General features: G+C 71.5%; 98 protein-coding genes, 1 tRNA gene, 1 other RNA gene and 1 pseudogene (2 of these 101 only partly in view). 28 read left to right on the top strand and 73 right to left on the bottom strand.

Annotation, left to right across the window (positions count from 1 at the left end; genetic code table 11):
* The 6 genes from SCAB_RS27015 to SCAB_RS26990 all read left to right on the top strand — a co-directional run.
* On the top strand, positions 1 to 1185 hold the 3' portion of the coding sequence (locus tag SCAB_RS27015) for an amidohydrolase family protein (RefSeq protein ID WP_013003259.1). Its footprint begins 237 nt before the window's first position; 1185 of the gene's 1422 nt are visible here — the last part of the coding sequence; its start codon lies beyond the left edge, outside the window; its stop codon occupies positions 1183 to 1185.
* Between the two features lie 79 nt (positions 1186 to 1264).
* A complete protein-coding gene (locus SCAB_RS27010) occupies positions 1265 to 2401 on the top strand; it encodes a cytochrome P450 (protein WP_013003258.1) in 1137 nt (378 codons plus the stop codon).
* Positions 2402 to 2408: 7 nt separating this feature from the next.
* The gene (locus SCAB_RS27005; RefSeq protein WP_013003257.1) at positions 2409 to 4367 is read left to right on the top strand and encodes a RiPP maturation radical SAM C-methyltransferase; all 1959 of its coding nucleotides are present in this window, start codon (positions 2409 to 2411) and stop codon (positions 4365 to 4367) included.
* Positions 4368 to 4486: 119 nt separating this feature from the next.
* Positions 4487 to 5059: a DUF2087 domain-containing protein gene (locus SCAB_RS27000; RefSeq protein ID WP_013003256.1), complete on the top strand. Its 573-nt coding sequence runs from the start codon at positions 4487 to 4489 to the stop codon at positions 5057 to 5059.
* A 4-nt stretch (positions 5060 to 5063) separates the two neighbouring features.
* The gene (locus SCAB_RS26995; protein ID WP_013003255.1) at positions 5064 to 6506 is read left to right on the top strand and encodes a leucyl aminopeptidase family protein; all 1443 of its coding nucleotides are present in this window, start codon (positions 5064 to 5066) and stop codon (positions 6504 to 6506) included.
* Positions 6507 to 6666: 160 nt separating this feature from the next.
* Complete coding sequence (locus SCAB_RS26990; RefSeq protein ID WP_013003254.1) at positions 6667 to 7917, top strand: PTS transporter subunit EIIC; 1251 nt, start codon at positions 6667 to 6669, stop codon at positions 7915 to 7917.
* A gap of 71 nt (positions 7918 to 7988) precedes the next feature.
* Here SCAB_RS26990 and SCAB_RS26985 read toward each other — a convergent pair whose 3' ends face one another.
* Positions 7989 to 8741 carry an MBL fold metallo-hydrolase gene (locus SCAB_RS26985; protein WP_013003253.1) on the bottom strand — a complete coding sequence of 251 codons (753 nt, stop codon included), beginning with the start codon at positions 8739 to 8741 and terminating at the stop codon, positions 7989 to 7991.
* Between the two features lie 351 nt (positions 8742 to 9092).
* Here SCAB_RS26985 and SCAB_RS26980 point away from each other — a divergent pair, with 351 nt between their 5' ends.
* On the top strand, positions 9093 to 9557 hold the full coding sequence (locus tag SCAB_RS26980) for a type II toxin-antitoxin system PemK/MazF family toxin (RefSeq protein WP_013003252.1): 465 nt from the start codon (positions 9093 to 9095) through the stop codon (positions 9555 to 9557).
* 270 nt (positions 9558 to 9827) lie between these two features.
* Here SCAB_RS26980 and SCAB_RS26975 read toward each other — a convergent pair whose 3' ends face one another.
* The 8 genes from SCAB_RS26975 to clpS form a co-directional block, all read right to left on the bottom strand.
* Positions 9828 to 10778 carry a PLP-dependent cysteine synthase family protein gene (locus tag SCAB_RS26975; protein WP_013003251.1) on the bottom strand — a complete coding sequence of 317 codons (951 nt, stop codon included), beginning with the start codon at positions 10776 to 10778 and terminating at the stop codon, positions 9828 to 9830.
* 6 nt (positions 10779 to 10784) lie between these two features.
* Positions 10785 to 11063, bottom strand: coding sequence for a MoaD/ThiS family protein (locus SCAB_RS26970; RefSeq protein ID WP_013003250.1), 279 nt, complete (start codon positions 11061 to 11063; stop codon positions 10785 to 10787).
* Positions 11064 to 11175: 112 nt separating this feature from the next.
* A complete protein-coding gene (locus SCAB_RS49290; RefSeq protein ID WP_309474684.1) occupies positions 11176 to 11271 on the bottom strand; it encodes a putative leader peptide in 96 nt (31 codons plus the stop codon).
* A 110-nt stretch (positions 11272 to 11381) separates the two neighbouring features.
* Positions 11382 to 12446 carry a LacI family DNA-binding transcriptional regulator gene (locus tag SCAB_RS26965; protein ID WP_013003248.1) on the bottom strand — a complete coding sequence of 355 codons (1065 nt, stop codon included), beginning with the start codon at positions 12444 to 12446 and terminating at the stop codon, positions 11382 to 11384.
* A gap of 82 nt (positions 12447 to 12528) precedes the next feature.
* Positions 12529 to 12951 carry a Mov34/MPN/PAD-1 family protein gene (locus SCAB_RS26960; protein ID WP_013003247.1) on the bottom strand — a complete coding sequence of 141 codons (423 nt, stop codon included), beginning with the start codon at positions 12949 to 12951 and terminating at the stop codon, positions 12529 to 12531.
* A gap of 99 nt (positions 12952 to 13050) precedes the next feature.
* On the bottom strand, positions 13051 to 14496 hold the full coding sequence (locus SCAB_RS26955; protein ID WP_037729475.1) for an amino acid permease: 1446 nt from the start codon (positions 14494 to 14496) through the stop codon (positions 13051 to 13053).
* A 424-nt stretch (positions 14497 to 14920) separates the two neighbouring features.
* Complete coding sequence (locus tag SCAB_RS26950; RefSeq protein WP_013003245.1) at positions 14921 to 15523, bottom strand: DUF2017 domain-containing protein; 603 nt, start codon at positions 15521 to 15523, stop codon at positions 14921 to 14923.
* 11 nt (positions 15524 to 15534) lie between these two features.
* Positions 15535 to 15852 (bottom strand): ATP-dependent Clp protease adapter ClpS, encoded by a 318-nt coding sequence (gene clpS, locus SCAB_RS26945; RefSeq protein ID WP_013003244.1) that lies wholly within the window; start codon positions 15850 to 15852, stop codon positions 15535 to 15537.
* A 111-nt stretch (positions 15853 to 15963) separates the two neighbouring features.
* Between clpS and SCAB_RS26940 the strand changes: the two genes are divergently transcribed.
* Both SCAB_RS26940 and SCAB_RS26935 read left to right on the top strand, forming a co-directional pair.
* The gene (locus SCAB_RS26940; RefSeq protein WP_013003243.1) at positions 15964 to 17292 is read left to right on the top strand and encodes a nicotinate phosphoribosyltransferase; all 1329 of its coding nucleotides are present in this window, start codon (positions 15964 to 15966) and stop codon (positions 17290 to 17292) included.
* A gap of 233 nt (positions 17293 to 17525) precedes the next feature.
* Positions 17526 to 18113: an isochorismatase family protein gene (locus SCAB_RS26935; protein ID WP_013003242.1), complete on the top strand. Its 588-nt coding sequence runs from the start codon at positions 17526 to 17528 to the stop codon at positions 18111 to 18113.
* 22 nt (positions 18114 to 18135) lie between these two features.
* On the opposite strand, the gene SCAB_RS26930 is transcribed toward SCAB_RS26935, so the two are convergent.
* Both SCAB_RS26930 and SCAB_RS26925 read right to left on the bottom strand, forming a co-directional pair.
* Positions 18136 to 18489, bottom strand: coding sequence for a hypothetical protein (locus SCAB_RS26930; protein ID WP_037729472.1), 354 nt, complete (start codon positions 18487 to 18489; stop codon positions 18136 to 18138).
* Positions 18490 to 18612: 123 nt separating this feature from the next.
* Positions 18613 to 20967, bottom strand: coding sequence for an immune inhibitor A domain-containing protein (locus tag SCAB_RS26925; RefSeq protein WP_013003240.1), 2355 nt, complete (start codon positions 20965 to 20967; stop codon positions 18613 to 18615).
* 466 nt (positions 20968 to 21433) lie between these two features.
* Between SCAB_RS26925 and SCAB_RS26920 the strand changes: the two genes are divergently transcribed.
* Positions 21434 to 21721 (top strand): hypothetical protein, encoded by a 288-nt coding sequence (locus tag SCAB_RS26920; RefSeq protein WP_041669699.1) that lies wholly within the window; start codon positions 21434 to 21436, stop codon positions 21719 to 21721.
* Between the two features lie 80 nt (positions 21722 to 21801).
* On the opposite strand, the gene SCAB_RS26915 is transcribed toward SCAB_RS26920, so the two are convergent.
* Positions 21802 to 22512: an RDD family protein gene (locus SCAB_RS26915; protein ID WP_013003238.1), complete on the bottom strand. Its 711-nt coding sequence runs from the start codon at positions 22510 to 22512 to the stop codon at positions 21802 to 21804.
* Between the two features lie 85 nt (positions 22513 to 22597).
* Positions 22598 to 24121 carry an RDD family protein gene (locus SCAB_RS26910; RefSeq protein WP_013003237.1) on the bottom strand — a complete coding sequence of 508 codons (1524 nt, stop codon included), beginning with the start codon at positions 24119 to 24121 and terminating at the stop codon, positions 22598 to 22600.
* A gap of 263 nt (positions 24122 to 24384) precedes the next feature.
* Between SCAB_RS26910 and SCAB_RS26905 the strand changes: the two genes are divergently transcribed.
* Complete coding sequence (locus SCAB_RS26905; protein WP_013003236.1) at positions 24385 to 24798, top strand: SsgA family sporulation/cell division regulator; 414 nt, start codon at positions 24385 to 24387, stop codon at positions 24796 to 24798.
* A gap of 70 nt (positions 24799 to 24868) precedes the next feature.
* Here SCAB_RS26905 and SCAB_RS26900 read toward each other — a convergent pair whose 3' ends face one another.
* Entirely contained in the window at positions 24869 to 26275 is a 1407-nt protein-coding gene (locus tag SCAB_RS26900; protein WP_013003235.1) for an FAD-binding oxidoreductase, read from the bottom strand.
* A 92-nt stretch (positions 26276 to 26367) separates the two neighbouring features.
* Here SCAB_RS26900 and SCAB_RS26895 point away from each other — a divergent pair, with 92 nt between their 5' ends.
* Positions 26368 to 27765 carry a tetratricopeptide repeat protein gene (locus SCAB_RS26895; protein WP_041669698.1) on the top strand — a complete coding sequence of 466 codons (1398 nt, stop codon included), beginning with the start codon at positions 26368 to 26370 and terminating at the stop codon, positions 27763 to 27765.
* 233 nt (positions 27766 to 27998) lie between these two features.
* Here SCAB_RS26895 and hppD read toward each other — a convergent pair whose 3' ends face one another.
* Complete coding sequence (gene hppD / locus SCAB_RS26890; protein WP_013003233.1) at positions 27999 to 29153, bottom strand: 4-hydroxyphenylpyruvate dioxygenase; 1155 nt, start codon at positions 29151 to 29153, stop codon at positions 27999 to 28001.
* A gap of 122 nt (positions 29154 to 29275) precedes the next feature.
* Between hppD and SCAB_RS26885 the strand changes: the two genes are divergently transcribed.
* The gene (locus SCAB_RS26885) at positions 29276 to 29797 is read left to right on the top strand and encodes an Lrp/AsnC family transcriptional regulator (protein WP_013003232.1); all 522 of its coding nucleotides are present in this window, start codon (positions 29276 to 29278) and stop codon (positions 29795 to 29797) included.
* 15 nt (positions 29798 to 29812) lie between these two features.
* On the opposite strand, the gene SCAB_RS26880 is transcribed toward SCAB_RS26885, so the two are convergent.
* Both SCAB_RS26880 and SCAB_RS26875 read right to left on the bottom strand, forming a co-directional pair.
* Entirely contained in the window at positions 29813 to 30580 is a 768-nt protein-coding gene (locus tag SCAB_RS26880) for a S16 family serine protease (RefSeq protein ID WP_013003231.1), read from the bottom strand.
* 132 nt (positions 30581 to 30712) lie between these two features.
* Positions 30713 to 31189 carry a MarR family winged helix-turn-helix transcriptional regulator gene (locus tag SCAB_RS26875; protein ID WP_013003230.1) on the bottom strand — a complete coding sequence of 159 codons (477 nt, stop codon included), beginning with the start codon at positions 31187 to 31189 and terminating at the stop codon, positions 30713 to 30715.
* A gap of 173 nt (positions 31190 to 31362) precedes the next feature.
* On the opposite strand from SCAB_RS26875, the gene SCAB_RS26870 reads away from it, so the two are divergent.
* Positions 31363 to 32193: an alpha/beta fold hydrolase gene (locus SCAB_RS26870; RefSeq protein ID WP_013003229.1), complete on the top strand. Its 831-nt coding sequence runs from the start codon at positions 31363 to 31365 to the stop codon at positions 32191 to 32193.
* A gap of 73 nt (positions 32194 to 32266) precedes the next feature.
* On the opposite strand, the gene SCAB_RS26865 is transcribed toward SCAB_RS26870, so the two are convergent.
* From SCAB_RS26865 to SCAB_RS26845, 5 genes are all read right to left on the bottom strand, one after another.
* Entirely contained in the window at positions 32267 to 32908 is a 642-nt protein-coding gene (locus SCAB_RS26865; RefSeq protein ID WP_013003228.1) for an IclR family transcriptional regulator, read from the bottom strand.
* Positions 32909 to 33214: 306 nt separating this feature from the next.
* Entirely contained in the window at positions 33215 to 35008 is a 1794-nt protein-coding gene (locus SCAB_RS26860) for a DEAD/DEAH box helicase (RefSeq protein ID WP_013003226.1), read from the bottom strand.
* 160 nt (positions 35009 to 35168) lie between these two features.
* The gene (locus tag SCAB_RS26855; protein ID WP_013003225.1) at positions 35169 to 35555 is read right to left on the bottom strand and encodes a type II toxin-antitoxin system death-on-curing family toxin; all 387 of its coding nucleotides are present in this window, start codon (positions 35553 to 35555) and stop codon (positions 35169 to 35171) included.
* Complete coding sequence (locus SCAB_RS26850) at positions 35555 to 35752, bottom strand: Arc family DNA-binding protein (protein WP_013003224.1); 198 nt, start codon at positions 35750 to 35752, stop codon at positions 35555 to 35557. Before SCAB_RS26850 ends, SCAB_RS26855 begins: the two co-directional genes overlap by 1 nt.
* 46 nt (positions 35753 to 35798) lie before the next feature.
* The gene (locus tag SCAB_RS26845) at positions 35799 to 37265 is read right to left on the bottom strand and encodes an MFS transporter (RefSeq protein ID WP_013003223.1); all 1467 of its coding nucleotides are present in this window, start codon (positions 37263 to 37265) and stop codon (positions 35799 to 35801) included.
* 233 nt (positions 37266 to 37498) lie between these two features.
* Between SCAB_RS26845 and SCAB_RS26840 the strand changes: the two genes are divergently transcribed.
* Positions 37499 to 37570 (top strand) — tRNA-Cys (locus tag SCAB_RS26840).
* Between the two features lie 177 nt (positions 37571 to 37747).
* Here SCAB_RS26840 and SCAB_RS47815 read toward each other — a convergent pair.
* The 14 genes from SCAB_RS47815 to SCAB_RS26775 all read right to left on the bottom strand — a co-directional run bounded on the left by SCAB_RS47815 (position 37748) and on the right by SCAB_RS26775 (position 48710).
* Positions 37748 to 37915 carry a hypothetical protein gene (locus SCAB_RS47815; RefSeq protein ID WP_013003222.1) on the bottom strand — a complete coding sequence of 56 codons (168 nt, stop codon included), beginning with the start codon at positions 37913 to 37915 and terminating at the stop codon, positions 37748 to 37750.
* 397 nt (positions 37916 to 38312) lie between these two features.
* Positions 38313 to 39551 (bottom strand): tyrosine-type recombinase/integrase, encoded by a 1239-nt coding sequence (locus tag SCAB_RS26835; RefSeq protein ID WP_013003221.1) that lies wholly within the window; start codon positions 39549 to 39551, stop codon positions 38313 to 38315.
* Between the two features lie 8 nt (positions 39552 to 39559).
* Positions 39560 to 39799, bottom strand: coding sequence for an excisionase family DNA-binding protein (locus SCAB_RS26830; RefSeq protein ID WP_013003220.1), 240 nt, complete (start codon positions 39797 to 39799; stop codon positions 39560 to 39562).
* Between the two features lie 486 nt (positions 39800 to 40285).
* Positions 40286 to 41758 carry a hypothetical protein gene (locus SCAB_RS26825; RefSeq protein ID WP_041669696.1) on the bottom strand — a complete coding sequence of 491 codons (1473 nt, stop codon included), beginning with the start codon at positions 41756 to 41758 and terminating at the stop codon, positions 40286 to 40288.
* Positions 41759 to 41760: 2 nt separating this feature from the next.
* On the bottom strand, positions 41761 to 42606 hold the full coding sequence (locus SCAB_RS26820) for a bifunctional DNA primase/polymerase (RefSeq protein WP_013003218.1): 846 nt from the start codon (positions 42604 to 42606) through the stop codon (positions 41761 to 41763).
* 87 nt (positions 42607 to 42693) lie between these two features.
* The gene (locus SCAB_RS26815; protein ID WP_013003217.1) at positions 42694 to 43005 is read right to left on the bottom strand and encodes a hypothetical protein; all 312 of its coding nucleotides are present in this window, start codon (positions 43003 to 43005) and stop codon (positions 42694 to 42696) included.
* A 207-nt stretch (positions 43006 to 43212) separates the two neighbouring features.
* Positions 43213 to 45315, bottom strand: a complete 2103-nt coding sequence (locus SCAB_RS26810) for an FtsK/SpoIIIE domain-containing protein (RefSeq protein ID WP_013003216.1) — start codon at positions 45313 to 45315, stop codon at positions 43213 to 43215.
* A gap of 111 nt (positions 45316 to 45426) precedes the next feature.
* On the bottom strand, positions 45427 to 45744 hold the full coding sequence (locus SCAB_RS26805) for a hypothetical protein (RefSeq protein WP_013003215.1): 318 nt from the start codon (positions 45742 to 45744) through the stop codon (positions 45427 to 45429).
* A gap of 43 nt (positions 45745 to 45787) precedes the next feature.
* On the bottom strand, positions 45788 to 46612 hold the full coding sequence (locus tag SCAB_RS26800) for a hypothetical protein (protein WP_013003214.1): 825 nt from the start codon (positions 46610 to 46612) through the stop codon (positions 45788 to 45790).
* Positions 46609 to 47472 (bottom strand): hypothetical protein, encoded by an 864-nt coding sequence (locus SCAB_RS26795; protein WP_013003213.1) that lies wholly within the window; start codon positions 47470 to 47472, stop codon positions 46609 to 46611. Before SCAB_RS26795 ends, SCAB_RS26800 begins: the two co-directional genes overlap by 4 nt.
* Positions 47469 to 47795, bottom strand: a complete 327-nt coding sequence (locus SCAB_RS26790; RefSeq protein ID WP_013003212.1) for a DUF6303 family protein — start codon at positions 47793 to 47795, stop codon at positions 47469 to 47471. The genes SCAB_RS26795 and SCAB_RS26790 overlap by 4 nt, the downstream gene beginning before the upstream one ends.
* Positions 47792 to 47995, bottom strand: coding sequence for a hypothetical protein (locus tag SCAB_RS26785; RefSeq protein WP_013003211.1), 204 nt, complete (start codon positions 47993 to 47995; stop codon positions 47792 to 47794). The genes SCAB_RS26790 and SCAB_RS26785 overlap by 4 nt, the downstream gene beginning before the upstream one ends.
* Positions 47992 to 48444: a Pycsar system effector family protein gene (locus SCAB_RS26780; protein ID WP_013003210.1), complete on the bottom strand. Its 453-nt coding sequence runs from the start codon at positions 48442 to 48444 to the stop codon at positions 47992 to 47994. The genes SCAB_RS26785 and SCAB_RS26780 overlap by 4 nt, the downstream gene beginning before the upstream one ends.
* Positions 48441 to 48710, bottom strand: coding sequence for a DUF6284 family protein (locus SCAB_RS26775; protein WP_013003209.1), 270 nt, complete (start codon positions 48708 to 48710; stop codon positions 48441 to 48443). Before SCAB_RS26775 ends, SCAB_RS26780 begins: the two co-directional genes overlap by 4 nt.
* Positions 48711 to 49425: 715 nt before the next feature.
* On the opposite strand from SCAB_RS26775, the gene SCAB_RS26770 reads away from it, so the two are divergent.
* Both SCAB_RS26770 and SCAB_RS26765 read left to right on the top strand, forming a co-directional pair.
* A complete protein-coding gene (locus SCAB_RS26770) occupies positions 49426 to 50196 on the top strand; it encodes a helix-turn-helix domain-containing protein (protein WP_013003208.1) in 771 nt (256 codons plus the stop codon).
* Positions 50193 to 50666 (top strand): NUDIX domain-containing protein, encoded by a 474-nt coding sequence (locus SCAB_RS26765; RefSeq protein WP_041669695.1) that lies wholly within the window; start codon positions 50193 to 50195, stop codon positions 50664 to 50666. The genes SCAB_RS26770 and SCAB_RS26765 overlap by 4 nt, the downstream gene beginning before the upstream one ends.
* On the opposite strand, the gene SCAB_RS26760 is transcribed toward SCAB_RS26765, so the two are convergent.
* The 14 genes from SCAB_RS26760 to SCAB_RS26695 form a co-directional block, all read right to left on the bottom strand.
* Positions 50654 to 51223 (bottom strand): HD domain-containing protein, encoded by a 570-nt coding sequence (locus SCAB_RS26760; protein WP_173402908.1) that lies wholly within the window; start codon positions 51221 to 51223, stop codon positions 50654 to 50656. The genes SCAB_RS26765 and SCAB_RS26760 overlap by 13 nt on opposite strands.
* 11 nt (positions 51224 to 51234) lie before the next feature.
* Positions 51235 to 51681 carry a GntR family transcriptional regulator gene (locus tag SCAB_RS26755; RefSeq protein ID WP_041669692.1) on the bottom strand — a complete coding sequence of 149 codons (447 nt, stop codon included), beginning with the start codon at positions 51679 to 51681 and terminating at the stop codon, positions 51235 to 51237.
* Positions 51682 to 52010: 329 nt separating this feature from the next.
* Complete coding sequence (locus SCAB_RS26750; protein WP_013003204.1) at positions 52011 to 52547, bottom strand: hypothetical protein; 537 nt, start codon at positions 52545 to 52547, stop codon at positions 52011 to 52013.
* A 26-nt stretch (positions 52548 to 52573) separates the two neighbouring features.
* On the bottom strand, positions 52574 to 53488 hold the full coding sequence (locus SCAB_RS26745; RefSeq protein ID WP_106437313.1) for a hypothetical protein: 915 nt from the start codon (positions 53486 to 53488) through the stop codon (positions 52574 to 52576).
* A gap of 605 nt (positions 53489 to 54093) precedes the next feature.
* A complete protein-coding gene (locus SCAB_RS26740; RefSeq protein WP_041669690.1) occupies positions 54094 to 54672 on the bottom strand; it encodes an SUKH-4 family immunity protein in 579 nt (192 codons plus the stop codon).
* Positions 54673 to 54864: 192 nt separating this feature from the next.
* Entirely contained in the window at positions 54865 to 57180 is a 2316-nt protein-coding gene (locus SCAB_RS26735; protein ID WP_013003200.1) for a xanthine dehydrogenase family protein molybdopterin-binding subunit, read from the bottom strand.
* On the bottom strand, positions 57177 to 59051 hold the full coding sequence (locus tag SCAB_RS26730) for a 2Fe-2S iron-sulfur cluster-binding protein (protein WP_013003199.1): 1875 nt from the start codon (positions 59049 to 59051) through the stop codon (positions 57177 to 57179). The genes SCAB_RS26735 and SCAB_RS26730 overlap by 4 nt, the downstream gene beginning before the upstream one ends.
* Positions 59048 to 59941 (bottom strand): FAD binding domain-containing protein, encoded by an 894-nt coding sequence (locus SCAB_RS26725; protein ID WP_037729468.1) that lies wholly within the window; start codon positions 59939 to 59941, stop codon positions 59048 to 59050. The genes SCAB_RS26730 and SCAB_RS26725 overlap by 4 nt, the downstream gene beginning before the upstream one ends.
* Before the next feature lie 287 nt (positions 59942 to 60228).
* On the bottom strand, positions 60229 to 61869 hold the full coding sequence (locus SCAB_RS26720) for a beta-N-acetylhexosaminidase (protein ID WP_037729675.1): 1641 nt from the start codon (positions 61867 to 61869) through the stop codon (positions 60229 to 60231).
* 19 nt (positions 61870 to 61888) lie between these two features.
* Positions 61889 to 62731, bottom strand: coding sequence for a carbohydrate ABC transporter permease (locus SCAB_RS26715; RefSeq protein ID WP_013003196.1), 843 nt, complete (start codon positions 62729 to 62731; stop codon positions 61889 to 61891).
* The gene (locus tag SCAB_RS26710; protein ID WP_037729467.1) at positions 62728 to 63675 is read right to left on the bottom strand and encodes a carbohydrate ABC transporter permease; all 948 of its coding nucleotides are present in this window, start codon (positions 63673 to 63675) and stop codon (positions 62728 to 62730) included. The genes SCAB_RS26715 and SCAB_RS26710 overlap by 4 nt, the downstream gene beginning before the upstream one ends.
* A gap of 4 nt (positions 63676 to 63679) precedes the next feature.
* Positions 63680 to 64981: an extracellular solute-binding protein gene (locus SCAB_RS26705; RefSeq protein ID WP_013003194.1), complete on the bottom strand. Its 1302-nt coding sequence runs from the start codon at positions 64979 to 64981 to the stop codon at positions 63680 to 63682.
* A 248-nt stretch (positions 64982 to 65229) separates the two neighbouring features.
* Positions 65230 to 65511: a DUF3039 domain-containing protein gene (locus tag SCAB_RS26700; protein ID WP_005486786.1), complete on the bottom strand. Its 282-nt coding sequence runs from the start codon at positions 65509 to 65511 to the stop codon at positions 65230 to 65232.
* A gap of 28 nt (positions 65512 to 65539) precedes the next feature.
* On the bottom strand, positions 65540 to 66112 hold the full coding sequence (locus SCAB_RS26695) for a YqgE/AlgH family protein (RefSeq protein ID WP_013003193.1): 573 nt from the start codon (positions 66110 to 66112) through the stop codon (positions 65540 to 65542).
* A 310-nt stretch (positions 66113 to 66422) separates the two neighbouring features.
* Between SCAB_RS26695 and murA the strand changes: the two genes are divergently transcribed.
* Positions 66423 to 67769, top strand: a complete 1347-nt coding sequence (murA, locus tag SCAB_RS26690; RefSeq protein ID WP_013003192.1) for a UDP-N-acetylglucosamine 1-carboxyvinyltransferase — start codon at positions 66423 to 66425, stop codon at positions 67767 to 67769.
* Positions 67770 to 67976: 207 nt separating this feature from the next.
* Here murA and SCAB_RS26685 read toward each other — a convergent pair whose 3' ends face one another.
* The 14 genes and pseudogenes from SCAB_RS26685 to SCAB_RS26620 form a co-directional block, all read right to left on the bottom strand.
* Entirely contained in the window at positions 67977 to 68258 is a 282-nt protein-coding gene (locus SCAB_RS26685) for an HU family DNA-binding protein (protein WP_005486790.1), read from the bottom strand.
* A 269-nt stretch (positions 68259 to 68527) separates the two neighbouring features.
* Complete coding sequence (locus tag SCAB_RS26680) at positions 68528 to 69940, bottom strand: NAD-dependent malic enzyme (RefSeq protein ID WP_013003191.1); 1413 nt, start codon at positions 69938 to 69940, stop codon at positions 68528 to 68530.
* A gap of 402 nt (positions 69941 to 70342) precedes the next feature.
* Positions 70343 to 72640 (bottom strand): HelD family protein, encoded by a 2298-nt coding sequence (locus SCAB_RS26675; RefSeq protein WP_013003190.1) that lies wholly within the window; start codon positions 72638 to 72640, stop codon positions 70343 to 70345.
* Positions 72641 to 72744: 104 nt separating this feature from the next.
* A complete protein-coding gene (locus tag SCAB_RS26670) occupies positions 72745 to 73530 on the bottom strand; it encodes an anti-sigma factor family protein (protein ID WP_013003189.1) in 786 nt (261 codons plus the stop codon).
* A 29-nt stretch (positions 73531 to 73559) separates the two neighbouring features.
* Positions 73560 to 74135: a sigma-70 family RNA polymerase sigma factor gene (locus SCAB_RS26665; RefSeq protein ID WP_013003188.1), complete on the bottom strand. Its 576-nt coding sequence runs from the start codon at positions 74133 to 74135 to the stop codon at positions 73560 to 73562.
* A 290-nt stretch (positions 74136 to 74425) separates the two neighbouring features.
* Complete coding sequence (locus SCAB_RS26660; RefSeq protein ID WP_013003187.1) at positions 74426 to 74995, bottom strand: CGNR zinc finger domain-containing protein; 570 nt, start codon at positions 74993 to 74995, stop codon at positions 74426 to 74428.
* A 426-nt stretch (positions 74996 to 75421) separates the two neighbouring features.
* Positions 75422 to 76576, bottom strand: coding sequence for a uroporphyrinogen-III synthase (locus SCAB_RS26655; protein WP_013003186.1), 1155 nt, complete (start codon positions 76574 to 76576; stop codon positions 75422 to 75424).
* Positions 76577 to 76810: 234 nt separating this feature from the next.
* Complete coding sequence (locus SCAB_RS26650) at positions 76811 to 78193, bottom strand: nitrate/nitrite transporter (protein ID WP_013003185.1); 1383 nt, start codon at positions 78191 to 78193, stop codon at positions 76811 to 76813.
* A 181-nt stretch (positions 78194 to 78374) separates the two neighbouring features.
* Positions 78375 to 79748, bottom strand: coding sequence for a serine hydrolase domain-containing protein (locus SCAB_RS26645; protein ID WP_041669687.1), 1374 nt, complete (start codon positions 79746 to 79748; stop codon positions 78375 to 78377).
* 330 nt (positions 79749 to 80078) lie between these two features.
* Positions 80079 to 80537 (bottom strand): annotated as a pseudogene (locus tag SCAB_RS26640) (helix-turn-helix domain-containing protein); the annotation flags it as partial.
* A 158-nt stretch (positions 80538 to 80695) separates the two neighbouring features.
* The gene (locus SCAB_RS26635) at positions 80696 to 81502 is read right to left on the bottom strand and encodes a hypothetical protein (RefSeq protein ID WP_013003182.1); all 807 of its coding nucleotides are present in this window, start codon (positions 81500 to 81502) and stop codon (positions 80696 to 80698) included.
* A gap of 164 nt (positions 81503 to 81666) precedes the next feature.
* Positions 81667 to 82848: an acyltransferase family protein gene (locus SCAB_RS26630; RefSeq protein ID WP_013003181.1), complete on the bottom strand. Its 1182-nt coding sequence runs from the start codon at positions 82846 to 82848 to the stop codon at positions 81667 to 81669.
* On the bottom strand, positions 82845 to 85199 hold the full coding sequence (locus tag SCAB_RS26625; protein WP_037729460.1) for a glycosyltransferase: 2355 nt from the start codon (positions 85197 to 85199) through the stop codon (positions 82845 to 82847). The genes SCAB_RS26630 and SCAB_RS26625 overlap by 4 nt, the downstream gene beginning before the upstream one ends.
* Positions 85199 to 86287, bottom strand: a complete 1089-nt coding sequence (locus SCAB_RS26620) for a hypothetical protein (RefSeq protein ID WP_231885132.1) — start codon at positions 86285 to 86287, stop codon at positions 85199 to 85201. The genes SCAB_RS26625 and SCAB_RS26620 overlap by 1 nt, the downstream gene beginning before the upstream one ends.
* Before the next feature lie 676 nt (positions 86288 to 86963).
* Here SCAB_RS26620 and yicI point away from each other — a divergent pair.
* Both yicI and SCAB_RS26610 read left to right on the top strand, forming a co-directional pair.
* Positions 86964 to 89246: an alpha-xylosidase gene (gene yicI / locus SCAB_RS26615; RefSeq protein ID WP_013003178.1), complete on the top strand. Its 2283-nt coding sequence runs from the start codon at positions 86964 to 86966 to the stop codon at positions 89244 to 89246.
* A complete protein-coding gene (locus tag SCAB_RS26610; RefSeq protein ID WP_013003177.1) occupies positions 89243 to 90256 on the top strand; it encodes a LacI family DNA-binding transcriptional regulator in 1014 nt (337 codons plus the stop codon). Before yicI ends, SCAB_RS26610 begins: the two co-directional genes overlap by 4 nt.
* A gap of 75 nt (positions 90257 to 90331) precedes the next feature.
* Here the strand turns inward: SCAB_RS26610 and ssrA are convergent.
* From ssrA to ftsE, 5 genes are all read right to left on the bottom strand, one after another.
* Positions 90332 to 90733: a transfer-messenger RNA gene (gene ssrA, locus SCAB_RS44050) on the bottom strand.
* Positions 90734 to 90853: 120 nt separating this feature from the next.
* A complete protein-coding gene (gene smpB, locus SCAB_RS26605) occupies positions 90854 to 91396 on the bottom strand; it encodes an SsrA-binding protein SmpB (RefSeq protein ID WP_037729458.1) in 543 nt (180 codons plus the stop codon).
* Between the two features lie 72 nt (positions 91397 to 91468).
* Entirely contained in the window at positions 91469 to 92722 is a 1254-nt protein-coding gene (locus SCAB_RS26600; protein ID WP_013003175.1) for a S41 family peptidase, read from the bottom strand.
* Positions 92723 to 92789: 67 nt separating this feature from the next.
* Positions 92790 to 93707 (bottom strand): permease-like cell division protein FtsX, encoded by a 918-nt coding sequence (ftsX, locus tag SCAB_RS26595; protein WP_013003174.1) that lies wholly within the window; start codon positions 93705 to 93707, stop codon positions 92790 to 92792.
* Positions 93708 to 93743: 36 nt separating this feature from the next.
* Positions 93744 to 94433, bottom strand: a complete 690-nt coding sequence (ftsE, locus tag SCAB_RS26590; protein WP_005486827.1) for a cell division ATP-binding protein FtsE — start codon at positions 94431 to 94433, stop codon at positions 93744 to 93746.
* 243 nt (positions 94434 to 94676) lie between these two features.
* Between ftsE and SCAB_RS26585 the strand changes: the two genes are divergently transcribed.
* Complete coding sequence (locus SCAB_RS26585; protein ID WP_005486830.1) at positions 94677 to 94868, top strand: hypothetical protein; 192 nt, start codon at positions 94677 to 94679, stop codon at positions 94866 to 94868.
* A gap of 85 nt (positions 94869 to 94953) precedes the next feature.
* Here the strand turns inward: SCAB_RS26585 and SCAB_RS26580 are convergent, their stop codons facing one another.
* The 4 genes from SCAB_RS26580 to SCAB_RS26565 all read right to left on the bottom strand — a co-directional run bounded on the left by SCAB_RS26580 (position 94954) and on the right by SCAB_RS26565 (position 100841).
* Positions 94954 to 95853: a hypothetical protein gene (locus SCAB_RS26580; RefSeq protein WP_013003173.1), complete on the bottom strand. Its 900-nt coding sequence runs from the start codon at positions 95851 to 95853 to the stop codon at positions 94954 to 94956.
* 308 nt (positions 95854 to 96161) lie between these two features.
* Positions 96162 to 97268 carry a peptide chain release factor 2 gene (gene prfB / locus SCAB_RS26575; RefSeq protein ID WP_013003172.1) on the bottom strand — a complete coding sequence of 369 codons (1107 nt, stop codon included), beginning with the start codon at positions 97266 to 97268 and terminating at the stop codon, positions 96162 to 96164.
* A 241-nt stretch (positions 97269 to 97509) separates the two neighbouring features.
* On the bottom strand, positions 97510 to 98748 hold the full coding sequence (locus tag SCAB_RS26570; protein ID WP_013003171.1) for a serine/threonine-protein kinase: 1239 nt from the start codon (positions 98746 to 98748) through the stop codon (positions 97510 to 97512).
* A gap of 347 nt (positions 98749 to 99095) precedes the next feature.
* Positions 99096 to 100841, bottom strand: a complete 1746-nt coding sequence (locus SCAB_RS26565) for a serine/threonine-protein kinase (protein ID WP_013003170.1) — start codon at positions 100839 to 100841, stop codon at positions 99096 to 99098.
* Positions 100842 to 101391: 550 nt separating this feature from the next.
* Between SCAB_RS26565 and SCAB_RS26560 the strand changes: the two genes are divergently transcribed.
* The 7 genes from SCAB_RS26560 to SCAB_RS26530 form a co-directional block, all read left to right on the top strand.
* Complete coding sequence (locus SCAB_RS26560) at positions 101392 to 105246, top strand: FHA domain-containing protein (RefSeq protein ID WP_013003168.1); 3855 nt, start codon at positions 101392 to 101394, stop codon at positions 105244 to 105246.
* 426 nt (positions 105247 to 105672) lie between these two features.
* The gene (locus tag SCAB_RS26555; RefSeq protein ID WP_078580194.1) at positions 105673 to 107133 is read left to right on the top strand and encodes an ABC transporter substrate-binding protein; all 1461 of its coding nucleotides are present in this window, start codon (positions 105673 to 105675) and stop codon (positions 107131 to 107133) included.
* Between the two features lie 10 nt (positions 107134 to 107143).
* A complete protein-coding gene (locus SCAB_RS26550) occupies positions 107144 to 108508 on the top strand; it encodes a carbohydrate ABC transporter permease (protein ID WP_231885131.1) in 1365 nt (454 codons plus the stop codon).
* A complete protein-coding gene (locus SCAB_RS26545; protein WP_013003165.1) occupies positions 108505 to 109419 on the top strand; it encodes a carbohydrate ABC transporter permease in 915 nt (304 codons plus the stop codon). The genes SCAB_RS26550 and SCAB_RS26545 overlap by 4 nt, the downstream gene beginning before the upstream one ends.
* Positions 109420 to 109645: 226 nt before the next feature.
* Positions 109646 to 111886, top strand: a complete 2241-nt coding sequence (locus SCAB_RS26540; protein WP_037729454.1) for a bifunctional glycosyltransferase/CDP-glycerol:glycerophosphate glycerophosphotransferase — start codon at positions 109646 to 109648, stop codon at positions 111884 to 111886.
* Between the two features lie 109 nt (positions 111887 to 111995).
* Positions 111996 to 114188 carry a bifunctional glycosyltransferase/CDP-glycerol:glycerophosphate glycerophosphotransferase gene (locus SCAB_RS26535; RefSeq protein WP_013003163.1) on the top strand — a complete coding sequence of 731 codons (2193 nt, stop codon included), beginning with the start codon at positions 111996 to 111998 and terminating at the stop codon, positions 114186 to 114188.
* Positions 114189 to 114193: 5 nt separating this feature from the next.
* On the top strand, positions 114194 to 115343 hold the 5' portion of the coding sequence (locus SCAB_RS26530) for a bifunctional glycosyltransferase/CDP-glycerol:glycerophosphate glycerophosphotransferase (RefSeq protein WP_013003162.1). 1091 nt of this gene lie beyond the right edge of the window; the window shows 1150 of its 2241 coding nt (coding positions 1-1150); its start codon is at positions 114194 to 114196; the stop codon falls past the right edge of the window.

Genomic DNA, 115343 nt, shown 5'->3' with positions numbered 1-115343 from the left:
GAGCCGTCCGCGTACGCCGTGCCGGGCTTCGTCGACTCCCACGCGCACGTCTCGTCCGCCGCCGACCTCGCGGGCCTGCTCGTCCACGGTGTCACCGGCTTCCGGCAGCTGTGGGGCGAGCCGGCCCATCTGTACGCCGCGGGTGTGCACCGCGCCCGGCACGCCGTCGTGCCCCGGCCCTGGGTGACCGCCGGGGTGGTCGACGGGCCCCGGTCGCGGATCCCGCAGGGGGTCACCGTGGTGGACGGCGCCCGGTCGGTCCGGCAGGTGGTCGAGGACGCGCTGGCCTTCGGTTTCGACGGCGTCAAGGTGTACGACGACGTCGAGCGGCCAGTGTTCGAGGTCCTGGTCCGGGCGGCGGAACGGGCCGGACTGCCCGTCGTGGGCCATGTCCCCGAGGCGGTGCCGCTGGATCTGGCCCGTCGCACTATGCGCACCTCCGAGCATCTGTACGGCATCGTGCCCAATGTCTTCCGGCTGCCGCCCGAGCGGCGCTGGGACGCGCTGGCGGCGGCGCTGCGCGACCGGCCGGCACCCGGCGGGGCCGCTCCCGGCCACTTCGTCTGCCCCACCCTCGTCTGCTGGCGGGCCCGCACCGGTGAACGCCGGTACACCCGCCCCTCCCGCACGGCCCTCCGGGCGGTGGACGAGGGCCGCAGCCGGGGCTGGCAGGCGGCGGCCCGCGAGGCCCTGCGGCTGGACCCCGGCGAAGCGCGCCGGCGTGGAGGGCTCGTCGACGGGCTGGGCCGGATCGCCCGCGCGCTCCACGAGGCGGGCACCCCGCTGCTGGCCGGCACCGACTGCGGCAACCCGTTCGTCCTCGCCGGCCCCTCCTTCCACAAGGAGCTGGCCGAACTGTCCCGCGCCGGGCTCGGCTTCGCCGCCGTCCTGCGGGCGGCGACCACGAACGCGTACGCGGCCATGGGGCGACGGGCGGGGCCGGTGCCGGGCGGACCAGCCGACCTGGTCCTCTACCGGCGCCCGCCCGGAAGCGAGGTGACGGCCCTGGCGCGGCCCGACGCGGTGCTGGTCGACGGTGTCCTCCTCGACGGCACCGACCTCGACCGGCTGTGGGCGCTCCGGCTGGCCGCGGCCGGACTGGACGCCTCCGACTGGGCCCGGGGCGCCCTCGACCCGCCGGTCACCACCGGCCGACCGACGAAGGAGACAGCCCATGCAGGCTGACCGGGAAACCGACCGCACCGGGCCCGGGGCGGAACACCCCGCGGAACCCGGCCCCGCCGGACAGGGGGCCCGCTGCCCCGTGGACTTCGACTTCTTCGCCGCCCCGCAGCAGTACCGTGACGCGGCCGCCGCGCACGCGGGTGAGCACGGCGCCTTCTACAGCGACCGGGGCTTCTGGGTGCTGACGACGTACGACGGGATCGTGGACGCCTTCAAGGACGAGGGCACCTTCACCGTCGGCCGGGTCAGCGCGGCGGAGGGCGCGGAGGAGGAGCGCTGGATCCCGTTGACCGTCGAGGGCCGTGAACACACGGCGTGGCGGCAGCGGCTGGGCGCCTGGTTCACCCCCCAGCGGGTGCGGGAGCTGACTCCGTCGGTGCGGGCGGGCGCCCGGCGGCGCATCGAGGAGTTCCTGGACAAGGGCGAGGTGTCCTTCAACGAGGACTTCGCCCGGCCGTACGTCCTGGACAACCTGATGACGGCGGTGGGCTGGCCGCCGGACGCGTTCGACCTGCTCCTCGCCATCGACCGGGCGATGATCGACTCCCGTTCGGCGCCGGATCCCCGGGTGGCGGCGTACGGCGAACTCGGGCTCCCGGCGCTGGAGCGGTTCGCCCGTGAGCATGTCGCCCGGCGGCGCGCGGAGCCGGCCGACGACCTGACCACCGCCAGCTTCGGCTGGGAGATCGACGGCACCCCCGTCAGCGACGACGACCGTGCCTCCCTGCTGTGCACGCTGTTCCTGGCCGGTGTCGACTCGACGGTGAACCACCTGGCCAACGCGGTCCAGCACCTCGCGCACCACGAGGAGGACCGGCGGCGGTTCCTGGCCGCGCCCGAGGCCCGGCCGCCGGCGGTGGAGGAGTTCCTGCGCGTCAACTCGTGCATGTACCCGGGCCGGCAGGCCGCGACCGGCGGCGCGGGCGGGGTCGCCGACCGGGGCGACACCGTGCTGCTCCCGCTCGCCCTCGCCAACCACGACCCCGAGGTGTTCCCGGAGCCCGGACGGATCGACTTCGGCCGCCCGCGCAACCCGCACATCGCCTTCGGCACCGGGCCCCACCAGTGCCTCGGCGCGGCCTTCGCGCGGGCCCAGATCCTGGTGGCCCTGGAGGAGTGGCACGCCCTCGTCCCGGACTACGCCCCGCATCCCGGGCAGCGCGCCACCGAGCCGCGTTTCCTGCGCAACTCCTACGACCTGAGGCTCGTCTGGTGAGGGCGCCATGACCGAAACGACCCCGACCGGCCCCGCCGCCCCCGGCCGCGTGGCCCTCGTGTCGATGCCGTGGAACAACGTACGGCGTCCGTCCATCCAGGTGGGCACGTTGCGGGCCGTCGCCCGCGCCGAGCGGTGGCGGGCCGACTCGCACTACGCCTACCTCTCCTTCTACGGCCTGGCCCGCACGGCCCTCGGCATGCGGGACGCCGAGTGGTCGGACGCGTACGAGACGGTGTCCGAAGGGCTGTACCAACTGTCCGTCGGCGACTGGATCTTCGCCTGCCGCGACGGCGGATCCGCGCCGCGCGAGGAGTACTTCCGGATGCTGCGCGCCCAGGGCGTCGAGGACGCCACGATCGAACTGGTCGACGCGCTGCGCGCGGTGGCGGACCGCCATGTGGAGCACACCGCCGCCGCGTTGCTGGAATCCGCCCCGGACGTCATCGGGTTCACCAGCACCTTCAGCCAGAACGGTCCGACGCTGGCGGTGGCCGAGCGGCTGCGGGAGCTGGGCTACGGCGGGGTGATCGTGCTCGGCGGCAGCAACTGCGAGGGCTCCATGGGCCGCGCGCTGCTCGCCCACTACCCCGCCGTCGACGCGATCGTGGACGGCCCCGGCGAGGACGCCTTCGTCACCCTCCTCCGCCAGGTCGCAGCGGGCGAACCACCCCACTCCCACGGCCGTCTGATCACCCGCCTGCCCGCCGCCCCCGGCAGCGCACCGACCCCCATCTCCGCGGGCCGGTCGCTGGAGGTGCCCACCCCCGACTACGACGGCTTCTTCGAGCAGTTGCACGCCGCCGGACTGCACACCCTCGAACCCGAGATCACCCTGCCCGTGGAGTTCTCCCGCGGCTGCTGGTGGGGCGCCAAGACCCACTGCACCTTCTGCGGACTCAACGGCGCGAGCATGACGTACCGCAGCAAGAACCCCGACACCGTCGCCGACGAACTGCGCCACCTCATGGACCGCTACGGCGTCCTCGACTTCTTCGCCGTCGACAACATTCTCGACCTCAAGTACCTCGACACGGCCCTCCCCCTGGTCGAGAAACTCGCCACCGACCACTCCCTGTTCTTCGAGGTCAAGGCGAACATGGAATGGGCCGACATCCGGGCCGCCCGCCGGGCCGGGGTCCGTTCCGTGCAGCCGGGGATCGAGAGCCTGAGCACCGAGGGTCTCCGGCTGCTGAAAAAGGGCGCGACCGCTTTCCAGAACATCCGGTTCCTGCTCGGCTGCGCCGAATTCGGTGTCCTGCCGGTGTGGAACATCCTCACCGGATTTCCCCACGAGACCCCGGAATCGATGCTCACCCAGATCGATCTGCTGCCTTCCCTGACCCATCTGGAACCGCCCGACAACGACATCCTGGCCGTGCACTTCGACCGGTTCAGCCCGTACGTGGAACGCCCGCAGGACTACGGCCTCACCCTGACCAGCCCGCTGCCGGGCTACCGGTACGCCTACCCCCGGCTCTCCCCCGGCGACCTGTGGGACCTCGCCTACCACTTCGAGGGAGACTTCGCCGAGGACCCCCGCAACACCGCCGTCCGCGCCCGGCTGGCGACGGCGGTCCACCACTGGCGTACCAGTCATCACCAGGCACGTTTCACCTACCGGCTCGGCTTCGACGCCGTGACCCTCGCCGACCGGCGGCCCGGTCTGCCCGCCGGTACGACCGTCCTGCGCGGCGAGGACGCACGGCTGTTCCGCGCGGTCGTCGGCGGCACCCGGTTCCGTGATCTCCAGAGCCCGCCCCGCCGGGACGACCCCCTGGAGAAGCTCCACGAGTGGCAGGAGAAAAGGTGGGTCTACATCGAGGGCAGCAAGGTCATCGCCCTCCCGGTGCGGGAATCGCCCTCCGCCTATCGCACCCCGCCCCGCAAGGGAACTCCCCGCAGATCCCGGACCGCCGTACCGCTCACGCTCACGCCCACGCATTCCGCACGGCGGTCTGGCTGAAACCGGCCCCGTACGGCGTTTCCCGATTGCGGCGACCGGGCGTCCGCGCGGTACTCGTAGAGGATCACCGTGCACAGCTCCCGTACAACGCCGCACCACGAACCGGAAGTTGACTCGCCATGACCACGGCCTCCACCGATGACCGGATTCCCGCCGAGGACCGGCCCCGCGCCCAGGACCTGCCGCCGTCCTGCCGCGATCTGATCGGCGTCCTCGCCCAGACCGACCGGCGTGACGCCTTCGCCGCCCTCGCGCTCGGCGCGACCTCCGCGGCCGAGGTGGCCGAGCGGGCGGGGCTGCGCCCGGCGGCGGCCGCCGCCGCCCTGAGCAAGCTCGTCGACGGGCGGATCGCCGCGTACGACGCCGACGCGCGCACCTACCGGCTGATCGAGGACACCTTCCGGCTGGCCGTCCAGGCGGAGGTGCGGATCTCCGGACGGGGCGGCGGTGACGGCGCGGGGGCCTACTTCCGCAAGGGGCGGCTCACGTCGATCCCCGGCAAGGCGGAGACCCGCACCCGGGTCCTCAGCGTCGTGGCCGACTCCTTCGAGCCCGGGGTCACGTACGCAGAGGCCAAGGTCAACGCGATCTGCGGGCAGTGGTTCGACGACTGGGTCACCCTGCGCAGGGCGCTCGTGGACGAGGAGCTGCTGCGGCGCGACGAGTCGGGCACCCGGTACGAGCGCGTATGACCGCATGACCCGGGTCGTCGCCGAAGACGTCACCGCCCGCGCGGCGGACCGCCCGGCCGACGTCGTCGCGTACGGCCGGCACACCGGTGCGGCCGTCGGCGCCTTCAGCCGCCGCCGGGGTTTCGTGGCGCGTCCCGGGCAGGTGGTCGCCGAGCCGTCCGCGGACGGAGGCGCGGTGGCGCTGAACGTGGGCCTGGGGCCGGCGGGCGCGGCCACGGCCGCCACGTTCCGTACCGCGGCGGCGGCCGCGGTACGGGCCGCGGGCCCCGCCCGCACGCTGCGGCTGGAGCTCGCCCTGGCCGACGAGAGCGGGGTCCCGGCGGCCGACCGCGCCCGGGCCGTGGCGGAGGGCGCGGTGCTGGGCCTGTACCGCTACGACGAGTACCGCTCCGCCCGGGCCGCGAGCCCGCTGGCCGAGGTGGTGGTGGTGACCGGCGAGCGGCGGGCGGCCGCCGAGGGCCTGGCCGCCGCCGAGGCCACCTGTCTCGCCCGCGACCTCGTCAACCGCCCGGCCGGCGATCTGACGCCCCCGGTGTTCGCCGACCGGATCCGCGAGCTGGCGCACGCCGCCGGCCTCGGCTGCGCGGTGTACGAGCCGGCCGGCCTGACGGAGCTGGGTCTCACGGGCCTGGCCGCCGTGGGCCGGGGCTCGGCGGAGCCGCCCCGGTACGTGGAGCTGACGTACGACCCGCCCGGGGGCGAGCCGGTCCTCACGGTCGGGCTGGTCGGCAAGGGGGTCACGTTCGACTCCGGCGGGCTGTCCCTGAAGCCGTCGGACGAGCGGCACGCGATGAAGGCCGACATGGCCGGCGCGGCGGCCGTCGTGGCGGCCCTGACGGCCCTGCCCCCGCTCGGCCTGCCCCTGCGGATACGCGGCCATCTGCCCCTCGCGGAGAACATGCCGGACGGCGGAGCCCTTCGGGTGGGTGACGTCGTGACCCATCTGGACGGTACGACGACGGAGATCACCCACACCGACAACGAGGGCCGGGTGGTGCTGGCCGACGTGCTGGTCCGCGCGTCCGGGCCCGGCCCGGACCGCGCCGACCTGGTCATCGACGTGGCCACCCTCACCTCGGCCGCGGTGCACGCGCTCGGCACCCGGACGGCGGTCCTGTTCACGCCGGACGAGCGGCTGGCCCGGACGGTGCTGGCCGCGTCGGAGCGGGCCGGGGAGTCGTTCTGCCGGCTGCCGCTGCTCGCCCACGAGCGCCGCCATCTGCGGTCCGCCGTGGCGGACCGGGTGAACTGTTCGCACCGGCACGGGGACACCGTGCAGGCCGCGCTCTTCCTCCAGGACTTCGTCGCCGCGGGCGTCCGCTGGGCCCATCTGGACATCGCCGCGCCCGCGTACAACGACGAGGGCCCGTACGCCGAAGTCCCTTACGGCGGTACCGGGTTCGCGGTGCGGACCTTGATCGAGACGCTGCGCGCGCTCGGCGCGTAGGCCCGGGACGCGCGCCGCGACCCGCGCGAGCCGCCCGTGAGCGGCCCGGAATCCCGTCGGAATCCTGGTGGGAATCGAGGCTTCCTGATCCCGTCCCCCATCTGCTACAACAGGTCTACACCACTGAGTGGTGTAGACCACCACCCGATGGAGGAAGTCCATGAGCACTGCCACCGCGCCAACGGCGGCCCCCGCGAAGAAGTGGGGATCCGGTCTTTTCCAGGGCCTGCAGAAGATCGGCCGCAGCCTGCAGCTGCCCATCGCCGTGCTGCCGGCGGCGGGCATCCTGCTCCGCCTCGGCCAGGCCGACGTACAGGAGAAGCTGAACCTGCCCGACAAGGTCACGGCGGTCTTCGCCACGGCCGGTGGCGCCATCTTCGACAACCTGCCGATGCTGTTCTGCATCGGTGTCGCGATCGGCTTCGCCAAGAAGTCGGACGGCTCGACCGCGCTGGCCGCCCTGGTCGGCTTCCTGGTCTACAGCAACGTCCTGAAGGCCTTCCCCGTCACCGAGGCCAAGGTACAGGCCGGCGCCGACGCGGCCGCGACCTACAACAACCCGGGTGTCCTCGGCGGCATCCTCATGGGCCTGCTCTCCGCCGTGCTGTGGCAGCGCTACCACCGCAAGCAGCTGGTGGACTGGCTCGGCTTCTTCAACGGCCGCCGACTCGTCCCGATCATCATGGCCTTCGTCGGTACCGCGATGGGCGTCTTCTTCGGTCTGGTCTGGGAGCCCATCGGCGGGGTCATCTCCGACGCCGGCGAGTGGATCACCGGGCTGGGCGCGACGGGGGCCGGTCTGTTCGGTCTGATCAACCGCGCGCTGATCCCGATCGGCATGCACCAGTTCGTCAACACCGTCTCCTGGTTCCAGATCGGCGACTTCACCAACGCTGCCGGCACCGTCGTGCACGGTGACCTGAACCGCTTCTTCGCCGGTGACCCGACCGCCGGTCAGTTCATGTCGGGCTTCTTCCCGATCATGATGTTCGGTCTGCCGGCCGCCGCGATCGCGATCGCGCACTCCGCTCGCCCCGAGCGCCGCAAGGCCGTGATGGGCATGATGATCTCGCTCGCGCTGACCTCCTTCGTGACCGGTGTGACCGAGCCGATCGAGTTCTCGTTCATGTTCATCGCCCCGCTGCTGTACGTGATCCACGCGGTGCTCACCGCCATCTCCATGGCCGTCACCTGGGCGCTCGGTGTCCACGCGGGCTTCACGTTCTCCGCGGGCGCCATCGACTACGGCCTCAACTGGAACCTGGCCACCAAGCCCTGGCTGATCATCCCGATCGGCCTGGCCTTCGGCGCGATCTACTACGTCGTCTTCCGCTTCGCCATCACCAGGTTCAACCTGCCGACGCCGGGCCGTGAGCCCGAGGAGGAGGTGGAGGACCTCACCAAGGCGTGAGCGGCGGCCGAACGGCGGCGGGCCCCCGGAGCGTGTCGCTCCGGGGGCCCGCCGCCGTTCACGTACCGCATTCAGATCTCGTACGACACCCTGGGCACCGCCAGCTCCACCGGGCCGTCGTACACCGCGCGGGCGTCGACGAGGTTGACCTGCGGGTCGGTCCACGGCGGGACGTGCGTGAGCACGAGACGACGGGCGCCCGCGCGGGCGGCCGTCTCCCCGGCCTCGCGGCCGTTGAGGTGGAGGTCCGGGATGTTCTCCTTGCCGTGCGTGAAGGCGGCCTCGCACAGGAACAGGTCGGCGCCGCGCGCCAGTTCGTCCAGGGTGTCGGTGACACCGGTGTCCCCGGAGTACGTCAGGACCCGGCCGCCGTGCTCGATCCGGATGCCGTACGCCTCGACGGGGTGGGCGACCCGCTCCGTGTGGACGGTGAAGGGGCCGATCTCGAACGTGCCCGGCTTGACCGTGTGGAAGTCGAAGACCTCGCTCATGGAGGACGCGGACGGGGTGTCGGCGTAGGCCGTGGTCAGGCGCTGCTCGGTGCCCTCCGGTCCGTAGACCGGGATGGGGTCGCAGCGGCCGCCGTCATGGCGGTAGTAGCGTGCGACGAAGTACGCGCACATGTCGATGCAGTGGTCGGCGTGCAGATGGCTGAGGAAGATCGCGTCGAGGTCGTAGAGACCGCAGTGGCGCTGCAGCTCGCCGAGGGCACCGTTGCCCATGTCGAGGAGCAGCCGGAAGCCGTCGGCCTCTACGAGGTAGCTCGAACAGGCCGATTCCGCGGACGGGAACGACCCCGAGCAGCCGACGACAGTGAGCTTCATAAGAGCGGAACCTCCGCGCTGGCGTGAAGTCGTGACAGTCGTGTCGTGTCAGTCGTGTCTTGTCGGTCGTGACGTGCAGACGGGTTGCGGATTGCAGATTGCAGTTGGCGGGGTTGCGAAGTTCGGGCGTGGGTGCAACGAGAGTGGTGCGGTCCGTCGAGCGTAAGGCGCAAAAGGGTGGGTCGCTCCTCCGCCAGGGGCCGTTGTGGGCGAACTCACCTGTGGTGTCACCGGTTCGGCTGGTCATAGGGCCGTTGGGGCGAGCGCGGGCCGGGGTGCGACGGTGCCTATGAGCGCGGGAGTGCGCGCGGGGGCGGGTGTTGCGCGGTGCGCGCCGGTACCGTCGTCGCTATGGACACGTCATGGTGGCCGGCGCTCGCGGCCGTGGTGGTGCTGGCCCTGCTCGCGGCGGTGGTCGACGGGTGGGGACGCTCGCGGCGACCGCCGCGGCGAGGCGGGCGGACGCGGCCGCCGGGGCGCCCGGAGCGGACGCGCGCGCCGGTACCACGGCCCCGGCCCGCCGAGATCTGGTGGGCGAGCGTGCCCTTCGAGGACGGGCCCGGGGAGAAGGACCGGCCCTGCCTCGTGCTGACCGTGCGCGGGGGCCGGGCCCGCGTCGCCAAGATCACCAGCCGGCACCGTGCCGAACGGCCCGGCGTGATCCCGCTGCCCCCCGGTGCGGTCGGTGACGCCCGGGGACGCGCGAGTTATCTGGAGACGGACGAGGTGCGGGACGTGCGCCTGCGCGACTTCCGCCGGCGGGTGGGGGTGGCGGACCCTGCCCTGTGGGCCCGGGTCCGCCATCTGTCGAAGTGAGATGCCCGCCCGCCGGTTCTTCGGGTGCGGGCCCGGTGGGGCTTCTCGCGCAGTTCCCCGCGCCCCTGAAAGCCCAGGCCCCGCGGGCCTGAAAAGCAACGGCCCTGCGGGCCTGAAGGCCCAGGGCCCGTGGGCCCGAAGACGGCCGGGGCCGGCGCTGAAAAGCACGGGGCGCAGCCCCTGCTTTTCAGGGGCGCGGGGAACTGCGCGACCAGCCCCCACTCACCCGCACCCGGCACCCCACCCCGCCCCACCCGCACCGCCGCGCGCTCACGCCCAGAGCTGCCCCTGCAACGTCTCGATCGCCTCTTCCGTCGTCGCCGCCGTGTAGACGCCCGTCGACAGGTACTTCCAGCCGCCGTCGGCGACGACGAACACGATGTCGGCCGGCTCCCCGGACTTCACCGCCTTGTTCCCGACCCCGATCGCCGCGTGCAGCGCGGCCCCCGTGGAGACGCCCGCGAAGATCCCCTCCTGCTGCAGCAGCTCCCGCGTGCGGGTCACCGCGTCGGCCGAACCGACGGAGAACCGGGTGGTCAGCACGGACGCGTCGTACAGCTCCGGCACGAACCCCTCGTCGAGGTTGCGCAGGCCGTAGACGAGGTCGTCGTAGCGCGGCTCAGCGGCGACGATCCTGACGTCCGGCTTCTGTTCGCGCAGGAAGCGGCCCACGCCCATCAGGGTCCCGGTGGTGCCGAGGCCCGCGACGAAGTGGGTGATGGAGGGCAGGTCCGCGAGGATCTCCGGACCGGTCGTCGCGTAGTGGGCGCCCGCGTTGTCCGGGTTGCCGTACTGGTAGAGCATCACCCAGTCGGGGTGCTCGGCGGACAGCTCCTTGGCCACGCGTACGGCCGTGTTGGAGCCTCCCGCCGCCGGGGACGGGATGATCTCGGCGCCCCACATGGCGAGCAGCTCGCGCCGCTCCTGGGAGGTGTTCTCGGGCATGACGCAGACCATGCGGTAGCCCTTGAGCTTCGCCGCCATGGCCAGGGAGATGCCCGTGTTGCCGGAGGTGGGCTCCAGGATCGTGCAGCCGGGCGTCAGACGTCCGTCCTTCTCCGCCTGCTCGATCATGTGCAGGGCGGGCCGGTCCTTGACCGAACCCGTGGGATTGCGGTCCTCCAGCTTCGCCCAGATGCGGACGTCGGCGGACGGCGACAGCCGCGGCAGGCACACCAGGGGGGTGTTGCCCACCGCGGCCAGCGGGGAGTCGTAGCGCATGGGTGATCAGGCCATGCCGCCGGCCACCGCCGGCAGGATCGTCACGTTGTCGCCGTCGGAGAGCTTGGTGTTGATGCCCTCCAGGAAGCGGACGTCCTCGTCGTTGAGGTAGACGTTGACGAAGCGGCGCAGTTCACCGCCGTCCACGATCCGGGCGTGGATGCCCGTGTGACGGCTCTCGAGGTCGGTGAACAGCTCGGCGAGGGTGGCGCCGGCCCCCTCCACCGCCTTCTGACCGTCGGTGTACTGGCGGAGGATGGTGGGGATGCGGACCTCGATGGCCATGGTGTGCGGCTCCTGTCGGAAGTGGTGGTCGGTGGCGCGCGGCAGCGCGAAGTGCGTGGTCACACGGGTGTGGGCGCCGCGGCTCACGGCCGTACGGCGGCAGGGTCCGGCGTCAACAGATGGCGCTGGCGAGCCTGCACAGGTCGACGTGCAGCCGCGCCACGAGCAGTGCGCCCGGCGTCTTCTCGCTCACGTCGTCAAGAACCATGGGCTCATCGTATCGATTCCCGGTCCGGGTCCCGGAAGGTGATCCCACATGCCGGACGGATTCGGGCCGAAGGATGAGACCGAGGGTCCGCCGCGCCCTCGGACCCGAGGTCAGGCCGACTGCCGGACGACCAGCCGCGTGGGGGTGACCACCGAGGCCGGGCGGCTCCCCGTGCCCGGCGCCCCGGCGTCCGCCAGGTCCTCCGTGCTGAACAGCAGCCGGGCCATCAGCCGTCCCATGCCCTCGATGTCCTGGTGCACGGTGGTGAGCGGCGGGTCGGTGTGCTCGGCGATGGGCGTGAGGTCGTCGAAGCCGACGACGGCCACGTCGTCCGGCACCCGGCGGCCGCGCTCGCGCAGCACCTGGAGCGCGCCGGAGGCCATCAGGTCGGAGGCGACGAAGACGGCGTCCAGGTCGGGGCAGCGGTCCAGGAGTGCGGTCATGGCGGTGGCACCGCCGTGCCGTGTGTAGTCGGAGTGCTCGATCATCCGCGGCGGCGCGTCCGGCAGGAGGTCCCGGTAGCCGTCCAGGCGGTCGAAGGCGGACGCCTCCCGCTCCACGGGGCCGGTGATCGTCGCGACGCGTTCCCGGCCCAGCCCGAGCAGATGGCGGACGGCCTCGCGGGCACCGCCCCGGTTGTCGGCGTCGACGAACACACGGTCGTGGACGGGTTCGCCGTCGCGGAGCATCGGCCGGCCGCCGAAGACGGCGGGCAGGCCGAGCCGGTCGATCATGCCGGGCAGCGGGTCGTCGGCCCGCAGGGAGAACAGCAGGGCGCCGTCGACATGGCCGCCGCCCAGGAAGTCGCCGACGCGCGGATACTCCTCGGGCTCCTCCAGGAAGAGCAGGACGGGCTGGGCCCCGTGGGCGACCAGTTCCTTGCGGATGCCCCGCAGGTGCAGGTCGAAGAAGGGGTCGATGAAGAGGCGGTTCTGCGGCTGGCTCGCGACGACGGCGATGGCGTTGTTGCGCCGGGTGACCAGCTGGCGGGCGGCGGAGTTCGGCACGTAGCCCAGTTCGGCGATGACCTCCCGGACCCGTTCGACGACCTCCGCGCGCACCTTGTCCTCGCCGTTGATCACCCGCGACACGGTGGACTTGGAGACCCCCGAGCCGCGTGCGACGTCGTCGAGCGTGGGGCGCCGGCCGGGCAGGCGTCGCGTCTGTCGAGTCAAGGCCGTCTCCGTGGCGGGCAGTCGTGTGGCTACGTGCGTGCGCGTACGGAACACCGTAGCCGCGAATCTCCTGTGCCGTCGTTCAGTACGCCGCCACGATCCGCACCTCCTCCTCGGTCACCTCGCCCTCGACGATCCGGAACGAGCGGAACTGGAACTCGCCGAGACCGTCGGTGTCGGCGGTCGAGACGAGGACGTAGTGGGCGCCGGGCTCGTTGGCGTAGGAGATGTCGGTGCGGGACGGGCGGGCCTCGGTGGCGGTGTGGGAGTGGTAGATGACCACCGGCTCCTCGTCGCGGTCGTCCATCTCGCGGTAGAGCCTGAGCAGGTCGCCGGAGTCGAACTCGTAGAACGTGGGCGACATGGCCGCGTTCAGCATCGGGATGAACCGCTCGGGGCGGTCCGAGCCCGCCGGCCCGGCGACGACCCCGCACGCCTCGTCGGGGTGGTCCTTGCGCGCGTGGGCGACGATCCGGTCGACGAGGTCCTGGGTGATGGTCAGCATGGTCGCCAGGATAAGCAGAAGGGCTGTTCCGTACCGGGGGGTGGTACGGAACAGCCCACATGCCGGGACCGGGGCCTCGGGGACCCCGGCGCGGTCCGGTCAGCCGACCTTCTCGAACTCCGTCTCGCGGCGCTCGGTGATCCCGGGGTTGCGGCTCTTGAGCACGGCCCAGCCGATGCCGAGGGCCGCCGCCCAGCCCGCCATCACGTAGAGGCAGACGCGGGAGTCGGCGTCGTAGGCGATGAGGCCGGTGACGAAGAGCAGGAAGACGATGGCGACCCAGCTGCACTTGGCGCCGCCCGGGGCCGGGAAGGACGAGGCGGGCAGGCGGCCGGCGTCCACACCGCGGCGGTACAGGACGTGGCTGATCAGGATCATCAGCCAGGTCCAGATGCCGGCGGCGGTGGCGACGGAGACGACGTAGCCGAACGCCTTCTCCGGCACGATGTAGTTCAGGATCACGCCGATGCCCATGAAGAGCACGGAGACGGTGATGCCGAACGCCGGGGTCTTCGTCGACGACAGCCTGCTGAACGCCTTGGGGGCCTCCCCGTTGTCCGCGAGGGTGCGCAGCATGCGGCCGGTGGAGTACATGCCCGAGTTGCAGGAGGACAGGGCCGCCGTCAGCACCACGAAGTTGACGATGCCGGCGCCCGCCGGGATGCCGATCCTGGCGAAGGCCTCGACGAAGGGACTCACGCCGGGCGCGAACTCGGTCCACTTCACCACGCACAGGATGACGGTGAGGGCACCGACGTAGAAGAGCGCGATCCGCCAGGGCAGGGTGTTGATGGCCTTGGGGAGGGTCTTCTCCGGGTCCTCCGACTCACCGGCCGTGACGCCGACCAGTTCGACGGCGAGGTAGGCGAACATCACGCCCTGAAGGGTCATCAGGGACGAGCCGACGCCCTTGGGGAAGACGCCGTCGAAGGCCCACAGGTTGGAGACCGCGGCGGTGTCGCCGGCGCTGCTGAAGCCGAAGGTGAGGACGCCGAGGCCGATCACGATCATGCCGAGCAGGGCGGTGACCTTGACCATCGAGAACCAGAACTCGATCTCGCCGAAGAGCTTCACCGAGATCAGGTTGGCGCCGAAGAGGACCACCAGGAAGACCAGCGCGGTCACCCATCGGGGGACGTCGGGCCACCAGTAGTTGACGTAGATCGCGGCGGCCGTGAGTTCGGCCATGCCGGTGACGACCCACATCAGCCAGTACGTCCAGCCGGTGAAGTAGCCGAAGAACGGGCCGAGGAACTCGCGGGAGTACTCCGCGAAGGAACCGGAGACCGGGCGGTACAGGAGCAGCTCGCCGAGGGCTCGCATGATGAAGAAGATGATGACGCCGGCGAGGGCGTACATGAAGATCAGGCTGGGTCCGGCCTTGGCGATGTTCGCCCCGGCTCCCAGGAAGAGGCCGACGCCGATGGCGCCGCCGATCGCGATCATCTGGACCTGACGGCTGCCGAGCCCGCGCTCGTACCCCTCTTCGGGTGCGTCGTCGCGCACGGCTTCGTCGCCGTTCTTGTTGACCTGAGCGGAGGTCATGTGTTGTGCGCCTTTCTCCACGCTGGGCCGATCCGGGCCGTTCGTCGGCCCCGGATCGGGTTCCGATCCCCCCGGATGTGATGGAGCTGAGCGGGCTCTGCGTCGAGCCCGCTCGTGCCTGGCCGACGGTCGTCGGCCGGTGGCGCACCCGAGCGGACATGGGTGTCGTCCGTCGAGCGATCGTGCAGATCTATCACGGTCGCAGTCTTGATCCACCGGCTTTTCTGTGGCGCACAACACAGGGAGAAGCGGACAAAGAGCACCCGCGAGGGCATCCCTCGCGGGCGTGGTGACGCGATCGTTATCCGGATTTGAGTGTCCTCTGAGCGAACGCTGAGCGTCCGTGGAGAAGACGTGGAACGCCCGTGCGGCGGGCGTGGAGAGGCCCCCCAGAACCTCCCGGGACCCCGCGCCGGCGGCGCCCTCAGGGCATCAGCGTCGTGACGAGCGAGTCCTGGAGACCGCCCAGCCACAGGTACGCCATCACCATCGGCTTGCGCGGGTCCTCGTCCGGGAGCCGGTAGAGGAGGTCGGTGTCCTCCTCGTCGACGACGTCCAGCCGGGAGCCGATGGCGAGCCGCAGGTCGTTGAGGCAGCCGAGCCAGTGCCGGGAGTCGTCCGCCGACAGCTTCAGCACGGCCCCGCCCTCCCCGGCCGCGGACAGCGCGTCCAGGGAGTGGATCACCGCGAGGGCCTTCTCGCGCTTGCCGGCCCGCAGGTCGTTCTCGGTGAAGCGGCGGAACTCCGAGGAGTACGCCCGCTGCTCCTCCGCCTCCCGGGCACCCGGGGTGCCCTCGGGGTCGCTGTAGGCGTCCGGGAACAGCCGCAGCAGGACGGGGTCCTTGGGCGGCTCGCTCGGACCCTCGGCGAAGAGTTCGGCCAGCGGGTCGTCGTCGGCGTCCTCGGCGGGGCCGGGGCCGATCAGCTCCAGGAGCTGGACCGCCAGCGAGCGGATGATGGAGATCTCGACCTCGTCGAGCGCGACGGCCGCGCCGCCGCCGGGGAGCGCTTCGAATTGTCCTGGCATCAGGTGCGTCGCTACTTCCGGTCCTGCTGGAGGGTGGCCCACAGACCGTAGCCGTGCATGGCCTGCACGTCGCGTTCCATCTCCTCGCGTGATCCGCTGGAGACGACCGCGCGGCCCTTGTGGTGGACGTCGAGCATCAGTTTGTTGGCCTTCTCCTTCGAGTACCCGAAGTAGGCCTGGAAGACGTACGTCACATAGCTCATGAGGTTCACCGGGTCGTTGTGGACGATCGTGAGCCACGGGACGTCCGGTTCGGGTACGGCGAAGGTCTCCTCCGCCGACTCGGTCTTCTCGATCTCCATGGGAACGGCTGCCGTCACACCGCCCATGCTGCCACCACAGGGGGGTGCCCGCACAAATGCGGCCCTCCGACCAGGGCACATGAGAACCGGCCACCCAGAAATCGTCAGATTGACGAAATGGGAGTACGATCTCTTGCCATGAACACAGCGGACCTCGGTTTGCCGGTCGACGTCCCCTCGACCGCGCTCTTCACCGACCAGTACGAACTCACGATGCTGCAGGCCGCCCTGAAGGCGGGCACGGCCGAGCGGCGTTCGGTGTTCGAGGTCTTCACCCGGCGGCTGCCCGAGGGGCGCAGGTACGGCGTGGTGGCCGGCACCGGACGGGTGCTGGACGCGGTCGAGAACTTCCGTTTCGACCCGGCCGTCCTCGGCTTCCTGCGCGAACGCTCGATCGTGAACGAGGAGACGCTCGACCGGCTCGCCGGCTACCGCTTCTCCGGGGACGTGTGGGGGTACCAGGAGGGCGAGGTGTACTTCCCGGGCTCGCCGGTCATGCGGGTCGAGGGCACCTTCGCCGAGTGCGTCCTGCTGGAGACGGTGATCCTCTCCATCCTCAACCACGACTCGGCGATCGCGGCCGCCGCCTCCCGGATGTCCAGCGCCGCCGGGGAGCGCCCGCTGATCGAGATGGGCGCCCGGCGCACGCACGAGCTGGCCGCCGTGGCCGCCTCGCGCGCCGCGTACATCGGCGGCTTCACCTCCACCTCGGACCTGGCCGCCGGCTTCCGCTACGGCATCCCGACGGTCGGCACCAGCGCCCACGCCTTCACCCTGCTGCACGACCGTGAGCGGGACGCCTTCCAGGCCCAGGTGGACTCGCTCGGCCGGAACACCACGCTGCTCGTCGACACCTACGACGTCGCCGAGGCCGTCCGGACCGCCGTGGAGATCGCCGGGCCCGAGCTGGGCGCCGTGCGCATCGACTCCGGTGACCTGCTCCTGGTCGCCCACCGGGTGCGCCGGCAGCTGGACGAGCTGGGCGCGCGGGACACCCGGATCATCGTGACCTCGGACCTCGACGAGTACGCCATCGCCTCGCTGGCGGCGGCGCCCGTGGACGCGTACGGCGTGGGGACGCAGCTGGTGACCGGTTCCGGTCACCCCACCTGCTCGATGGTCTACAAGCTCGTCGCGCGGGCCGAGTCCGCGGACCCCACGGCCCCGCTGGTGCCGGTGGCGAAGAGGTCCAGCGGCGGGAAGACGTCCGTCGGGGGCCGCAAGTGGGCGGCCCGGCGGCTGGACGGGCAGGGCGTGGCGGAGGCCGAGGTCATCGGCACCGGGCCGGTCCCCGAGGAGCTGCGGGACCGCGAGCTGCTGCACCGGCTGATCAAGGACGGCCGGGTGCTCTCCCGGGAGCCCCTGGACGCCGTACGCACACGGCACGTGGCCGCCCGGTCGAACCTGCCGCTGTCGGCCATGCAGCTGTCGCGCGGGGAAGCGGTCCTTCCGACGGAGTACGTCTGAACCACCGGCGGGCGCACGGCGGGGGCGGGCCGGAGTGAATCTGTCAGGCGCGCTCTCCCCCGAGCCCCCGAGCGCCCGCTTGACCGGTGCGTGCTCCGGTCCGCGCACCGGGCGAGCGCCGGATGCCCCCTCCCGAACAGCCCCCGGAGTCTCTAGGCTCGGAGGTTCGTAGTCCCCAGCCCGGCCGATCCCACCCACCCCGAAGCACCGAAGAGTCTAAGGACACCGACACCATGCGCCGCGCCTTGATCGTCGTCGATGTACAGAACGACTTCTGCGAGGGGGGCAGTCTCGCGGTGGCCGGTGGTGCCGATGTGGCCGCCGCCGTCACCGAGCTGATCGGCCAGGCGGCCGGCCCGGGCTACCAGCACGTGGTGGCCACCCGTGACCACCACATCGCCCCCGGTGGCCACTTCTCCGACAACCCCGACTACGTCCACTCCTGGCCCGCCCACTGTGTCGCGGGGACCGAGGGGGTCGGGTTCCACCCGAACTTCGCCCCGGTGATCGCCTCCGGCGCGGTCGACGCCGTCTTCGACAAGGGGGCGTACTCCGCGGCGTACAGCGGCTTCGAGGGCGCCGACGAGAACGGCGTCACCCTCGTGGACTGGCTGCGCGCCCGCGAGATCACCGAGGTCGACGTCGTCGGCATCGCCACGGACCACTGCGTCAGGGCCACCGCCCTGGACGCCGCCCGGGAGGGCTTCCGCACCCAGGTGCTGCTGGACCTGACCGCCGGGGTGTCCGAGGAGACGACGGAGCGGGCCCTGGAGGAGCTGCGGGAGGCGGGCGTGGAGCTGTCGGGCAAGCCGGTGGTCTGAGCCCCGGCAGAGGCCGCCGGAGTCACACCCGCACCGTCGGCCTCCTCAGCAGCGCCCGGATCGGATGCCACAGCTCCGGGGTCGTGGAGGCCGGGCAGACCGGTGAGGTGCGCCATATGAGGCCGTCGGGGTGGTGCAGGACGGCCGTGATCTCGTCCAGGGTCGGGGGCGCCGCGTTGCCGCGGAGATAGATCGCCCGCATGCCCAGGTTGCGGAGCCGGGTGAGGGCCCGGGCACGGTTCGCGGCCAGCACCAGCACCCGAACGGAGCCGTCGTCGGACGGGGCCCGGACCACAGCCGGATCCGTCGCCCCCGGCAGGTTCAGGGCGACGACCACATTGCCGTCCGGCAGCTTGCAGAAACCTCCTGCGGCCATGCAGGTCACACCCCCGTGCGTGTCAGTGTCAATAAGAAGGCCACAGCACGCACCTAAACACGTTCGGCCGCGACCCGCCAAGGGGGTCACGGCCGAACATGCTCTGACCTGCTAAAACGCGATCTACTTCACCGCGGGGCCGACCTTGACCGACATCGTGGAGCCGTCCGCGGCCTCCTTGACGATCTCGATCTTGGTGTTGGTGTCAGTGATCTTGACACCGGCCAGCGGGGTGGCCGCGTCGTAGTAGGTGTTGGTCCGGTCGTTGAAGACGGACACACCCGCGGACGACGGGACGACCGTCGGGACGTCGGCCTTGTGCAGCTTCAGGCCGTCCGTGCGGTGGATGCTGAACGGGGAGTCGTACGCCTGGATCCGGCTGCGCATCACCGTGCCGTCGGCCCACTTCAGGGCCGCCGGGTGTGCATCGACCGGCAGGACCAGGCCCGTACCGGGGTGCTTGCTGGTGTTGTTGTCCGCCTGCGAGGTGTCCCACTTCCAGATCAACAGACCGGTCTGGTACGGGAAGTGCTCCACCCAGTCCGGACGCGTGGTCGAGAAGCCGAAGTTGTACGGGCCGACCTTGAGCGTCTCGTCGTACGACACGTGCTGGCGGTTCTCGGCGATGTAGTACTGGGCGTAGTCCGAGGTGTAGTTCGCGCCCTTGCGGGAGAAGCCCTTGGCCGTCCAGGCGGCGTCGGCGCTCTCCGCGTCGTCGGCGAAGACGGTCGACCCGTCGGCCGTGAGCGCGATGCGGTCCGCGGCGAAGCCCTTGAGGGCCAGGCCGCCGTCGGTCTGGTAGCGGAAGCGCAGGTCGATCTTCTTGCCCGCGTAGGCGCCGAGCGGGTAGACCAGCTTCTGGTACGCGGCGACCGATCCGGTCAGGCCGGGCTTGTCGCTGCCGTCACGGGGGATCGCCGTGCCGTTCGCGGTCCCGTCGAGCGCGGTCCAGTTGGCCCCGCCGTCCGTCGACACCTCGGTGTAGAGGAAGTCGTAGTTGCGCTCGATGTCCCACCAGCCGTCGAGGGTGAGGGACGCCGAGGACTTGCCGGTGAGGTCCACCGAACGGGTCAGCGTGTTCTTGAGGTCGTTGCCGCTGCCGCTCCACCACTGCGTGGCACCCTGCGAGGGCTTCACGATCTCCGTGGTCACCGACTTCTCCGGCAGCTCGACCACCAGGGCCTGCTTGTCCTTGGAGTTGTACTCCGCGACGCCCAGCTTGTGCCGCGACTTCGTCGCCGCCTTCGCCGTGTCGTAGTCCAGCCAGCCCAGCTGCAGCTTGTCCCAGGCGGTCATGTCGCCGGGCAGGTCGCCGATGGCGTCCTTGCCGGTGCCCAGCCAGGAACCGGACGACATCAGCGTCCAGAAGCCGGTGGAGTTGTCGCCGCCCGCGGTGTCGTAGTGGTCCGGCAGACCGAGGTCGTGGCCGTACTCGTGGGCGTAGACACCGAGTCCGCCGTTCTCGGGCTGGACGGTGTAGTCGCCGACCCAGATGCCGGTGTCACCGATCTTGGCGCCGCCGAGCTTGTTGCCGGACGGGCCGGTCGCGCCCGCGTCGGTGCCGAACGCGTACCAGCGGTGGGCCCAGATGGCGTCCGTGCCCTGCGCACCGCCGCCGGCGGACTCGTCCTCACCGGCGTGCACGACCTGGAAGTGGTCGATGTAGCCGTCGGGCTCGTTGAAGTCGCCGTCGCCGTCGAAGTCGTAGCGGTCCCACTGGTCGAACTCGGCGACGTCGGCCTTGATCTGCGCGTCGGTGCGCCCCGCTGCCTTCTGCTGGGCGACCCAGGACGTGAGACCGTCGCTGACCACGTTCCACACGCTGTCGCAGTTGGTGTCACCGCAGTAGTTGGACCCGTAGCGGGCCTCGTTGTAGGGGACCTTGACCCAGTCGGAGACCTCGCCCTCGACCGAGTAGCGGCCCGAGGACTGCTTCTCGTAGTACTTCTTCACCGACTCGTCGTTCTTGCCGGCGCCGAAGTAGAGGTCCTGGAAGTACTTCTGGTCGTAGTCGGCCCGCCAGGCCGTGGAGTTGTCCTTGGCCCGGTCCGGCTTGGCGATCTGGTTGTGCAGCGGGCCGGGCGTGCCGCCGTAGCGGCTGTCGACCTGGTCGCCGAACTCGACGAGGATCGTGAAGATCTTGTCGGTCTTCTCGCGGCCGAGCTCGACGTACTTGCTCTTGCCCTTCTTGCTGTCCAGCTTCACGACCTGCGAGCCGTCACGGTCCTTGACCGTGGCCTCGCCGGCTATGACCTGCTTCAGGGCCTCCTCGCGCCGGGCCTCCTGAGTTTTGCTCAGAGGTCCGTCGAGGTCGTGCTCGCCGGCGTGCTCGTGGTCCGCCGGGTCGTGCCGGTCCACAGCCGCGGCCGGTGCGCCGTCGGCGGCCTGCGCCACCGTGAAGGCCGACAGGGTCGCCGCCGCCGTGGCGACCGCGACACCGATGGCCGCAGCTCTGGACGTCCAGGATCTACTGGTCACTTGAGGTCCTCCCCCGCGTCCGTTTCGCGCGGAAAAGGATGGTCCCGTGTGGAGGAGTCCGCGCGCGGTATACGCGTGTAGTCAAGTGACGCCATTCGACCGGAGTTTCGACGGAAAAAATAGATCTTGACTTGAACAGGTCAACTGCATTATCGGCGTCTACGGGAAGCGCTTGTTCGTTATGTGTCCGTGACGTGCAGTACGCGGACACCTCTGGAACAGGCGCGCATATGCGTCCACTTGCCGGACGTCATGAACCCGTGCGCCCCCTGTGCACCCGGCACCGTGTGTCAGGTCACGCTTACCTGTCGTTCCACTCGGGCACCCTGGCGAATAGAGTCGATTGGCGGAGCGCCGGAAGTCGGTGAAAGCCAAGTCGGCAGCCTGCTTCACCTTTGATTCGTATCCGCACCCTCCCCTTCATCGTGAGAGGCACGGGGAGACTCCACCCGAGGACACGATTGCCATGCCTCGTCCGACGACTGCACAGCTCGCCTACGGTTCCTGCACCGTGATCTTGTCCACCCTCGCCATGCTGCTGCTGTCCCAGACGAGTTCCGGCGTGGGCATCGCGGTGATCGCCCTGGCCGCCCTGGCCCTGGGCCTGCTCGTCTCCCTGACCGTGCCGACGCCCAAGCCGGCGTCCGGCGCCGCGGTGCGCCGCGCCCGTGCGGCCGCCGCACCCGCTCCGGTCCCCGTGGCCGCGCGGGCCGAAGCGGTCCGGGAGCCGGTGCACGAGCCGACGGGTTCCTGAACCGGCACACGGTGACAGCACGCTGAAACGTTGCGGCGGGCCCGTGCGTACGCGGTCCCGCCGTCGCCGTGCCCGGGTGCTCACGGGGTGCTGACCACTACGGTCTTGGCCGCCTTGTCGTGCAGGCCCTGCTTGTACGGCCTGTCGAAGAAGCTCCAGCCGCCCGCGATCGCCGTCCAGATGCAGGCGCAGCAGAAGGCGAAGGGGATCCACAGCACGGCCGCCCGGATCAGCGCGGTCTGCGTGGAGGGCGTGGAGCCGTCGTCGAGGTCGGCCACCCGCAGCTTCAGCAGCTTCTTGCCGAGAGTCCGGCCGTCCCTGACGGTGAGGACCGTGTCGTACGCGATGTAGAGGACGGCCGCGAGCGCCTCCTGCGCCAGGGACTTGCCGAACTCGAAGTCGTCCGAGTTCACCGTGTACTGGCTGATCCTGAACGCCCAGGCCAGCAGCCACACCACGAGCCCCACCAGGATCATGTCGATGATCCGCGCCAGGACCCGCTTCCCGCTGTCGGCGAGCGGCGGCATGCCCGCGAGCGGATCGTTGGGGTACGGCCCGCCTCCGTAGGGGTCCCCGTCGTGGGGACCTCCGCCGGGGGGCGGGGGCCGGTTCCCGTACGGGGGCGGCTGGTTCCCGTACGGGGGCTCCTGTCCGCTTCCGTACGGCGGCGGTTGCCGGGGCGGCGGGTCGTACGGGGAGCCGCCGCCCTGCTGCGGCGGGGGCGGCTGCTTCCTGAACCGGTCGTCGTCCGGGGACTGACCGGAGCCGAAGGGCGGCGGTTCGGTGCTCATGGCCCGAGTCGACCCCGAACCCCCGGACTCCGCATCCGGCACGGGGCCGTACGGGGCACGCGGTGCGCCGGCCGCGCCCTGACCGCTACCCGCCCGCCACGAAGGTGTGCGCCGCCTTGTCGTGCCAGCACTGGCGCCACGGCTTGTCCCACACGCACCACAGGACCCCGAGCACACCGATGCCGATCAGCCCGGAGACGGTGTGGACGAGCCAGCGGCGCAGGGAGCGCCCGAACGACGGGGGTTCGTGGCCCTCGATGTCACGGACGTCGAGGCCGAGCAGCCTCTTGCCGAGGGTGCGGCCCCACCGGGCGGTGGGCAGCACCTCGTAGAGGGCGCTGACCAGGAACAGGACCCCGAGGACGATGCCCAGGTAGACGGAGGTCGTACCGTCGACCAGCCAGACCGTGACCCGCTCGCCGGAGAGCCTGGCCGCGTCGATCTTCCCGTCGATGTGGTCCATCGCCTTGGTGCCGAACGGCACGGCGGCCACGGCCGTGACGCTGCCGACGACGACGCTGTCCACGAGCCGGGCGGCGAACCGTCTGCCGAGCCCCGCGGGCCTGGCCTCCGCCTGCCGCCGCGCCACCGCCTGGAACGGGTCCTCCACCACCGGCTTCCACGGCGCGACCGGCTGCTCCGCCTCTCCCCCGGCCAGCCGGTGCACCTGCTGGGCCCAGGAGGGCTGCCCGCCGCCGAACCCGACGGCCATGGGGGTGTCGGACGACTGCGGGGCGAGGGCGGCCTGCTGGGGCACGCCGGACGGGGGCGGGGCGGTCTGCGGATCGGGGACGGCCGGTGACGTCGCCGGGGCCTGCTGCGGGAAGGCACCGCCGAACGGGGACTGCGGCGAGGCCGGGGCGGCGGCCGGGGCCACCGGCGCCGGAGCCTGCGGGGCGGTGCCCGACTGCGGGCCCTGCTGCGGGGGCTGCGACTGCTGCTGCGGGCCGGACATCGCGGGAGCGGCGGCCTGCGGGGCGAGCCCGAGGGCCTGCTGGGCGGCGGCCTGGGCGGGGGTCAGGGGCATGCCGGGCCGCGGAGGTGCCGCGCTCTCGGCACCCTGCGGGGTGGGGCGCCGGAAGACCACCGTGCCCGGTGTGGCCCCGGCCTCCTCGTCGGCGTCCGCCGGCGGGATCGTCGCCGTGCCGTCCGTGCTCGCCGTACGCCCGGGGTCGCCGCCGGCGGGGACGCCCGCGTCCGCGACGAGGGGCACCCGGGGGTCGCGCGGGTCCGGGACGGACCCCGAACCCCAGGACACCCGGCGGTCCTTGTCGCCGCCGAAGCCGGTCTGACGGGAGCGGTCGGCGCCCCACGCGGAGGCGGGCTCGGGGCGGGAGCCGTGCAGGGCGCTGTCGGATGCGGGGCGCCCCTGTCCGCCGTCGGCCGCGGGGTCCTCGTCGAAGAAGTGCGGGCCCGTCTCCTCCACGGCGCCGGAAGAACCGGATTCGGGCGGCGGGGCGATCGGCCTGCCGTCCGAGGGAGCCGGACGGCTCGTCCCCGGCACCCAGGCCGCGCCGTTCCAGTACCGGACGTATCCAGGAATGGACGGGTCCGGGTAATACCCTTCGCGGGGCCTGTCGTCGCCGGGGGCCGGGGTTGGGGCGCTCATGTCCGTCGTCCCGTATCTGCTCGTGGGTCGGGTGGAGGCGTCCAGATCTACCAGACGCCGGCCCGGTCCATGACCGCTGCCTCCGGACCCGCCCCATTCAGGCACGGATCTGATACGGACCCGCGGGAACGCCGGCCGCCGGGAGCCGGTCGACGGACCCGTCGGAAAAAGTTTCGCGAACCCGCGTAATGCCCGGGGCTCCTCGGCCCTCTCACTCGTACGGGCCCGCGCCGAGGGCCCGCCACGAGAGAGGAACGATCACCATGCGGCACACCGTCGTGGAGCGCGAGCTGGAACTCGGACTCGTCCTGTCGCCCGAGCACACCCTCCCCGTACCGGCCAAGCTCGGCTTCCGCAGCGACGACCCGTACGCCGTCCACATCACCTTCCACATCAACTCCGACCGCCCGGTGCACTGGACGTTCGCCCGGGAGCTGCTGGTGGAAGGGGTGTTCCGGCCGTGCGGGCAGGGGGACGTGCGGGTGTGGCCGACGAAGGTGTCGGGCCGCGGCGTCGTCCTGATGGCGCTCAGCTCGCCGGACGGGGACGCGCTGCTCGAAGCACCGGCCGCCGCCGTGTCGGCCTGGCTGGAGCGGACCCTGCGGGTGGTGCCGCCGGGGTCGGAGTTCGACATGCTGGGTTTCGACGACGGCCTGGCGGAACTCCTGGCCCGGTGAGGCGTACGGGAAGGGGCGCCGGTCACCGGGGGGCGCGGCGCGGGCACCGGGGTGGCGCGGCGCGCGCGGGTCAGAACAGCTTGCCCGGGTTGAGGATGCCCAGCGGGTCGAAGGCGTCCTTCACCGCCCGCTGCATCTCCGTCCCCACCGGGCCCAGCTCCCGCGCCAGCCACTCCTTCTTGAGGATGCCCACACCGTGTTCGCCGGTGATCGTGCCGCCGAGTTCCAGGCCGAGGGCCATGATCTCGTCGAAGGACTCGCGGGCGCGCCGGGACTCGTCGGGGTCCGCCGCGTCGAAGCAGACGGTGGGATGGGTGTTGCCGTCGCCGGCGTGGGCGCAGACCCCGATGGTGAGGTCGTACTTCTCGGCGACGCGCTCCACGCCCTCGATCAGCTCGCCGAGCTTCGAACGCGGGACGCACACGTCGTCGATCATCGTCGTGCCCTTCACCGCCTCCAGCGCGGTGAGGGACATCCGCCGTGCCTGGAGCAGCAGTTCGGACTCGGCGGCGTCGTCCGCCGGGACGACCTGGGTGGCGCCCGCGGCCTCGCACAGCGCCCCGACGGCGGCGAGGTCGGCGGCCGGGTCCGGGGTGTCGAACGCCGCGAGCAGCAACGCCTCGGTCGTCTCCGGCAGCCCCATGTTCCCGAGGTCGTTGACGGCCTTCACGGTCGTACGGTCCATGAGTTCGAGCAGTGAGGGGACGTGCCCGCCGGCCATGATCCGGCACACCGCGTCGCACGCGGCGGCGGCCGACGCGAACTCCGCCGCCAGCACCAGCTGCTGCGGAGGCTGCGGCTTCAGGGCGAGGATCGCCCGGACGACGACGCCGAGCGAGCCCTCGGAGCCGACGAAGAGCCGGGTGAGGTCGTAGCCGGCGACGCCCTTCGCGGTGCGCCGGCCGGTGGACATCAGCCGGCCGTCGGCGAGCACGACGTCCAGGCCGAGGACGTACTCGGCGGTCACCCCGTACTTCACGCAGCACAGGCCGCCGGAGGCCGTGCCGATGTTGCCGCCGATCGTGCACATCTCCCAGCTGGAGGGGTCCGGCGGGTAGGAGAGGCCGTGCTCGTTGACCGCGCGGGAGAGGGTCGCGTTGACGACGCCGGGTTCGACGACGGCGATGCGGTCGACGGGGTTGATCTCCAGGATCCGGTCCATCTTGGTGAGGGACAGGGCGATACAGCCCTCGGAGGTGTTGGCTCCGCCGGAGAGACCGGTGCGGGCGCCCTGGGGGACGACCGGTACGCGCAGTTCGGTGGCGACGCGCATGACGTGCTGGACCTGTTCGACGGTCCGGGGCAGCACGACGACCGCCGGGGCACCCGCCTCGCAGAAGCTCGCCATGTCGTTGGCGTACGAGGCCGTGACGTCGGGATCGACGAGGACCGCCTCGGTGGGCAGTCCGCTCAGCAGACGGTCGACGAGGTTGCCGGTCGTCTCGTCGGCCGGGGCTTCGATACGGCTCATGATCACAGGTTCGCACTCACGGCCATCGGTGTGAACCCGTCGACGCGAGCCTTCCGGGGTACGGGATGTGGTCGTCGTATTGACGCACAGTGAGCGGCATGTCTGTGGAGAACGAGGTGCGGGCGGCGCTGCGCCGGGCCGGCGGGTGGGCCCGGGGGCCGGGGCGGAGGCGCGGGGTGGCGGCGGCCCTCGTCGGGTGCCTGGTGCTCGGGGGCGTGCTGACGGGGGTGGAGCCGGACCGGGACGACGGCGGGGACACGCGGGCCGGCCGGGTGACGGGTGCGGCCGGGCCCGGGGCGCGGCGGGCGGGGGCGGCGATGGTGGCCGGGATGCCCGTCGCGCCGACCGAGGTCGCGGTGGCCGTCCGGGAACACGAGGCCCGGGTGCGCGTCCGTCCGCGTGACGACGCCTCGTGGGCGGTGCTCGGCACGGCCTACACCGAGCGGGCCCGGCGGACCGGCCGGGTCGCCGACTATCCGAAGGCCGACCGTGCCCTGCGCACCTCACTGCGGCTGCGGCCCGCCGGGAACACGGCCGCCCTCGAAGGACTGGCCGCCCTCGCGAACGCCCGCCGCGACTTCCGGGCGGCGAAACGCTGGGGCGAGGAGGCCGTTCGGGTGGCGCCGGCCCGCTGGACCTCGTACGCGCTGCTCATCGACGCCTACGACGGGCTCGGCCGGTACAAGGCGGCCCGCGCGAGCCTGGACCGGATGCTCGCCGCGTACTCCGGGCCGGCGGCACGGGCGCGGGCCGCGCAGGTCTACTGGGACCGCGGGGCGCGCGAGGACGCGGCGGCGACGCTCTCGGACGCGGCGGCCTCGGAGACGACGGCCGCGGGACCGTCGGCCGCGGGGGCCCTGTGGTGGACGCGGGCCGGTGAGCTGGCGTGGGAGCGGGGGGAGGCGGAGGAGTCGTTGCGGTACTGCGCGGCCGCGCGCGGCGAGCCGGACGCCGACGCGTGCCGGGGGCGGGCGCTGGCCGCGCTGGGGCGGACGGCGGAGGGTGTGCGCGCCTACCGGGTGGCGCTGTCGCGGCGGCCGTCGGCGCGGGTCGCGCTGCGGCTGGGCGAGCTGTACGAGTCGCTGGGGCGCGGGAGGCAGGCGCGCGAGCAGTACGGCGTGGTGCGTGCGCTGGTGGCGCGGGCCGCCGCGGCCGGGGTGAACGAGTCGCTGGTGCTGGGCGCGCTGGAGGCGGACCACGGGGACCCGGCGGTGGCGGTGCGGGTGCTGCGGGCCGAGTGGGGACGTCAGCCGGGGCTGCGGGTGGCCGACGCGCTCGGGTGGGCGTTGCACCGGGCCGGGGAGGACGAGGAGGCCCTGGGGTTCGCGCGACGGGCGACGGACCGGGCGCGGGGCGGCGAGGCCCGCAGTGCGCTCCGCGCGTATCACCGGGGGGTGATCGAGGGGGCGGTGGGGCTGGCGGCCCCGGCGCGGCGGCATCTCGCCGAGGCGCGGCGGTTGAATCCGTACGTGGGCGAGGGCGGGGGGTTCGCGTGAGGGGGTGGGGGGTGCGGGTTTCGTCGGCGGGTGCGGGTGCGTGGGGCTTCTCGCGCAGTTCCCCGCGCCCCTGAAAAGCAGGGGCTGCGCCCCGCGCTTTTCAGGCCCGCAGGGCCGTGGGCTTTCAGGCCCGCAGGGGCCTGATGCTTTCAGGGGCGCGGGGAACCGCGCGGTCAGCCCCCGCTCAGCCGCAGTCGCCCCCGCACCCGAACCCCCGAGCCGTCACGCGTCCCTCACAGATTGCCCCGCTTCTCCTGCTCCCTCTCGATCGCCTCGAACAGCGCCTTGAAGTTGCCCTTCCCGAACCCCATCGACCCGTGCCGCTCGATGATCTCGAAGAACACCGTCGGCCGGTCCTGGACCGGCTTGGTGAAGATCTGCAGCAGATACCCGTCCTCGTCCCGGTCCGCGAGGATCTTGAGTTCGCGCAGGGTGTCGACGGGAACCCGGGTGTCGCCGACCCACTCCCCCAGCGTGTCGTAGTACGAGTCGGGCGTGTTCAGGAACTCGACCCCGGCCGCCCGCATCGTCCGTACGGTCCGCACGATGTCGTTGGTGTTGAGCGCGATGTGCTGCACGCCCGCGCCGCCGTAGAACTCCAGATACTCGTCGATCTGGGACTTCTTCTTCGCGACGGCCGGCTCGTTGATCGGGAACTTGACCTTCAGCGTGCCGTCCGCGACGACCTTCGACATCAGCGCGCTGTACTCGGTGGCGATGTCGTCGCCCACGAACTCCTTCATGTTCGTGAAGCCCATGACCCGGTTGTAGAACGCCACCCACTCGTTCATCCGGCCGAGTTCGACGTTGCCGACGCAGTGGTCGATGGCCTGGAAGGTGCGGTGGGCGGGCGGCTCGACGAGGGGGGCGGCCGTCACGTAGCCGGGGAGGTACGGGCCGTCGTAGCCGGAGCGGTCCACGAGGGTGTGCCGGGTCGTGCCGTAGGTGGCGATCGCGGCCAGCACGACGGTGCCGTGCTCGTCCTTCACCTCGTACGGCTCGGCGACCGAACGCGCGCCGTGCTCGATGGCGTAGGCGTACGCGCGGCGGGCGTCCGGGACCTCGATGGCGAGGTCCACGACGCCGTCCCCGTGCTCGGCGACGTGCTCGGCGAGGAAGTGGCCCCAGGGGGTGGCGGGTTTCACGACCGAGGTGAGGACGAAGCGGGCCGAGCCGTTCTCCAGGACGTAGCTCGCCGTCTCGCGGCTGCCGGTCTCGGGGCCGGAGTAGGCGACGAGACGCATGCCGAAGGCGGTGGAGTAGTAGTGGGCGGCCTGCTTGGCGTTGCCCACGGCGAAGACGACCGCGTCCATTCCCTTGACCGGGAAGGGGTCTGCCTGCCGGGCGGTGTCGGGGACGCGCTGTGTGTGCGCGGAGGTGGCTGCCATGACCGCAGACTCCTCCCGTCCCCACAAGGTGCGCAACACATCGCGTTTTGGCTGGACAATATGTTCAACGTGGAACCCATGCCCCTGCTTGTTCTGTACAGGGTGACCATCCGGGAGGGCCGATGGCGATCGATCATCTGGACGGGCGGCTCATCGTCCTGCTCGCACGCGAGCCGCGGATCGGGGTGCTGGAGATGTCACGGCGGCTGGGGGTCGCACGGGGCACGGTGCAGGCCCGGCTCGACCGGCTCCAGTCGAACGGGGTCATCCGCGGCTTCGGGCCCGAGGTCGACCCGGCCGCGCTCGGCTACCCGGTGACGGCGTTCGCGACGCTGCAGATCAGACAGGGGCAGGGGGCCGACGTACGGGCCCATCTGGCGACCGTCCCGGAGGTGCTGGAACTGCACACGACGACCGGCAGCGGGGACATGCTGTGCCGGCTCGTGGCCCGTTCCAACGCCGATCTGCAGCGGGTGATCGACCGGGTCGTCGGCTTCGACGGCATCGTCCGGGCCGCCACGGCGATCGTCATGGAGAACGCCGTGCCGCTGCGGATCATCCCGCTGGTGGAGCAGGCGGCGCAGGCGGCGCACCGGACGGCTCCGGACCCGGCGGCGCCGGAGGGACCCGGGCGGCAGGGGTGAGCGCCGGCTCCCCGGTCAGCAGCTCGGGACCTTGCCCTTGCCCGTCTCCAGCGCCACGAGCGAGTCGACCGTGCCCTTCAGCGTGGTCACCGGGATGAGCCGCAGCCCCTTGGGCAGCTCGCTCTGCGCGTCGGCGCACTCGGCCCGGGGGACGAGGAAGACGGTCGCGCCGTCGCGGCGGGCCGCCTGGGTCTTCAGCGCGACCCCGCCGACGGGACCGACCCGTCCGTCGGTGGCGATGGTCCCCGTGCCGGCGATGACCCGGCCGCCGGTGAGGTCGCCCCCGCTGCCGTCGCCGTCGAGCTTGTCGACGATGCCGAGGGAGAACAGCAGGCCCGCGCTGGGGCCGCCGACGTCGGCGAGCCGCAGGGTGACGTCGACGTCGCCGGAGTCCTCGCCGAGGTAGGCGAGCGCCGCCTCGGTGGCCGTGTCCTGGGACTCCTTCATCTGTGCCTCGTTGTGCTTCTGGATCTGCTCGGTGGTGTCGCCGCTGGGGTAGACCGCGTCGCGCGGCATGACGGCCTGGTCGGTGCGGAACCAGCCGTCGAGCACGTCACCGAGTCCGACACGGGCGTCCGGGCCCGTCGCCTCGATCGTCGTCATCCGCAACTGGCCACTGGTCCTGCGGGCCTCCGCGCCGCTGATCGTGATCACCGGCTCCCCCTTGTTCTCGCCCAGCACGTTCGCCGTCAGCCCCGGCTGCGCCACGGTGAACGGCAACGGCGCGAACGCCACCGTGACGAGCAGGCCCACCACGGGCAGGGCGCATACGGCAACGGCCACGGGACGCGAAAGGAGGGAGAGACGTGAGAGCACGGGGTCAATCTACGTGAGGGGCGGTTCCGGCCAGGGGGCGGTGGCACCCGGGGCCCGCGGAGGGCTCCGGCGACGGCAGGTCTCGGTCGCCGGCCGGCTCTAGTTGACGTCCACGTCCTCGAAGAGTCCGAGGAGATGCGTCAGCACCCGTACGCAGGCGTCCACGTCGGCGCCCGTCAGGTCGCCGCCCGCCTGCCGCAGCAGCTCGCGCTCCCGGGCGACCAGCGCGTCGATGGTCGCCCGGCCGGTGTCGGTCAGCCGGATCAGGGACGACCGCTGGTGCGCCGGATTGGGGATGGCCTCGACGAGGTCCCGGCCGGCCGCCTCGTTGACCATGCGCTGCACGAACTGCCTGCTCAGCGCCAGTGTCCGGCCCATCTGGGGGACGGTCATGGGGCGTCCGCCCATGCGCAGCAGCTCCAGCACGGCCCGTACGCCGACGGGAAACCCCTCCTTGCGCTCCTTCAGCTCCAGCGCGCGGGTGGTCCGCCGGTAGAGGGGGCCGAGGACGGCGAACACCTCGGACAGCCGCCCGGCGAGCAGGTCGGGCGGCAGCGGCTCCTCGTTCTCTGTCACGGGGCCATTCTCCGTTCTCGGTCACAGCGGCGGGCACGGCGGCGGGCGCGCATGCGGACTCGGAGGCGGTCCCCCCGGTTCCGCCCGTTCCATCCGGTTCTACCCGGTTCCACCACGCGGGCAGAATGACAACCTGGTTGTCACTTCTCGCGCAACATGACACCCTGGTTGTCATGACCGATGCCTCGCAGGTGCCCCTGCGCACGTTCCCCTCCGACGACGGCCCGCTCGCCTACCAGGACGTGGGCACGGGCGCCCCGCTCGTGCTGCTGCACGGCGGCTTCACGGACCACCGCATGTGGCGCGATCTGGTGCCCGACCTGGCGGCCGGCCACCGCGTCGTCGTGCCGGACGCCCGGGGGCACGGCGCCTCCGCCAACGCGAGCCGGCCGTTCCGATTCACCGACGACCTCGCCGCGCTGCTGCGCCACCTGGACACGGGCCCGGCCGTCCTGGTCGGCCTGTCGATGGGCGGGGGCACCGCCGTCGACACGGCCCTGGAGCACCCCGACCTCGTACGGGCCCTCGTCGTCAGCGGCGTCGGGACCAGCGAGCCCGAGTTCACCGACCCGTGGACCAAGGACAGCGTCGCCCGGTACTACGGCGCGCTGATGTCGGGGGACATCGAAGGGTGGCTCGACATCGGCGACGAGGTCGTGGCGGGCCCGCACCGCAGGGTCGAGGACGTGGACCCCGAGATCGTGCGGCGGGTACGGGAGATGAGCCGCGCCACCGTGGCCAAGCACACCCTCGGCGAGAAGGACTGGCACGTCCCGGTGACCGACACCTGGGCCCGGGCCGCCTCGATCACCGTGCCCACCCTCGCCGTCAACGGCGCCCTGGACGCCCCCGACCTCATCGCCATGGCCGAGCGCCTGACCCGGACTGTCGCGGGCGAGGGCCGGGCCGTCGCGATCGAGGACACCGCCCACTACGTCACCATGGAGAAGCCGGACGTCTTCACCGCCCACCTGCTGGACTGGCTCGGCACACTCGACGGGTGAGCCGGTGGAGCCGGTGGAGCCGGTGCGGCCGACGGCACGGGCGCACATCGCCGCGGCACATCACCGCGGCGCGTCACCGCAGTGCGTCGGCCACCTCTCGGGCCGCGTCCATGACCCGCGGTCCGACCCGCTCCGGCACCGCGTCCGCCAGCATGACGACGCCCACGCTGCCCTCCACCCCGGTCACCCCGAGCAGCGGCGCGGCGGCCCCGCTGGCCCCCGCCTCCAGCTCACCGTGCGTGAGCGTGTACCCGGGCCAGTCCCCCGGCTGCTGCCGGCCGGACAGGATCGCCCGCCCCGCGGCCCCCCGGTCCAGCGAGTGCCGGAAGCCGGCCCGGTACGCCACGTGGTAGTCCGTCCACGTCGGCTCGACGACCGCGACGGCCAGTGCCTCGGTGCCGTCGACGAGCGTGAGGTGGGCGGTCGCGCCGATGTCCTCGGCCAGCGACCGCAGCGCGGGCAGCGCGGCCTCCCGCACCAGTGGATGCACCTGCCGCCCGAGCCGCAGCACGCCCAGCCCGACCCGGGCGCGTCCACCGAGGTCACGGCGGACGAGGGAGTGCTGCTCCAGGGTGGCGAGCAGGCGGTAGACGACGGTGCGGTTGACCCCGAGCTTGTTGGAGAGCTCGGTGACGGTCAGTCCGTGATCGGTGTCGGCCAGAAGTTTGAGGACACGCAGTCCCCGGTCGAGTGTCTGAGAGGTCTCCGCGGTCACGACACCCACTCCTTCTTGGGTGAGGCGGCAACCCCTGTCACGGCTGATGCGTCACCGGTCCCGTCGGCGTCCGCGCCACAGAGGCCGCCGATCGGCTGAACCCGGATCATCCGGGCGGAGTCGCTTCACGGCTGCGCTCCGCGGCGGCGCTGCCACGGGGCGTGTGCGTAGCGGGACAGTAGACGAGCCGGTTCGCTGAGCGGAAGACTCCGTCCAGAATCCGGGCAGTGACCGGTACGGACTACTTGTATTTGTCGCGAAATGTGCGGCCGCGTCACACGGGCCACCGTGGCCACGCTCCGGAGATCACCGCATCCGGGTGGCCCACTCCTGCACCTTGGCGATGCGCTGCCGCAGCTGCCCGGCCGTGGCCTCGGCGCTCGGCGGTCCGCCGCACACCCGCCGCACCTCGGTGTGGATGACGCCGTGCGGCTTGCCGCACTGATGGGAGTACGCGCCGACCATGCCGTTGAGCTGTTTGCGCAGCTCCAGCAGTTCCTTGTGGGTGACGACGGGCCGCCGGTCCGCGGGCAGCTCCACCAGGTCGGCCTCGGAGTCCGGCTTCTTGCGGCTGTGCGCGATCTGCCGCGCCTGCCGCTTCTGGAGCAGCAACTGCACCTGGTCCGGCTCCAGCAGCCCGGGGATGCCGAGGTAGTCCTGCTCCTCCTCGCTGCCGGGGTGGGCCTGCATACCGAACTCGGCGCCGTTGTACATGACCCGGTCGAACACGGCGTCCGACTCCAGCGCCTCGAAGGGCAGCATGTCCTGGTCGCCGGTGTCCTCGTCCTGCTCCCGCTCCGCCTCCGCGAGGAGCTTGTCCTCCTCGGCGTACGGGTCCTCCTCGCCCTCCTTCTTCGGCTTGTCGAGGGCGTGGTCCCGCTCCACCTCCATCTCGTTGGCGAAGGTGAGCAGGTCGGGGATGGTCGGCAGGAACACGGACGCGGTCTCGCCGCGCCGCCGGGACCGTACGAAGCGTCCGACGGCCTGGGCGAAGAAGAGCGGGGTGGAGATGGTGGTGGCGTAGACGCCCACGGCCAGCCGGGGCACGTCGACGCCCTCGGACACCATCCGCACGGCGACCATCCAGCGGTCGGTGCCGTGACTGAACTCGTCGATGCGGTTCGAGGCGCCCGAGTCGTCGGAGAGGACGACCGTCGCGCTGGTCCCCGTGATCTCGCGGATCAGCTTGGCGTAGGCGCGGGCGGAGTCCTGGTCGGTGGCGATGACGAGGGCGCCGGCGTCCGGGATGGCCTTCCTGACCTCGGTGAGCCGCTGGTCGGCGGCGCGCAGCACGCTCGGCATCCACTCGCCGCGCGGGTCGAGCGCCGTACGCCAGGCCTGGCTGACCGCGTCCTTGGTCATGGGCTCGCCGAGACGGGCCTCGATCTCGTCGCCCGCTTTGGTCCGCCAGCGCATGTTGCCGCTGTAGGAGAGGAAGATGACGGGCCGCACGACGTTGTCGGCGAGCGCGTTGCCGTAGCCGTAGGTGTAGTCGGCGGAGGACCGCCGGATGCCGTCCGCCCCCTCCGCGTACGTGACGAAGGGGATGGGGTTGGTGTCCGAGCGGAAGGGGGTGCCGGTGAGCGCGAGCCTCCGGGTGGCGGGCTCGAACGCCTCCAGGCACGCCTCGCCCCAGGACTTGCTGTCACCGGCGTGGTGGATCTCGTCGAGGATGACGAGGGTCTTGCGCTGCTCGCTGCGGTTGCGGTGCAGCATGGGCCGTACGCCCACACCGGCGTACGTGACCGCGACGCCGTCGTACTCCTTGCTGAGCGGCCCCGCGCTGTACTCCGGGTCCAGCTTGATCCCTATCCGTGCCGCGGCCTCGGCCCACTGCTTCTTCAGATGCTCGGTGGGCGCCACGACCGTCACCTGCTGCACGACGTGGTGGTGCAGCAGCCAGGACGCGAGCGTCAGCGCGAAGGTCGTCTTCCCGGCGCCCGGGGTCGCGACCGCGAGGAAGTCCCGCGGCTGCTCCTGGATGTACCGCTCCATCGCCCCCTGCTGCCAGGCGCGCAGCTTGCTGGCGGTACCCCAGGGGGCACGGCCGGGGAAGGCGGGAGAGAGGTGGTGGTTCGAGGAGGTGGCGGTGGTAGTCACGGTCTCCGGTCTGGGGGTCGAGCGGCTCGGCGGGTAGCCCCGGGCGACTCGCGCAGCGACGCGGACACCCCGGCTACGTATGACAACCGGGCCACCCTACCGGCGGCGGGGTGACGCCGACGCGCTGATCCCGCCGGGCCGCCCCGGGATGGGACCCACTTCACATCGCCTCGTGCAGGCCCCTCAGCCGCCGGGCGATGATGTCTACGTCCTCAAGGCTTCCGGCGGCCACTTCGATGACGAGCTTGTATGCCTCGTCCTGGTCGACATGAAGCATCTCGGTTCCGTTGAAGTCGAGGAAGACGACGGCGCACATCCACGCCATGCGTTTGTTGCCGTCGACCAAAGGGTGATTGACAGCCAGCGACTGAAGCAGTGCCGCAGCCTTCTCGAAGAGGTCCGTGTACGCCTCCACGCCGAACATCTGGGACTGCGGACGGTGAACAGCGGAGCTGAGCAGACCCAGGTCACGCACGACAACCCGCGTCTGCTCCCCACACGCCAGCTCCGCCAGATCCAGAACCTCCTGGACCGTCAGGTACTTCACTACTCCCCCAGCCTCCGCAGCAGATCGGCGTGGCCCGCCGCGTACTTGGCCCCCAAGCGGCGAACCGTGGCCCGGTCCGCCTCCTGCTCCAGGTACCGATCGATCGCCTGAAGCACTATGGCGTGCATACTGCGCCCCTCTTCCTCGGCCCGCAGCTTGAGCGCTTCCTGCTGGTCGTCCCGCAGACGAAGATTCATAGCCATACCACGACGGTACCACAAACGGTACCGAAGTGGTACCGAATCATGCACTCCGCAACCGCGTGGTCACCCACGCCCCCACCAGCGCCACCCCCGCCATCGGCAGGAACACCGCGACGAAGGCAGCCGGGTGGGACGCGGCGCCGGCGGCCGTGGTGGCCGTGTGGCCGACCGCGCCGCCGCCCAGCGCGGCGAAGGCCGCGCCGCCCGCCGCGAGGAGCAGCGCGTTGGTGAGACCGTCCGATATCTGGAGCGCGGCGGAGTTGGTCCCGGCCTCCTCCGGCGCGGACAGCTGGAGCAGCAGCACGCTGGTGGAGGAGATCACCAGCCCCATCCCGAAGCACCCGAAGGCCCACGCGACGGCCACGGTCCACACCGGGACGGAGTCGACCAGCACCCCCGGCAGCGTGGTGATCGCCGCCGCGACCAGCAGCATCCCCGCCGTCATCAGCCGCTCCCGGTACGGCTCCACCCGCGACCGTGCCTGCACCCAGGACCCCAGCGCCCAGGTCGCCCCGCCCGCCGCGAGCGAGAACCCGGCGAGCGTCGGCGACAGCCCCCGCTGGGTGACCAGCATCAGCGGCACGAACGACTCGGCCGCCACGAACGACCCCGCCGCGACGCCCCGCAGCAGCACCACCGAAGGCAGCCCCCGCACCGCCCGGTACGTGCCCCGCGGCAGCAGCCCCAGCACCGCGGGCACGAGCAGCCCGGCCCCCGCGGCCGCCGGCAGGACCGACCACCACCGCAGGTCCTGGGCCGCGTACTGCAGCAGCCCGGCGCCGAGCGAGACGGCGAGGGCGAGCCGGATGCGGCGGCCGCCGAAGACGGAGCCGGCGGGCCGCGCCGCCCCTTCGGTGCGCACCGGCCCGGAGGCCCTGCGCCGTATCTGCGGCAGCGCGAGCCCGAGCGGCAGGACGACGAGCACCGGGATGCCCAGGAACACCCAGCGCCAGCCCAGCTGTTCGGTCACCGCGCCGGAGGCGAGCGGGCCGACCACGGACGGGACGACCCAGCTCGCCGCGAAGGCCGCCATGATCGCCGGCCGCAGCCGCTCCGGGTACGCGCGTCCGACCACCACGTACAGCGCGACGATCACCAGCCCGCCGCCGAGCCCCTGGACGGCCCGGCCGAGGACGAACAGCCACATCGCCCCGGCGGTCCCCGAGAGCACCAGGCCCGCGGCGAAGGCGCCGATGCCGGCCGTCAGCGCCCCCAACGGCCCCCGGTGGTCCGCCCATTGGCCCGCCAGCACCATCCCGAACAGGCTCGTCGTGAAATACGCCGAGAACGCGAACCCGTACGCCTGGACGCCGTCCAGCTCCCGCGCCGCGACCGGCATGGCCGTCCCCACCGCCATGGCCTCGAAGGCGATCAGCAGCACGACCGACACGATCCCGATACTGAGCCCCCGGTGGGAACGGCTCAGCACACCGTCCGCGTCGTCGGGACCGGCGGGCGGGGCGGGGTTCGGCGTGACGCCCGTGTCACGCGCTTCGGAGTCGGCCATGCCCGCCAGCGTAAGGGGCACCACCGAGATACGCCCCTGTCCGAAGTCCCCCACGACCCGGGACCTTGGTCGTACGCCCGCCGTTCATGAACGGCGTGTGGCAGTCGCGTTGCGGCGCCGCCGGTTCCCTTGAGCCCCCGCCCGGACCCCCTCTACGGTCGGTACACCGAGTTCGAAGCGGCAGAAGACACGGCAGGGATCACCCCTGACACCGTCCCTGACGCTCTCGACACGGCCGTGTGCCCGAGTGGTTCAGGGACTCGCCTGCAAAGCGAGTTACGTGGGTTCGATTCCCGCCACGGCCTCTATCTGATTTGACCAGGCGAAACGGTAGGGCGGCACCCCGGCAGGGGTGCCGCCCTTTTGGTCCGTCCGTCTCAGTTGCCGTCTCAGTTGGTCGGTACGAGGGCCCCGGCGGCGGCGCCGCCGTCGTCCAGCTGGCGCGAAGGGTCAATCTGCAACCTGATGGTCGGGGTTGCCCTCTACACGACGACGATGATGGCCATCCCCAACATGGCGGCTCCGAACAACCCGATGCCGAACATCGTCATGGCATCCGTGGGATTGCGTGTCCAGGCATACGCACCGATACCAAAGATCAGTCCCACCAGTAGCGCGATGGCGATGACCGCGACGATCCTGCTACTCACTTCCGCGTCCTTCCGTTACTTCCGAGGAAGGGGCAGCTGGCAGAGACGCAAGCGCAGGGCAGCTCTCAACCGAGCCACCCCACTGCTTGCATGGGTTGCTTCGGTCAAGACTGCCCGATGGCGACAGAACTCGTATGCACCGTTTCGGCAGCCTGGGTGCGCACACAGAGACGCACTGATCGAGCGGGGTAGCGCTGCCAACGCCCGCTCGCGCCCGTCCTATTAGCGGCAGCCATCGTCTGCCGAGACGGGCCCTTCCTTGTCAGGTAAAGCTGGAATCGGCCCTGTAGTCGGACGGACCGATGCGAAGAGGGTACAGCAACTCTCGGTAGGCGAGACATCACTGCACCAGGTCCCGACCGCACACTTACAGGGACCTCCCATCGCCACGACCCGCTCAGCTCTCGGTGTTCTCACCATCCGTTCGCCAGATCAGGCCGTCCACCTGCCGCGCTACGTCGGCTCGCACAGCGTCCACCATGTGTTGATACCGAGCGGCCATGGCGGTCGTCGACCATCCCATCAGACCCATGACGGCACGCTCGGGAACACCGAGGATGAGCAAGACCGTGGCGGCGGTGTGACGCGCGTCGTGCAGACGGCCGTCTCGGATCTTCGCCCCTGCCAGCAGAGCCTTCCACTCTGCCCAGTCCGTCCGATGGGAGGGGCTACGGCCGTTCTCGTCAGGGAACACCAACCCGCCGTCCACCCACTTCGTCCCGGCCGCTTCCCGCTCAGTGTCCTGCGCCGTGCGGTGGGCGCGCAGTAGGTCAACGAGCTGCTCGGGGAGACCGACCGCGCGACGCCCGGCACGTGACTTCGTGGTGGACGTCTCGGGGTTGCTGCGCCGCTTCTGCGGGCAGTACCCGGCTTTCCGTCCGCAGGGCTCCGCGCATCCGTGGGCGTACTGCGGCCGGTGGCGACTACGGCGGACCATCAGGAACCCGGCATCAAGGTCCACGTCCTCCCACTGGAGCCCCAGCACCTCCCCCTGCCTGAGTCCGAGCGCGAGGGCGACGGCCCAGCGGGCAGAGTTGCGGCTCTGGCCGGCGGCCCTCAACAGCCGCTGAACCTCCGCCACGGTGTAGGGCTCCACCTCGTAGTCACCCACCTTGGGCGCCTTCGCCAACTGGACGGGGTTCTTGCCGAGATGGCCGCGCCGTACGGCCTCGTTGAGCGCGACCCGGAAGGTGCGGTGCACCTGGTGCGCGGTCGCGGCCTTGCTGCCATTGGCTTGCATCTTCGCGTAGAAGACCTCGATGTGCTCGGGACTGAGCTTGTCGAGACGGTGAGCACCCAAGCCGGGGATCAGGTGCTTCCGTACGGCCACGCCGTACCCGACCATCGTGTTGTCGTTGACCGCGAGGGGTGCGACGTTCTCGATCCAGTGCGTCAGCCACGCCGTGACCGTCCACGGCCTGCCCGGCTTGCGCACGGTCTTGGCGTCGCGCTGCTTCTCCAACTCCCTTACCGCTGCCGTGACTTCGGCGCGGGTCTTGCGTTCGACGTGGCGACGGTCGGGCTTCCCGTCGTCGCGGGTGCCGACGGTGACTCGGCCGTGCCATTTCCCGTCGTTGCCCAGGTAGATGGACGAACGACCGTTGGGCTGACGGGTGCGCTTCTTCTCTTCTGCCATGCGTACTCCTAGGCGGCCTGGACGACGGTGGCGGTGCGGTTCTGCTTCTTGCGGAGGCGGGTGACGAACTCAGGGATGGCGTCGACGGGGACCCTCCGGAGGTGGCCGACCGTGATGGATTCCAGCTCTCCGGAGCGGACAAGCGCGAAGCATGTCGTCCGGCCGATGCGGAGTCGCCTGGCGGCCTCTTCGACGGTGAGTAGGGCGAGGGTGGGATCGATGGAGTCGGCGAGCTGGGCCGTATCCATGAGGGGGCTCTCCTTCGTCGCATCGCAGCGAGGTAGCGGACTTTCAGAGGCTGAGGAGCTGTTTCGGGAGTCCGCGTCTGTCCGAGGTTCGGGTTTCTGCGTCACAGCGTCACCTGCGTCATGCAGGGTGCCTGACCTGCGGGTTTGGGGTGACGCAGAGCGTTGGGGGTGCGTCACCTGTGACGCAGGCCGTGCGTCACAGATGACGCAGGTGACGCGGCGTGACGCAGCCGATGCCGTCTGCGTCACGGCCTGTATGCGCAGGTCACCTGCCGTTTTCCGGGGGCCTGGTGACGCTGTGACGCAGCGTTCCCCTACTTAGGAAAAAGGAGGGGGTGTCTGTGGTGGTGCGGTGCCACTCAGGACGTGAAGAAGGGGCCGCTTCGCGGCACGTCCCTCGCAGGGCGGCCGCCGCCGCCGAACAGCAAGAGGAGCACGCCACGCCGGGGGTGCTCCTCTTGCTTGTGGGGTCCGGGGCGGTGCCGGTCAGATCGTCTGCTGTTCGTGCTCGGGCGGTGCGGGTGAGCGGGTCATCTCGATGTAGCGGCCCTCGCGGGTGCGGCCAGAGTCGATGAGGACGCCTCGGGCGGCGAGGGTGGGCTGTAGGCGCTTGAGGCGGTCGGAGAGGACTTTCCCGGTGGTCGGCCACCCTTTGGGCAGGGGGCGGAAGTCCTCGCCCGTGTAGAGGCGGGTGAGGCAGTACAGCCACTCCGTGGAGGTCATCCGCTGCTCTGCGCCCGGTTCGATGTCGGCGGCGTGCCGGAGAACGGTCTGTGCCAGCAGGTCACCCTCGATGACGTCGTCGTTGAGGTCGTCGAGACTTGCCCGGTAGGCGGGGAGAGCCCCGAGGCCGGTTGCCGCGTCGAGCTGCGCGCACAGGTGCGCGAAGTCCGCCATGCGAAGGTCGGTGGGGGTCTCCGCCTCCACCGCGCGGACCTTGACCGTCAGGTCCAGGAGGGAGCCGAGGACGACGGGCAGCACTTCGGCGTACTCCGTCCACAGTTCCGCCTCGGTGCGCCGCACGCGGGGGCGTTCCAGGCGCAGGGGCAGGAGGCGTTCGGCGAGGTCGGGGCGGATGACTCCGACGTCGATGCCGGTGAGGAGGAGGGGCCGGCGGTAGCGGGCCCGGAAGACGTCGCCGTCGGTGAACAGAGCGCGTTTGACGCTCTCGGCGCCGGTGACGATGCAGCACATGGCGTCGGACAGGTCCGGGGTCATGTGAGAGAGGTTGTCCAGGGCCGTGACCCATCCGGCCGCCACCGCGGCGATAAGGTTCTCCTCGTCCTTAGGGGCCCGGCGCAGGTCGCCGCTCATGCCCTCGATGATCCGTACGAGCATCCGCCCGCCGGTGGATTTACCCGCGCCCTGCGGCCCGGTGAGGAACGGGGCGGGGACGGGCACGGACGGTCCGAGACAGCCGATGAGCCAGGCGATGGCCAGGCATTCGGTTTCCGCGTTGGCGAAGTTGCACAGCCGCATGAGCTGGTCGATGCCCTTGCCGTCGGTGTCCTTGGCGGGCAGGGGGAGTTCGCCGGTGAGCTGGGTGCGTCGCCAGCAGACTTCGCGGGGGTCGGGGATGAGGATGTCCCACCCGGTGGGGTGGATGCGGACGGACTTGCCGTCGCTGCGGCCCAGGTCCAGCCACGTCGCCCCGTCGAATCCGAGGGCCACGCGGATGTTCACGGGCTGCACGTCCTCGGTCAGCGCGAGCGCTTCGATCAAGTCCAACGCTTCCTTGAGCGCGGTCCCGTTGAACACGCCGCGTCCGTCCCTGAATAGCCCGACCATGAGTTCCTGGCGGTGGCTGCCGGTTGTGCCCTGGGAGCGGATCGGGCGGGCCACGGGGTGGCCGTTCTTCTGCGCGTACACGGTTCCGTCGGCGGTGCGGAAGTACCGGAAGTGCGCTTGCGCGTAGTCGGTGATGACCTCGCGAGCAGGGTTCTTCTCGTCCTCGGACATGGTCACAGTCCCAACGTGGTCAGGGCGTTGGACCACGCGTCCGTGCAGTGCCGCACCGATTCGCCCTTGGCCTGCGCGGCGGTGAACAGCCGGTTGACGTGGGTGTCGGTGAGGCAGCCGCACCGGCCGTGCGTGGACAGCACGGCGAGGAAGGTGCGGTAGACCGTGGCGTGCACCGCGCTACGGGCTTCGGTGATGCGCTGCTCGGCCATGGCGACGCCACGGTCCAGATAGGTGGGCGTGCGGTGAGGGCACTCACCCTGTCCGCCCCTCGGAGGCACTGTGAGCGCCTGTGGCGCCCTGCGAGATGGGAACGGTTCCCTGACTGCCAGCGCGCGCACCGCGTCCGGGAGTGCGGCCGTGGCGCCGACGCCGGGACCGAGCCAACGGGTGTAGGACATCGTGGACTTGATGTCGACGCCCTCACGGACGCCGTTCACGGACCGCATCACGCCTCGATAGGTCCAGTGCTCCCCCCGCGTGGTCGGCACGGTGCGGGTGGTGGGCAGGGTGGCGCGGGCCCAGTCGACGGCGGCGGCGTTGTCGAGGTCGACCACGGTCACCCCGGCGCCGCCGGGGTGGTAGGCGACGGCGGCGGCCCGGCGCCATGCAGGCGCCCACGGCGGGGAGGTGAGGACATAGGCGTCGGTGGTGGCGGCGGCCCAGCCGTGGCACGGGCGCGGGCACGTGCAGGGTCCGGGGGTCTTCATGTTCGGCCGGCCGCCGCACGCGTTGCCGGCACAGGTCGGGCAGTTGCCGAACGGCGCCTTCCCTGCCCGCAGGGGTAGCGCGGGGACGCCGTGCGCGGCGAGGGCGAGCGCTCGCCGGAGGGGGGTCGGTTGCGTCATGCTGGGAGACCTCCAACAGGTCTGTTGAGGACGGGTTGGACAAGGGCGGCCCCGGCTTTGGCGAGACGGGGGCCGCCCTTGGCGTAGCTAGGCGCCTTTGGAGCGGGCGAGGCGGAAGGTGATGCCGCCGATGCCGATGGGTCCGGCGGCGGTGGCGATGGCGGTGACAGCGTCGGCGGTGGCGTCGAGCAGCGTGCACAGCGCGACGACCAGGCCCCACGTGCCGACCGCTGCGGCCCCGGCGACGCCGAACGCGATCAGGACGCGGTGCCACGGGATGCTGGTGCTGTCGGCGGCCTGGACGACGATGACGAGCGGGGCCCCGGTGGCTTCGGCGCGGCGCCAGTCGTCGGCGGGGATATGCGGGGCGATGATCCCCGGCGGGTCACGGTGCGACATGCGGAATCCCTTCTCTGAGTCGTTCAGGGAGGCGGAAGCACCCCCTTGCGGGAGGCTTCTGGAGGGGGTTTCAGGGGTGCTGACCTGGATTCCTCCCTGCCTCCCTGGCTGATCATTTGTGCAGGTCAGGTGCAGGGAGGAGGGGCAGGGAGGGGGTTAGGGAGTTCTCCCTGCCTCCCTGACCCGCCCGGGGTGCGCTCCCTGCCGTCAGACGGTGGAAGCGGAACCGTCGGTGTCGCGGTTGGTGAGGGCCCGGGTGAGGCGGTCGCGGCCGATGACCATGCGGCCGTCGGACTTGTAGGGCTCCGCGCCGGTGCCGTCGAGGACGCGCTTGAGGTCGATGAACGACCACTTGCCGTAGGCATCCGCGTTGAGGGCGGCGAGGCGCTTGAGGACGTCCTGAGTCAGGACGCGGGCCGCGTCGCCGACGGCGGTGGCGATGTCGGCGAGCGGGTCGCGGTCCTCGCCCCGGTCGATGGCGTGCAGGGTGGTGACGCCGTCGCGGAGTGCCTTGGCGCGGGCGGTGATGGCCTTGGCCGCGTCGTCGTCGATGTAGTGCGTGCGCACCGTGATGGACGACTGCCCCTTGGGGATGTCGATCCCGGAGGAGGCGACGACCAGCGTTCCCTGATCCAGGCCAGGACGCAGCAGGTTCGGTGCGGCGCCGCCGTCGACGGCCTTGTCCCCGAGCGCCATGCGGGCCTGCGACTCGGTGCCCAGGGCGAGGGAGGCGCGGGTGTGGGCGCCCTCGCGCACCAGCTTGGGAAGGTTCTGGTCGGTGGGGTCCTGGGTGCCCTGCCACAGCAGCACGTTCACCGCGCGGCCCTGGTTGTGGAGCTTGCGGGCGGCGGTGAAGTACCGGGACTTGGCCTTGGCCCCGCCGTAGGGGCGCTTGTCCTCGTCCACGGCCGGGCACATGAACGCCACCTGCGCCTCGTCCACGATCACGATCAGCGGCGGGAACACGGTGCCGGGCGGGGCCTGGAGACGCCGGTTCATCTCCTCCACCGCGCCCTCGACCATCTCGGTCACCTCGATCACGTGCTCATCGGTGGGCCCTTGGATGAGGGTGGTGGCGAGTCCGTCGAACATGGCCCAGTCACCCACGCCCTTGAGGTCACCCATGAGGAACTGCACCGACTTGTCGAGTGCGACCCACAGGGCGAGGGAACGCAGAGCCACGGTCTTGCCTTGGTTCGACAGACCGGTGATCAGAAGGTGCCGCTGGTAGAGGCTGAGTGCGGCGGCGTCGCCGCGCAGGTCCTGACCCCACGGCGCCTTGCCCTTGGCGTAGTCGGCGGTCATCGTCTCGTCCGTGACCAGCGGAGACGGACCGATCGGCTCGTCCAGCGCGCCGGAGTCGGCGACCCACAGCCGGACGGTGCGGGCGGCTTCGGGGATGGTGATGAACACTTCGTGCTCGTGCCGGGTCAGGTTCTCGGCGAGCTTGCGGCGCCGCTGCTGTACCTCGTTCGTCGACACCCCCGACGGGAGCGTGACGTCGACCTCGATGCCGCATCCGGCGATCCGGATCGGACCGAGCATGGACGCGCCGACATCCCCCATCTCCTTGATGGCGTTGCGCAGCGCCGGGACGCCGAGGTCGCGCAGGGCCTTGACGACGATGGACGGGGTGATCGGCTCACCCTCGCTGCTGCGGACGTTCGCGGGAAGCGCCCACTGGGGTGCGGCCTGCTGCTTGCTGCCGACGGCCCACAGGGCGAGCAGGGCGAGAAACGGGCCGATCGTGAGCGCCGGGCCCCACACGACCTGGACGATCCGGATGAGCAGGGCGATGAAGTCGATGGTCGCCGACAGCGGGGTGATCACGTCCTTGACGTCGCCGTTGTTGATGGCCATCACGACCCCGAGCGCGACCAGAACCCCGATGCTCATGCCCGCGCCGACGGCCACGCCCTTGGCCGCTTCCACGGGGGAGTGCAGCAGGTCCATGCGGCGGTGGTGGCGGGCGGCGCGGAAGCGCTGAAGGCGCTCCTCCCACTCCTCCGCCGCTTCCAGGTTCCCCGCGGCTTCCGCCGTCCGGATCATCCGCTCGTACCGGGCCCCGGTCTTCCCGTCCCAGGTACGGCGGGCCACGATCCGCCCGCCGTTGAACGTGTAGGCCCCGTGCCGGGCAACCGCCCGCACCGTCGCCCCGGTCCGCTCGTGCGTCACGGCCGACTTCACCGCGCGACCCGAGCGCACCCACAGCGGCACCGGCCGCGCCGGCGGGGCGTCGGGGACCACGGTGAGCACGGTCGGCGCCGTGCCGTCGGTGGGCTTGTGGAGGTGAACGACGTTCTCAGACATGCTGGTACTGCTCCTGACTGCCCTTTCGAGGGCGGGAGTTGAGGGAGAGATGCCGGGGTGGTCGGGTCCGTGGAAAGAGCGGCCACCCCGGCGTGCGCGGTTGGGGGCTGGTCAGAACCAGCCGGACGACTTCTTGGCGGCCTTGGCGCGGGCGGCCTCGGTGATCAGGCGCTGACGCTCGCCGTGCAGCGCGGCCAGCTCCGCGTTCAGCCGCATCTCGACGGCGGAGCCGATGGAGTCCATGCGGTCCTCGGCACCGGCCGTGCTGCGGCCCTTGTGGACGCTGCGCGCGCCGCCGGCCATGGCGCGGGTCATCGACAGGCGCTCACGGCTGGTCAGCGGCCACCACTCGCCCCGCCGTACCGCTTCCAGCTTCTTCATGGTCCGCCCGATCTCGCGGTCGAGACGGCGGATGTCGGCGTTACCCATCAGAGGTTTCTCCTTGAGGGGGGGGAGGGACTGCGGGGGTTGCTCAGGTCATGCACCAGCCGGAGTCACAGCCGGAGTCCCACTCGTCGAACGGGAGGGTGTCCACGCCGTCCGGGATCGCGGCGCGGAGCGGCCGGTTGAACCGGGTCAGCCACACGTGGTCCTTGCCGAGTTCGTCCCGGCGCCGGTTGAGGAGTTCTTCGAGCCGGCACGCCCGCTCGAACAGCTCGGGTTCGTCGCGGCGCATGTCGTGCCACGTCTCGGGACGGTGGAAGGGGCAGAACCAGCACGACGACTTCGGCGGTACCGGCAGACCCGCGCTGCGGATGATCCGGGCGCAGTCGATACGGCGGATCCCGCGTTCCAGCAGCGGGTATTCGATGTGCTCGTGCGGCTCGCAGCGACGCTTGTTCGCCCGGTGGATCTCGTCCAGGCTGATACCGATCCCGACCGTGGCCGGTGCGTCCTTCGTGGCCCCACGGCGCTTGAGTTCGTCCCCGACGACCTTGATCTTGAACTGGGCCGTGCACGAACGGGTGCCGGGGGCCCCGTTCGACATCCGCACCGGGATCTTCAACGACCGCGACCCCTCACGGGTCAGGTCCTGATACAGCGTGCGGACCTCACCCGAACGCTTCATCACCCGGTCCAACACGACCAACTCAAGGCCGTGCGCCTTGGCGTAGGGGATGGCGTACTGGTGCAGGTAGGCGAGGGTGCCGGGGTGCTCGGAGTCGTCCCCGACGTTGGCCATGAGGAACGTGCGGTAGTCCAGCTCACCCGTGGCCGCCAGCACCAGGGCGGCGGTGGACTGCACGCCACCGCCGAAGCTGAACGACTTCACCGGCGCGGTGGTGGGCGCGCTCACGCGACCACCCGCTTCCACGCAGCACGCAGACGCATCTCGGAGGAGGAGTGACCGGCCGCACGGAACCGGGCGGACATCTCCCGGTAGGACAACGCCGGCGTTTCGCTGTGACGGATCTCGTCCACCAGGACGCCAAGCGCCCCATCGGTGAGCGCGGGCCCCGTCTCCAACGCGAGCGCGGACACAGGCTCGATGGGACCCCACACGGGCAGCTCCCACGCGGGTGTGACGCCGGGCGTGACGCGGGCCGTCACGCTGGTCAGCGCCCTGCCGGTGTCCTCACCGTCCCGCGCCGCTTCGAGCGTCGACCACGCCCCGGCGAGGGTGGCGGCGGTCTTGGACTGGACGCGTGCGACGCGGGCACCGGCCTGCGTCACGGCCGTCAGCCGGGTCTCCTCGGTGGCCGCTTCCGCCCGCAGCCGGGCACGGGCCACGGCCGCTTCGTCGCGGGCCTCTTGCTGGATTCCCCGGATCGCACCGACAGCGGCCGGGGTGAGCGCGGTCCGCTCCCACAGTCCGTGCACCAGCCACAGCGCCTTTGCCGCGACCGGCAACCACGCCACGGCCAGCCACGCGCCGGCGGAAGTCTCGGCGGTGAGCGCGTGCGCGACCAGGACACCGGTGGCGACCAGGCCGAACGACCAGCCGACGGCGGTCACCGTGCGGTTGTGGTCGCCCTGCGCGGCGAGACGGCGTTCGTAGGCGAGGGTCGCCAGCCACCCGCCGTCGATGCCGAGACCGACGACCAGCGCGACCGGCCACGGCATCGCCGTGCCCAGCCACATCACGACCACGGCGAGGGTGAGCACCATGGACACCGCCGTCATCGCGACGGCGGGAAGAACGGTCTTGCCCTTCATACGGAACCCCCGTCCAGCGGCCGGACCTGCGCCGCAGCCATCAAGGACACGCGTACCGGGTGCGGGTGGTAGGCCGAGGTGGCGTCCTCGCACCACTCCCACTCAGCGTCGTCGGAGAGCCGGTAGCCGAGCGCCGCCAGCACGGCCGTCCGCTCCTCGACCGGCGGCACCGGCGCCGACGTCGGCCACGTGAACACGGGCCAGTCGTCGACGCGGCCGGTCATCACCACGAACAACTGCCAGCACGGGCCGGCGGTCTTCTCCGGGGCCGTCGTGCCGCAGCAGCGCTGCGTGATCTGCGCCCGCATTACCCGGCCGTTCATCGGGCACCGCCCGTCAGGCGGCGCAGACGGCGAGCGTGCAGCAGCCATCCGGCGACCTGAACGGCGCCGCCGGCCGCGACCACGGCCTTCCACACGTGCTCGTGTGTCACGACCGTGCCGATGGTGGCGGTCAGCATGACGACCCCGCCCAGCACGATCAGCAGCAGGGCGAAGCCCTGCGGAGTCGGGTTGGCACTCATGCCGCACCCCCCACCACAGCGATCAGCACCGCGAGGGCGAGCAGCGCCCCGCCGGCACAGGTGAGGTCGATGGCGCGGCGCAGGCCGGTGAACTTGGCGACCGCGAGCCGCGACAGACCCGCGATGTCCGCTCTGCGGTCGACCTCGGCGAGCGTGGCCGTGATCTCCTCGGCGGTGAGCGTCGCCCACAGCGGGAAACCGTGCCGGCCCTTGAGGTTCGGCCGCACCGCCCGCAGCAGCAGACCCGCCGCCACGACCAGCACCACCATCCCGGCCCCGCCCACGATGTACGCGGGCAGGCTGAGCGGGGTGTCCTTGGCGACCGTCCACGCACCGGCCAGCACCGCACCGATGAACGCCAGCAGCAGACCGGTCTTCGTGTCCGTCCGCGCGATCTCCGCCTTCACCTCAGCATGCGCGGCCGTCAGGTTCTGGTCGGCGGCGCTCACGCGGCACCGCCCGCCGTGCGGCCGTCGGCGGTGCGGTTGAGCAGGTCCCGGCGGGCGGCCAGCACCTTGTTCCGGGCCCGGCGGATCCGGCGGGCGTCCACCACGTTCGGGGCGTGGTCGAGGGTGATGATCTGCGCGTCCAACAGGTCGACCTCCGCCAGAATCAGCGGCGACTCCACCTCGATCGCGTCCAACTCCGCATCCGTCGGCTCCATGAAGTCGGCGAACGCCGTAACAGCGTCCTGAACAGTCACGATGGTCTTCATTGGGTCGTGTTCCTCTCACAGGGTTGAACGGCCCGTCAGCGGCCCCGGGTCTGGACACCCGGGGCCGCGCGCCGTTGAAGTCGGATCCCCGGCTCCCCTCCGCCCCGCCCGTACGACCCGCGCACGAAGCGCGGTCGGACGGGCGAGGGAGGCAACCGGCCGCAGCGCTAGCCGCTGCGATGGCAGGAAGGGGGCGGACCGGATCGACAGTGAGCGCGTGCGCTCCGCTCACTGGCTCGGGCATCGCACGGGCGCCGTCGGCCGGTCCATCACGGCGACGCCCACAAGGTTCGTCGAATCATCAGAACTCCCAGGTCGAAGGGGTACGCAACATCACTGCAAGGGGGACCACGTCCCCACACGCCGGCCGTTGCTCGCGGTCACCGGGCCACCTCGCCAGACCGGGCCGAAGCCCTGATTGATCCCCTGGCCTTTAGCGGGATTGCAGCGTCCCCGCCCTCTGCATTCGTGCGCTCGATCGGCCCGCCAAAGCGATCCAATCGAGAGGAACATGTAGTACGTGTTCCTCATCTTGCAGAGGGAGGTTCACCCCGTCAAGCCCTTCGGCTGTTTGGAGTTCGCGCGCCCCTCGCGCTCGATGTACATACAGAGTGGCGCCGACGGCGGCGACGCTCGACTTCGCACCTGTACGACCTGGGGCGTTCTTGGTTACCGTGAAGTCGTACCAAGTCGTCCCGAGTGAGCGGAGGTTGACGTGGCCAACGAGCGACTGCGCGGCGCGATAGTCGACTTGGGCCTGACCCTTGATGAGGTCGCCGAACGACTCGGTGTCGCGGCCAAGACGGTCGAACGCTGGATCAACGACCCCGAGCGCAAGCCTTATCGGCGCTTCCAGTACGCGACAGCTTCACTCTTGAAGTGCGAAGTCTCGTACCTCTGGCCGGACGAACGGACATCGGCCGAAGTGACAGCCACCGGCAACGCGGAGTTGGTCAGGCTCTATCCGCACCGATCCGTCGTCATGCAGACCCTTTGGACGACCCTGTACGCCCAGGCAACCCGACAGTTTGACCTACTGGTGTACTCGGGGTTCTGGCTCACCGAGGACGCGACGTTTCACCGCATCGTGAAGGAGAAGGCGGGCGACGGAGTGCCTATCCGCTTCATGTTGGGGGAGCCCACGTCCCCGGCCGTGGCCGTACGCGGCGAGGACGAAGGGATCGGCGCTGCGATGGCGGGCAAGATTCGGAACGCCCTCATCAACTACGGCCCGCTCTTCGGACTCCCTGGTGTCGAGTTCCGTCTGCACGGCACGACGCTCTACAACTCGATCTACCGGGCCGATGACGAAATGCTGACGAACGGCCATCTCTACGGGGTCGGCGCCTACATGTCCCCCGTGCTCCACCTGCGGCACGTCCCGGGAGGCGAACTCTTCGACGCCTACGCCGAGAGTGTTGAGAAGGTGTGGGAGTCGGCCCGCCCGATCTCCTCGCCCGCCGATTGGGAGGGAACGCACTCATGAGCCGGATTGACTACTTCCGCGACCCGAACGCCCCAAAGGCCAACTCTGTGGTCCCCTCGGTGACGGCAGTGGTCCGCGACGATGCGGGACGTCTGTTGCTCATCCACAAGACGGACAACGACCTTTGGGCCCTACCCGGTGGCGGCCACGACATCGGCGAACGCATCGCGGACACGGTCGTACGCGAGGTCCGGGAGGAGACCGGTATCGATGTTGAGATAGACAACATCGTCGGGCTCTACACCGACCCTCAACACGTGTTGGCGTACGACAACGGCGAGGTCCGGCAACAGTTCTCCATCTGCTTCCGGGCCCACCCGGTCAGCGGTTCTCTGCGCACAAGCAGCGAATCGAAAGAGGTCCGCTGGATTGATCCAGCGGACCTTGACGGGTTGGACATCCACCCTTCGATGATGCTGCGAATCCGGCACGGTCTCGATGGCGCGCGCCAAGAGCCCTACGTCGGCTGACCGCCAACAGAAACTTCCGTCATCCGACCACCAACACGCTTCGACGCTGCATGGATCTCGGGGGCCGCGCGCTGAATGAACCGACCGACGATCGTGTCCGGGCCGTATCGCTGCACGATCTCATCCAACCGCTCGGTCGGCGTCGTCTGCGTCCCGTCCGGCGTCGTCGTCATGTCGCAGTACAGCAACGCGTCGACCAGGTCGGGGCGCTCTAGCTCGAACTCGCCTTCAAGTTCCTGGCGAAGTCCGCGTTCCTCCGCTTCCAGCAAGGCACAGGAGTGATGGGCCACAAGGCGAACAACCCGTTCGTCCGCACCTTCCTGATCTCTGAGGAACCGTGCACCATCCAGGGGATGGAAGCCTGTGGCCGCGATGGCCGGCGAGTAGCCGATGTCATGCAGCACAGCGGCAGCTTCCAACAGCTCGGCGTCGTCTCGCAGGATCGGGCTCAGGGAGCGAGCGCGCTCGGCAACCCCGAGCGAGTGCGCCCACCGGCGCGGGAGCGGATCGGAAAGCAACGATTCAGAGAGCGTGTATGCCCACTCAGTCAGTCCCATGGCGGCCAAGACTACGACCGGGCGGTGTGGGTCGGGAGTGCGCGCACGGTTCGCCCCTTGCCGTGCACGGTGGCGAGCAGCCCATTTCCTTCCATGTGGGCGAGAACACGGCGCACGGCGGTCCGGGACGCGCCGAACCGCTCACACAGCTTCGCTTCGGACGGGTACGTGTCTCCTACCGAGAGTGAGTCCTCTTTGATCACGTCCGTCATGCGCTCCGCGAGCGACCGGCGGTCGCCTTCCCGGACCACGCGCCATCCGATCCCGGGAGCAGACTCGACGACCCCGTCAGCTTCGAGCGCCTTAAGCGCGCGGCGGATCGTGTTTCGGGAGACGTGGTGCGAGTCCATCAGGTCGGCCTCTGACGGCAAGGTGTCGCCAGCCTGCTCTGCCTGGATCTCGTTTCGCAGCGTCTCCGCAATGACCAGGTAGGTTCCGCGCGGACTAGCATCCGGCACTTCGGCTCCTCTCACGTTGCTCCATCGCTCACTGCCAAGGGTCGCACGGTCCTGCCACGCTCCGTGAGAGAGGCGACGCCAGGCCAAGGAGGAGATGCTAAGCCCGCGGCACGTCGCACCTCCCCATATCGACCCGCTACCACACGCTTCTCACTCAAGGACGACAATGCGGGAGCGTCAGGTACCGGCCCCATCTCGATTCACGTAGTTCCGATCGAAGCATGTTCAGTTGTCGTGCGACACCATGAGCACTGCCGCTATGACGGGATCAGAGCCCACCTCAGCGAGGTCGGAAAATTCCCAGCCAACCTTAAAAGCAGGAAAATCCGTCACTCTTCCTTTGCTGGAAGTTTGGCCACTTTATCGTGCGCATACCACAACCTCTTAAGAGCCATGAGAATCGTGAGCATAAGATGCAGAAAGAGAAAAGTAAGCAGTCCGGTCCAAAGTGATCCGAGCGCCGATGTCGTCGAATGCGTCGCGGCGGCCAGCACTAGCACAGTGATCAGGACGCACCCTACTACGACCGCCCAGGAGACATTGAAGAACAGTTCACGCACTTGCTTAACGACCTCATTCTCCGGATCTAGGCCCTCGTCTCGACGAACGCGCAGGCTTAGCGTGAAGACATTCGTTAGAAGCCCAAACAAAAGCCCCGTAAAAACACCCATGCCACCAATCAGCTTGGACACATCTCGAATATGAAAGTGACCCGCATGAGTCATGATTCCTGCGAAGATCGCGAGCAATATAGGAACGCCCAGGAAGGTCACATAGTCGGACGCCATAGGGCGATCCTTGTTGGCATCCCAGTACGTTTTGAAGTGAGCAACGGCGATCTTGGCAACGCTCCACTTGACGCTCATGCACCCTCCGCCTGCGCAGCCTCAGGTCACGCCTGCCAATCACCGCGGCTGACCCCCATCAGGTCAAGTGAAGCACCTACCTCTGACAACACCTCCCGCTGGAAGGTCGCGTCGTCGGGGCGAAGGCCGTTCGGAGTTTCGATCTGATACATGAAGCGAGGGAAGATTCTGCCCACCACGATGGTTCGGCTCTTTCCGTCGCGCTCGATGTTCAGGTGCACTTCATCGGGGTCTGGAATACCCGTAGCCGTGAAGACTGCGGACGGTGGCAAATCGCGCGAAAGCGCCATTCGGATCCAGTCCTTTTTAAGGCGTGTCCCACGACCGCTTTTCGCCTTGTACTCCTGCGTGCGAACGCCCACCGCTCCATCAGAATCCCGGACACGCACAAGGAAGCTAATCTCTTGCAGTTCCGATTCATCAATGAAAGCGTTCCATGCGCTAGTACTTTGAAGAGGCTCCCTATCGACAACGAGGCGATCAGATTCGTATTCTTCCTTGAACCAGTCACTAAACGGCGTCCAGAGCGAGGTGATGGCTGTAGATTGACCAATCACCTCAGTTGCCCAGATAGCAGACTCACCGGAACGCGGGACGACAAAACATTGCCGCAGAGGGTACGTGGGGGCGTCGGTGGCTTTAATGTCAAACGCATTGTCTCCAGTGTCCGTCGCAACAACAATCCCCGGATTTCCGAATTTTCCCGTCTCGACGGTCGACCACAGGACTCTCGAATTGTCTTCGATTTTCTTAAGTCGAATGTAATGCTCACTCTTCTGGAGAGAAACCCCTTTCGTGCCCAGTTGGTCATTCATGAAATCTTGCAGACTCTTGAACAGGTCATGCCGCCGCGAGTTGAACTCTGCAACAAGGCGCCGCTTATCTTTCTTCATGAATTGCCGCACCGATACCTCGTACAGGCAGAACTGGAACGACGGCATCAGATCCTCCCAAACGGAGCAGCCGACCCTTGCGCGGCTTTGATCACACATGGTGCCGCATCTTGCCGTTCCTGGCAGGGTTTAGGCGGAATCTAGCGGATCGGTACTGTCTGAAGCTCGACTGCGAGAACTCTCACGGCGAGCGGGCATCCACCGGAGGTGATCATGGAGCAGTACCTCCAGCCTGACCGATACACCGAGACAGCCCTCTCGACGCCCTGGGTGTGTGTGGACCTGACTTTCGCGGCGGGCCATGGCTCAGGCCCCCGGGGCCCCGATAAGGGCGAGGAGTTCGTAGGCGCGGTTCCACGTGCCTGACCGCGCTCCGTCTCAGTTTCCGTCTCGTTCATCGCCGTGCACGGTCGTCCGGGGCCGTTCACTCCCCCCGCCAGACACAGTGTGTGTACAGCAATGAACTTCGCCGAACACTTCCGGATCATGCTCCGACCAGCACCGACAAACCTGCAAAGCGAGTTACGTGGGTTCGATTCCCGCCACGGCCTCCAGTACGACGTGACGGCCGACCGCTTCTCCGTGGTCGGCCGTTCTCGTGTGGGCGGTCGGCCGTGCTCGTGCGCCCGGCGGGCGTCAGGGCCCGCGGGGGCTCAGAGGCCCGCGCAGGCCCTGTTGCGCAGGGTCTCCACCCAGCAGCCCGCGGCCGTTCCCTCGTGCCTCTCGCGGTGCAGGAGCCAGAGGGTGAAGGCCAGGGTGGAGATGTCGGCGTCGAGGGGGCAGAGGGTCGACTCGGTCTCGCTCCAGTTGAGGACCGCCCCGGTGGTGCCGTCGACGACGAGGCTGCTGCCCTCGACGAAGTGACCCAGGCGGATCAAGTGGGCGGCTCTGTCCGGGAGTCGGCCGGGGCCGGCGGGCCGGCCGGTGTCCGCCAGGTACTCGGCGAGCGTCGGCAGCGGGATGTCCGTGTCGAGCTGGAAGAAGCCGTGGTCCTCGGGCAGGCCCATGTCCCGCAGGAAGCGGCGGGTCGGCTCGTGGGTGAGCGTGGCCGGGAAGTCGAAGTCCTCGAAGCGCCACACCCTGCTCTGGCCGAACTCCTCGTCCAGCAGTCTGGCGGGCAGGTCCAGCGCCAGTCCGGAGCGCGTGGCCGGTCGCCCGGTCAGCACCGCCAGGTCGTTCATGTCGTTCATGTCGTGCAGATCGTTCAGGTCGTTCAGGTCCGTCAGGCCCATTGTCCCCATCGTCATTGTGCTCATGGCTCCCCCCGGCACATGGTTCGCGGTGTGCGTCCCCCGTGGCGGATCACGCGCCGCCGAGCGGTCGTCGTCCCCACTGCCGAGAACCATACGCCGCCCCACCGACAACGCCCGCCGTACACGCGAACACGCACCTCAGGGGCTGTGCCGGGGGTCGCGCACGCGCCCCTACGTCCCCGTCACCACCGCGGCCTGCGGCCGGATCGGCAACCGGTTCACGGGGCGCCCGGTGGCCGCGCGGACGGCCGCCGCGATGGCCGCCGGGGACGTGACCACCGGCACCGCGCTGGCCGCCTTCGCGCCGAAGGGGGCGACGACGTCCCGCTCCTCCACCAGTTTGACGATCTGGATGTCGGGGGCGTCCAGGGCGGTCGGCAGGGCGTAGCCGGTGAGGTCGGGGTGGCGGATGAGGCCCCGGGGGGTGCGGAGGTTCTCCGTGAGGGCCACGCCCACCCCCTGGGTGACGCCGGCCTCGATGCGGGCGGCGAGCTGTGCCGGGTGCAGGATCCGGCCGACGTCCTGGGCGACGGCCAGCTCCACGACCCGTACGGAGCCGAGCTCGATGTCGACGTCCACCACCGCGCGGATCGCGCAGAACGCCAGGCCCACGAACGCGTCGCCCTGGCCCGCCTCGTCCAGCGGCTCGGTGGGGTGCGGGCGGCACTGGGCGGTGGCCCAGAGTTCCTTGCCGTCCATCGCCTCCGCGACCGTGGTGGACAGCACACCGTCGTACGAGGTGATCTTGCCGTCGGTGATCTGCAGCAGTTCCGTGGACATGCCGAACTTGTGGGCCAGCGGCTGCAGGAGCTGGGTGCGGACCATCTTGGCCGCCCGCTCCACCGCGCCGCCGGAGACCCAGGTGTGGCGGCCCCGACAGCTCGGGCCGGCCGGGGGCTGGTCGGTGTCGACCTGGGCGATGTGGACCTCGTCGATGCCCAGGGTCTCCTGGACGATCTGCCGGGCGAGGGTGGAGAAGCCCTGCCCGGTGTCGACGGCCGCGCACAGCACGGTCGCGATGCCGTCGTGGACCTTCACCGTGGCCGTGGAGACCTCGTCCGCGCCCTCGGCGCCGAGCATGTGGACCATGCCGAGGCCGTAGCCGACGCCGCGCCGGACGGCGCCGGGCTCGCCCGCGCCCTCGGGGCCGCCCGGGAGCAGCCACTCGTCCTCGGGGGTGTCCTTGGGCAGGGCCGGGAGCGGGAACTCCTGGACGGCCTGGAGGAGTTCGGCGACCGGCGCCGGGCAGGTCACGGACTGGCCCGTCGGCAGCACGTCGCCCGTGGACATCACATTGCGCATGCGCAGTTCCGCCGGGTCGATGCCCAGCTTCTTCGCGAGCTTGTCCATCTGCGCCTCGTACGCGGCACACACCTGCAGCGCGCCCTCGCCGCGCACATGGCCGGAGGGCGGGTTGTTGGTGCGGACCGCCCAGCCCTCGATGAAGGCGTTGGGGACGACGTAGGGGCCGCAGGCGAAGGAGACGGCGGCGGCCAGCGCCTCCGAGGAGGTGTCGGCGTACGCGCCCGCGTCCAGCAGGATCTGCGCCTCGACCTTGACGATCCTGCCCTCGGCGTCCGCGTGGTGGCGGTAGCGCAGCAGGGTGGGGTGCCGGTGGGCGTGGCCGAGGAAGGACTCCTCGCGGGTGGCCGTCAGTTTGACCGGGCAGCCCGTCTTCAGGGCCAGCAGGCCGAGCGGGAGCTGGAAGCCCTGGTCCTCGCGGTCGGCGGTGGCGCCGGGGACGCCGGTGACGACGATCTTGACGCGGTCGGGGGCCAGGCCGTAGCAGGCGGCGGCCGCGTCGCGGTCGGTGTGCGGGTCGGTGGAGGCCACGTACAGCTCGACGCCGCCGTCGGGGCGGGGCACGGCGAGACCGGCCTCGGCACCGATGGGGGCGGGGTCCGCGCGGCCGATGCGGTACTGGCCCTCGACCACGATCTCGCCGGACGCGTTCGGGTCGCCGTGGCGCAGCGGGATGTGGCGGATGAGGTTGCCGTCGGGGTGCAGGGGCTCGGCCTCGAACGCCTGCTCGGGGTCGATCACCGGGTCGAGCACCTCGTACTCGACGATGACGGCGGCGGCGGCCATCCGCGCGGTGTCGGGGTGGTCGGCGGCGACGGCCGCGATGGGCTCGCCGTGGTGGCGGACGACCTCGGAGGCGAACAGGGGCCGGTCGGCCTTGCCCCGGCCGTGCAGGGCGACGCCCGGCACGTCCTCGTGCGTGATGACGGCCCGTACGCCGGGCATCTCGCGCGCGTGGGACGTGTCGATGGACACGATGCGCGCGTGGGGGTGCGGGGAGCGGAGCACGGCGGCCCACAGCAGGCCCTCGGCCCACAGGTCAGCCGCGTACGGGAAGGTGCCCTCGGACTTGGCGCGGGAGTCGGCGGACGGCAGGGACACGCCCAGGCCGTGCGGCACCGGCTCGGGGGCTGCCGCGGCCTCGCCGGGGCCCGCGGGCGCCGCGATGACGGTTTCGTTGCTCACGCCTGGCCTCCGTCCTGGCCGAACGACCGGCCCTGACCGCCGTACGAGTCGTCCTGCCCGCCGTACGAGTCGTCCGGGCCGCCGAGGGACTGGCCGCCGAAGTTCTGGCCCTGGCCGCCGTAGGTGTCGTTCTGGGCGGCGAAGTTCTGGCCCTGCCCGCCGTACGTGTCGCTCTGGACCGCGAAGTTCTGGCCCTGCCCGCCGTAGGTGTCGCTCTGCGCGGCGAAGGACTGGCCCTGCCCGCCGTACGAGTCGTCCGGGCCGGTGAACGACAGCCCCTGGCCGCCGTAGGAGCGGTCGGGGTCGTGGGGTGCCTGCGGGGGCGCGCTGCGGGAGTCGAACGCTGCCGTGTTGACGCCGCCGGCGCCGGGGCCCGCCTGGTGCGGGATGCGGGCCTCGTCGGTGTCCGCGGCGGCCTCGTTCTCGGCGGCCGAGTGGGCCTCGCGTTCGGCGACGACGTCACGGACGGCCGCCAGGACGCCCCGGTAGCCGGAGCAGCGGCACAGGTTGCCGCAGAGCGCCTGGCGGGTCTCCAGGTCGGTGGGGGCGGGGTTGCCCTCCAGGAGGTCGTGCAGGGTCATCGCCATGCCGGGCACGCAGAACCCGCACTGGACGGCGCCGCACCGGGCGAGGGCGCGCTGCACGTCGGAGGGCTGCCCGTCGGCGGCGAGGCCCTCGACGGTGCGTACCTCGCTGCCCGCGGCGGTGACGCCGGGGACCAGGCAGGACGCCACGAGCCGGCCGTCGACCTGCACGTTGCAGGCGCCGCACTCGCCCTGCGAGCAGCCGTCCTTGGCGCCCGCGAGGCCGAGCCGCTCGCGCAGCACGTAGAGCAGGGACTCGCCGATCCAGGCGTCGCTGACGGGCCGCTCGGTGCCGTTGACGCGCAGGACGTAGGAGGCGAGGGGGTGGTCGTCGTGCGGGGGCGGGACCGGGGCGGACTCCTCGGCGGACGGCTCCGCGTCGCTCTCGGTGTCCTCCCCGGGAGTGGTCTCGGTCGCGTCGGGCCGCTCGGCTCCGCCCTCGGCCGCGTCGTGCGCCCCGGCGTCGGTGCGCGCCTCGGCCTCGACCGGCTCAGCGGGGTCCTGGGCGGCCTCCGGGGACGGCCCGGCGGTCTCGGAGGCCGTGTCGGCGTACGCCTCCCCAGGGGCCGCCGAGGGCTTCCCGGCGGCCTCCCGGGCCGCGCCCGTCTCGCTCCCCGGCGGCGTTCCGTCCTCGGCCGCGTGTTCCTCGGCCGTGCGCTCCTCGGGGCGGGCCGGGGGCGGCGCGGTCCACGCCGTGCCGATCTCCTCGGTGGCCCAGGGCGCGGCGGCGCCGCCGGGCAGCGTGGCGGGCGGGGTGCCGCCCCACTGCTCGACGAGGGCCGACGTGCTGAACTCCCCGGATTCGTCCGGAAGGTCACCCCCGGCGACCGGAATCGACCACTCGCCCGTCACATCGTGACCGGGAGCGGCCCCTTCCTGCGCGGCAGGCTCCTCGAACGTCCACTGCCCGGTCGAGGCGGGGTTGTACGTGAACGCGTCCTGGGCGGGCGGCTGCGGCTGCCCTGCGTTCGGGTCGTGCCACTCGGCACCCCCGGCCGGCATCGCCCACGTACCCGGGACCGACGGGTCGGTCCCGGCGGTGTGCGCCGTGTCGATGGTGTTGACGGGGTTGACCGGGTTGATGGCGTTCGACGCTATCTGCGGCGGGACATAGCCGTGGCCGGGCGCGGCCAGCGGGCTGTCGGCGGCGAGCAGCGCGTCGATGCCCCCCTCGGGGAGCTGCACGAACGTCGTGGCGCCGTCGTCGTAGTCGCCCTGCGGCAGCCGCTCCCAGCCGCCCTGGCTCCCCTGCTGCGGGGTGCCTTCTCCGTGCTGGTCGTCGGTCACGACAGTGCCCTCCCCAGTGCTCGTCGGGCCAGCGCGGCGACGGTGCGCCGCAGATGCAGTACGGCGGGCGGAAGCGGCGCCACCGTGCCGTCGACCTCGGGGGCCGGATCGGGGATGCAGGCGGCGGCGACGTACTCGCCGAAGGCCTGCAGCGCCTCGGGGACGAGGGTGCGCTCGCCGTCCCAGTCGATCAGCCGGCCGACCCACGCCTCGGCGTCCAGCGGCCGCAGCGGCATCGGCGCTATGGCACCGACGGCACACCGCACCCCGCGCCGGGCGGGGTCCAGGACGAGGGCGACGGAGGCCACCGCGCGACCGGGGCCGGTGCGGCCGGTGGCCTTCAGGAAGACCTGCGGCGCGTGCAGCAGCGGCACGCGCACGAAGCCGATGAGTTCACCGGGCCGCAACATCTCCATGCCGGCCAGCAGGTGCGAAACGGGCATCTCGCGCCGGCCCCCGCCCGGGCCCGCGATGATCAGCGTGGCCTCCAGGGCGGCCAGCACGGGCAGCGCGTCCCCGGTGGGGGCGGCCGTCGCGATGTTGCCGCCGAGGGTGCCCGCGTTGCGGATCTGCGGTGGTCCGGCGGCGCGCGCGGCGGCGGCGAGCGCCGGAATGAGCGCCGCAAAGTCCGGGCGCCCCATCCGGGCGTGCGTCAGTCCCGCCCCCAGGAGGGCGTGTCCGTCCTGGTACTGCCAGCCGCGGATCTCGCTGATCCTGCCGAGCCCGACCAGCGCGGCGGGCCTGAGCTGCCCGGAGTTGACCGCGGCCATGAGGTCCGTGCCACCCGCCACCGGAACCGCCCAGGGCATGACGGAGAGAGCCGCCACGGCCTCGTCGAGCGAGCCGGGCAGGGTCACGGCCTGCGCCGCCTGCGGTGCGTGCGTGGTCAAACCGGATGCCCCTTCCCGCTGCCCCACCTGGTCCGCCTGTGTTGCCGTACGGTACGTGCTGACAGGGCGGACGTGGCAACTCTGGCACATTCTCGCGAGGCCCGAACGCCGGGGTCCGCCACGCGGCATTCGCCCACCTCACCCGCGAGGTGGTCCGTTTTGGAACGGCTTCACCCATAGGTGTGCATTGCCACTTGTGTTGCCCCTCACTCCCCTTGCGCCTCTTGTTCCCCGGGAGGCCACGGTCGCAGGGCACGCGCTTTCGGTCCCCCGGGTTCGCGCTCGTCTCACACGTTCGGGGGCTTCCCCTCGATCGGACGTCCGAGCACGCCGGGCCGCCGCTGCCACGGGCGCGGGCCCGAAGGCGGCCGATAACCGACCCCCAGGGCGTCGAGCCGCCGGTAGTGCGCGGCCATCCGGCGCTCGAAATCGGCGAAGTCCCGCTCGGCGGGGGCGGGGAGCCGGCTCCAGGCCACCTCGGCGAAGGCCGCCAGGCGCGGGAAGGTCTGGTAGTCCACGCGGGCGGCGTCCTCCATCGCCTCGGTCCACACGTTGGCCTGGGTGCCGAGCACGTGCCGGGCCTCGTCGGGCGTCAACTCCGGTGGCACCGGCTCGAACCGGAAGACGTCCTCCAGGGTGCGCACCCAGCCGATGGGCACCGGCTCGTCGGGGCCGCCGTCCTGACGGTGGTCCAGGTACACCTGCTGCTCGGGGCACATCACCACGTCGTGGCCGGCGCGGGCCGCCGTGATGCCGCCCGCGTAGCCCCGCCAGGACGACACGGCCGCCCCCGGCGCGAGGCCGCCCTGGAGGATCTCGTCCCATCCGATCAGGCGACGCCCGCGCGCGGTCAGCCAGTTGTCGAAGTGCCGGACGAACCACGACTGCAGGGCGTCCTCGTCCGCGAGCCCCAGTTCCCGGACACGGGCCTGCGCGGTGGCCGAACCGCGCCACTGGTCCTTGGGGCACTCGTCGCCGCCGATGTGCACGAAGGGCGAGGGGAACAGCTCCAGGACCTCCTCGAACACCCCCTCGTAGAAGCGCAGGGTGCCGTCGGTGGGGGCGAGGACGTTCGTGCTGATGCCCCAGGTGTCCCAGACGGTGAGGGCGGCCGTGTCGACGACGTCGGTGTTGCCGAGTTCCGGATACGCGGCGATGGCGGCCTGGCTGTGTCCGGGGACGTCGATCTCGGGCACCACGGTGATGTGCCGCGCGGCCGCGTAGGCGACGATCTCGCGGAGGTCGTCCTTCGTGTAGTGGCCGCCGTGCGGTTTCTCCTCCCAGAGCGGTGACGCGCGGTGGCCGAATCTCGTGCGCGCCCGCCAGGAGCCGACCTCCGTCAGCCTCGGGTACCGCTCGATCTCGATCCGCCAGCCCTGGTCGTCCGTCAGGTGGAGGTGGAGGACGTTGAGTTTGTGCGCGGCCATCAGGTCCACGTAGCGCAGGACCTGGTCCTTGGGGAGGAAGTGACGGGCGACGTCGAGCATGAGGCCGCGCCAGGCGAAGCGGGGAGCGTCCCGCACGGTCTGGTGCGGGACGCCGTAGGTGCCCCCGGGGCGCACGGGGGCGCGCCGGAACGCCTCGGGACCGAGCAGCTGGCGCAGGGTCTGGGCGCCCCAGAAGACGCCCGCCGGACCGCCCCCGCGGATCTCGATGCCCCGGTCGGGGGCGGCCCCGAGCCGGTACTCCTCCGGCGCCAGGCCGTCGTCGAGGCACAGGCGTACGGCGTCGCGGGCGTCCTCGGGGCCGGGCGGCAGGGACAGCCCGAGGGCGGCGCCGACGGTCGAGCGCAGCCAGCGGGCGGTGTCCTCGGTGCCCGGCGCCGCCCACAGGGTGGTGTTCCCGTCGAGCGGTACACCGCGGCGCAGGGGGCCCTCGACGGCCAGCGGCGCCGGGATCAGGTCGGTTCCGGTCCGGTCGGTGGTCATCGGGTCCGTCCGTTTCACGTCAGTCCTTGACCGCGCCGCCCAGTCCGGAGACCAGCCGCCGCTGTACGAGTACGAAGAAGACCAGCACCGGGAGCGTCATCACCGTGGAGGCGGCCATCACCCCTCCCCAGTCCGGGTCCTCGGGCTTGTAGAACACCAGCAGGGCCATCGGCAGCGTCGACCGCGACGTGTCGCTGATGATGAACGACTTGGCGAACAGGAAGTCGTTCCAGGCCGAGATGAAGGAGAAGACGCTGGTGGCCACCAGCCCCGGGAGGACGAGCGGGAAGAGGATCTGCCAGAGGAACCGGGACCGGCTCGCCCCGTCGAGCTGGGCGGCCTCCTCCAGCGACTCGGGGACGGCCTGCACGAAGCCGCGCAGCATCCAGATCGCGAACGGCAGCGAGAACGCGATGTGGGGCAGGATCAGCGCGCCCAGGGTGTTGAGTTGGCCGAGGTCGCGCAGCTGGAAGAAGAGCGGGATGGTGAGGGCCTCCACGGGCACCATCTGGGCCACGAGGAACATGATGAGCAGAGTGGTCCGGAACCGGAAACGGAATCGGGTGACCGCCGTCGCCGCGAGAAACGCGATCAGCGCGGAGACGACCACCACCGTGCAGGCGACGACAAGGCTGTTGGCGAAGTAACGGCCGAATTCCTGCTGCCCGAAGACGCGGCGGAAGGAATCGAGGGTCGGCGCGAGGGTCCAGGGCCGGGGTTCGGCCGACTCGATCTCCCCCGTCGGCCTGACCGCGCTCAGCACCATCCAGTACAGCGGAAACGCCACCACGGCCGCGATGACCAGGGCCGACGCATCGGCGGCGAACCGCCGGGGCCGTCGCGGGAATCCCCTCGAATTCACAGCTCCTCCCCCTGTCGGCGCAGCAGTCGCAAATAGACCAGGGTGACCGCCAGCAGAATCACCAGCATCACCACCCCGATGGCCGAACCGAGGCCGTACTGGGAGGACGCGAAAGCCTTCTGGTAGGCGTACACGTTCAGGACGAGGTTCTGGCCCGCGATACCGCCGCCGCCCGTCATCACATAGATCTGGGTGAAGACCTTGAAGTCCCAGATGATCGACTGAAGGGTGACGACGACGAGGATCGGCCGGAGCATCGGCGCGAGGACCGACCGCCAGATCCGCCATGGCGAGGCGCCGTCCAGGGCCGCGGCCTCCAGCACCTCGGACGGTACGGAGCGGATGCCGGCGTAGACGGTCACCATCACGAACGGGAAGGAACACCACACCACTTCGAGCAGGACGAGGAGGAAGGCGCTGTACCGCCCGTAGGTCCAGGAGTGGTCGCCGAGCCCCAGGACCCGGTTGACCGGGCCGAAGTCCGGGTCGAACAGCAGCAGCCACACCGTGGAGCCGGTGACCGCGGGCGTCGCCCACGCCCCGAGCGCCGCCAGCATCAGCGCCAGGCGCGGCACGGCCCGTACTCGTGTCAGCAGGACGGCGAGCGCGCACCCCACGGCGAGCGTGGACACCACACAGGCCGCCGCGAAGACGACCGTGGACAGGAGCACCCGCCAGAACTCGGCGTCCACGAACAGGCGTTCGTAGTTCCCCAGTCCCCGGAAGGACGCCGGTTCACCGCCGCTGACCTGGGCCTGGGTGTACTCGAACAGCGAGATGAGGCCGAGCTGGTAGACGGGGTAGAGGAGGAGGGCGCCGAGGACGACGAGCGCGGGGGCGAGGTAGAGCCAGGGGGTCACTTCACGCCGGCGGGGCGGACGGGCCGCGGCTCGGGTGAGCGCGACCCGTCCGGCGGTCTTGTCGACCGTGTCGTGCACCGCCATCGGGTCAGCCGACCGTGCCGAACACGTCGTTCATCTGCTTCGCCGCGTCCGTCGACGCCTCGGCCACGTCCTTCTTGCCGCTGACGACGTATTGGAACATCGTCGGCAGCACCAGCGAGGCGTCGATCTGCGCCCAGGCCGGGGAGGCGGGCACGAACTTCGTACCGGAGGAGAGCGTCTTGACGAAGGGCTCGATGAACGGCTCCTTCTCGGCCGCCGCGGCCCGTGCGTCGGTGTACGTCGGCAGGAAGCCCATCGCGTCGAAGAGTGCGCCCTGGGTCTTCTTGGACGCCAGCCGCTTCATCAGGTCGACGGCGAGGGTGCGGTGCGTGGTGCTCTTCAGGACGCCGACGTTGTTGCCGCCCGCGAACGCCGGGGCCACCGAGCCGGGCTTCACCCCCGGAAGGGGTACGACCGCGTACTTGCCCTTGACCTTGCCGGCCTCTATGGCGGCGTGGCTGAAGTCGCCGCCGATCGCCATGCCCGCCTTGCCGGCCGCGAACGCGGTGACCGTGTCGTTGCCGCCCATGCCCGCGCACTTGGCGGCCGGGCAGTTGTCGTCACCGAAGAGCGAGGTGTATGCCTCGATGCCCTTGCGGGCGGCCGGGGTGTCGATCGTGGAGGCGTACGAGCCGCCCTTGCCCTCGGCCATCTCGCCGCCGTGGGCCCAGACGAAGGGCATCGCGCCGTAGGTGTAGGCACCGCCGACGACGATCCCGTACAGGCCGGGCTCGGCGGCGCGGATGCGCTTGGCGGTGGTGGCCAGTTCGGCCAGGGACTTCGGTGCCTCCAGGTTCAGGCGCTCGAAGACGTCGGTGCGGTAGTAGAGCGCGCGCACACCCACGAAGAAGGGTGCCCCGTAGACCTTGCCGTCGACCGTCACGGAGGTTCTGGCGGTCGGGTCGGTGGCCTTGGCGTCGGACCAGTCGTTGAACTCCCGGGTGATGTCGGCGAGTCCGCCGTCCTTCACATAGCCGGCCGTGTCGGTGTTGCCGTACTCGATGAGGTCCGGAGCGCTCCTGGGGTCGTTGAAGGCGGCCTTGATGCGCTGGGCGCGGGTCTCGACGGGGATGTACTCGACCTTCACCTTCGCGCCGTCGTGCGCCTTCTCGAAGGCGGTGACCACCTTGTCGACGACCTGCTGCTTCGGCTCGTTGTTCACCTCCTGGAAGAGCCAGACCCGCAGGGTGCCGGTCTTCTCGTCCTCTCCCGACGAGGAGTTGTCGGAGGTCTGGGGGGCGCAGGCGGTCAGTCCGGCGAGGGCCAGGGCCGCGACGGGCACGACGAGTCGGGTGGCGAGCCTCATGAAGCTGTTCCTCCGGAGGGGGGAGCGGAGTGTTGCATTCTCTGCAACGGGCGTTCTGCTCTACACAACACACCGGAGGCTATGGAGTACATGAACATGACCACAAGAGGTCTGTACCACCTTGTGATCCGAAAGCGACGCTCCGCGGGAGCGGCGGACCCGGGGCACCACGAAGGCCGGAGGCACCCGGACGGCACGGGGCGCGGCCCCTGCCGTCCGTACGGGTGCCTCCGAGCCGGTCGTGCGGGTTACTTCTTGCCGTCGCCCTGGTCGTCGCCGCCCGCGCCGAGGGACTCGAAGATCTCCTTGCACATGGGGCACACCGGGTACTTCTTCGGGTCACGGCCCGGGACCCACACCTTGCCGCACAACGCCACGACGGGCGTGCCGTCGAGGGCGCTCGCCATGATCTTGTCCTTCTGGACGTAGTGGGCGAAGCGCTCGTGGTCACCGTCGCCGTGCGACGTCTGCGGCGTCGGCTCGACGAGGGTCCCCGTACCAGTACCGCGCTCGGGCTCAAGAGTGCTCATGACGCAAGGGTACTGAAGGGCACGGGCATCAGTTGAGCGAAGGGTCGTCCGGGTAGGTGGCCACCATCGCGAGTTCGCTGCGCTGGCGGCGCAGGACCTCCCGCCAGAGCCTTTCCGGACAGGGCGAGGAGACGTCGCCGGGTTCGGACTCGACGACGTACCAGGCCCCCTCCGCCAGCTCGTCCTCCAGCTGGCCGGGCCCCCAGCCGGCGTACCCGGCGAAGATGCGCAGCGAGCCGAGCGCGGAGGCGAGCAGCTCCGGCGGGGCCTCCAGGTCGACGAGGCCGATCGCGCCGTGCACCCGCCGCCAGCCCAGCGGTGCCCGGTCCGCCGAACCGCCGCCGGGGATCACCGCGACCCCCAGCGCCGAGTCCAGCTGCACCGGGCCGCCCTGGAAGACGACCCCCGGTTCGCCGGCGAGTTCCGCCCAGTCCTCCAGGATGTCGGCGACGCCGACCGGGGTGGGACGGTTGAGGACCACGCCGAGCGAGCCCTTCTCGTCGTGGTCGAGGAGCAGCACGACAGCGCGGTCGAAGTTCGGGTCCGCCAGGGCGGGCGTGGCCACGAGCAGCCGCCCTGTGAGCGAGGACACCTCGGTCATGCCAGACATGATCCCGCATCCTGCCCCCGCGCGGGGAGCCAATGCCCTCAGCGGTGTGCGCGCAGCTCACGGCGGGGGGAGGCACAGGGGGCGCACGCCCCCGGCGGTCACCCCGTGTGGCCGGTCGTGGACGGTTCGTGTTGTGGCGAATCCATGACGTGGCTGAGAAGTCCCGGGGCTTACGGAAGGGGGGTGGGCGGCGATTACGCTAGCTCTCCGGCCCACGCCGCGCCGGTCCCGCACCACGGGTCCACCGGCCGTCCGTCCACGCCGGAAAGCCTCTGCCCGAACTCCACGGAACGCGAGATCCATGACCGTCAACGGCTCTGACGACGTACTGCTTGTACACGGCGGCACCCCGCTCAGTGGCGAGATCCGTGTCCGCGGTGCGAAGAACCTCGTACCCAAGGCCATGGTCGCCGCGCTGCTCGGCAGCGGTCCGAGCCGGCTGCGCAACGTGCCCGACATCCGCGACGTCCGGGTCGTGCGCGGGCTGCTGCAGCTGCATGGCGTAACGGTCCGCCCGGGTGACGAGCCGGGCGAGCTGGTGATGGACCCGACGAACGTGGAGAGCGCGAACGTCGCCGACATCGACGCCCACGCGGGCTCGTCGCGCATCCCGATCCTGTTCTGCGGCCCGCTGCTGCACCGGCTCGGCCACGCCTTCATCCCCGGTCTCGGCGGCTGCGACATCGGCGGCCGGCCGATCGACTTCCACTTCGAGGTGCTGCGGCAGTTCGGCGCGAAGATCGAGAAGCGCGAGGACGGACAGTACCTGGAGGCGCCGCGGCGGCTGCGCGGTACGAAGATCCAGCTGCCGTACCCGTCGGTGGGCGCGACCGAGCAGGTGCTGCTCACGGCCGTCCTCGCGGAGGGCGTGACGGAACTCGCGAACGCGGCCATCGAGCCAGAGATCGAGGACCTGATCTGCGTCCTGCAGAAGATGGGCGCCATCATCGCGATGGACACCGACCGCACGATCCGCATCACCGGTGTGGACTCGCTCGGCGGCTACAACCACAAGGCGCTCCCGGACCGCCTGGAGGCCGCCTCCTGGGCGTCCGCCGCGCTGGCGACCGAGGGCGACATCTACATCCGGGGCGCCCAGCAGCGCTCGATGATGACGTTCCTGAACACCTACCGCAAGGTGGGCGGCGCCTTCGAGATCGACGACGAGGGCATCCGCTTCTGGCACCCGGGCGGCCAGCTGAAGTCGATCGCGCTGGAGACGGACGTCCACCCCGGCTTCCAGACCGACTGGCAGCAGCCCCTGGTCGTGGCCCTGACGCAGGCCACGGGTCTGTCGATCGTCCACGAGACGGTCTACGAGTCCCGCCTCGGCTTCACCTCCGCGCTGAACCAGATGGGCGCGCACATCCAGCTGTACCGCGAGTGCCTCGGCGGCTCGAACTGCCGCTTCGGCCAGCGCAACTTCCTGCACTCGGCGGTCGTCTCCGGCCCCACCCGGCTGCAGGGCGCCGACCTGGTCATCCCCGACCTCCGCGGCGGCTTCTCGTACCTCATCGCGGCGCTGGCGGCCCAGGGCACGTCCCGGGTCCACGGCATCGAGCTGATCAACCGTGGCTACGAGAACTTCATGGAGAAGCTCATGGAGCTGGGCGCCAAGGTCGAGCTGCCGGGCAAGGCGCTGGGCTAGAACCCCGCCCTGGAGAAGCAGGGGCGCAGCCCCGCTTCTCCAGGGGCGCGGGGCTGTGACATCTGCGGCTCCGCCGCGGGGCGCGGCCGGCCACGCCGGACCCGCGGCCGCACACGCACGATGGGGGCGGCACCTGGAAGACCAGGTGCCGCCCCCATCCGGCGTTCCACGCGCGCCACACCATCCCCGGAAGGACGGAGGGCGAGGCTACTTGCCCTTGGCCGCTTCCTTGAGCTTGCTGCCCGCGGAGACCTTCACGCTGTAGCCGGCCGGGATCTGGATCGGGTCGCCGGTCTGCGGGTTACGAGCGGTACGAGCGGCACGGTGGGTGCGCTCGAAAGTCAGGAAGCCGGGGATGGTGACCTTCTCGTCGCCCTTGGCGACGATGTCGCCGACGACCTCGGCGAACGCGGCCAGCACGGCGTCGGCGTCCTTGCGGGTCACCTCGGCGCGGTCGGCCAGGGCGGCCACCAGCTCACTGCGGTTCATGTTGTTACTCCCGTGTTCTTCTTGCCGTTGAGGCGGACCCGGGTCCGTCGTCAGACCCTCGCGCCCAGAAACGCATCCTGCACTCACCTGCGGCGGGAAAGCCAATCCAGCACCCCTGGGAGTCACACGAACACCCCTGGGAGTCATATGAACACCCTTGGGAGTCGTGGCAGGCCTGAGCTTGGCCGCCACACTAAAGGGCGGCGCAAGCCCCGCGGCCCCGCGACGCGCCGATGACGCGGGGCGTGGCAACCGTCACAGCGCCGGGCTCAGGCCGACGCCGCCGCCTTCGCGGCCTCGCGGACCGCCCCGGCGACCGCGCCGGCGACCTTGTCGTTGAAGACGCTCGGGATGATGTAGTTCGGGTTCAGCTCGTCCTCGGTGACGACGTTCGCGAGCGCGGTCGCCGCGGCGAGCATCATCTCGGTGTTGACGGTGCGGGACTGGGCGTCGAGCAGACCGCGGAAGACACCCGGGAAGACCAGCACGTTGTTGATCTGGTTCGGGAAGTCCGAGCGGCCGGTGGCCACGACGGCCGCCGTCTGGCGGGCGACGGCGGGGTCGACCTCGGGGTCGGGGTTCGCGAGCGCGAACACGATCGCGTTGTCGGCCATGGCGGCCACGTCGTCGCCGTCGAGGACGTTCGGGGCGGAGACGCCGATGAAGACGTCGGCGTCGCGCACGGCCTCCTTGAGCGTGCCCGTGAGGCCCTCGGGGTTGGTGTTGTCCGCGATCCAGCGCAGCGGTGAGTCGGCGGCGGCGTCGACCAGGTCGGTGCGGTCGCAGTGCACGACACCGTGGATGTCGGCCACGACGGCGTTCTTCACACCGGCGGCGATGAGCAGCTTGAGGATGGCCGTGCCGGCCGCGCCGGCGCCGGACATGACGACGCGGATGTCCCCGATCGCCTTGCCCGCGACGCGCAGCGCGTTGGTGAGGGCGGCGAGGACGACGATCGCCGTGCCGTGCTGGTCGTCGTGGAAGACGGGGATGTCGAGGGCCTCGCGCAGCCGGGCCTCGATCTCGAAGCAGCGGGGCGCGGAGATGTCCTCCAGGTTGATGCCCGCGAAGCCGGGGGCGATGGCCTTGACGATCTCGACGATCGCGTCGGTGTCCTGGGTGTCCAGGCACAGCGGCCAGGCGTCGATGCCGGCGAACCGCTTGAAGAGGGCCGCCTTGCCCTCCATGACGGGCAGCGCGGCCTTGGGGCCGATGTTGCCGAGGCCGAGCACGGCGGAGCCGTCCGTCACGACCGCAACGGAGTTGCGCTTGATGGTGAGGCGGCGGGCGTCCTCGGGGTTCTCGGCGATCGCCATGCAGACGCGGGCCACGCCGGGGGTGTAGATCATCGAGAGGTCGTCACGGTTGCGGATGGGGTGCTTCGACGCCATCTCGATCTTGCCGCCGAGGTGCATCAGGAACGTACGGTCGGAGACCTTGCCGAGCGTCACGCCCTCGATGTCGCGCAACTGCTCGACGATCTCGTCGGCGTGCGCGGTGGAGGTCGCGGCGATGGTGACGTCGATACGGAGCTTCTCGTGGCCGGATGCGGTCACGTCGAGGCCCGTCACCGAGCCTCCGTGGGACTCGACGGCTCCGGTGAGCTGGGAGACCGCGGTTCCGCTCGCGGGCACCTCCAGCCGGACCGTCATCGAGTAGGAGACGCTGGGCGCCGTTGCCATGGCCGACTTCCTCTGCTTTCGCGCGTACTTCTGCTACTGCGTTTGCTGCGTTTTGCCGTCCGATCGTCGCACCTACCGCCGGGTAGGCGTTAGCCGTCCGGGGTTGAGAACGTTTTGTTCACAACGAGAAGAGGTCCACGTCACATTCGACGTGGACCTCTTCGTACGTTCAGTGGCACCGACCCGCCATGCTCGCCTCGCGGCAAGTGGTCGCTCGTAGCGACGAAGGTTGGGCCCGGGGGCTTGGATCGAGCCGGTGCCATCCACAAGGCTAACAGGCGCCTCGGAGTTCGGGGAGTTGGCGATGCGTCGGCGGGTGCGGGTGGTTCGTGGCCGGCCGCGCCCGCGTGGCGGAGCCGCATGTCGGCACAGCCCCGCGCCCGCGGCCGACCGACCACCCGCTCAGTCGCGCAACAGGTCCGGGACCCCCTTCGCGTCGGGGTCGTCCCGCTCCGCCGACACGACCGTCAGCTGCTGCGTCGCACGGGTGAGTGCGACGTACAGCACACGCAGTCCGGCCGGGGACTCGTCCGCGATCTCCGCCGGGGAGACGACCACCGTGGCGTCGTACTCCAGCCCCTTCGCCTCCAGGCTGCCGAGCGCGACGACGCGGTCGCCGAGGCCGGCCAGCCAGCGGGCGGCCTCGTCCCGGCGGTTCATGGCGACGACGACGCCGACCGTGCCGTCGACGAGGTCCAGCAGACGCGCCGCCTCCGCGCGGACCGTGCGGGCCAGGGGCTCCCGGACGGCGGTGACGAAGCGCGGCTCGACGCCGGTGGAGCGGACCGCCGAGGGGGACTCGGAGCCCGGCATGGCCAGTGCCAGGACCTTGGCCGCCAGTTCGGCGATCTCGGCCGGGTTGCGGTAGTTGACGGTGAGGGTGAAGCGGCGGCGCGGGCGGCTGCCCAGCGCCTCGTCGCGGGCCTCGGCCGCCTCGTCCGGGTCGGACCAGGAGGACTGGGCCGGGTCCCCGACGACCGTCCAGGTGGCGTGACGGCCCCGGCGGCCGACCATCCGCCACTGCATCGGGGTGAGGTCCTGGGCCTCGTCGACGATGACGTGCGCGTACTCGGTGCGCTCCTGCGCCAGCCGCTCGGCCCGCTCCCGCTGGGTCTCCTCGCGGACCGGCATCAGCTCCTCCAGCCCCGTGAGCTGGTCCAGGGGGTCGTGGTCGCGCTTCTTCCGCGGGCGGGCCGGCGCGCCGAGCACGGCCTGGAGTTCGTCCAGCACGGCGACGTCGTGGACCGACAGGCCCTCGCGCTTCAGGGAGCGGGCGACCCGGCGGACCTCGCCGGGGTTGAGGATGCGCCGGGCCCAGCGGCCGAGGCGGCGCTCGTCGGACATGGCCTCCAGCACACCGCGCGGGGTCAGTTCGGGCCACCAGGCGTCGAGGAAGGCGATGAAGTCGTCCTCGCTCGTGATGTCCTCGTCGAAGGAGGAGCGCAGCTCGGCGGCCAGCTCCGGGTCGCTGTGCCGGCCCGCGGCGCCCGACCGGGACCACAGGGCGTCGAGGAGGAGCTTGCGGGCGCGGGGGCGCAGCAGGTTGACGGGGGCCGTGCCGCCGAGCGCGTTGTGGCGGATGCGGTCCAGGTCGGGGGCCTCCAGCTCGACGCGCCGGCCGAAGGCGACGACCCGGAGGCGGGTGGGCGCGTCGCCCGACTCCAGGGCGCCCCGGGCGGCCTTCCGCAGCACCTTGAGCATGCGGTACGAGCCCTTGGCCCGGGCCACGGCCGGGGAGTCGTACAGCGTGGCCTCCGCACCGTCGACCAGGGAGCCGATCGCCCGGATGGCGACCTGCCCCTCCTCGCCGAGGGACGGCAGCACGCCCTCGGTGTAGGCGACCAGCAGCGGGGTCGGGGAGACGATCAGGATGCCGCCCGCGTACCGGCGCCGGTCCTGGTAGAGGAGGTACGCCGCGCGGTGCAGGGCGACGGCGGTCTTGCCGGTGCCGGGGCCGCCCTCGACGTAGGTCACGGAGGCGGCGGGGGCGCGGATCACCAGGTCCTGTTCGGCCTGGATGGAGGCGACGATGTCGCGCATGGTGTGGCTGCGGGCCTGCCCGAGGGCGGCCATCAGCGCGCCGTCGCCGATGACGGCCAGTTCACCGCCGTCGAGGGATGCCTTCAGCTCGGGGCGCATCAGGTCGTCCTCGACGCCGAGCACCTTGCGGCCCTTGGAGCGGATGACCCGGCGGCGGACGACCCGGCCGGGGTCGACCGGGGTCGAGCGGTAGAAGGGGGCGGCGGCCGGGGCGCGCCAGTCGATGACCAGCGGCGCGTACTCCGAGTCCAGGACGCCGATACGGCCGATGTGGAGGGTCTCGGCGATGTCGGCGGTGTTGTCGGGGCGGACGGCGCCCTCGGCCGGCTCGACGGCGGTGTACGCGCCGTCGGGGCCCTTCTTGCCGTCCTTGCCGAGCAGCAGGTCGATACGGCCGAACAGGAAGTCCTCGAACTCGTTGTTCAGCCGGTTCAGATGGATGCCGGCGCGGAAGACCTGGGCGTCCCGCTCGGCGAGTGCGCCGGGGGTGCCGACCTGGCCGCGCTGGGCCGCGTCGTTCATCAGGAACTCGGCCTCGTGGATCTTCTCCTCGAGGCGCCGGTACACCCGGTCCAGATGTTCCTGTTCGACGCCGATCTCCTTCTCACGCACCGAGTCGTGAGCGGAGTCGAGCGTTTCCTGCTGAACCTGAGCGGCCACCCGGGCCCCCTTCTGACGTGCTGGGCAGCCGTCTACCGTACGCGAAAAGGACCCCGTCAGGCTATGTGCCCGACCGGGGTCCTCTCACCACGTGTTCCGACGTGTCATGCCTTGACCGAGACGAGCTTCTTCCCGCTGAAGGTCAGAACCTCGAAGTGGTCGATCTGGTCCGGTGTGAAGGCGGCGCCGCCGTGGACGTAGAGCGGGTTCTTCGCCTGCTCGGTCGTGGCGTTCTTGATGCCGTAGCCCCACTTCGGGACGGACCAGGAGGTGACCGTCTCGCGCTCGCCGTTCTTGCCGACGGCGATGAGCGAGCACTTCTCCGGACCCTTGACGTTCTTCAGCTCCAGGACCGCGTGCGTGCCCCATGCCTTGGACTCCATGGCGACCGTGGCGCTGACCTGGGTGGCCGCGTCGGTGCCGGAGACCTTGTCCTTGTCGGCCATCTTGACGAAGGCGTCGTGGGCGGGCTGGCTGGCGACCGGAGGCGTCTCCGAGTCCCCGCCGCCCGTCGTCGCGAACACGGCCGTGGGGCCGCCGACGATCAGGGCGACGCCCGCCGCGAGCATGAAGAAGTTGCGCCGGCTCTTCTTCGCGCGGTGCTGGACGACCTCGCCGACCAGGCGGTCCGCGAGTCCGGTGGTCGGTTTCGCGGACAGGGACTCACCGATCGCGGGTGTCCCCTGAGCGGCGGGGAGGTCCGCGAGCGCGGCCAGCATCGGTTCCATACCGGCCAGCTCGTCGAGCTGCTGGCCGCACCACTCGCACGTGGCGAGGTGGATTTCGAACTGTGTGGCCTCGGCGTCGTCCAGTATCCCGAGGGCGTACGCGCCGACGGTCTCGTGGATGTTGTCGCCGGACCCCTGGGCTCCTTGCACAGATCCGGGCATTCCCGGTCCATACCCCCCGTAGATGTTGCTCATGCCGTCACCCCGCGCTCCTCTAGAGCCAGCTTCATCGACCGCAGGGCGTAGAACACCCGGGAGCGGACGGTGCCACTGGGGATGCCAAGCGTCTCGGCCGCCTCATTGACCGTACGCCCTTTGAAATAGGTCTCGACCAGGACTTCCCTGTGAGCAGGGGTCAGGTCGTCCAGCGCGTCCGACAGTGTCATCAGCCACAACGCCTTGTCGATCTCGTCCTCCGCGGGGATGACCTCCAGCGGCGACGGGTCGACCTCCTGCGGCCGGGCCTGCCGGCTGCGGTGGCCGTCGATGACGATGCGACGTGCGACCGTCACCAGCCAGGGGCGTACCGATCCGGTCGCTCGATTGAGCTGACCGGCGTTCTTCCAGGCCCGGATGAGAGTTTCCTGCACAACGTCCTCGGCACGCTGGCGGTCGCCCGCGACCAGACGCAGCACGTACGCGAGCAAGGGTCCAGCGTGCTCGCGGTACAGCGCGCGCATCAGCTCCTCATCAGGCTCTGAGGGCTGCGATGCGCGATGTCGTGCCCTGTGCGGGCGTTCATCGGCCACAGCGGAATCCTTGCGCACGGCTACCTCCGGTGTCCGGGGGTTCCCCCAGTCGGTCGCTCACATCGGGATACGTAGGTAACCAGTTGTGTGTTCAGAGTTGAGCCACAACTTTCTCGATTAAACGCGGTGCGGGTGGGGCAGCTGGGGGACAAGTGGTCCCATATCCCTGCTTAAACCGGCACGCATGGACGGGAATTGTGAAGACTCCCGCGTCGCGATGTGAAAAACAGCACTGCTGCTTCTTTACGGCCAGCAGGGGTTTGCCCAACTGTCGGGGTGGGTAACGGGGGTGGGCTTCCGCGTCCCGGCTACACGCGGGCCAGGGCGGCGGCTCGGCGGCGGTGCCGGGCCACGCGCTCGCGATTGCCGCAGATCTCGCTGGAGCACCAACGGCGGCGACGGCCTCGGGAGGTGTCGACGTACACGATGGGGCAGTTGTCGCCCGCACAGCGGCGCAGGGCGGCGCGGGCCGCCGGGTCGGTGAGCAGCTCCACGGTGTCGCGGGCGATCAGGGCGAGCAGGGACGCGCGGTCGGGTGTGTGGTGCAGGGTGCGGGTGAGGGTGCCGTCGTCCGTGCGGACGGCCCGGGGGGCCGGAGTGGGGGCGCACGCCAGGTCGTTGACCCGGGCCAGGGAGAGGTCGGCGGGGTCCCGGTCCGGGCCGGCGTGGACCAACTGCCCGACGTGTCCGCGTAGTTCCCGGAAGTCGACCAGCCAGTGCGGGGTGACGGGGGCGAGGTGGGTGCCCTCGGGGACCAGGCGGGCGGCGGTGATCCAGGTGCGCAGGGCGTCCGGGGTGTCGAGTTGTTCCTCGGGGTGGGTGGTGGCGAGGAGGTCCAGGCAGAGGTGGCCGCAGTCGAAGCGGGGGTCTGGTGCCATGGGCTTGTCACCGCCGTGGGGTTGCCGGCCGGCAGGGGTGCGATGCGCTGCGCGCTGCGCTCGGGAGGTACGTACCCCTTACAGTGCCTGGGCGCACGCCGGGCGGGAACCCTTCGGTGTGCGGCCGGTTCGGTTCGCCCCCGCCGCCCTTGCCCGTCCCTTCCCAGGGGCTGCGCCCCTTCGACCCCCAACCCGCGGGTCCGGTGGGGCTTCTCGCGCAGTTCCTCGCGCCCCTGAAAGACCAGGGGCTGCGCCCCTACGGCCCCCCGACCTGCGGGTCCGGTGGGGGCTGGTCGCGCCGTTCCCCGCGCCCCTGAAAGACCAGGGGCTGCGCCCCTACGGCCCCCCCCGACCTGCGGGTCCGGTGGGGGCTGGTCGCGCCGTTCCCCGCGCCCCTGAAAAGGCAGGGGCTGCGCCCCTGGTCCTTTACGTGTCGTACTTCGTGTCCGCCGTTGGGTCCAGGGCCAGGCGGTAGCCGCGTTTGACCACTGTCTGGATGAGTTTGGGGGTGCCCAGGGATGTGCGGAGGCGGGCCATGGCCGTTTCCACGGCGTGTTCGTCGCGGCCGGCGCCGGGGAGGGCCTTGAGGAGGTCCGAGCGGGGGACGACCCAGCCCGGACGGCGGCAGAGCGCGCGCAGCAGGGACATGCCCGCCGGAGGGACGGGGCGGAGGTCGCCGTCGACGAGGACCGCGTGGCCCCGGATCTCCACCCGGTGGCCGGCGATGGGCAACGTGCGGGCGCGGCCGGGGAGTTCCTGGCACAGGAGCTGGACCAGGGGGCCGAGGCGGAACCGCTCGGGCTGGACCGTGTCCACGCCGTGGGCCTGGAGGGGCAGTGCCGTCACCGGGCCCACGCAGGCGGGGAGGACGTCGTGGCCGAGGGCGTTGAGCAGCTCCGGGAGCAGGCCCCGGTCCTCGGCGCGGGAGAGCAGGGAGGCCGCCGCCGGGGCGCTGGTGAAGGTGAGGGCGTCGAGGCCGCGGCCGATCGCCGCGTCGAGGAGGCGGTCCATGGGGGTGATGTCCTCGGGGGGCATCCAGCGGTACACGGGGACACCCACGACCTCCGCTCCGGCGGCCCGCAGGGACTCCACGAAGCCGGGGAGGGGTTCGCCGTGGAGCTGGATGGCGAGACGACGGCCCTCGACGCCCTGCTCCAGCAGCCGGTCGAGCACCTCGGCCATGGATTCGGAGGAGGGGGACCACTCCTCGGTGAGTCCGGCGGCGCGGATGGCACCCTTCACCTTCGGTCCGCGCGCGAGGAGTTCGACGCCCCGCAGCCGGTCGAGGAGCGCCTCCCCGAGGCCCCAGCCGTCCGCCGCCTCGATCCAGCCGCGGAAGCCGATCGCCGTGGTCGCCACCACGATGTCGGGGGCCTGGTCGAGCAGGTCCTTGGTCGCGGCGAGCAGTTCGCTGTCGTCGGCGAGCGGCACGATGCGCAGGGCGGGGGCGTGCAGGACCGCGGCTCCGCGGCGCTGGAGCAGTGCTCCCAGCTCGTCGGCCCGGCGGGCGGCCGTGACGCCCACGGTGAAGCCCGCGAGCGGCCCGTGGTCCGTCGGCGCTGTCCGATCCATCCGATCCATCAGAACCGTCCTGTCTGGTCGATCGGCTCGATCTGATCGCTCGGGTCGCTGCTGTTCGTCAAACATGGCTCTCGTCCCGCAGTCGAGTCGTTGCACTCAGTCGAAGCTCTGTTGCGTGCGGGTGCGCCGATCGACGCACCCGCATGCCGAACGAGCCTGTCAACGGTGCGTGACAGGCTCGGTTCGGGTTGATGTCGCTGGTGTTACGTCACACGTGTCAGGCCATGGGTGATGTCACACCTCGGCATAGCTGAGCTGCGGCTTCGCTTCCGTGGCGGTCGTCGCCGCAGAGACGTTCGAGGCCGGGCGGCGAAGGTATACGGCCCAGGTCACCGCGAAGCAGAGGCCGTAGAAGGCGAGGAAGGAGACGAAGGCTCCGGTGCCGGAGCCGACGGTGAGGAAGGACTGGCGGAAGGCCAGGTTGATGCCGAGGCCGCCGAGCGCGCCCACCGCGCCGATGATGCCCATGGAGGCACCGGAGAGGCGGCGTCCGTAGGCCGCGGCCTCCTCGCCGTCCAGCCCCTTGGCGAGGGCCTTGGCCTGGAAGATGCCCGGGATCATCTTGAAGGTGGAGCCGTTGCCGAGGCCGCTGAGGACGAAGAGCACGATGAAGGCGCCGGTGAACAGCGGGAGCGACTTCTGCATGGAGGCGATGACGATGATCCCGGTGGCGCCGGCCATGGCGACGTAGTTCCACAGGGTGATCTTGGCGCCGCCGTACTTGTCGGCGAGCGCGCCGCCGACGGGGCGGATCAGCGAGCCGAGCAGGGGGCCGATGAAGGTGACGTACGCGGACTCCAGGGGCGTACGGCCGAACTGGGTCTGCAGGACCAGGCCGAAGGCGAAGCTGTAGCCGATGAAGGAGCCGAAGGTGCCGATGTAGAGGAAGGACATGATCCAGGTGTGGGCGTCCTTGACGGCGTCCTTGGCCGCGCCGGTGTCGTTCTTCAGCGACGCGATGTTGTCCATCTTGATCCAGGCCAGGGCGGCGGCGATCACGATGAGCGGGATGTAGATCCCCAGGAGGACGCGGGGACCGCCGGAGGCGCCGATGACGGCGAGACCGATGAGCTGCACGACCGGGACGCCGATGTTGCCGCCGCCCGCGTTGAGGCCGAGTGCCCAGCCCTTCTTCCGCAGCGGGAAGAAGGCGTTGATGTTGGTCATGGAGGAGGCGAAGTTGCCGCCGCCGATACCGGCCAGCATCGCGCAGAGCAGGAACGTGTTGAACGAGGTCCCCGGCTCCATCACGAGGAAGGCCGCCACCGTCGGGATGAGCAGCAGGCTCGCGGAGACGACCGTCCAGTTGCGGCCGCCGAAGAGGGCCACCGCGAAGGTGTACGGGATGCGGACGATCGCGCCGACCAGCGTGGCCATCGAGACGATGAAGAACTTGTCGGCCGGGGTGAGCCCGTACTCCGGGCCCATGAACAGCACCATCACCGACCACACGGTCCAGACGGAGAAGCCGATGTGCTCCGACAGCACCGAGAAGATCAGGTTGCGACGGGCGACCTTCTCGCCGGTCTCGTTCCAGAAGGCCTCGTTCTCGGGATCCCAGTGCTGGATCCAGCGGCCTCCCCTGCTCGATGCGGGGGCAGTGCTCGGGGCTGTCATGACGCCTCCACGTTCTCCGGGCTCAGGTGTTGCGATGCGGGGATGAGGGGTGATGAGTCCCGAAGGTAGGGAGAGCGCGTTTCCTGTTCTGTGGCACCGGGTGACCGGAAGGGAACTTCGCTCTCACGGATGCGCGGACCTGCCGGTGAGGAATCGGTGAGCGGGGCGTCATACCCGGTGGTCATGCCACCTTCGGCGCGGCCCTCATGCCAATGTAGGCGCACCGGGTGCCGTCGCTCAGCGTGGCGAAGACCACAGGCATCCAGTCCTCCGCGAACGAGGAGCCGCCGCCCGCACCGGCGAACACCGTCTCCGACAGGGGGACGAGGTCCATCTCCAGGTCCGGCGAGTAGCCCACCATCCCGTCGACGAAGGCGTACGTGAGGTGCGGTGTGCCGTTCCTCTCGCCGATCGTGATGACGACTCCCTCCCTCTTGTACGTACCGGTCCAGGGCGTGATGTCGACGGCGGGCGGCTCGGCGGCGGGGGCGAACGGCGCGGGCATCGTGACGCCGGCCGGCTCCGCCATCAGCTCGCGCAGCAGATCGGCGTAGAGGAGGCGGGAGGCGCCGCCGTTGGTGAGCAGGGCGACGGCGACGCCCTTCGTCGGCGCGACGCGGAGGAAGGCGTACTGACCGGTCGCGGCGCCGTCGTGCCCGTGGCCCGGGACGCCGTCCCAGTCGTACAGGGTCCAGCCGAGCCCCCAGCCGTCGGCGCTCACCGTCCACTTGTCGGGCACGTCGGTCTCGCGTGCCTGCATCGCCGACACGGTCTCGGGGCGCAGGATGCCGGCGCCGCCGTCGAGGTGGGCCTTCGCGTACCGGACCACGTCACCGGCGGTGGCGAGCACCCTGGCGCCCGGGCCGGCCGCGCGCGGCATCAGGTCCCAGGCGGGGGCCGGGGTCTGTGTTCCGTCCTCCCCCGCCATGTGTCCCATGGCGACGCGGAACGGCAGCGCCTCCTCCGGCAGGGTCATGGTGTGCGCCAGTCCGAGCGGCGCGAACACCCGCTCCCTGAGCGCCTGGTCCCAGGTCAGCCCGGTCAGCACCTCGACGATCCGGCCGAGCACGACGTACCCGATCCCGCTGTACGACACCGCCGTACCCGGCGGGCAGTCCATCGCCACGCCCTTCGCGGCCTCGACGTACCGGGCGATCGCGTCGTCGCCGCGCCCCGTGTCGATGTGGAAGTCGCACGTCAGGCCACTGGTGTGGGAGAGCAGCATGCGGGGGGTGATGACCTCGGTGGCGGCCGGGTCGACGGTCGCGAACTCCGGCAGCACCTTCACCACCGGGACGTCCAGGTCGAGTTCGCCGGACTCCACCAGCTGCATGACGAGGGCGGCCGTGTAGACCTTCGCGATCGAGCCGAGCTGGAAGACGGAGTCGGTCGTCGCCTCGACGCCGGTCGCCGTGCTGAGCACACCGCTCGCCAGTTCGTGGATCTCGCCGTGGGCGAGGAAGGCGAGCGTCGCGCCGGGTACTCCGTGAGCGGCGCGGAGGGTGTCGAGGCGCTGCTGCCAGTGGGCGAGGTCGAGGGCGGGGCGCTGGGTCATGGCGGGTCCTTCGGGTGTCGGAGGCGTGATGCCGATGGCCGGACGAGGGTGGTGGAGCCGCCGTCGCACACTGTGCGGCGACAAGGAACACTGTACGCATTGCGCACAGTGTGCGCAACGCCGTACGACGTTCCGGCCCGGCTGCGAAAAAGGGCCGTACACGGCAGAAGCCGTGTACGGCCCTCACAGGGAAGGGCGACGGTCGGGCGCCTCAGCAGGTCAGGGGCCGCCGCCCGGCCCGTCCGGGCCGGTGCCCGCGTCCGTGCCTGTGTCCGCGGCCGTGCCTATGCCCGCGTCCGTGCCCGCATCCGCGTCCGTGCCCGCATCCGCATCCGCGTCCGTGTCCGCGTCCGCGTCCGGGACAGTGGAGTCGGGGGCCGTGCCGTGTCTGAGCTCTTCGGTGATCCGGACGAAGGCCGCCCGCAGGTGCTCCGGGATACCGAGCGCCCTCGCCGCCTGCTCGGCGGAGAGCGGCTGGGCTTCGGCGGCCGTGGTGGTTCCGGGCGGCGCCGGCGGCCGGGGCAGGTCCTGCTCGGTGAGCTTGCCCGAGCGGATCAGGAGGTCGCGGACCGGGACGCCAAGCGCCCGGGACAGGCCCCGCATCGTCTCCAGGTCCGGCATGCTCCGGCGCTGCAGCAGCCGGGTGATGGCCGCCCGGTGCACCCCCGCGTCCTCGGCGAGCCTGGTCCTGCCGCCGCCGCGCGGGCCGTCGATGTCGTATCCGTGCGCCCGCATCACCCCTTCGATCCAGGCCGCGAACGCGTGGATGTGTTCGGCATCGCTCTTCATGTGTGGACGCTCCCCCGCCTCTCCCTTCCCCTCAGTCGCCGCCGCCCCGGCCCCGGGTTGCCGCCGGTCCCGCGCGGCCTCGGGGGTCGCCGCCCGGCGATCCGCGGGGGCGGTGCCCGACGGCGTCCACGTCGCCGGGCTCCGCGTCCTGCCCGTGGTCAGCCCGTCGCCTCGCCCACATAGCTGAGCGTGTCCGTGCCCCCGGCCTCCCAGGTGATGACCACGTCGTCGCCGGAGCGGCGGACCGTGGCGAAGGTGACGTCGTCGTCGTTGATGTTCTTCGAGGCCATGGGCGTGAGGGCGATACGGAAGTTGTTGTCGTCGCGGTACTTGCCGACGCCGGTCATGATGCCCTTGCCGCCGACCATGTCGATGTAGGACAGCGGGTGCTGGCCCTTGGTCTCGCCGGCCGTCTGCTCGGCGCCGATGGTCAGGGTGCGGGCCTCGTCGTCCTGCCACTGGCCCTCGACGCCCTTGGCCGGCGCGGTGGAGGAACCTCCGTCGTCCAGACCGCCGTCGGGCGTGCCGGTGGCCTCCTCCGTGGCCTCGTCGGTGGGCTCCTCCGACTCCTCCGGGCTCTCGGACGCCGACGCCGACGTGCTCCGCCCGGGCCGGGCCGTGTCGGTGTCGTCCCCGTCACCGGCGAGGAGGAAGACGCCGCCGCCGATCACCGCGAGCGCCGCCACGGCGGCCACGATGATCAGCGCGACCTTGCCGCCACCCCCGGACGGCGGGGGCGGCGGCGGGTAACCCCCGTACTGCGGACCGTAGTTCGGTGCCCCCGGTGCGCCGGGCGGCCCGTACGGCTGCTGCCCGCCACCCCCGTACGGCTGCTGCGGAACCGTCGCGTACGGGTTCGGCGGCTGGCCGGGGGCCTGGCCCGGGGGCGTGTACGGACCCGGGTACGGCTGCTGGGGCGGCTGCGTGCCGTACCCGTCGTACGGCGGGCCGGGAGGCTGAGTCATCGGCGGGTGTCACTCCTTGAGTCGCTTCGGCGAGGCACGACGTGCGTGGAACACCTGCCTCCAGCGAGCCCAACATCCACCACCCGCTCAGTCGCACGCAAGTACGTATCCCGGTTGGTTACCGGGTCAATACATGACTGAGCACACGTAACCGGCTGCCCCTGTCAGGACCTGCTCGCGGCCCTCCCGGCATCCCCACTCCGCGGCCACAACCGCGGCCTGCGCCGGGCCGCGAGATCCTCCGCCCAGCCGAACGCGACCACGCAGCCGACGACCAGCAGCCAGGTCAGCGCCAGCACGGGCCAGACGCTCTCCAGCAGCCAGGGGGCGTGCTGTTCGAGGAACACCACGTCCCACAGCCGGTCCCACTGGGTCGAGGCGATCATGATGCAGGTGGTGTGCCAGAGATAGATCGTCACCGCGCGGGAGTTGAGGAAGGTGATCACCCCGTCCCAGCGGCGCAGCCGCGGCGGCCACTGCGACCACGACGGGCTCAGGTGCAGCAGCAGCGCCACCGCGGCGACGGACCACAGCGACTGGGCGAACGGCATGTCGTCCAGGTCGTGGCCCTGGCCGTAGTCGCCGCCGAACGCGAACCAGAGACCGGCCAGGGCGAGTGCCGGGGCCACGGACGGCACCACGTACCTCGGCAGGCGCCTGAGGATGCCCTCCTGGTGGGCCATGCCGAGGAGCCAGCAGGCGCCGAAGGTGGTGAAGTCCGTGAAGCCCGAGGCGAGCCGCTCCCCGGGGACGACCAGCCAGCCCAGCTCCAGCAGGGCCGCCAGGGCGAGCGGCGCGAGGACCGTCACCACCGGCATCCGGCGCAGCGCGCGCAGCAGCACCGGGGAGAGGACGACGTACCAGATGTAGGTGCGCACGTACCAGAGGGGTCCGGCCAGTTCCACGGCCCAGTCGGCGCCGATGAAGCCGTGCACCCCGGGCAGGCCGTCGGCGTACGGCGGCTCGCTGACCGGGAGGATCCAGAACGCGAGGTGGAACCACCACCACAGGGGATGCCAGTACGGGTCGGGCGCCCAGCCCTGGGCCACCATGCCCGTCACGCCGACGACGCCCAACAGCCACACCGGGGGCAGCAGTCGGCGGAGCCGGCCCCTGACGACCCCCAGGGCGGGGCGCTTCAGCGAGCGCGCCATCAGGTTCCCGGCGAGCGCGAACATCACGCCCATGGAGGGGAAGACGAGCGGCAGCCAGCTCCAGCCGGCGAGGTGGTAGAGGACCACGCGGAAGATGGCGAGGGCCCGCAGCAGGTCGAAGTAACGGTCCCGGCCGGAGGCGGGCGGGGCGGCCGGGGTCTGCGGCGCCGAGTCCCGGGTGAGGGTGCTCATCCGACCGGCCTCCGTTCCTCCGACGGCTGCCGCGGCACGGCGGCCGCCTGTTCCGGCGCGCCCGGCAGCCCCACGGCCCCGGTCCGCCGCAGCTTCTGCCAGCGCAGCCGGCCGCCGGTCAGGGCCGTGATCCACGACTGCAGCAGCACGACGTACATGAGCTGGCGGTAGAGGATCTGCTGGAGCGGGAGCGAGATCAGATGGGTCATGCGCTCCTTGTCGAGGCGGAACGCCAGCGCGGCGCACACCACCTGGACCGCCAGGACGCCCAGCCAGGCACCGATCGTCTTCTGCGTGGGCCCGAAGACCAGCCCGTAGAGCAGGAAGACGTCGATGAGCGGGGCCAGCAGGGGGGCCACGACCATGAAGAGGGAGACCAACGGCAGGCCCACGCGGCCGAAGCGGCCCGAGGGCCCCCGGTCGAAGAGGGAGCCGCGGTGCTTCCAGATCGCCTGCATCGTGCCGTACGACCAGCGGTAGCGCTGCGACCACAGCTGCTGGACGGATTCGGGGGCCTCGGTCCAGGCGCGCGCGTTCTCGGCGTACACGACGTGCCAGCCGTCGCGGTGCATGGCCATGGTGATGTCGGTGTCCTCGGCGAGGGTGTCCTCGCTCATGCCGCCGACGCGGTCGAGGGCCGTGCGCCGGAACGCCCCGACCGCGCCGGGGATCGTCGGCATGCAGCGCAGGACGTCGTACATCCGGCGGTCGAGGTTGAAGCCCATCACGTACTCGATGTGCTGCCAGGCGCCGATCATGGTGTCGCGGTTGCCGACCTTGGCGTTGCCCGCGACCGCGCCGACCCTCGGGTCGGCGAACGGCTGGACCAGCTCACGGACGGTGGACTGCTCGAAGACCGTGTCGCCGTCCATCATCACGATGATCTCGTGCCGGGCGTTGGCGATACCCCGGTTGAGGGCGGCCGGCTTGCCCGCGTTGAGCTGCCGCACGACACGGACGCCCGGCAGGTCCTTGCCCAGTTCCTCGACGATGCCGGCCGTGCCGTCGCTGGAGCCGTCGTCGATGACCAGCACCTCGATGGGGTGGTCGCTCGCCACCAGCGAACGGACCGTCTTCTCGATGCACTTGGCCTCGTTGTACGCCGGGACGAGCACCGACACCGGCTCGGTCACGGGTCCGTCCGGACCCCAGCGGAAGCCGCGGCGCCTGACCTTGCGGGCGTGCGCGACCGACAGGATCAGCATCAGGCCGAAGCGGGCGAGGACCAGGACGCCGACGACCGCGAGGGCGACCACGAGGACGCCGGTCGTCCGCTCCGAGACCTGCACCAGCGTCACCCAGACCTTGCCCTTCACCAGGCCGAGGCCGGTGACCGGGGTGTGCGCGCTGGGGGCGTCCAGCGCGCCGGTGAGGGTGTCGAACGTGTAGCCCTCGGCCTGGAGTCCGCCGATGTAGCGGTCCAGCGCGGCGACGGTCTGCGAACGGTCGCCGCCGGCGTCGTGCATCAGCACGATGTGCCCGTCACCGGGGCGCTCGGGCGTGGCCCGGCGGATGATCTCGTCGACGCCGGGCCGGGCCCAGTCCTGGCTGTCGGTGTCGCTGACGACGGTGATGTAGCCGCGGCTGCCGATGTACTCGGTGACCGGCCAGGTCCGGTTGTCCATCTGGTCCGAGAACGAGGAGTACGGCGGCCGGAACAGCGAGGTGCGGATGCCCGCGGCGCCCGCGAGCGCGAGCTGGTTCTGGGACAGCTCCCAGTCGATGCGGTCCTTGCTCTGGAGCGAGAGGTCGGGGTGGTTGAAGGTGTGCAGCCCGATCTCGTGGCCCTCGTCGACCATCCGCCGCACCAGGTCGGGGTAGCGCGAGGCCATCGTGCCGGTGATGAAGAAGACGGCCTTGGCGTCGTGCTTCCTCAGCATGTCGAGGACCTTGGGGGTCCACGTGGGGTCGGGTCCGTCGTCGAAGGTCAGGACCAGCTCGTGATCCGGGATGTCGAGGCTGGTCCCGCGGCCCGAACGGGTGTCGATCACGGGCCCGCCCCCGAGTATCTCCTTCGGGACCCGGTCGTTCGCCACGGGCGGCCCGACCCGGTGGTCCGCGAGGATCTCGCTGTGCACGTACCCGCGCAGCATCAGCATGGCCATCAGGGCGAGGAGCAGGACACAGGGCAGCAGATAGCGCAGCGGCACGCGACGCCCGGAACGCTTGCGCCCCCGCTTGCGCGGGCTCCTGCCGGAACTCGGGCCGGGGCTCGGGCTGTCGGGGTTGTCGCCGGCCGGGGCGTCGGCCGCCCCGCTCTCGGGGGCCTGCGGTGCTCGTGCCCGCGGTGCGCGGGTACGGCCTTGGGCGGCGGCACGCGAAGGCGTGCCGCCGCGCTGGGAGCGGGTCATCAGGCGGGGCTCTCCGGGTTCTGCGGGTCCTGCGGACTCGCCGGCTCCTGCGGGCTCTGCGAGTCCTGCGGTGCCGACGGGGCGGGCTCGACGGGCGCCGGGGACGCCGGACCGTCGGCGACGGTGTCCGTGCCGGAGCCCGGGCCCGGGTCGGGCGTGCCGGTCTCGGAGGGCGTGGGCGAGGCCGGGGGCGGCTCCGCGGGGCTGGGGTCGACCTTCGGCGGCTCGGGCGCGGGGGCGGACGGCTCGGGGTCCTTGGCGCCGCCGCTCGGCTTCGGCTGGGGCTTCGGTGTCGCCTTGGGGCTGGGCCCGGCCGACGGCTCGGCACTGCCGGACGTCGCCGGCTGCTTGGCCTTGCCGGACGCACCGGCCGGGGACTTGGCGCCGGGCGAGGACGTCGCTCCCGTACGGCCGCCGCCCGGACCCGCGTCCGGTACGAAGCCCTCGGCCTCGTCGGACCGGTCGTCCGACTCGGCCGGCAGCGGGGGTGTGTCCACCTTGCCCGCCGGCTTGTCGTCCTTCTGCATCGGCACCGGCAGCCAGGGCGCGTCCGAGTTGCCCGACACCAGGGTGCCGACGATGACCACGGCGTACGCCGCGCACGCGGTGCCGACGGCGATGCCCAGCCGCCGGTAGAGGTTCCTGCGGCGGCCCGACTCGTCCACGAAGACGGGGCCGTCGGAGTCCTGGCCGGCGCCCGCCGCGTCCGCGGCCCGGCCGGCGTGCCTGCCCTGGCCCTCGTCCACTTCGCGCCCCACGCCGTCGAGTTGCACGGTCACCTCGTGCGGATCGTGATTGCGGCCCGGCCGGCCGGGCTGCTCCCAGGGGGCCGGGTCGACACCCGGCACGGCCCCGGGGGCGGCCGGCTGCCGGAGCACTCCGAGGCCGGCGGACCCGGAGGTCCCCGTCCGTCCGGAGACTCCGCCTCCGTGGTCCCGTTCCGTCCGGGACACGGCGCCCGTTCTGTCGGCGGCCTCGGGCCAGACCACCTCGCCGGAGCCATTACCTCCACGGCCGGGACCGGGGCCTTCGGTTTCGCCCTCGGTCCGCTTCGGCTGAATGCCGTTGGGCCAGTTGTCGACGTGCACGCACTTCCCCCCACGGGATCGTTCCGGGCGCGTGTTCGATGCCGGGCTGTCGCACTTCCTGTACCGGACCGGGCCCCCACCCGCTCCGGGGCGCCCCACCCATCACACGCACCCTGGCCAACGAATGTATGGGCGGGAAAGATGTGTATGTGTGTGCCGTCAGGCGAAGGTCATCATGATGAGTGCATCTGTGGGCGAAATCCCCCCGTCCGCAAGGTCTGACCCTCATAATTCCGCCGCCCCGCACACGGCCCGACCGCTCCCCGTCGACCCGCCCCATTGACGCGTCACCGTCACGCCTCTACCGTCCGTCGAAGCGCTTCGACGTCATTCGTCGAAGCGATTCGACTGCCCCTTTCGACGATCCGTCCGACTCCCCCGGAGGCGCAGGATGTTGACGGCACGAAGGCGTACGGCGGAGGCTGCGGCGGCTCCGGGCGGAGCCCTGCCCCGGGCCGCCCGCGGCGGTGTGGACGGCGGACGGGCGCGAGACTCCTCGGTCCTCGGGCGGCTCCCCCGCGAGGCCGTCGAGGCAGCGCTCGCGCCGTAGGAGCCGACGGCATCCGCAGCCCGGCTGCCTGCGCGGCGGCCGGCCGGAAGCAGCGCACGCCCACCCGCGGCATCGCGGTGGAAGCCGTGAAGCAGGCCCGAGGCCCCGGAAAGGACCCCCACCCCCATGAAGTTCACCGACGGCTACTGGCTGCTCCGCGAGGGCGTCACCGCGGCCCATCCGGTCGAGGTCCTCGACGTCACCGTCACGGACGGCACCCTGCGGGTGCACGCCCCCACCCGGCCCGTCCGCCACCGCGGCGACCTGCTGAAGGGACCGGTCGTGACGATCGACGCGCACGCCCCGATGCCCGACGTCATCGGCGTCACCTTCACCCACTTCGAGGGCGAACGGCCCCGCGGGCCCCGTTTCGAGCTGACCACCGAGGAGTTCACCCCGCACACCTCCTACGACGACGAGCACGCCACCCTCACCGCCGGGGAACTGTCGGTCCGTGTCTCCCGCACCGGCCCCTGGCGCGTCGACTTCCTCGCCCACGGCCGCACCCTCACCACCAGCGGCCCCCGGTCGATGGGCATCATGCGCGAGGCGTCCGGCGCCCACCACCTGCGCGAACAGCTCAACCTGGGCGTCGGCACCTCGGTGTACGGCCTGGGTGAACGCTTCGGCCCGCTCGTCAAGAACGGCCAGACCGTGGACGTCTGGAACGCCGACGGCGGCACGGCCACCGAACAGGCGTACAAGAACGTGCCGTTCTACCTGACCGACGCGGGCTACGGCGTCTTCGTCGACCACCCCGGCCGGGTCTCCTTCGAGGTCGCCTCGGAGGTCGTATCGAGGGTGCAGTTCAGCGCGGAGACCCAGCAGCTGACGTACTACGTCATCTACGGCCCGACCCCGAAGGAGATCCTCCGCAAGTACACGGCCCTCACCGGCCGCCCGGCCCTGCCGCCCGCCTGGTCGTTCGGCCTGTGGCTGTCGACCTCCTTCACCACCTCCTACGACGAGGAGACGGTGACCTCGTTCATCGACGGCATGCGGGAGCGCCGGCTGCCGCTGTCCGTCTTCCACTTCGACTGTTTCTGGATGCGCGAGTTCCAGTGGTGCGACTTCACGTGGGACCCCCGGGTCTTCCCCGATCCGGAGGGCATGCTGGCGCGCCTCAAGCGCCGGGGTCTGCGGATCAGCGTCTGGATCAACCCCTACATCGCCCAGCGCTCCCCACTGTTCGCCGAGGGCAGGGACCTCGGCCACCTTCTGTGCCGCCCGGACGGCGACGTCTGGCAGTGGGACCTCTGGCAGCCCGGGATGGCGCTGGTCGACTTCACCAGCCCGGCGGCCCGCGCGTGGTACGCCTCGAAGCTGGAGGCGCTGCTCGCCCAGGGCGTGGACTGCTTCAAAACCGACTTCGGCGAGCGGGTGCCCCTGGACGTGGCGTGGTCCGACGGCACCGACCCGGAGCGGATGCACAACTACTACACGTACCTCTACAACCGCACGGTCTTCGACGTGCTGCGCAAGCACCGGGGCGAGGGTGAGGCGGTGCTCTTCGCCCGGTCCGCGACGGCCGGCAGCCAGAGCTTCCCCGTCCACTGGGGCGGCGACTGCGAGTCGACGTACGAGGCGATGGCCGAGTCGCTGCGCGGCGGGCTGTCGCTGGGGCTGTCGGGCTTCGGGTACTGGAGCCATGACATCGGCGGCTTCGAGGGCACCCCGACCCCCGCGCTGTTCAAGCGGTGGATCGCCTTCGGTCTGCTGTCCTCCCACAGCCGTCTGCACGGGTCGTCGTCGTACCGGGTGCCCTGGCTCTTCGACGACGAGTCGGTGGACGTCCTGCGCGCGTTCACCCGGCTGAAACTCGGCCTGATGCCCTATCTCCACCAGGCCGCGCGCACCGCCCACACCGAGGGCGTCCCCATGATGCGCGCGATGGTGCTGGAGTTCCCGGACGACCCGGGCTGCGCGCATCTGGAACGCCAGTACATGCTCGGCCCCGACCTCCTCGTGGCCCCCGTCTTCAGCGACGAGGGCGACGTCACGTACTACGTGCCCGAGGGCACCTGGACCCGCTTCGCGGACGGCGGGACGGTCACCGGCCCCCGGTGGGTCCGCGAACGGCACGACTTCACCAGCGTGCCGCTGCTGGTCCGGCCCGGCGCGGTCGTCCCGGTCGGCGCGGTGACCGACCGCCCGGACTACGACTACGCCGACGGGGTCACGCTGCGTGCGTACGGCCTCGCCCACGGGGCCCGGGTCACCGTGCCGGTGGGCGACGTGACCTTCACCGTCGTCCGGGAGGGCCGGGTGCTGCGGGCGTCGTGCGGGAACCCCAGGGCGCCGTGGGGGCTCGCGGCCGGGGGCCGGGAGGTCCGGGCGGAGGCGGGCACGGGCTTTGTGACGATGGACCTGGACGAGGAGTCGGCCCCCGCGGGAACGAGGAAGCCGTGACGGTGAAGATCACGGACGTGGCCCGGCACGCGGGCGTCTCCCCCAGCACCGTCTCGTACGCCCTGAGCGGCAAACGGCCGATCTCGGCGGAGACCCGGGCCCGGGTCGAGGCGTCCATCCATGAGCTGGGCTACCGTCCGCACGCGGGCGCCCGCGCCCTGGCCAGCAGCAGGTCGAACGTGCTGGCGATGGTGATGCCGTTACGGGCCGGGATCCATGTGCCCGTGGTCATGCGGTTCGCGGTCGCGGCGGTCACCACGGCCCGCGCGCACGACCACGACGTCCTGCTGCTGACGCAGGAGGAGGGCGAGGAGGGGCTGCGCCGGGTCGCGGACTCGGCCCTGGTGGACGCGCTGATCGTGATGGACGTCCAACTCCACGATCCCCGGCTGCCGTTGCTGCGCTCCCTGGACCGGCCTTCGGTGCTGATCGGGCTCCCCTCCGACGGCTCCGGCCTGACCTGCATCGACCTGGACTTCAGGACGGCGGGCGAGCTGTGCGTGGAGCACCTGGCCGGGCTGGGGCACCGCGTGGTGGCCCTCATCGGCTCCCCGCCCGAGGTCTACGTCCGCCGGACCTCGTTCGCCCAGCGGGTCGTCCAGGGGTTCACCTCGGCCGCGACCCGCAACGGCATGTCCTCCACGGTCCACCCGTGCGAGGCCACCCCGGCGGCGGCCCGCGCGGTCGCGGAACGCCTCCTGCGCGAGCAGCCGGCGCTCACGGGTGTGCTGATCCACAACGAGGCGGTCCTGGAGCCCCTCGTCGACGCGTTCGAGCAGCTGGGCCTGCGGGTCCCCGCCGACCTCTCGATCACGGCCCTGTGCCCGGACGACGTCGCCGCGGCCCTCCCCGTGCCCGTCACCTCGATCGCCATCCCGGCGGCGGAGGTGGGCGAACAGGCGGTGGCCCTGCTGATGAGGAAGCTCTCCGGCACCCCCGTCCCCGAGGCCACCCTGCTCCCGCCCCGGCTGACGGTGCGGGCGAGCACGGCGCGCCGGGTGGCGGGATGACCGGACGCCGGACGCGCTGAGACATGACGAAGCCCCCGCTGCCGTTCGGCAGCGGGGGCTTCGCCCACATGGGAATTGTGGAGATGGCGGGAATCGAACCCGCGTCCAACGGTGTGGAACCAGGGCTTCTCCGTGTGCAGTTCGCTGTGATTTTCTCGGCCCCGGCGATCACGCGAACAAGTCGCCGACGGGCCCAGTCACTGTTAGATTTCCCTCTTCACCCCGTGACCGGGATCAAGGTTTAGTCCCCTAGCTGATGCCAGGATCCGGGTCGGGAACAGCCCCGGGCTGACACTCCTTAGTGCAGGAGCAGTCTCGTCGCTACCTGAGATCAGGCGGCGAGGGAGAACTGCTGCTGCGGAGAATCGCTCTTGGAATTGGCGATTATTTTTTTCGGCCTGTGGTTAACGAGATCGTGGCCGCTTCCTCGACACGCTTCCCCTGCCTCGACATCCGCTGTCGAAACCGATCATCCCCATGTTGTTTTTTCAAGCCCCTCCGGGGAGGGTGTGCACCCGCTGTGAGGTGCGGATGCCATCGTACGTGACCAACGCGAGCGCGTGCCACCGTATTCCCCGTGACACCACCGCGTGGTGGCTACGCCTCGCGCTGCTTCCGCTTGGCCGCCGCGATCGCCCGGTCCGACTCCCGCCGGTCCTGCTGCTCGCGCAGCGTCTGCCGCTTGTCGTACTCCTTCTTGCCGCGTGCGAGAGCGATCTCGGCCTTCGCCCGGCCGTCCTTGAAGTACAGGGCCAGGGGCACGATCGTGTGACCCGTCTCCTGTGCCTTGGACTCCAGCTTGTCGATCTCCTCGCGGTGCAGCAGCAGCTTCCGCTTGCGGCGCGCGGAGTGGTTGGTCCAGCTGCCCTGGTGGTACTCGGGGATGTGGGCGTTGTGCAGCCATGCCTCCCCCCGGTCGATCTGGACGAAGCCGTCGGCCAGCGAGGTCCGTCCCTCGCGCAGCGACTTGACCTCGGTCCCCATGAGGACGAGCCCGGCCTCGTAGGTGTCGATGATCGCGTAGTCGTGCCGGGCCTTCTTGTTCTGGGCGACGATCTTCTTCTTGCCGCCCTTCTCGCCGTCCCGGCCCTTGGTGGCCGCCCCGCCCTGCTTGGGCTGGGACTCCTTCGGTACGTACATTCCCTTGCTCATAGTGCCGCCCATTTTCGCACTACGAAGGGGGTCCGCGGGAAGCCGATTAACGAGGGCGGCTCACTGCCCGAGGCCGCTCAGCACCGTCTCGGCCCGCTGGAGGGCGTCCTCGTCCGCTTCGAGGTCGGGGGTGATGCCGCGGCCGTCGACGCCCCGGCCGGAGGGGGTGCGGTAGTGGCCGACGGTCAGTTCGGCGACGGATCCGTCGGGCAGGCGGCTCGGCATCTGCACGGAGCCCTTGCCGAAGGTGCGGGAGCCGACGACCACCGCGCGGCCCCGGTCCTGCAGCGCGCCGGTGAGCAGCTCGGCCGCGCTCATCGTGCCGCCGTCGACCAGCACGACCAGCGCCCTGGCGGTGTCGCCGCCGGGTTCGGCGTGCAGGGCCCGCTGCTCGCCGTTGACGTCGTAGGTGGCGACGAGGCCGCCGTCGAGGAAGGCGGAGGCGGCGGTGACCGCCTCGGAGACCAGACCGCCGGAGTTGCCACGGAGGTCGAGGACGAAGCCCGTCGTGCCGGCGGACCGCTCGACGGCCCTGCGGACGACGTCCCCCGAGCCCTTGGTGAAGGCGTCGACCGTGATGACACCGACCCCGCCGGCGGTGCGGCTCACGGTCACGTCCTCGGTGGACAGCCTTGCCCGGCGCAGGGTCTCGTGGAGGGTCCGGGCGCCGCGCCGCAGCTCCAGCGACACCTCGGTACCGGCGGCCGCGCTCTCGGGGGTGCCGGTGTTCCCGGTCCCCCCGTCGATCGCGTCGCCGCGCAGTAAGGAGACGACCTCGGTGACCGGGCGTCCGTCGACCTTCTCCCCGTCGACGCCGACGAGCCGGTCGCCCGCGCGGATCCCGGCGTCGGCAGCGGGGGAGCCGTCCTGCACCCGGGCGACCTCGACATGGCCGTCGCGCCGCAGCCGGGCCCAGAGGCCGACGCCGGTGTACTCGCCGTCGAGGGCCTCCTCGAACTGCTCGTACTCGCCCTCGGAGTAGACCGCGCCCCACCGGTCGCCGCTGCGGCTGACGGCCCGCTCGGCGGCCTCCACCGGGGACTCGCCCTCGGCCATGGCCGCCGCGGCGGCGGCGGCGACGTCCTGCTCCCGGCCGGCCGGGGCGGAGCGGGAGGGTTTCACGACGGCGGCCGTCCCGCCGGGCGGGGCGTCGAAGAGGCCGGTCGCGGCGCCCGTGGCGAGCACGCTCGCGAAGACCAGGGTCAGGGCGGCCCCGCGGCCGATCCGGCCGGTCGAGTGCGCAGAGGCCGCGCGCAGCGCACCCAGGAGGGTGGTGGCGGGTGACGGGCGGGAGAACACGTCGCGGCCTGGCATGTCGGCGAGTCTAGGACAACGCGAAGGGCCGTACCGGTCCTTGCCGGTACGGCCCCAGGGGCATGCGTCACACCTTCAGGTACTTGCGCAACGCGAAGAAGGCGGCCAACGCGGGCATCAGGAAGCTCGCCGCGAGGATGAGCGGCAGCTTGGTCAGCACGGCGTCCCAGCCGACGAAATTGATCAACGGCAGGTTCTGGGACAGTGACACCCCGTTGTCGATGACGAAGTACTGCCCGAGGATCAGGAAGGCGCACGCGATCGTGCCGCCGATGATCCCCGCGACGGCGGCCTCCATGATGAACGGCGCCTGGATGTAGAAGCCGGAGGCGCCGACCAGCCGCATGATCCCCGTCTCACGCCGGCGGCTGAAGGCCGAGACGCGCACCGTGTTGACGATCAGCAGCAGCGCCACGATCAGCATGACCGCCATGACACCGCGCGCAGCCCAGTTGAGATAGCCGAGCAGCCGGAAGAGGTTGTCGAGGATGCCCTTCTGGTCCTGCACCGACTGCACACCGTCACGGCCGTTGAAGGCGCTCGCGATGACCTGGTACTTCTCCGGGTCCTTCAGCTTGATCCGGTACGACTCCTGCATCTGGTCCGGGGTGAGGCTGCTGGCCAGCGGGGAGTCGCCGAACTGCTCCTTGTAGTGCTTGTACGCCTCGTCCTGCGACTCGTGCTCGACGTTCTCGACGACCCCCATCTTGTCGAGATCCGACTTGATCTGCTTCTTCTGCTCGGTCGTGACGGCGCCCTTGGCGCAGTTGGGGTCGGACGCCGCGTCGCTCTTGTTGCAGAGGAAGACGGAGACGTTGACCTTGTCGTACCAGTAGCCCTTCATCTGGCCGACCTGGTCGCTCATCAACAGCGATCCGCCGAACAGGGCGAGGGACAGGGCGACGGAGACGATGACCGCGAAGGTCATCGTGAGGTTGCGGCGGAGACCGACACCGATCTCCGACAGGACGAACTGGGCGCGCATGGCGTTGTCGCTAAGCCTTTCCGTGGACGGGGGCGGTCAGTGCTGGTAGCCGTAGACGCCGCGTGCCTGGTCGCGGACGAGGCGGCCCTTCTCCAGCTCGATGACGCGCTTGCGCATCTGGTCCACGATGTTCTGGTCGTGGGTCGCCATCACCACGGTGGTGCCCGTCCGGTTGATCCGGTCGAGCAGCTTCATGATGCCGACGGAGGTCTGCGGGTCGAGATTGCCGGTGGGCTCGTCCGCGATGAGGAGCTTGGGCCGGTTCACGAAGGCCCGCGCGATGGCCACGCGCTGCTGCTCACCACCGGACAGCTCGCCAGGCCTGCGCTCCTCCTTGCCGCCGAGGCCGACCAGTTCCAGCACCTGCGGCACGGACTTGCGGATCTCGCCGCGCGACTTGCCGATGACCTCCTGCGCGAAGGCGACGTTCTCACCGACGGTCTTGTTCGGCAGCAGCCGGAAGTCCTGGAACACGGTCCCGAGCTGGCGGCGCATCTGCGGCACCTTCCAGTTGGACAGGCGCGCGAGATCCTTGCCCAGGACGTGCACCTGCCCCTGGCTGCACCGCTCCTCCCGGAGGATCAGTCGCAGGAAGGTGGACTTGCCGGAGCCGGACGAGCCCACGAGGAACACGAACTCGCCCTTCTCGACCTCCAGGGACACATCCCTGAGTGCGGGGCGGGTCTGCTTGGGGTAGACCTTGGACACGTTGTCGAATCGGATCACGGATGCACCACAAGCCGTCGGGAATGGATGGACGAGACTGTACCGCCCCCGGCCCGGTACAGGGCGCGGGGAAGTGCGCGAGGAGCCCCCGGCGGCTTCCGGCCGCGTGACGGGGGGGCACCCTCCCCTTTTCCGGGCCCCCGCGCAACCTCCCGGGGAACCTGGCACAGTGGTGGGGAGGAACGGTCCGCTTCCGTGAAGCGTTGAGGTAGGTGTGAGGCCATTGCAAGGAGGGCGAGGCGCATGACGTACGACCGGTTGGTGTGCGCGAACTGCGCGTCCCCCGTCGCCGAGGGCCGCTGCCACGTGTGCCGGGCCAGCCGTGAGCGGCTCCAGCAGGAGAACCCCTTCGCGAGCCTGAGCCCCATGACCTTGATCGCCCTCCTGGCGATCCTGATAGCCGCGGTGGCGCTGCTGGCGCACCAGACGGCATAGAGCGGCACGGAGGTACGACGAAGGCCCGGGGCTGGCTGCCCCGGGCCTTGCGTCTGTGTACGGCTGTGCGCGCGATCGCGGACGATCAGGCGGCGGCGCCGCGGCCGACCATCAGGCGCGGCAGCAGACGGAAGCCGATACCGCCGGCGATCATCGTGGCGGCGCCGATCACCAGGAACGCGGTCTCGGTGGCACCGGTCTCGGCCAGCTCGCCGCTGCCGGCGCCCTGGGCCTGGGTCTCGGAGCCCGTGTCCGTGAGGGCGGAGGAGCCCTCCTGCTGGACGGCCTCGTCGTTGCCGCCGTCGGGGTCGGTGCCACCGGAGGTGGAGCCGCCGTCGGAGGAACCGCCCGAGGTCGAGCCGCCGTCCGTGGAGCCGCCGGAGTTCGAACCGCCGTCGGAGGAACCGCCGGAGTTCGAACCGCCCGAGTTCGAGCTGCCGTTGGACGACGAGCCGCCGGAGTTCGAGCCACCGGAGTTCGAACCACCGGAGTTCGAGCTGCCGTTGGACGACGAACCGCCGGAGTTCGAGCTGCCGTTGGACGTCGAGCCGTTGGACGACGACCCGTTGGAGGTCGTGCCCTCGGACGTCGTGCCCTCGGACGTCGAGCCCGCAGAGGTGGTGCCCTCAGAGGTGGTGCCCTCGGACGTGGTGCCCTCGGACGTCGAGCCCTCAGAGGTCGTGCCCTCGGAGGTCGTCCCCTCGGACGTGGTGCCCTCGGACGTCGTCCCCTCGGACGTCGTGCCCTCAGAGGTGGTGCCCTCGGACGTCGAGCCCTCGGACGCACCGATGCTGGTGCCCTCGGTGTCCTTGCCGGTCTGGACCGAGACACCGATCTCGGCTGAACCGCCGTCGTCGGTGCTGACACCGACGCCGACACCGAGGTCCAGCGCGGCAGCGGCGCCCGCGGCGGTCAGCGACGCGCCGGCGGCGATCACGGCACCGGCGGCTATTCGCGCCACGCGGATCCGCGTCTTCTTCGTCATATGGCTGCTACCCCCAGTAGCTATCAGTAGATGGAGCAGCGCCCGGGGCCGCGATCAACGGGAGCAGTCGGTTGGGTCGAAGTCCCCCGGTTCACATGCACCCCAGTAATGCGCATGCCATACGCCAGACTTCCCAGTTTTCGCAGCAACGTCAAGGTCGTTGCGCGCGCGATGTCCCGTTCACCGCATTTGGGCAGGACAACGACATGTGAGTGTGACGTAATACCCAGACATCCCCCCACACACAAGGCAACTGCCTCCCATGAGAAGGCAGTTGCCTTGTCGATAAAGCGCTGTTCCGGGGTTGTCTACTTCTCCTGCTGCTTGCGCCAGCGAATCCCGGCCTCCAGGAAGCCTTCGATCTCGCCGTTGAACACGGCCTCGGGGTTGCCGACTTCGTACTCGGTACGGAGGTCCTTGACCATCTGGTACGGGTGCAGCACGTACGAACGCATCTGGTTGCCCCAGGAGTTGCCGCCGTCGCCCTTGAGCGCGTCCATCCTGGCCTGCTCCTCCTGCCGGCGCCGGTCGAGGAGCTTGGCCTGGAGGACGTTCATCGCGGACGCCTTGTTCTGGATCTGCGAACGCTCGTTCTGGCAGGAGACCACGATGCCGGTGGGGAGGTGGGTCAGCCGCACCGCGGAGTCGGTGGTGTTGACGCCCTGGCCGCCGGGCCCGGAGGAGCGGTAGACGTCCACGCGCAGTTCGGACTCGTCGATCTCGATGTGGTCGGTCTGCTCGACCACGGGCAGCACCTCGACACCGGCGAAGGAGGTCTGGCGCCGCCCCTGATTGTCGAACGGCGAGATGCGCACGAGCCGGTGCGTGCCCTGCTCCACGGAGAGCGTGCCGTAGGCGTACGGCACCTGCACGGCGAAGGTGGTCGACTTGATGCCGGCCTCTTCCGCGTACGAGGTCTCGTAGATCTCGGTCTTGTAGCCCTTCTGCTCCGCCCAGCGCAGGTACATCCGCTGCAGCTTCTCGGCGAAGTCGGCGGCGTCCACACCACCGGCCTCGGCGCGGATGTTGACCAGGGCCTCGCGGGAGTCGTACTCGCCGGACAGGAGGGTACGGACCTCCATCTCGTCCAGCGCCTTCCTGACGGAGGCCAGCTCCGACTCGGCCTCCGCGCGGGTGTCCGGGTCGTCCTCCTCCTCGGCCATCTCGAAGAGGACGCCGAGGTCGTCGATCCGACCGCGCAGCGCCTCCGCCTTCCTGACCTCGGCCTGGAGGTGGGAGAGCTTGCTGGTGATCTTCTGCGCCTCGTCCGGGTTGTCCCACAGGGACGGCACGGCCGCCTGCTCCTCGAGCACGGCGATGTCTGCCCTCAGTTTGTCGAGGTCCAAAACGGCCTCGATCGACTCCATGGTCGAGGAGAGGGACTTCAGCTCTTCGGATACATCGACGACTGCCACGCCCCCAGCGTAACGGCTCCGCCGGGCGGGCCATGCGGGGTGCGGGTTCGTCGGCGGCTGCCGGCCGGTGGGGTGGGTTCTTCGGCCGCGGGCGGGTGGGGGCTTCTCGTGCAGTTCCCCGCGCCCCCTGGAAACCCGGGCTCACCCCAGGTTCCAAGCGACGCGGGGGACTGCGCGAGCAACCACGACGCACGCGCACCCGCTGACGAGACCCGCACCCCCACCCCCCTGGGCGCCCGGGTCAAGGATTCCCCGGCGCCGAATTCTTCGTGTCGGACGGGGCCCCGCCGCCCTCGTCGCCGGAGGTCGCCGCCCACGCACCCACACCGACGGCCGCGATCAGCGCCACCGCCGCCGCGCCCAGCGTGATCCGCCGGCGCCGCACCGTGCTGCCCCGGTTGCGTGCCGACCCGGGCCGGGGTGCCCCGGCCGCCCGGGGCACCCGCGCGGTCCCCCGCGCACCCCCGGCCAGCTCGTCCGGCCCCGGCACCCGCATCGACGTGTGGGTGTCGCGGTTGGAGTCCGGCTTGGCCCCCGGCACCAGCGGCACCGCCCCCCGCCGCACCCGCTCGCGCGGCGTCTCCGCCTCGGCGGGCGCCTCCTCGTACCCGTCCCCGGACTCCGTCCCGGGCTCGTCGACGTCCAGCGGGGGCATCCCGGCCAGCAGGGGCAGCTGCTCCCGCAGGCGCGTGGCCAGCTCGGACGCCCGCAGCCGCGAGGCCGGCGCCTTGGCCAGGCACTGCACGAGCAGCTGCCACAGCTCCTCGGGGATGCCGGGCAGCGGGACGACGGTCTCGGTGACATGGCGGCGCAGCACCGCGCCGGGGTGGCCGCCGCCGAACGGGGTGAAGCCGGCCAGCAGCTCGTAGAGCACGGTCGCCAGGGCGTAGATGTCCACGGCCGCGCGGGGCGGCAGGCCCTCGACGATCTCGGGGGCAAGGTAGTCCGGCGTGCCGATGATCTTGGTGGCGCGGGTGCGGCGCGGGGAGTCGATGAGCTTGGCGACGCCGAAGTCGGTCAGCAGGGCCGGGTGTGCGCCTCCGGGGCCGAGGGGGCCCTGCATGTCCAGCAGCACGTTCTCCGGCTTGACGTCCCGGTGGACGACCCCGGCCGCGTGCGCGGCCGCCAGGCCGTCCGCGATGTCGGCCACGACGGCGACCGCCGCCTCGGGGGCCATGCGCCGCTCGCGGTCGAGGCGGGTGCGCAGGTCCGTGCCCCGGACGAGGTCCATGACGAGGGCGAGGTCGTTGCCGTCGACGACGAGGTCGCGCACGGAGACGACGTTCGGGTGGTCGAGGCCCAGCAGCGCGGTGCGCTCCTGGACGAAGCGGCCGACGAGTTCCTGGTCGGACGAGAGGTCCTCGCGCAGCAGCTTGATGGCGACGGGGCCCTCCGGGCCCTCACCGAGCCACACCGTGCCGGCGCTGCCCCGCCCCAGAATCTGGTTCGCGGTGTACCGGCTTCCGATCTTCCGTCCCAAGACTGCTCCTACAGGCCGCGTGTTGGCGACAAAGCTACGCGCCCCGGGCCCCAAGGTTCACCGCCGAGGCGGAAATCACCCCTCGGATGTCGACAAGTCCCCAGTGTCGTGATGCGCGGGCGGGGGTGGGGGGCGCGTGAGGGGGTGCGGGTGCGGGTTTCGTCGGCGGGCGCGGGTGCGTGAGGGCTGGTCGCGCAGTTCCCCGCGCCCCTGAAAAGCAGGGGCTCCGCCCGTGCTTTTCAGGCCCGCAGGGGCCTGTGCTTTCAGGGGCGCGGGGAACTGCGTGAGAAGCCCCACCGGAGCCGCACCCGCCGACGAAACCCGCGCACCCCGAGCTGCTGGGCGGCCTACTGGCCGGAGCCACCCGAGTCCTGGGAGTTGACGAGGTCGCGGACGAACCTACCTGCATCGCCCGCCCAGTCGGTGAGCTGACCCCACCAGCTCTTACCGGTGCCGATCCACCCCTGCAGCGGCGTGAACTCCCAGATCAGCCAACCACCGACGACGAACAGGACGATCATGAAGAGGCAGCCCTTGAGGCACCCGAGCCCCGGGATCCGCATCGGATTGGCACTGCGCTGACGCGGCTCACGCGGCGGCCGCGGCTCCCGCTGGGGCCGGGGCGCCGGCTGCTGGGGCTGCGGCGCGGGCGCGTACCGCTGCGGCTGCTGGCGCTGCGGCTGCGGCGCGGGCGGGGCGTACGGCTGCTGTTGCTGCTGCGGGTGGCCGTATCCGCCGCCGGGCCCGCCCTGGGCCCCGCGCTGCTGCCGGCGCGGCGGCTGCTGCGGAGGGCGCTGCGGCTGCTGCTGGGGCTGCTGGCGGTTGGCCTGCCGCTGGGGGCGGCGGCGCAGCGGGTCCTCGCCGGGGTCGAGGTACTGCTGGATCTGGGTCTGCTCGTTGCGGTCGCGGGCCGCGCGCAGCTGGTTCTGCCAGGGGTGCGGCTCCTCCGGCGGGCGGCCGCCGGGGTCGTGCGAGGGCACCGGCGGCATGACGGACGTGGGGTCGGCGCCGCCGGTGTGCGGGAGCACGGTGGTGGGGTCCCCCGCGCCCGCCGGGCCGGAGGTGTGCGGGAGCACGCTGGTCGCGGCGTTCGGGTCGTATGCGCCGGCGCCGTGCGGCAGCACCTGCGTCGCGTCGGCCGAGCCGAACGGGTCCGGGGCGGAGCCCGGCACCTGGGCCGGGGCCGGGTCGGGGGCCAGGATGTGGCCCACCCCGTCGGCGGCGGCGATCTGCATGGAGTTCGCGTGCACGCCGACGCCCTCGGCGACGATGCGCAGCGCGCGGGCGAGGTTGACGGCGCTGGGCCGCTCGTCCGGGTTCTTGCGCAGACAGCGCTCGATGACCGTCCACAGCGGGTCCGGAACGGTGGAGGGCCGGCGCGGCTCGGCGCTGAGGTGCTGGTGCAGCACTTCGAGCGCGGACTGGCCGTTGAACGGCGGGCGCCCGGTGACCAGCTCGTACATCAGGATGCCCGCGCCGTAGATGTCGACGGCGGAGGTCTGCGGCCGGCCCTCGGCGGACTCGGGGGCCACGTACGCGGGCGTGCCGACGAACTCGCTGGTCCGGGTCAGGCCCGGGGAGTCGGCGAGGCGGGCGATGCCGAAGTCGGTCAGCATCGGGTGCATCTCGCCGCCGCCCTGCCTGAGCAGCACGTTGGCGGGCTTCAGGTCGCGGTGGACGACACCGTCGGCGTGACTGGCGGCGAGCGCGTCGGCGATCTGGGCGGTGAGCAGGGCCGCGCCGACGGGCGAGAACGGGCCGTTCTCCCGGAGGTAGCGGTGCAGGTCGGGGCCCTCGATCAGGTCCATGACGAGCGCCAGCAGATCACCCTCGACGACGAGGTCCCGTACCCGTACGACGTTCGGGTGGGTGAGCCGGAGCAGCACGGAGCGCTCCCGCAGGAACCGCATCACGATGTCCGCGTCGCTCGCGAGCTCCTCCTTGAGGACCTTGATCGCCACGGTCTCGCCGGGGTGTCCGGGCACGGCCGCCTCGGCCCCCGCGGTCTCCCGCTGGCGGGCGCGCCAGACAACCCCTGTGGCGCCGCGTCCAATCGGCTCCTCAAGGAGGTACTTGCTCCCTACCGGCCGCACGTCATGCGCTCCCTGTTGCTTGCCTGCCTGGTCACACCCTGGAGTCCCGCGGGCGTTCCGACCCACTGTAGTGCGGTCGTCCGCGGTACCGGGCTGTCGTCTTCCCGACTCGTCCCGCCCGTTTTGTTTGCCTTGGTCCGACCTGCCGTGAGCCGGCTGCCGGTGTCCGTGTCCGCGAGTACGTACGGGTACCCGTGTGTGTTCGATGGAAAGACGCTCATGCCCGGGCGTTGGTTGCCGCGAACGGGCGGGCGCCGTTCCGGATACGGACGGACGCGGTGGTCGATACGGACGTACGCCGTTGCCGAAAGGGACGTGACCGATCTCAAGTGATCAACTGGCGGGCACTGGTCAGGCACTTTTGGGGGCAGAGCCGACCAATCAAGATCACTTGATGCCGGGCGGCGGGCACGTTGTCGGTGGCAGGTGCGAGGATGCCTCCCAGTACTGGCCGACGTGCCCGTGAGCGGTGGGGGAAGTCTGCGGTGGGGACCGCGCAGTCTCGTCCTCGTCGTCGCGGGTGCCCGCGCGGAAGGGACCGCTGACGGCGATGCAGATCCGGCTGACCGTCGTAGACCCGCTGGGACCGACCTCCGAGCCGCGAGGACGCGCCACGGCCTGCGACGTGCTGGTCACGGCGCCCGCGGGGACGGCGCTGGCCGCCGTGACCGCGGGCCTCGCGTCCGCCGTCGGCGAGGGCGGCGCGGAGCGGCTGGAGCGCAGCCGGGAGGCGGGCGGCGGGCAGATCGTGCTCTACGCCGGTGCCGAGCGCCTCGACGCCCAGCGCTGCACCCTCGGCGAGCCGCCCCTCATCGACGGCGCCGTGCTCTCCCTGGGCGGCCCCGCCGAAGCGGGCCCCGAGGTCGACGAGGCCGCCGCGCAGCTCCATGTCGTGGCCGGCCCCGACGCGGGCGGCGTCCATCTGCTGCACGGCGGCAAGATCCATGTCGGCCGTTCCGCCGACGCCGACGTCCCGCTCGACGACCCGGACGTCTCCCGGCTGCACTGCGCGGTCACGCTCGCCTCCGACGGCCGGGTCTCCGTCGTCGACCTCGGCTCCACCAACGGCACCACGCTCGACGGCGTCCGCGTGGGCGACCGTCCGGTGCGCCTCGCCCCGGGCGCCCTGCTGCGCATCGGCGAGTCCGCGCTCCGCCTGGCCTCCTCGTCGGGCGCGCGGGGGATCTCGACGGCCCCGGACGGGGAAGGGCACGTGCGGGTGCGCGTCGGGGGCCGGGACGCGGGTTCCCCCGACGGCACGGAGGCGGCGCACGGCTCCGGTCGGGGCCCTGCCGAGCGGCGGACGGTGCCGGGGCAGGGCGGGGTGCCCGGGATCGAACGGACGGCACGGAGCGCGGGGTCCGCCGGCGCGGGCCGGGCCGCGTCCGGTGCCGGCCGGGACCACACGCACGAGGACGACGGCGGGGCGGACACCCCTGACCGGGCCGGTGCCGCCCACGGCGGGCGCGGCGGTGACCACCCCCGCGACACCGAGGACCACCACCGCGGTGCCGTGGACGCCCACCGGCCCGCGGACACGCGCGCGGCGGAGGTCGCGCACGGAAGGGGCGCGTTCCACGACACCGACGGGTCCCCCGGCCCCGGCGAGCCGTCGGCACCCGGGGACGTCGACGGGCCCGCCGGGTCGGGCACGCGCAAGGGCACGCCCCTGCGGGGCACGGACGTGCCGCGCGGGGTGCGCAAACGGGGCGGCTTCGGCGCCTGGGCCCGGCGTCTGGCCGGCGGGCGGGCCCAGGCGGAGGCCGAGTACGACCCGTACGAGTACGACACGGAGGACGACGAGGACGAGCTCGGGGCGATGGCCTCGTGGCTCCCGTCCGGTGGGGAGCGGCTGCCGGAGACCTGGCCGGATCCCGCCGCGCTGCTGCTCACCGCGCTCGGGCCGGGTGCCCGGCTGTGGGAGCGGGGGCCGGACCACCCGGAGGCACTGACGGTGCGGCTGGGGACGGCGGACCGGCCGGCGCCGGACGGACCGGGTCTGCTGCCGGCGGTGCCGGTGACCACCGGGCTGCGCGAGGTCGGGGCGCTGGGGCTGGCCGGGCCGCGTCCCCGGCTGATGGGGCTGGCCCGCGCGGTCGTGGCCCAGCTCGCCGCGCTGCACTCGCCCGACGCCCTGGAACTGGTGCTGATCAGCGCGGACCGCTCCCGCACCGCCGGGGAACGGGCCGCCGACTGGGCGTGGCTCGGCTGGCTCCCCCACCTCCGCCCCGCCCACGGCCAGGACTGCCGCCTCCTGCTCGCCTACGACCGCGAGCAGACGACGGCCCGGCTGGACGAACTGCTGCGCCGGGTGGAGGACCACGCGGCGGACGCGGCGGGACACGCGCCCGGGAGCACTCCGGGCGCCGACGGCGGACGGGCGACGGCCGCCGGGGCGCCCGGCTCGGCCGATCGCGGGACCGGAGGGGACGAGGGCGGTCCCGGGCGGCGGACCGTGCGGCGGCCCTCGTGGGCCCGGGAGGACGGACCGGCGGGCGACGGTTTCCCGGGGCCGTACACGGTGGTGATCGTGGACGGGGACCCCGGAGGCGCCGATGTGCGGGAGGCCGTGGTGCGGCTGGCGCAGGAGGGGCCCCTCGCCGGGATCCATGTCGTGTGCCTCGCCGAGACGGAGTCCGCGTCACCCGCCTCGCCGGTGGCGGAGACGTACGCGGCGGCCTGCGCGACCTCGCCCGCGTTCCGCGCGTGCGGGGCCGTCGCCCTGCTCAGCGGTGACGTGGCCACGGCGCTGCGCCTGCTGCGGGTCGCCTCCGCCGGATACGGCGCGGGGGGCGGCTCCGGGGCACCGGGCGCGGGCGGCTCCGGTCGCCCGGTGGACGGTGCCGCGCCGGGCCGCTCCCGGGAGGGCCGCTCGGGCCGCGACGACGCCGCCCACGGCTCCGCCTCGGCCGACCCCGCCGCGGGGGGCCGTACGCATCCCCACCTCGACCTCACGGGGAGCGCGCGCTCCGGCGCCGACGAACGGACGCGTCCGGGCACCCGGGACCTGGCCTCCCTCGACCCGGGCGAGGCCCCGGGGCTGCTGAACCAGGGCACGGTGGCCACGCTCGACGCGGTGTCGTCGGCGTGGGCGGAGCGGTTCGCGCGGGCGCTGGCGCCGTTGCGGACGGACGGATCGGACGGGACGGCCGGGGACCGGCAGACGCGCGTCTCGGCGCCGCTGCCGCAGTCGGCGCGGCTGCTGGACGAGCTGGGGCTGGCGCGGGCCACACCGGCCTCGCTGATGACCCGGTGGGCGGACGCCGCCGACGACACGACGGCGCTCGGCGGGCGGGCCTGGGCCGTGCTCGGCGCGGGGCCGCGCGGTCCGGTCTCGGTGGATCTGGTGGCCGAGGGGCCGCATCTGCTGATCGAGGGGCCCGCCGGGAGCGGCCGTACGGAGCTGCTGCGGTCGGTGGCCGCGTCCCTCGCCGCCGCCGAGCGGCCCGACCGGCTGGGCATCGCCCTCGTGGACGGACGGGACGGCGCCACCGGTACCGGTGGCGGAGGCGGGCGGACCGGCGAGGGCCTCGGGGTCTGTACGGACCTGCCCCATGTGGGGACGCATCTCACGGCCAACGACCCCGTCCGGATGCGGGAGTTCGCGCAGTCCCTGATCACGGAGCTGAAACGGCGGTACGAACTGCTCGACGGGCTGGGGTTCGTGGAGTGGCACACACGGCGTGAGGTCTCGGGGCGTATCGTCCCGCAGCGCTCGGCGCCGTCGGGAGCGGGCGTGTCGGGGGCGGGCGCGTCAGGGGCCGGGGCTTCGGGGGCCGGGGCCGCCGACCTCGACTCGTCCTCCAGCTCCACCCTGCGGCTGCGTCCGCCGGCGAGCCGCAGGAACACCGACCCGGACGGCAGGGGCGGGGCCACCAGGGATGCGGCCTCGGAGCTGCCCCGGCTCGTGGTCGTCGTCGACGACCTGGACGCCCTGCTGTCACCCGCTCTGGGGTCCACGGGGCGGCCGGCGGCGGGTTCGGTCGTACGGGCCCTGGAGGCGGTGGCCCGGGAGGGTGAGCGTCTCGGGGTGCATCTCGTGGCCGCGACCGGTGTCGGCGGGCGCGCGGGCGAGAGCGAGCTGGGCCGGGCGGCGGGCGGACGCGTGGTCCTGAGCGCGCCGATGCCGGGTCCGGACGAACCCGCGCCCGGCCGGGGGGAGCTGCTGGGCGAGGGGGGCCGGACGACCGTGTTCCAGGCGGGCCGGGTCACGGGCCGCATCCCCCGCACCGCGACCCTCCGCCCGACCGTGGTGCCGCTCGACTGGTCACGCATGGGCGACCCGCCGGCCCGCCGTCCCGTCCGCGAACTGGGCAACGGCCCCACCGACCTGGCCCTCCTGGCCAGCGCCCTGGACCGCGCGGCCCGAGAGGTCTCGGCAGCCCACGTACCGTCCCTCCTCTGACCGTCCCCCGCCCCGACAGGGGGCGCGGGGAACGGCGCGAGCACCCCCAACACACCCGCCACTCACCCACACAGCGCAACATCCCCCGACGAGGGGCCGCAGGCCCCCTCGAGGGGCGCGGGGAACTGCGCGAGCAACCCCCACGAGCGGGGCGCTGCCCACACCCCCAAGGAGGGCCGCAGGCCCGACAGGGGCGCGGGGAACGGCGCGAGCGACCACGACGCACAGGCACCCGACCACGACACCGCGCCGCCCCCTCGTGAAGCGCCCCGCGAAGCACCCCGACACCGCCCTCATGGTCACGACGCGGTCACGATCAAGACGCTGACGCGGCAGCCGCTCTTGCCGCCCCCGACCACGCGGCGTAGACCAGAGCGCACGGGACAGCGCTCTACGTTCGACGACGCACGGAGAACGGGGTCAGTGATGCGCCACACGCACGGCACGCACCGCACACACCGCTCGAACCGGATTCGCCTCTTAGGCCATGGGGTTCGCACCAGCAAGCCCGCATCCGCCGGCGGGCCCACCCGGCCCCCCACGGCCAGAGCCCTCGCGGCCCTCGCCGCAGGTGTCCTCGCCCTCTCGCTCACCGCGTGCGGGGGTGACGACGACGGCGGCGACAAGGGGGACAACGGCAGCGAGGGCGGCAACGAGGCCACCGTGCGCCTGCCCAAGCTGGACGGCCAGAAGCTGGAGGTCGCGGCGGTCTTCACGGGCCCGGAGCTGGACAACTTCCAGAAGGTGCTGGACGAGTTCGAGAAACGCACCGGTGCCTCGGTGACCTTCGTACCGACCGGCAACAACACCTCCACGTTCCTCGGGACCAAGATCGAGGGCGGCAAGCCGCCGGACGTGGCGTTCCTGCCCCAGGTCGGCGTGCTGCACCAGTTCGCCGAGAAGGGCTGGGTGAAGCCGCTCGGCAGCGAGGCCCAGGCGCAGCTGGACAAGAACTTCTCGGACGGCTGGAAGGACCTCGGCGCCTACGAGGGCAAGCAGTACGGCGTCTACGCGAAGGCCGCCAACAAGTCCCTCGTCTGGTACAACACCGCGGCCTTCGAGGCGGCCGGCATCACCGAGGAACCCAAGACCTGGGAGGAGTTCCTGCAGACCGCGCAGACCCTCTCCGACGCCGGCTCCCCCGCCGTGTCCATCGGCGGCGCCGACGGCTGGACCCTCACCGACTGGTTCGAGAACGTCTACCTCTCGCAGGCGGGCCCGGAGAAGTACGACCAGCTCGCCAAGCACGAGATCAAGTGGACCGACCCCTCCGTCAAGGACGCCCTCACCACGCTCGCCCAGCTGTGGGGCAAGGACGACCTGATCGCGGGCGGGGCGTCCGGCGCGCTGCAGACGGAGTACCCGAAGTCGATCACCCAGACGTTCGGCGGGGACACTCCGGCGGGCATGGTGTTCGAGGGCGACTTCGTGGCCGTCACGATCAACGGCGACACGGACGCGAAGATCGGCACGGACGCCAAGGTCTTCCCGTTCCCGGCGGTCGGCGACGACTCCCCCGTGGTCACCGGCGGTGACGCGGCCGTGGCCCTGAAGGACGGCAAGGGCGCGCAGGCGCTGCTCACCTTCCTCGCCTCGACCGACGCGGCGGAGATCTGGGCGGCCCAGGGCGGCTTCCTCTCCCCCAACAAGGAGATGGACGAGGCCAGTTACAAGGACGACGCCACCCGGAAGATCGCCAAGGCACTGCTCGCGGCGGGCGACGACTTCCGCTTCGACATGTCCGACCAGGCCCCGGCGGCGTTCGGCGGCACCCAGGGCGTCGGTGAGTGGAAGGACCTCCAGGACTTCCTGAAGGACCCCGACGACGTGGCCGGGGCCCAGAAGCAGCTGGAGGCCGACGCGGCGAAGGCCTACGGGAACGGCTGACGACGACCTCATGCCGTCTGCCGTGACGAAGACGGCGGGGGGTGCCGGCGCGCTGCCGACGCCCCCCGCCGCATCGCGCAAGAGCGTGACGGGCACCCGGCTGTGGGTGGCGGTGCTGTTCCTGCTGCCCGCGCTGGTGCTGCTCGGCGCGCTCGTGGTCTACCCCATCGGGTACTCGGTCTGGCGGAGCCTGTTCGACGCGGACGGCTCGGGCTTCGTCGGCCTCGACAACTACGCGGAGATCTTCTCCGACGACTCCACCCTCGTCGCCGTACGCAACACCGCGATCTGGGTCGCGGTGGCCCCCGCACTGGTCACCGCGCTCGGACTGATCTTCGCGGTGCTGACCGAACGCATCCGCTGGGGAACGGCGTTCAAGCTGGTCGTCTTCATGCCGATGGCGATCTCGATGCTCGCCGCGGGCATCATCTTCCGGCTGGTGTACGAGCAGGACCCGGACCAGGGTGTCGCCAACGCGGTCGTGACGTCCGTGCACGACGTCTTCGTCGACGAGTCCGTGTACCCGAAGGCCCGGCCGAACGCCCAGGTGAGCGATCTGCGGGCGTCCGGCGGCGGGTCGTTCACCACGGAGGGCACCGTGCGGGCGGGTACCCCGGCGCTCCTCCCGCTCGTCGGTATCGCGCCCAACCGGCTGCCCGGCGACGCCCAGGACGCCGAGAACGCCGGGACCGGGAAGGACGACGGCGTCACCGGCACCGTCTGGCTGGACTTCCGGCTCGGCGGTGGCGGCGAGAAGGGTGCCGTCGACCCGGGCGAGAAGGCGCTGAAGGGCGTGAAGGTCGAGGCGGTGAAGGGGGGCGAGGTCGTCGCCACCGCGACCAGCGGCTCCGACGGCACCTTCCGCCTGCCGGAGTCCGCCGACGGGTCCCGGCTCCGGCTGCCCGGCTCGAACTTCGCGGCGCCCTACAACGGCATCGACTGGCTGGGCCCGACGCTCGTCACCCCGGCCGTCATCGGGTCGTACGTCTGGATGTGGGCCGGCTTCGCCATGGTGCTGATCGCGGCGGGCCTCGCCGGGGTCGACCGCAATCTGCTCGAAGCGGCCCGGGTGGACGGGGCGAACGAGTGGCAGGTGTTCCGCAAGGTCACCGTGCCGCTGCTCGCGCCGGTCCTGGTCGTCGTCCTCGTGACGCTGATGATCAACGTGATGAAGGTGTTCGACCTCGTCTACATCATCGCCCCCCAGCCCACCCAGGACGAGGCCAACGTCCTCGCCCTGCAGCTGTATCTGGTGTCGTACGGCGGCGGGGGCGACTTCGGTCTCGGCAGCGCGATCGGTGTGGTCCTGCTGCTGCTCGTACTGCCGGTGATGTGGGTCAACATCCGGCGCCTCAGGAAGGAGCGCCAGCGGTGACGACTGTCGAGGAACGCCCCGGAGCCGCCGGAACCGCCGCACCGGCAGGGACCGCGGGCAGGCGCTCCGTCGCCGCCCGGCTCGCGAGCGGCGCGGCGGGCGGCGCACTGCGTGCGTTCCTGCTGCTGGTGGCGCTGTTCTGGCTGGTGCCGACCTTCGGACTGCTGGTCTCGTCGTTCCGCGACCCGACCGACATCTCCGCCTCCGGCTGGTGGACGGTCTTCTCCGCCCCGGCCCAGCTCACCACCGAGAGCTACCGGTCGCTGCTGGAGAACGACGGCATCACGGACGCCCTGTTCAACACGGTCTGGATCACGGTCCCGGCGACGCTGCTGGTCGTGCTGATCGGCGCGATGGCCGGATACGCCTTCGCCTGGCTGGACTTCAAGGGCCGTGACTGGTGGTTCATGGCCGTGGTGGGGCTGCTCGTGGTGCCCGTGCAGGTGGCGCTGATCCCGCTGTCCGGTCTCTTCCGGGACCTCGGGATCTTCGGCGACATCATCGGAGTCGTCCTCTTCCACGTCGGCTTCGGACTGCCGTTCGCGATCTTCCTGTTGCGGAACTTCTTCGCGGAGATCCCTCGTGAGCTGCTGGAGGCGGCGCGGCTGGACGGGGCGGGCGAGGTGCGGCTGTTCGTGACGGTCGTCCTGCCGCTGGCCGCACCGGCGTTGGCGTCCCTGGGGATCTTCCAGTTCCTGTGGGTGTGGAACGACATGCTGGTCGCGCTGGTGTTCTCCAGCTCCGACTCCCAGCCGCTGACGGTCGCGCTCCAGCAGCAGGTACGGCAGTTCGGCAGCAACATCGAGGTGCTGGCGCCGGGTGCGTTCATCTCGATGGTGATCCCGCTGGCCGTGTTCTTCGCGTTCCAGCGGCAGTTCGTGTCGGGGGTGATGGCGGGGGCCGTGAAGTAGGCGCGGGAACAAGGGAGTTCGGCGGCAGCGGAGGTGGTTGCGGGGCGGGCGCGGGGGTGCGGTCGAGGCAGGGGATGCGGGGCCGGTCGCGCAACTCACCACGGTCCGCACCCGGTACACACCCGCGCGCCCCCAACTCCCCCTGAAATCCCCCGTATGGAACACGCGCCGTAACCAAATCATCCCATCGGCCGTTTCCGGGCAGTATGCCCGCGCCGACCCATGGATGTCCCCCTTGCCCAGGTTCAGTGTCATCGTTCCCGCGTACAAGGTTCAGGCGTACCTGCAGGAATGCCTGGATTCCGTGCTCTCCCAGTCCTTCACCGACCTCGAACTGATCGTCGTCGACGACGCCTCCCCCGACAACTGCGGCGCCATCGCCGACGAGGCCGCGGCCCGCGACCCCCGGGTGCGGAGCACCGTGCGCCTGCGGGAGAACGCCGGTCCGGGTGCCGCCCGCAACAAGGGGATGGAGTACGCGAGGGGTGACTACCTCCTCTTCCTCGACGGCGACGACACGTTCACACCGGGCGCGCTCCAGGCGATCGCCGACCGCGTCAAGGAGACCGGGGAACCGGACGTCCTCGTCCACGACTTCGCCCGCGTCTCCTGGTCGGGCGAGTCCGTCCGCGACGCAGGCGCCCCCCGGCTCACCGAGCGGGGCCCCGCCCCCTTCCGCCTCGACGACCGGCCGGGCCTGCTGCACGTCCGCCCGGTGGTGTGGAACAAGGCGTACAAGCGGGAGTTCGTCGAGGACCACGACTTCCGTCTGCCGCCCGGCGTGTACGAGGACACGGCCTGGACGTACCCCGTGCTGATGGCCGCAGAGTCCGTCGCCACCCTCGACCGGGTCTGCGTCCACCACCGCCGGCGCCGCCACGGCAGCCTGCTCGGGGCGGTCACCCGCGCCCACTTCGACGTGTTCGCCCAGTACGACCGGGTGTTCGCGTACCTCGACGAGCGGCCGGAGCTGGCGCAGTGGCGTCCGGTGCTGTTCCGGCTCATGACCGACCACCTCACCTCCGTGCTGTCCGCGCGCCACCGGCTGCCGCGCGAGGCTCGCGCCGAGTTCGTACGCACGGTCCGCGCGCACTGCGCCCGCTACCGCACGCCGGGCGCCCCCGTCCGCGCCCGCGCCCGGCTCCGGCGCGCGCTCCTGCTGCTCGGCGGTCAGCGCCTCCACCGCGCCCTGCGGGCCGGGGCACGGCTGGTCCGGGGCGCCGGACGCCTCCTGCGGGGCCTCGCCGGGCTGTTCCGTACGGCCGGGCTGCGTCTGCACTACCGCCTTCAGCGCCTGCTGCCGCTGCGCGCCGACCGGGCGGTGTTCGCCGCGTACGACGGCCGCGGCTACGAGTGCGGCCCGGCCGCGCTGGAGAACGCCTTCCGTACGTACGTCCCCCACATGCGCACCTCCTGGGCCGCACGCCCGGAGCACCACCACACGCTGCCGGTGGCGGCCCGGCGGGTGCTCCCCGGCTCGATGGCGTACTGGACGGCGCTGGCGCGCTCCACGTACCTGGTGAGCAACGTGGACTTCGACCGGCGCCTGGTCAAGCGCCGCGGCCAGGTCCTGCTGCAGACCCGGCACGGCACTCCGCTCAAGCACATGGGGCTCGACCTCCAGGACCGGCCGGCGGCGGCGCGCGGCACGGACTTCGGCGCCGCGCTGCGCGACAGCGACCGCTGGGACTACGTGCTGTCCGGCAACCGCCACTCCACCCTCGTCTGGGAGCGGGTCCACCCGTCCCCGTACACGACCCTCGAATACGGCTCGCCCCGCAACGACGTGTTCCTGCGGGCGAACTCGACGGACGTGGCCCGGGTGCGCGAGCAGCTCGGCATCCCCGAGGGCGCGGTCGCCGTCCTCTACGCCCCCACCCACCGCGACTACCGCCACTCGCAGCGCACCCATCTGGACCTGGAGCGGGTGCTGCGCAAGCTGGGGCCGCGGTTCGTGGTCCTCGCCCGGGCCCACCACGGGTACGGCTCGCCGCTGACGGACCTGGCGCACGGCCGGCTGCTGGACGTCACCGGGTACCCGAGCGTGGAGAACCTGTGCCTCGCCTCGGACGCGCTGGTCACCGACTACTCCTCCCTGATGTTCGACTACGCCAACCTCGACCGGCCGATCGTGATCCACGCGGAGGACTGGGAGGCGTACGAGGCGGCGCGCGGCACCTACTTCGACCTGCGCTCCTTCCCGCCGGGGGCGGTGGCGCGCAGCGAGGACGAGCTGATCGACATCTTCGCCACGGGGCACTGGCGGGGGTCGCGGTCCGCACAGCTGCGGGCGGCGTTCCGGGAGCGCTTCTGTCCGTACGACGACGGGCGGGCGGCCGAGCGGGTGGTGCGGCGGGTGGTGCTCGGGGAGGCCGCGCCGCCGGACTTCGTCCCCCTGGCCGAGCGGCACCCCGTCCCGTCGGCCGCGGCCGCCCGTCCGGCGGCGGACGGGGCGCTCGGCACGTAGACGTGTCCCGCGCCCGCTTTCCAGCGGCGCGGAAACCGCGCGACCAGCCCCCACGCACCCGCACCCGCACCCGCACCCGCACCCGACAGACTCGCCTCGAAAGGACAGAATGCCCCGCTTCAGCATCATCGTCCCCACGCACGGTGTCGAAGGACGGCTGCCGCTCGCCCTGGACTCGGTCCTCACCCAACCGTTCGGCGACTTCGAGCTGATCCCGGTCCACGACGCGCCGGGCTCCCCCGCGGGAGCCGTGGGCAGCGCGTACGCCGGCCGGGACAGCCGGGTGGTCCCCGTCGAGTCGCCGCCCTCGGGCGGGCTGAGCGCCGCGCGCAACGCGGGGATGGCGGCGGCGCACGGCACGTACGTGCTGTTCCTGGACGGGGACGACACGCTCGCGCCGGGCGCGCTGCGGGCGGTCGCGGACCGGCTGGGCGAGGCCGGCGACCCCGACGTCCTGTACTTCGCGCACGAGCGGGCGCACTGGTGGGAGGGCGGGACGACCGTCGTGCGTCCGGCCGGTCCGCTGACCCCGGCGTGGAGCGCGGCCTACCGCCGGGACTTCCTCGCCGGGCGCCAGCTCCTGTTCCCCATCGGCCACCACACCGGTCTCGGCTGGAGCGGCCTGGTCGCGCTGGCCGCCGGCCGTACGGCCGAGCTGCGGGAGACGGTGTGCGTACGCCATCTGCTGCGCCGGCAGGGCAGTCGGCTGCACACGCCGGGCGTGCACCAGCTCGAACTGCTCGACCAGGTGGAGCTGGTCCTCGCCAGGGCCACGGCCGAACAGGGCGTGCCGGACGCGATGTTCGCTCAGCTGTTCGCGACGGTGCTGCGGAGCGCCGCGCATCCGGAGCGGCTGCCCGTCCACCACCGCCGTGCGTTCTTCCGCCGTGCCACGCACCTCTACCGCTACTACGTCCCGGCCGGTTTCCGGTCGCCCGGCGGCAGCCTCGGCGTCCAGCACCGTCTGCTCGCCTCCGGCTCGTACGCCGGTTTCCGGGCGCTGTGCGCCGCCGACCGGGCGGCCGCCGGAGCGCTGGCCGCGCTTCCCCGCCCCCGCGCGCCTCTGAACCGCGCCGTGTGCGCCGTCCAGCGCCGACTGCCGCCGGACAGGAACCTGGTCGTGTACCGCGCGCACCCGGGCGGCGACATCGGCTGTGACCTCGCGGCCGTCCACGCGAAGGCCCGTGAACTCGCCCCCCGGCTGCGTTCGGTCTTCCTCGTCGGGCCCGACGCGGTGGACACCGTGCCGGAGGGCGCCGCGTACGCCGTGCTCGGCGGTCCGGATCACCGGCGGGCCCTCGCCCGCGCCCGGTACGTCCTGGACGGCTCCGACCTGGAGGGAGCGTGCGGGCAGGCGCAGGCCGGGGCGGACGCGGTCCTCGCCCGCCCCGGCGGTGTCCATGTACGGACGCAGCGGGGCACCCCGGTGGCGACGACGGGCGCGGACCGGGCCCCGTACCCGGTGGCGTCGGCCGCGACCGGCGCTCTCACCGGCCTCGTCGCCCACGTGGACCGCTGGGACTTCGTGCTCTCCGCCAACCGGCACTCCACGGAGACCTGGGAGCGGGCCTTCCCGGGCACGTACGCATCGCTGGAGTACGGCTCCCCGCGCAACGACGTCTACTACACGGCGACGGCCGAGGACGTGACGCGCGCCCGGCGCGTGCTGGGCGTGCCCGAGGACAGGAAAGCCCTCCTCTACGCCCCCGCGCACCGCGGCACCCCCGGCGACCGGGCCGCCGGCACCGGCCCCGCGCTCGATCCGGAGGCGTTCTGCGAGGCGGTCGGCGAGGAGTACGTGGTGCTGCTGCGGACCCGCGACGGCCTGGGCGGAGCCCGTCCCCGCGGAAAGGGCGGCCGGATCATCGACGTCACGGCGCACCGCTCGGTCGCGGACGTCTGTCTCGCCGCCGACGCGCTGATCACCGACCACTCGTCCCTGATGTTCGACTACGCCCACCTCGACCGGCCGATCGTGCTCCACACGGCGGGCTGGGACGTCCTGCGGGAGACCCGGGGTGTCTGCCTCGACCTGCCCGCCGTGCCGCCCGGTCATATGGCGCGCACCGAGAGGGAGTTGGCGTACCTGTTCCGCGACGGGTCGTACGCGGACCTGGAGGCCGACGCCCTGCGGGCCGTCTTCCGGGAGCGGTTCTGCCAGTTCGACGACGGGCGGGCGGCCGAGCGGGTCGTCCGGCGGGTGTTCCTGGGCGAGGAGCCCCGGGCGCTGCCGCCCCTCGTGGCGCTCGCCGAACGGACCCCGGCCCCGGCGCCCGCCGCCGCGACCCTCGTGAGGAGCTGACGGTCATGCCCCGTTTCAGTGTCATCGTCCCCGTGTTCGAGGTGCGGGGCTTTCTGCGCCCGTGCCTCGACTCGGTCCTGGAGCAGTCGTTCCGGGATCTGGAGGTGATCGCCGTGAACGACTGCTCGCCCGACGGCAGCGGCGCGATCCTCGACGCGTACGCCGCCCGCGACCCGCGGGTACGGGTGCTGCACCTGCCCGCGAACGTGGGCCCGGGCCGGGCGCGCAACGCCGGACTGCCGTACGCCACCGGGGACTTCGTGCTCTTCCTCGACGGCGACGACACGCTCACGCCGGGAGCGCTGCGCGCGCTGGCGGACCGCCTGGCCGAGGCCGGGGACCCCGATGTACTGGTCTTCGACCACGTCCGTGCGCACGCGTGGGGCGAGTTGTGGCACGCCGGCCCCGCACCCCTCCTGGCCGGGGCCGGCGCGGGCACCTTCACGGTCGCCGAACACCCGCGGGTCCTCGACCTGCCGACGGTCGTGTGGAACAAGGCGTACCGGCGGGAGTTCGTCGAGACGCACGGTTTCCGGTTCCCGCCGGGCCACCACGAGGACGCGCCGTGGACGTTCCCGGTGCTGTTCGGCGCCGGGCGGATCGCGACGCTGGACCGGATCTGTGTGGCCCACCGGCAGCGGCGGCCCGGCGGCCTCCTGTCCACCGCGAGCCGCGGGCACTTCGACGTGCACGGCCAGTACGAGCGCGTCCTCGGCCTGCCGGACTCCTGCCCCGGGCCGCCGGGATGGCGTGCCCTGGTGCGGAACCGGATGGCGGAGCACTGTCTGTCGGTCCTCGCCGAGCCGGACCGGGTGCCGTCGGGCGACCGGGCCGAGTTCTTCCGGCGGACGGCCGCGCTGTACCGGAAGTACCGGCCGGACGGCGGTCCGCCGGCGCCCGGGCACCGCGTCCTGGAGGGCGGCTGGGCGGCCTACCGCGCCCGGCACCGGGCGACCCGGGTCCGTACCGCGCTCGGCGTACGCGGGGAGCGGTGGCGGGCGGCCGGCGCCGAACTGGTCGGGCGGGGCTGGTCACTGGCCCATGAACGGCTGCCGCTGGACCCGGGTCTGGCGCTGTACTCGGCGGGCGCGCACCGGGGCGTGCTCGGGGACCCGGCGGCCGTGTACCAGGCCGCCCGTGATCTCGCGCCGCACA

This window comes from Streptomyces scabiei 87.22 (assembly GCF_000091305.1).
GTDB classification, from domain to species: Bacteria; Actinomycetota; Actinomycetes; order Streptomycetales; family Streptomycetaceae; genus Streptomyces; species Streptomyces scabiei.
Note: the sequence above shows the minus strand (reverse complement) of the source record. Positions and strands in the feature narration are given on the sequence as shown.

Excerpts from the sequence above, each read along its gene's own strand:
- SCAB_RS27005 (WP_013003257.1), top strand. The coding sequence starts at position 2,409 with ATGACCGAAACGACCCCGACCGGCCCCGCCGCCCCCGGCCGCGTGGCC.
- SCAB_RS27000 (WP_013003256.1), top strand. The coding sequence starts at position 4,487 with ATGACCACGGCCTCCACCGATGACCGGATTCCCGCCGAGGACCGGCCC.
- SCAB_RS26995 (WP_013003255.1), top strand. The coding sequence starts at position 5,064 with ATGACCCGGGTCGTCGCCGAAGACGTCACCGCCCGCGCGGCGGACCGC.
- SCAB_RS26990 (WP_013003254.1), top strand. The coding sequence starts at position 6,667 with ATGAGCACTGCCACCGCGCCAACGGCGGCCCCCGCGAAGAAGTGGGGA.
- SCAB_RS26985 (WP_013003253.1), bottom strand. The coding sequence starts at position 8,741 with ATGAAGCTCACTGTCGTCGGCTGCTCGGGGTCGTTCCCGTCCGCGGAA.
- SCAB_RS26980 (WP_013003252.1), top strand. The coding sequence starts at position 9,093 with ATGGACACGTCATGGTGGCCGGCGCTCGCGGCCGTGGTGGTGCTGGCC.
- SCAB_RS26975 (WP_013003251.1), bottom strand. The coding sequence starts at position 10,778 with ATGCGCTACGACTCCCCGCTGGCCGCGGTGGGCAACACCCCCCTGGTG.
- SCAB_RS26970 (WP_013003250.1), bottom strand. The coding sequence starts at position 11,063 with ATGGCCATCGAGGTCCGCATCCCCACCATCCTCCGCCAGTACACCGAC.
- SCAB_RS49290 (WP_309474684.1), bottom strand. The coding sequence starts at position 11,271 with ATGGTTCTTGACGACGTGAGCGAGAAGACGCCGGGCGCACTGCTCGTG.
- SCAB_RS26960 (WP_013003247.1), bottom strand. The coding sequence starts at position 12,951 with ATGCTGACCATCACCCAGGACCTCGTCGACCGGATCGTCGCCCACGCG.
- SCAB_RS26955 (WP_037729475.1), bottom strand. The coding sequence starts at position 14,496 with ATGACCTCCGCTCAGGTCAACAAGAACGGCGACGAAGCCGTGCGCGAC.
- SCAB_RS26950 (WP_013003245.1), bottom strand. The coding sequence starts at position 15,523 with ATGCCAGGACAATTCGAAGCGCTCCCCGGCGGCGGCGCGGCCGTCGCG.
- clpS (WP_013003244.1), bottom strand. The coding sequence starts at position 15,852 with ATGGGCGGTGTGACGGCAGCCGTTCCCATGGAGATCGAGAAGACCGAG.
- SCAB_RS26940 (WP_013003243.1), top strand. The coding sequence starts at position 15,964 with ATGAACACAGCGGACCTCGGTTTGCCGGTCGACGTCCCCTCGACCGCG.
- SCAB_RS26935 (WP_013003242.1), top strand. The coding sequence starts at position 17,526 with ATGCGCCGCGCCTTGATCGTCGTCGATGTACAGAACGACTTCTGCGAG.
- SCAB_RS26930 (WP_037729472.1), bottom strand. The coding sequence starts at position 18,489 with ATGGCCGCAGGAGGTTTCTGCAAGCTGCCGGACGGCAATGTGGTCGTC.
- SCAB_RS26920 (WP_041669699.1), top strand. The coding sequence starts at position 21,434 with ATGCCTCGTCCGACGACTGCACAGCTCGCCTACGGTTCCTGCACCGTG.
- SCAB_RS26915 (WP_013003238.1), bottom strand. The coding sequence starts at position 22,512 with ATGAGCACCGAACCGCCGCCCTTCGGCTCCGGTCAGTCCCCGGACGAC.
- SCAB_RS26910 (WP_013003237.1), bottom strand. The coding sequence starts at position 24,121 with ATGAGCGCCCCAACCCCGGCCCCCGGCGACGACAGGCCCCGCGAAGGG.
- SCAB_RS26905 (WP_013003236.1), top strand. The coding sequence starts at position 24,385 with ATGCGGCACACCGTCGTGGAGCGCGAGCTGGAACTCGGACTCGTCCTG.
- SCAB_RS26895 (WP_041669698.1), top strand. The coding sequence starts at position 26,368 with ATGTCTGTGGAGAACGAGGTGCGGGCGGCGCTGCGCCGGGCCGGCGGG.
- hppD (WP_013003233.1), bottom strand. The coding sequence starts at position 29,153 with ATGGCAGCCACCTCCGCGCACACACAGCGCGTCCCCGACACCGCCCGG.
- SCAB_RS26885 (WP_013003232.1), top strand. The coding sequence starts at position 29,276 with ATGGCGATCGATCATCTGGACGGGCGGCTCATCGTCCTGCTCGCACGC.
- SCAB_RS26870 (WP_013003229.1), top strand. The coding sequence starts at position 31,363 with ATGACCGATGCCTCGCAGGTGCCCCTGCGCACGTTCCCCTCCGACGAC.
- SCAB_RS26850 (WP_013003224.1), bottom strand. The coding sequence starts at position 35,752 with ATGAATCTTCGTCTGCGGGACGACCAGCAGGAAGCGCTCAAGCTGCGG.
- SCAB_RS26845 (WP_013003223.1), bottom strand. The coding sequence starts at position 37,265 with ATGGCCGACTCCGAAGCGCGTGACACGGGCGTCACGCCGAACCCCGCC.
- SCAB_RS26835 (WP_013003221.1), bottom strand. The coding sequence starts at position 39,551 with ATGGCAGAAGAGAAGAAGCGCACCCGTCAGCCCAACGGTCGTTCGTCC.
- SCAB_RS26830 (WP_013003220.1), bottom strand. The coding sequence starts at position 39,799 with ATGGATACGGCCCAGCTCGCCGACTCCATCGATCCCACCCTCGCCCTA.
- SCAB_RS26825 (WP_041669696.1), bottom strand. The coding sequence starts at position 41,758 with ATGTCCGAGGACGAGAAGAACCCTGCTCGCGAGGTCATCACCGACTAC.
- SCAB_RS26820 (WP_013003218.1), bottom strand. The coding sequence starts at position 42,606 with ATGACGCAACCGACCCCCCTCCGGCGAGCGCTCGCCCTCGCCGCGCAC.
- SCAB_RS26815 (WP_013003217.1), bottom strand. The coding sequence starts at position 43,005 with ATGTCGCACCGTGACCCGCCGGGGATCATCGCCCCGCATATCCCCGCC.
- SCAB_RS26810 (WP_013003216.1), bottom strand. The coding sequence starts at position 45,315 with ATGTCTGAGAACGTCGTTCACCTCCACAAGCCCACCGACGGCACGGCG.
- SCAB_RS26805 (WP_013003215.1), bottom strand. The coding sequence starts at position 45,744 with ATGGGTAACGCCGACATCCGCCGTCTCGACCGCGAGATCGGGCGGACC.
- SCAB_RS26795 (WP_013003213.1), bottom strand. The coding sequence starts at position 47,472 with ATGAAGGGCAAGACCGTTCTTCCCGCCGTCGCGATGACGGCGGTGTCC.
- SCAB_RS26790 (WP_013003212.1), bottom strand. The coding sequence starts at position 47,795 with ATGAACGGCCGGGTAATGCGGGCGCAGATCACGCAGCGCTGCTGCGGC.
- SCAB_RS26785 (WP_013003211.1), bottom strand. The coding sequence starts at position 47,995 with ATGAGTGCCAACCCGACTCCGCAGGGCTTCGCCCTGCTGCTGATCGTG.
- SCAB_RS26775 (WP_013003209.1), bottom strand. The coding sequence starts at position 48,710 with ATGAAGACCATCGTGACTGTTCAGGACGCTGTTACGGCGTTCGCCGAC.
- SCAB_RS26765 (WP_041669695.1), top strand. The coding sequence starts at position 50,193 with ATGAGCCGGATTGACTACTTCCGCGACCCGAACGCCCCAAAGGCCAAC.
- SCAB_RS26760 (WP_173402908.1), bottom strand. The coding sequence starts at position 51,223 with ATGGGACTGACTGAGTGGGCATACACGCTCTCTGAATCGTTGCTTTCC.
- SCAB_RS26750 (WP_013003204.1), bottom strand. The coding sequence starts at position 52,547 with ATGAGCGTCAAGTGGAGCGTTGCCAAGATCGCCGTTGCTCACTTCAAA.
- SCAB_RS26745 (WP_106437313.1), bottom strand. The coding sequence starts at position 53,488 with ATGCCGTCGTTCCAGTTCTGCCTGTACGAGGTATCGGTGCGGCAATTC.
- SCAB_RS26740 (WP_041669690.1), bottom strand. The coding sequence starts at position 54,672 with ATGGGCCTGACGGACCTGAACGACCTGAACGATCTGCACGACATGAAC.
- SCAB_RS26720 (WP_037729675.1), bottom strand. The coding sequence starts at position 61,869 with ATGACCACCGACCGGACCGGAACCGACCTGATCCCGGCGCCGCTGGCC.
- SCAB_RS26710 (WP_037729467.1), bottom strand. The coding sequence starts at position 63,675 with ATGGCGGTGCACGACACGGTCGACAAGACCGCCGGACGGGTCGCGCTC.
- SCAB_RS26705 (WP_013003194.1), bottom strand. The coding sequence starts at position 64,981 with ATGAGGCTCGCCACCCGACTCGTCGTGCCCGTCGCGGCCCTGGCCCTC.
- SCAB_RS26700 (WP_005486786.1), bottom strand. The coding sequence starts at position 65,511 with ATGAGCACTCTTGAGCCCGAGCGCGGTACTGGTACGGGGACCCTCGTC.
- SCAB_RS26695 (WP_013003193.1), bottom strand. The coding sequence starts at position 66,112 with ATGACCGAGGTGTCCTCGCTCACAGGGCGGCTGCTCGTGGCCACGCCC.
- murA (WP_013003192.1), top strand. The coding sequence starts at position 66,423 with ATGACCGTCAACGGCTCTGACGACGTACTGCTTGTACACGGCGGCACC.
- SCAB_RS26685 (WP_005486790.1), bottom strand. The coding sequence starts at position 68,258 with ATGAACCGCAGTGAGCTGGTGGCCGCCCTGGCCGACCGCGCCGAGGTG.
- SCAB_RS26680 (WP_013003191.1), bottom strand. The coding sequence starts at position 69,940 with ATGGCAACGGCGCCCAGCGTCTCCTACTCGATGACGGTCCGGCTGGAG.
- SCAB_RS26670 (WP_013003189.1), bottom strand. The coding sequence starts at position 73,530 with ATGCCCGGATCTGTGCAAGGAGCCCAGGGGTCCGGCGACAACATCCAC.
- SCAB_RS26660 (WP_013003187.1), bottom strand. The coding sequence starts at position 74,995 with ATGGCACCAGACCCCCGCTTCGACTGCGGCCACCTCTGCCTGGACCTC.
- SCAB_RS26655 (WP_013003186.1), bottom strand. The coding sequence starts at position 76,576 with ATGGATCGGATGGATCGGACAGCGCCGACGGACCACGGGCCGCTCGCG.
- SCAB_RS26650 (WP_013003185.1), bottom strand. The coding sequence starts at position 78,193 with ATGACAGCCCCGAGCACTGCCCCCGCATCGAGCAGGGGAGGCCGCTGG.
- SCAB_RS26645 (WP_041669687.1), bottom strand. The coding sequence starts at position 79,748 with ATGACCCAGCGCCCCGCCCTCGACCTCGCCCACTGGCAGCAGCGCCTC.
- SCAB_RS26635 (WP_013003182.1), bottom strand. The coding sequence starts at position 81,502 with ATGACTCAGCCTCCCGGCCCGCCGTACGACGGGTACGGCACGCAGCCG.
- SCAB_RS26630 (WP_013003181.1), bottom strand. The coding sequence starts at position 82,848 with ATGAGCACCCTCACCCGGGACTCGGCGCCGCAGACCCCGGCCGCCCCG.
- SCAB_RS26625 (WP_037729460.1), bottom strand. The coding sequence starts at position 85,199 with ATGACCCGCTCCCAGCGCGGCGGCACGCCTTCGCGTGCCGCCGCCCAA.
- yicI (WP_013003178.1), top strand. The coding sequence starts at position 86,964 with ATGAAGTTCACCGACGGCTACTGGCTGCTCCGCGAGGGCGTCACCGCG.
- smpB (WP_037729458.1), bottom strand. The coding sequence starts at position 91,396 with ATGTACGTACCGAAGGAGTCCCAGCCCAAGCAGGGCGGGGCGGCCACC.
- SCAB_RS26600 (WP_013003175.1), bottom strand. The coding sequence starts at position 92,722 with ATGCCAGGCCGCGACGTGTTCTCCCGCCCGTCACCCGCCACCACCCTC.
- ftsX (WP_013003174.1), bottom strand. The coding sequence starts at position 93,707 with ATGCGCGCCCAGTTCGTCCTGTCGGAGATCGGTGTCGGTCTCCGCCGC.
- SCAB_RS26585 (WP_005486830.1), top strand. The coding sequence starts at position 94,677 with ATGACGTACGACCGGTTGGTGTGCGCGAACTGCGCGTCCCCCGTCGCC.
- SCAB_RS26580 (WP_013003173.1), bottom strand. The coding sequence starts at position 95,853 with ATGACGAAGAAGACGCGGATCCGCGTGGCGCGAATAGCCGCCGGTGCC.
- SCAB_RS26560 (WP_013003168.1), top strand. The coding sequence starts at position 101,392 with ATGCAGATCCGGCTGACCGTCGTAGACCCGCTGGGACCGACCTCCGAG.
- SCAB_RS26555 (WP_078580194.1), top strand. The coding sequence starts at position 105,673 with ATGCGCCACACGCACGGCACGCACCGCACACACCGCTCGAACCGGATT.
- SCAB_RS26550 (WP_231885131.1), top strand. The coding sequence starts at position 107,144 with ATGCCGTCTGCCGTGACGAAGACGGCGGGGGGTGCCGGCGCGCTGCCG.
- SCAB_RS26540 (WP_037729454.1), top strand. The coding sequence starts at position 109,646 with ATGTCCCCCTTGCCCAGGTTCAGTGTCATCGTTCCCGCGTACAAGGTT.
- SCAB_RS26535 (WP_013003163.1), top strand. The coding sequence starts at position 111,996 with ATGCCCCGCTTCAGCATCATCGTCCCCACGCACGGTGTCGAAGGACGG.